100 protein-coding genes and 2 tRNA genes are annotated in these 115343 nt (G+C 42.4%); 52 read left to right on the forward strand and 50 right to left on the reverse strand.

Going from position 1 to position 115343, the window contains the following annotated elements; all coding sequences use genetic code 11:
• The 4 genes from O3603_RS03910 to O3603_RS03925 all read left to right on the forward strand — a co-directional run.
• On the forward strand, positions 1 to 1674 hold a 1674-nt coding region (locus tag O3603_RS03910; protein WP_371520760.1), incomplete at its 5' end, for a TonB-dependent receptor domain-containing protein.
• Between the two features lie 15 nt (positions 1675 to 1689).
• On the forward strand, positions 1690 to 3141 hold the full coding sequence (locus tag O3603_RS03915; protein WP_371520764.1) for a hypothetical protein: 1452 nt from the start codon (positions 1690 to 1692) through the stop codon (positions 3139 to 3141).
• A 21-nt stretch (positions 3142 to 3162) separates the two neighbouring features.
• A complete protein-coding gene (locus O3603_RS03920) occupies positions 3163 to 4569 on the forward strand; it encodes a hypothetical protein (protein ID WP_371520767.1) in 1407 nt (468 codons plus the stop codon).
• Between the two features lie 194 nt (positions 4570 to 4763).
• On the forward strand, positions 4764 to 5822 hold the full coding sequence (locus O3603_RS03925) for a DUF4876 domain-containing protein (protein WP_287316125.1): 1059 nt from the start codon (positions 4764 to 4766) through the stop codon (positions 5820 to 5822).
• Between the two features lie 123 nt (positions 5823 to 5945).
• Here the strand turns inward: O3603_RS03925 and O3603_RS03930 are convergent, their stop codons facing one another.
• Positions 5946 to 6284 carry a MerR family transcriptional regulator gene (locus O3603_RS03930; RefSeq protein ID WP_009435381.1) on the reverse strand — a complete coding sequence of 113 codons (339 nt, stop codon included), beginning with the start codon at positions 6282 to 6284 and terminating at the stop codon, positions 5946 to 5948.
• A 177-nt stretch (positions 6285 to 6461) separates the two neighbouring features.
• Here O3603_RS03930 and alaS point away from each other — a divergent pair, with 177 nt between their 5' ends.
• The gene (alaS, locus tag O3603_RS03935; RefSeq protein WP_371520770.1) at positions 6462 to 9128 is read left to right on the forward strand and encodes an alanine--tRNA ligase; all 2667 of its coding nucleotides are present in this window, start codon (positions 6462 to 6464) and stop codon (positions 9126 to 9128) included.
• 140 nt (positions 9129 to 9268) lie between these two features.
• On the opposite strand, the gene O3603_RS03940 is transcribed toward alaS, so the two are convergent.
• On the reverse strand, positions 9269 to 9727 hold the full coding sequence (locus O3603_RS03940; RefSeq protein ID WP_155715696.1) for an HU family DNA-binding protein: 459 nt from the start codon (positions 9725 to 9727) through the stop codon (positions 9269 to 9271).
• Positions 9728 to 10458: 731 nt separating this feature from the next.
• On the opposite strand from O3603_RS03940, the gene O3603_RS03945 reads away from it, so the two are divergent.
• From O3603_RS03945 to recA, 4 genes are read left to right on the forward strand one after another with little or no spacing between them, the layout of a single operon-like run.
• A complete protein-coding gene (locus O3603_RS03945) occupies positions 10459 to 11079 on the forward strand; it encodes a DUF6621 family protein (protein ID WP_371520773.1) in 621 nt (206 codons plus the stop codon).
• Positions 11080 to 11091: 12 nt separating this feature from the next.
• Entirely contained in the window at positions 11092 to 12330 is a 1239-nt protein-coding gene (locus O3603_RS03950; RefSeq protein WP_371520776.1) for a saccharopine dehydrogenase family protein, read from the forward strand.
• A gap of 4 nt (positions 12331 to 12334) precedes the next feature.
• A complete protein-coding gene (locus O3603_RS03955) occupies positions 12335 to 12655 on the forward strand; it encodes a TfoX/Sxy family protein (protein WP_311454015.1) in 321 nt (106 codons plus the stop codon).
• A gap of 33 nt (positions 12656 to 12688) precedes the next feature.
• Positions 12689 to 13708, forward strand: coding sequence for a recombinase RecA (recA, locus tag O3603_RS03960; RefSeq protein ID WP_273540217.1), 1020 nt, complete (start codon positions 12689 to 12691; stop codon positions 13706 to 13708).
• Between the two features lie 75 nt (positions 13709 to 13783).
• Here recA and O3603_RS03965 read toward each other — a convergent pair whose 3' ends face one another.
• The 6 genes from O3603_RS03965 to O3603_RS03990 all read right to left on the reverse strand — a co-directional run bounded on the left by O3603_RS03965 (position 13784) and on the right by O3603_RS03990 (position 20543).
• Positions 13784 to 14539 carry a copper homeostasis protein CutC gene (locus O3603_RS03965; protein ID WP_371520779.1) on the reverse strand — a complete coding sequence of 252 codons (756 nt, stop codon included), beginning with the start codon at positions 14537 to 14539 and terminating at the stop codon, positions 13784 to 13786.
• A gap of 129 nt (positions 14540 to 14668) precedes the next feature.
• On the reverse strand, positions 14669 to 17266 hold the full coding sequence (locus O3603_RS03970; protein ID WP_371520781.1) for a transglutaminase family protein: 2598 nt from the start codon (positions 17264 to 17266) through the stop codon (positions 14669 to 14671).
• Between the two features lie 477 nt (positions 17267 to 17743).
• Positions 17744 to 18106 (reverse strand): GntR family transcriptional regulator, encoded by a 363-nt coding sequence (locus O3603_RS03975; protein ID WP_009435364.1) that lies wholly within the window; start codon positions 18104 to 18106, stop codon positions 17744 to 17746.
• Between the two features lie 28 nt (positions 18107 to 18134).
• A complete protein-coding gene (locus O3603_RS03980; protein WP_314572961.1) occupies positions 18135 to 18941 on the reverse strand; it encodes a hypothetical protein in 807 nt (268 codons plus the stop codon).
• A gap of 22 nt (positions 18942 to 18963) precedes the next feature.
• Positions 18964 to 19701, reverse strand: a complete 738-nt coding sequence (locus tag O3603_RS03985) for a GIN domain-containing protein (protein WP_371520784.1) — start codon at positions 19699 to 19701, stop codon at positions 18964 to 18966.
• A gap of 20 nt (positions 19702 to 19721) precedes the next feature.
• Entirely contained in the window at positions 19722 to 20543 is an 822-nt protein-coding gene (locus tag O3603_RS03990; RefSeq protein ID WP_009435401.1) for an ATP-binding cassette domain-containing protein, read from the reverse strand.
• A gap of 246 nt (positions 20544 to 20789) precedes the next feature.
• On the opposite strand from O3603_RS03990, the gene O3603_RS03995 reads away from it, so the two are divergent.
• Positions 20790 to 22193, forward strand: a complete 1404-nt coding sequence (locus O3603_RS03995) for a C1 family peptidase (protein WP_371520982.1) — start codon at positions 20790 to 20792, stop codon at positions 22191 to 22193.
• Between the two features lie 286 nt (positions 22194 to 22479).
• Here O3603_RS03995 and O3603_RS04000 read toward each other — a convergent pair whose 3' ends face one another.
• Positions 22480 to 25647: a glycoside hydrolase family 2 TIM barrel-domain containing protein gene (locus O3603_RS04000; protein ID WP_371520787.1), complete on the reverse strand. Its 3168-nt coding sequence runs from the start codon at positions 25645 to 25647 to the stop codon at positions 22480 to 22482.
• 169 nt (positions 25648 to 25816) lie between these two features.
• Here O3603_RS04000 and O3603_RS04005 point away from each other — a divergent pair, with 169 nt between their 5' ends.
• Together O3603_RS04005 and O3603_RS04010 are read left to right on the forward strand one after the other, a co-directional pair.
• Positions 25817 to 28552, forward strand: coding sequence for a SusC/RagA family TonB-linked outer membrane protein (locus O3603_RS04005; protein ID WP_371520789.1), 2736 nt, complete (start codon positions 25817 to 25819; stop codon positions 28550 to 28552).
• Positions 28553 to 28585: 33 nt separating this feature from the next.
• Positions 28586 to 30202, forward strand: coding sequence for a RagB/SusD family nutrient uptake outer membrane protein (locus O3603_RS04010; protein ID WP_371520792.1), 1617 nt, complete (start codon positions 28586 to 28588; stop codon positions 30200 to 30202).
• 31 nt (positions 30203 to 30233) lie between these two features.
• Here O3603_RS04010 and O3603_RS04015 read toward each other — a convergent pair whose 3' ends face one another.
• The 6 genes from O3603_RS04015 to O3603_RS04040 all read right to left on the reverse strand — a co-directional run bounded on the left by O3603_RS04015 (position 30234) and on the right by O3603_RS04040 (position 37978).
• Entirely contained in the window at positions 30234 to 30881 is a 648-nt protein-coding gene (locus O3603_RS04015; protein ID WP_009435378.1) for a SprT-like domain-containing protein, read from the reverse strand.
• Between the two features lie 493 nt (positions 30882 to 31374).
• Positions 31375 to 32238, reverse strand: coding sequence for a phosphatidate cytidylyltransferase (locus O3603_RS04020; protein ID WP_314518112.1), 864 nt, complete (start codon positions 32236 to 32238; stop codon positions 31375 to 31377).
• Positions 32239 to 32248: 10 nt separating this feature from the next.
• Positions 32249 to 34318 carry an ATP-dependent zinc metalloprotease FtsH gene (gene ftsH / locus O3603_RS04025; RefSeq protein ID WP_371520795.1) on the reverse strand — a complete coding sequence of 690 codons (2070 nt, stop codon included), beginning with the start codon at positions 34316 to 34318 and terminating at the stop codon, positions 32249 to 32251.
• 55 nt (positions 34319 to 34373) lie between these two features.
• Positions 34374 to 34733: a ribosome silencing factor gene (rsfS, locus tag O3603_RS04030; RefSeq protein WP_018910596.1), complete on the reverse strand. Its 360-nt coding sequence runs from the start codon at positions 34731 to 34733 to the stop codon at positions 34374 to 34376.
• Between the two features lie 291 nt (positions 34734 to 35024).
• Positions 35025 to 36893, reverse strand: coding sequence for a DUF349 domain-containing protein (locus tag O3603_RS04035; protein ID WP_371520799.1), 1869 nt, complete (start codon positions 36891 to 36893; stop codon positions 35025 to 35027).
• 158 nt (positions 36894 to 37051) lie between these two features.
• Positions 37052 to 37978, reverse strand: a complete 927-nt coding sequence (locus O3603_RS04040) for a magnesium transporter CorA family protein (RefSeq protein WP_004382418.1) — start codon at positions 37976 to 37978, stop codon at positions 37052 to 37054.
• Between the two features lie 485 nt (positions 37979 to 38463).
• On the opposite strand from O3603_RS04040, the gene O3603_RS04045 reads away from it, so the two are divergent.
• On the forward strand, positions 38464 to 39468 hold the full coding sequence (locus O3603_RS04045) for a hypothetical protein (protein WP_371520801.1): 1005 nt from the start codon (positions 38464 to 38466) through the stop codon (positions 39466 to 39468).
• Between the two features lie 12 nt (positions 39469 to 39480).
• On the opposite strand, the gene O3603_RS04050 is transcribed toward O3603_RS04045, so the two are convergent.
• The 7 genes from O3603_RS04050 to O3603_RS04080 all read right to left on the reverse strand — a co-directional run bounded on the left by O3603_RS04050 (position 39481) and on the right by O3603_RS04080 (position 46344).
• Positions 39481 to 40506 (reverse strand): AMP-binding protein, encoded by a 1026-nt coding sequence (locus O3603_RS04050; protein ID WP_371520804.1) that lies wholly within the window; start codon positions 40504 to 40506, stop codon positions 39481 to 39483.
• Between the two features lie 28 nt (positions 40507 to 40534).
• Entirely contained in the window at positions 40535 to 41572 is a 1038-nt protein-coding gene (locus O3603_RS04055; RefSeq protein WP_371520807.1) for an o-succinylbenzoate synthase, read from the reverse strand.
• Positions 41573 to 41583: 11 nt separating this feature from the next.
• Positions 41584 to 42135, reverse strand: a complete 552-nt coding sequence (locus tag O3603_RS04060) for a four helix bundle suffix domain-containing protein (RefSeq protein WP_018910601.1) — start codon at positions 42133 to 42135, stop codon at positions 41584 to 41586.
• A gap of 158 nt (positions 42136 to 42293) precedes the next feature.
• On the reverse strand, positions 42294 to 43121 hold the full coding sequence (menB, locus tag O3603_RS04065) for a 1,4-dihydroxy-2-naphthoyl-CoA synthase (protein WP_004382423.1): 828 nt from the start codon (positions 43119 to 43121) through the stop codon (positions 42294 to 42296).
• Positions 43122 to 43181: 60 nt separating this feature from the next.
• On the reverse strand, positions 43182 to 44846 hold the full coding sequence (gene menD / locus O3603_RS04070; RefSeq protein ID WP_371520809.1) for a 2-succinyl-5-enolpyruvyl-6-hydroxy-3-cyclohexene-1-carboxylic-acid synthase: 1665 nt from the start codon (positions 44844 to 44846) through the stop codon (positions 43182 to 43184).
• 37 nt (positions 44847 to 44883) lie between these two features.
• Positions 44884 to 45927, reverse strand: coding sequence for an isochorismate synthase (locus O3603_RS04075; protein ID WP_371520812.1), 1044 nt, complete (start codon positions 45925 to 45927; stop codon positions 44884 to 44886).
• Complete coding sequence (locus O3603_RS04080) at positions 45928 to 46344, reverse strand: PaaI family thioesterase (RefSeq protein WP_371520815.1); 417 nt, start codon at positions 46342 to 46344, stop codon at positions 45928 to 45930.
• A gap of 498 nt (positions 46345 to 46842) precedes the next feature.
• Here O3603_RS04080 and lysS point away from each other — a divergent pair, with 498 nt between their 5' ends.
• The 8 genes from lysS (at position 46843) to O3603_RS04120 (ending at position 55099) form a co-directional block, all read left to right on the forward strand.
• Positions 46843 to 48576 carry a lysine--tRNA ligase gene (gene lysS, locus O3603_RS04085; protein WP_155715678.1) on the forward strand — a complete coding sequence of 578 codons (1734 nt, stop codon included), beginning with the start codon at positions 46843 to 46845 and terminating at the stop codon, positions 48574 to 48576.
• A 49-nt stretch (positions 48577 to 48625) separates the two neighbouring features.
• Complete coding sequence (locus O3603_RS04090; RefSeq protein ID WP_009435380.1) at positions 48626 to 49621, forward strand: NAD(P)H-dependent glycerol-3-phosphate dehydrogenase; 996 nt, start codon at positions 48626 to 48628, stop codon at positions 49619 to 49621.
• Positions 49622 to 49627: 6 nt separating this feature from the next.
• Positions 49628 to 50983, forward strand: a complete 1356-nt coding sequence (locus O3603_RS04095; protein WP_018910607.1) for a glucose-6-phosphate isomerase — start codon at positions 49628 to 49630, stop codon at positions 50981 to 50983.
• A gap of 157 nt (positions 50984 to 51140) precedes the next feature.
• Positions 51141 to 51935, forward strand: a complete 795-nt coding sequence (locus O3603_RS04100) for an HAD-IA family hydrolase (protein ID WP_273540895.1) — start codon at positions 51141 to 51143, stop codon at positions 51933 to 51935.
• Between the two features lie 206 nt (positions 51936 to 52141).
• Complete coding sequence (locus tag O3603_RS04105) at positions 52142 to 52339, forward strand: hypothetical protein (RefSeq protein WP_371520819.1); 198 nt, start codon at positions 52142 to 52144, stop codon at positions 52337 to 52339.
• 179 nt (positions 52340 to 52518) lie between these two features.
• On the forward strand, positions 52519 to 52749 hold the full coding sequence (locus O3603_RS04110; RefSeq protein ID WP_036894375.1) for a hypothetical protein: 231 nt from the start codon (positions 52519 to 52521) through the stop codon (positions 52747 to 52749).
• Between the two features lie 30 nt (positions 52750 to 52779).
• Positions 52780 to 54492, forward strand: coding sequence for a fimbrillin family protein (locus tag O3603_RS04115; RefSeq protein WP_371520822.1), 1713 nt, complete (start codon positions 52780 to 52782; stop codon positions 54490 to 54492).
• Positions 54493 to 54619: 127 nt separating this feature from the next.
• The gene (locus O3603_RS04120; protein WP_371520824.1) at positions 54620 to 55099 is read left to right on the forward strand and encodes a histidinol phosphate phosphatase; all 480 of its coding nucleotides are present in this window, start codon (positions 54620 to 54622) and stop codon (positions 55097 to 55099) included.
• Positions 55100 to 56104: 1005 nt separating this feature from the next.
• Here the strand turns inward: O3603_RS04120 and rsgA are convergent.
• From rsgA to rsmA, 4 genes are all read right to left on the reverse strand, one after another.
• On the reverse strand, positions 56105 to 57049 hold the full coding sequence (gene rsgA / locus O3603_RS04125; protein WP_371520828.1) for a ribosome small subunit-dependent GTPase A: 945 nt from the start codon (positions 57047 to 57049) through the stop codon (positions 56105 to 56107).
• 189 nt (positions 57050 to 57238) lie between these two features.
• The gene (gene frr / locus O3603_RS04130; RefSeq protein ID WP_009435748.1) at positions 57239 to 57799 is read right to left on the reverse strand and encodes a ribosome recycling factor; all 561 of its coding nucleotides are present in this window, start codon (positions 57797 to 57799) and stop codon (positions 57239 to 57241) included.
• A 69-nt stretch (positions 57800 to 57868) separates the two neighbouring features.
• Complete coding sequence (locus O3603_RS04135) at positions 57869 to 58354, reverse strand: GAF domain-containing protein (protein ID WP_371520831.1); 486 nt, start codon at positions 58352 to 58354, stop codon at positions 57869 to 57871.
• A gap of 5 nt (positions 58355 to 58359) precedes the next feature.
• The gene (gene rsmA, locus O3603_RS04140; protein WP_371520833.1) at positions 58360 to 59163 is read right to left on the reverse strand and encodes a 16S rRNA (adenine(1518)-N(6)/adenine(1519)-N(6))-dimethyltransferase RsmA; all 804 of its coding nucleotides are present in this window, start codon (positions 59161 to 59163) and stop codon (positions 58360 to 58362) included.
• A gap of 77 nt (positions 59164 to 59240) precedes the next feature.
• On the opposite strand from rsmA, the gene O3603_RS04145 reads away from it, so the two are divergent.
• Positions 59241 to 60275 (forward strand): lysylphosphatidylglycerol synthase transmembrane domain-containing protein, encoded by a 1035-nt coding sequence (locus tag O3603_RS04145; RefSeq protein ID WP_371520836.1) that lies wholly within the window; start codon positions 59241 to 59243, stop codon positions 60273 to 60275.
• 47 nt (positions 60276 to 60322) lie between these two features.
• Positions 60323 to 61783, forward strand: coding sequence for an aminoacyl-histidine dipeptidase (locus O3603_RS04150; protein ID WP_371520839.1), 1461 nt, complete (start codon positions 60323 to 60325; stop codon positions 61781 to 61783).
• A 319-nt stretch (positions 61784 to 62102) separates the two neighbouring features.
• On the opposite strand, the gene O3603_RS04155 is transcribed toward O3603_RS04150, so the two are convergent.
• Positions 62103 to 62735, reverse strand: a complete 633-nt coding sequence (locus O3603_RS04155; RefSeq protein WP_371520842.1) for a hypothetical protein — start codon at positions 62733 to 62735, stop codon at positions 62103 to 62105.
• A gap of 176 nt (positions 62736 to 62911) precedes the next feature.
• Between O3603_RS04155 and O3603_RS04160 the strand changes: the two genes are divergently transcribed.
• The 10 genes from O3603_RS04160 (at position 62912) to O3603_RS04205 (ending at position 74161) form a co-directional block, all read left to right on the forward strand.
• Positions 62912 to 64195, forward strand: a complete 1284-nt coding sequence (locus O3603_RS04160; RefSeq protein ID WP_371520845.1) for a 3-deoxy-D-manno-octulosonic acid transferase — start codon at positions 62912 to 62914, stop codon at positions 64193 to 64195.
• On the forward strand, positions 64192 to 65082 hold the full coding sequence (locus O3603_RS04165) for a lysophospholipid acyltransferase family protein (RefSeq protein ID WP_371520847.1): 891 nt from the start codon (positions 64192 to 64194) through the stop codon (positions 65080 to 65082). Before O3603_RS04160 ends, O3603_RS04165 begins: the two co-directional genes overlap by 4 nt.
• Before the next feature lie 21 nt (positions 65083 to 65103).
• Positions 65104 to 65835 (forward strand): 3-deoxy-manno-octulosonate cytidylyltransferase, encoded by a 732-nt coding sequence (locus O3603_RS04170; RefSeq protein WP_004382448.1) that lies wholly within the window; start codon positions 65104 to 65106, stop codon positions 65833 to 65835.
• Between the two features lie 14 nt (positions 65836 to 65849).
• Positions 65850 to 66806, forward strand: coding sequence for a glycosyl transferase family 90 (locus O3603_RS04175; protein WP_371520850.1), 957 nt, complete (start codon positions 65850 to 65852; stop codon positions 66804 to 66806).
• Positions 66803 to 67987 (forward strand): glycosyltransferase, encoded by a 1185-nt coding sequence (locus tag O3603_RS04180; RefSeq protein WP_371520852.1) that lies wholly within the window; start codon positions 66803 to 66805, stop codon positions 67985 to 67987. Before O3603_RS04175 ends, O3603_RS04180 begins: the two co-directional genes overlap by 4 nt.
• On the forward strand, positions 67971 to 69095 hold the full coding sequence (locus O3603_RS04185) for a glycosyltransferase family 4 protein (protein WP_371520854.1): 1125 nt from the start codon (positions 67971 to 67973) through the stop codon (positions 69093 to 69095). The genes O3603_RS04180 and O3603_RS04185 overlap by 17 nt, the downstream gene beginning before the upstream one ends.
• Positions 69085 to 70098 (forward strand): glycosyltransferase family 9 protein, encoded by a 1014-nt coding sequence (locus tag O3603_RS04190; protein ID WP_371520857.1) that lies wholly within the window; start codon positions 69085 to 69087, stop codon positions 70096 to 70098. Before O3603_RS04185 ends, O3603_RS04190 begins: the two co-directional genes overlap by 11 nt.
• 55 nt (positions 70099 to 70153) lie before the next feature.
• A complete protein-coding gene (locus O3603_RS04195; protein WP_371520860.1) occupies positions 70154 to 71971 on the forward strand; it encodes an LTA synthase family protein in 1818 nt (605 codons plus the stop codon).
• A gap of 20 nt (positions 71972 to 71991) precedes the next feature.
• The gene (locus tag O3603_RS04200) at positions 71992 to 73740 is read left to right on the forward strand and encodes a phosphoethanolamine transferase (RefSeq protein WP_371520863.1); all 1749 of its coding nucleotides are present in this window, start codon (positions 71992 to 71994) and stop codon (positions 73738 to 73740) included.
• Positions 73741 to 74090: 350 nt separating this feature from the next.
• Positions 74091 to 74161 (forward strand) — tRNA-Gln (locus O3603_RS04205).
• Positions 74162 to 74389: 228 nt separating this feature from the next.
• On the opposite strand, the gene O3603_RS04210 is transcribed toward O3603_RS04205, so the two are convergent.
• Positions 74390 to 74463 (reverse strand) — tRNA-Ile (locus tag O3603_RS04210).
• 393 nt (positions 74464 to 74856) lie between these two features.
• On the opposite strand from O3603_RS04210, the gene ribF reads away from it, so the two are divergent.
• Both ribF and O3603_RS04220 read left to right on the forward strand, forming a co-directional pair.
• Entirely contained in the window at positions 74857 to 75849 is a 993-nt protein-coding gene (gene ribF / locus O3603_RS04215; RefSeq protein ID WP_371520866.1) for a riboflavin biosynthesis protein RibF, read from the forward strand.
• Positions 75850 to 75864: 15 nt separating this feature from the next.
• Positions 75865 to 76686, forward strand: coding sequence for a lysostaphin resistance A-like protein (locus O3603_RS04220; protein ID WP_371520869.1), 822 nt, complete (start codon positions 75865 to 75867; stop codon positions 76684 to 76686).
• A gap of 261 nt (positions 76687 to 76947) precedes the next feature.
• Here O3603_RS04220 and O3603_RS04225 read toward each other — a convergent pair whose 3' ends face one another.
• The 3 genes from O3603_RS04225 to O3603_RS04235 form a co-directional block, all read right to left on the reverse strand.
• Positions 76948 to 77277, reverse strand: a complete 330-nt coding sequence (locus O3603_RS04225; protein WP_288954132.1) for a heavy metal-associated domain-containing protein — start codon at positions 77275 to 77277, stop codon at positions 76948 to 76950.
• A gap of 40 nt (positions 77278 to 77317) precedes the next feature.
• Positions 77318 to 79411, reverse strand: coding sequence for a TonB-dependent receptor plug domain-containing protein (locus tag O3603_RS04230; protein ID WP_371520871.1), 2094 nt, complete (start codon positions 79409 to 79411; stop codon positions 77318 to 77320).
• Positions 79412 to 79623: 212 nt separating this feature from the next.
• The gene (locus O3603_RS04235; protein WP_315087702.1) at positions 79624 to 80004 is read right to left on the reverse strand and encodes a hypothetical protein; all 381 of its coding nucleotides are present in this window, start codon (positions 80002 to 80004) and stop codon (positions 79624 to 79626) included.
• 62 nt (positions 80005 to 80066) lie between these two features.
• Between O3603_RS04235 and O3603_RS04240 the strand changes: the two genes are divergently transcribed.
• Positions 80067 to 81797 carry a GH25 family lysozyme gene (locus O3603_RS04240; protein WP_371520874.1) on the forward strand — a complete coding sequence of 577 codons (1731 nt, stop codon included), beginning with the start codon at positions 80067 to 80069 and terminating at the stop codon, positions 81795 to 81797.
• 51 nt (positions 81798 to 81848) lie between these two features.
• Here O3603_RS04240 and mnmA read toward each other — a convergent pair whose 3' ends face one another.
• The 3 genes from mnmA to O3603_RS04255 form a co-directional block, all read right to left on the reverse strand.
• On the reverse strand, positions 81849 to 82931 hold the full coding sequence (gene mnmA / locus O3603_RS04245; protein WP_371520876.1) for a tRNA 2-thiouridine(34) synthase MnmA: 1083 nt from the start codon (positions 82929 to 82931) through the stop codon (positions 81849 to 81851).
• Positions 82932 to 82960: 29 nt separating this feature from the next.
• Positions 82961 to 83872 carry a YitT family protein gene (locus tag O3603_RS04250; RefSeq protein ID WP_371520879.1) on the reverse strand — a complete coding sequence of 304 codons (912 nt, stop codon included), beginning with the start codon at positions 83870 to 83872 and terminating at the stop codon, positions 82961 to 82963.
• A gap of 239 nt (positions 83873 to 84111) precedes the next feature.
• A complete protein-coding gene (locus O3603_RS04255) occupies positions 84112 to 86805 on the reverse strand; it encodes a calcium-translocating P-type ATPase, PMCA-type (RefSeq protein WP_371520882.1) in 2694 nt (897 codons plus the stop codon).
• A gap of 338 nt (positions 86806 to 87143) precedes the next feature.
• Here O3603_RS04255 and O3603_RS04260 point away from each other — a divergent pair, with 338 nt between their 5' ends.
• A complete protein-coding gene (locus O3603_RS04260; protein WP_009434830.1) occupies positions 87144 to 87491 on the forward strand; it encodes a type II toxin-antitoxin system RelE/ParE family toxin in 348 nt (115 codons plus the stop codon).
• A complete protein-coding gene (locus O3603_RS04265) occupies positions 87491 to 87805 on the forward strand; it encodes a helix-turn-helix transcriptional regulator (protein ID WP_155715650.1) in 315 nt (104 codons plus the stop codon). The genes O3603_RS04260 and O3603_RS04265 overlap by 1 nt, the downstream gene beginning before the upstream one ends.
• Positions 87806 to 88036: 231 nt before the next feature.
• Here the strand turns inward: O3603_RS04265 and aroB are convergent, their stop codons facing one another.
• Together aroB and O3603_RS04275 are read right to left on the reverse strand one after the other, a co-directional pair.
• Positions 88037 to 89083 carry a 3-dehydroquinate synthase gene (gene aroB / locus O3603_RS04270; protein ID WP_314573744.1) on the reverse strand — a complete coding sequence of 349 codons (1047 nt, stop codon included), beginning with the start codon at positions 89081 to 89083 and terminating at the stop codon, positions 88037 to 88039.
• A gap of 52 nt (positions 89084 to 89135) precedes the next feature.
• Positions 89136 to 89996, reverse strand: a complete 861-nt coding sequence (locus O3603_RS04275) for a hypothetical protein (RefSeq protein WP_371520886.1) — start codon at positions 89994 to 89996, stop codon at positions 89136 to 89138.
• Positions 89997 to 90169: 173 nt separating this feature from the next.
• Between O3603_RS04275 and O3603_RS04280 the strand changes: the two genes are divergently transcribed.
• The 5 genes from O3603_RS04280 (at position 90170) to O3603_RS04300 (ending at position 97634) form a co-directional block, all read left to right on the forward strand.
• Positions 90170 to 93133, forward strand: a complete 2964-nt coding sequence (locus O3603_RS04280) for an outer membrane beta-barrel protein (RefSeq protein ID WP_371520889.1) — start codon at positions 90170 to 90172, stop codon at positions 93131 to 93133.
• Positions 93134 to 93421: 288 nt separating this feature from the next.
• A complete protein-coding gene (locus O3603_RS04285) occupies positions 93422 to 93634 on the forward strand; it encodes a hypothetical protein (RefSeq protein WP_371520891.1) in 213 nt (70 codons plus the stop codon).
• A gap of 188 nt (positions 93635 to 93822) precedes the next feature.
• Positions 93823 to 94029, forward strand: a complete 207-nt coding sequence (locus tag O3603_RS04290) for a hypothetical protein (RefSeq protein ID WP_371520894.1) — start codon at positions 93823 to 93825, stop codon at positions 94027 to 94029.
• 32 nt (positions 94030 to 94061) lie between these two features.
• Positions 94062 to 96776 carry a hypothetical protein gene (locus O3603_RS04295; protein ID WP_371520897.1) on the forward strand — a complete coding sequence of 905 codons (2715 nt, stop codon included), beginning with the start codon at positions 94062 to 94064 and terminating at the stop codon, positions 96774 to 96776.
• 372 nt (positions 96777 to 97148) lie between these two features.
• A complete protein-coding gene (locus O3603_RS04300) occupies positions 97149 to 97634 on the forward strand; it encodes an HU family DNA-binding protein (protein WP_371520900.1) in 486 nt (161 codons plus the stop codon).
• A gap of 256 nt (positions 97635 to 97890) precedes the next feature.
• Here O3603_RS04300 and O3603_RS04305 read toward each other — a convergent pair whose 3' ends face one another.
• From O3603_RS04305 to O3603_RS04325, 5 genes are all read right to left on the reverse strand, one after another.
• Positions 97891 to 98337, reverse strand: coding sequence for a hypothetical protein (locus O3603_RS04305; protein ID WP_315087686.1), 447 nt, complete (start codon positions 98335 to 98337; stop codon positions 97891 to 97893).
• Positions 98337 to 98777: a Panacea domain-containing protein gene (locus O3603_RS04310; RefSeq protein WP_371520903.1), complete on the reverse strand. Its 441-nt coding sequence runs from the start codon at positions 98775 to 98777 to the stop codon at positions 98337 to 98339. Before O3603_RS04310 ends, O3603_RS04305 begins: the two co-directional genes overlap by 1 nt.
• Before the next feature lie 74 nt (positions 98778 to 98851).
• Positions 98852 to 99265: an RNA-binding S4 domain-containing protein gene (locus tag O3603_RS04315; protein WP_371520906.1), complete on the reverse strand. Its 414-nt coding sequence runs from the start codon at positions 99263 to 99265 to the stop codon at positions 98852 to 98854.
• Positions 99266 to 99285: 20 nt separating this feature from the next.
• Positions 99286 to 99858: an aminoacyl-tRNA hydrolase gene (pth, locus tag O3603_RS04320; protein ID WP_371520909.1), complete on the reverse strand. Its 573-nt coding sequence runs from the start codon at positions 99856 to 99858 to the stop codon at positions 99286 to 99288.
• A 20-nt stretch (positions 99859 to 99878) separates the two neighbouring features.
• Entirely contained in the window at positions 99879 to 100481 is a 603-nt protein-coding gene (locus O3603_RS04325; protein WP_315440611.1) for a 50S ribosomal protein L25/general stress protein Ctc, read from the reverse strand.
• Between the two features lie 262 nt (positions 100482 to 100743).
• Between O3603_RS04325 and nusB the strand changes: the two genes are divergently transcribed.
• The 5 genes from nusB to O3603_RS04350 all read left to right on the forward strand — a co-directional run bounded on the left by nusB (position 100744) and on the right by O3603_RS04350 (position 104352).
• Positions 100744 to 101817: a transcription antitermination factor NusB gene (gene nusB, locus O3603_RS04330; RefSeq protein WP_371520912.1), complete on the forward strand. Its 1074-nt coding sequence runs from the start codon at positions 100744 to 100746 to the stop codon at positions 101815 to 101817.
• 96 nt (positions 101818 to 101913) lie between these two features.
• Positions 101914 to 102243 carry a preprotein translocase subunit YajC gene (gene yajC, locus O3603_RS04335; protein WP_004382476.1) on the forward strand — a complete coding sequence of 110 codons (330 nt, stop codon included), beginning with the start codon at positions 101914 to 101916 and terminating at the stop codon, positions 102241 to 102243.
• A 30-nt stretch (positions 102244 to 102273) separates the two neighbouring features.
• Positions 102274 to 103284 carry a CdaR family protein gene (locus O3603_RS04340; protein ID WP_009434883.1) on the forward strand — a complete coding sequence of 337 codons (1011 nt, stop codon included), beginning with the start codon at positions 102274 to 102276 and terminating at the stop codon, positions 103282 to 103284.
• On the forward strand, positions 103281 to 103859 hold the full coding sequence (gene coaE, locus O3603_RS04345) for a dephospho-CoA kinase (RefSeq protein WP_371520915.1): 579 nt from the start codon (positions 103281 to 103283) through the stop codon (positions 103857 to 103859). Before O3603_RS04340 ends, coaE begins: the two co-directional genes overlap by 4 nt.
• A gap of 55 nt (positions 103860 to 103914) precedes the next feature.
• Entirely contained in the window at positions 103915 to 104352 is a 438-nt protein-coding gene (locus O3603_RS04350) for a DUF5606 domain-containing protein (RefSeq protein ID WP_004382481.1), read from the forward strand.
• A gap of 166 nt (positions 104353 to 104518) precedes the next feature.
• Here the strand turns inward: O3603_RS04350 and O3603_RS04355 are convergent, their stop codons facing one another.
• The 7 genes from O3603_RS04355 to O3603_RS04385 form a co-directional block, all read right to left on the reverse strand.
• The gene (locus tag O3603_RS04355) at positions 104519 to 104926 is read right to left on the reverse strand and encodes an Hsp20/alpha crystallin family protein (protein WP_018910646.1); all 408 of its coding nucleotides are present in this window, start codon (positions 104924 to 104926) and stop codon (positions 104519 to 104521) included.
• A gap of 857 nt (positions 104927 to 105783) precedes the next feature.
• Complete coding sequence (locus O3603_RS04360; RefSeq protein WP_371520984.1) at positions 105784 to 106263, reverse strand: histidinol phosphate phosphatase; 480 nt, start codon at positions 106261 to 106263, stop codon at positions 105784 to 105786.
• Positions 106264 to 106434: 171 nt separating this feature from the next.
• Entirely contained in the window at positions 106435 to 108162 is a 1728-nt protein-coding gene (locus O3603_RS04365; protein WP_371520918.1) for a hypothetical protein, read from the reverse strand.
• Between the two features lie 42 nt (positions 108163 to 108204).
• Positions 108205 to 108432, reverse strand: a complete 228-nt coding sequence (locus O3603_RS04370; protein ID WP_371520921.1) for a hypothetical protein — start codon at positions 108430 to 108432, stop codon at positions 108205 to 108207.
• A gap of 180 nt (positions 108433 to 108612) precedes the next feature.
• Positions 108613 to 108798 (reverse strand): hypothetical protein, encoded by a 186-nt coding sequence (locus O3603_RS04375; RefSeq protein ID WP_371520923.1) that lies wholly within the window; start codon positions 108796 to 108798, stop codon positions 108613 to 108615.
• A 172-nt stretch (positions 108799 to 108970) separates the two neighbouring features.
• The gene (locus O3603_RS04380) at positions 108971 to 109312 is read right to left on the reverse strand and encodes a DUF488 domain-containing protein (RefSeq protein WP_314519559.1); all 342 of its coding nucleotides are present in this window, start codon (positions 109310 to 109312) and stop codon (positions 108971 to 108973) included.
• Between the two features lie 21 nt (positions 109313 to 109333).
• Positions 109334 to 109858 carry a hemerythrin domain-containing protein gene (locus O3603_RS04385; protein WP_371520927.1) on the reverse strand — a complete coding sequence of 175 codons (525 nt, stop codon included), beginning with the start codon at positions 109856 to 109858 and terminating at the stop codon, positions 109334 to 109336.
• A 137-nt stretch (positions 109859 to 109995) separates the two neighbouring features.
• Between O3603_RS04385 and O3603_RS04390 the strand changes: the two genes are divergently transcribed.
• Positions 109996 to 110667 carry a Crp/Fnr family transcriptional regulator gene (locus tag O3603_RS04390; RefSeq protein WP_004382486.1) on the forward strand — a complete coding sequence of 224 codons (672 nt, stop codon included), beginning with the start codon at positions 109996 to 109998 and terminating at the stop codon, positions 110665 to 110667.
• A 174-nt stretch (positions 110668 to 110841) separates the two neighbouring features.
• Here the strand turns inward: O3603_RS04390 and O3603_RS04395 are convergent, their stop codons facing one another.
• Entirely contained in the window at positions 110842 to 111846 is a 1005-nt protein-coding gene (locus tag O3603_RS04395) for a virulence RhuM family protein (protein WP_371520930.1), read from the reverse strand.
• Positions 111847 to 112055: 209 nt separating this feature from the next.
• On the opposite strand from O3603_RS04395, the gene O3603_RS04400 reads away from it, so the two are divergent.
• Positions 112056 to 113000, forward strand: coding sequence for a calcium/sodium antiporter (locus O3603_RS04400; RefSeq protein ID WP_371520934.1), 945 nt, complete (start codon positions 112056 to 112058; stop codon positions 112998 to 113000).
• Between the two features lie 46 nt (positions 113001 to 113046).
• Here O3603_RS04400 and O3603_RS04405 read toward each other — a convergent pair whose 3' ends face one another.
• The gene (locus tag O3603_RS04405) at positions 113047 to 113892 is read right to left on the reverse strand and encodes a TlpA family protein disulfide reductase (RefSeq protein ID WP_371520937.1); all 846 of its coding nucleotides are present in this window, start codon (positions 113890 to 113892) and stop codon (positions 113047 to 113049) included.
• A 163-nt stretch (positions 113893 to 114055) separates the two neighbouring features.
• On the opposite strand from O3603_RS04405, the gene O3603_RS04410 reads away from it, so the two are divergent.
• Together O3603_RS04410 and O3603_RS04415 are read left to right on the forward strand one after the other, a co-directional pair.
• Positions 114056 to 114748, forward strand: coding sequence for a queuosine precursor transporter (locus O3603_RS04410; RefSeq protein ID WP_371520941.1), 693 nt, complete (start codon positions 114056 to 114058; stop codon positions 114746 to 114748).
• A gap of 366 nt (positions 114749 to 115114) precedes the next feature.
• Complete coding sequence (locus tag O3603_RS04415) at positions 115115 to 115327, forward strand: helix-turn-helix domain-containing protein (RefSeq protein WP_257884557.1); 213 nt, start codon at positions 115115 to 115117, stop codon at positions 115325 to 115327.
• Positions 115328 to 115343: the final 16 nt, after the last annotated feature.

Here is a 115343-nt window from a genome sequence, read left to right on the forward strand (position 1 = left end):
GTCCTCTTAAATGATGCTCCACTACCTTATGGAAACAAGAAGACCATGGTGAGCGGTAATGTCAATATGGGATATGACACCAACGCAAGGGGCTTTAGTGGTTCAGGTAGTATAGAAGCTGGACGCAAGAACATCGGTCTGCGCCTACATGGAATGTACACAAAAGGCGGTGATTATCGCACTGCCGATTACGTCTTAAACAATACTGGTTATAACACAATAAGCCTCTCTGCACTTGCAGGATATCAAGGGAGAAAGGTGACAGCGACGCTCTTCTCGAGTATTTATTACCAACGAAGTGGAATCTATTATGCAAGCAAGATATCCGATTTGAACCAACTCATCAAACGCTTCGAGTATGGACGTCCAGACCCAGAGACCGTTAAGCCCTTCTCATATAGCATTAAGCCGCCTTTCCAACAGTCGCAACATGTAACGCTGAAAGGCGAATTGAAGTGGGATATTAACGCTTATCACCATCTCGACTTCACCCTTTCTTTCCAAGAGAACTTGCGTCAGGAGTTTGAAAACAGGAAGAAGGCGCAATGGAGTTGGATACCTGTTCAGGACTTGATATTGAAGACTTATAAGTTTGATGTGCTCTGGCATGCTAAGTGGAAACGATGGAACATGACCACAGATGCAGGCTTATCTAATACCTATCAAACGAACTTTAACTATCCAGGGACTAAACAACCAGCCTTCGTTCCGAACTTCGCTGCCCTCTCAATGGGTGGTTACTTCTTGCATAAGGCAGAGTTCGGTCGATTGCAATGTGCCTTGGGTATGCGTTATGACTTCCGTGTGATGTCGGTGAATGGATATAGTAGTTTGAGTAATTACACTTACTATGATGACTTCAAGCTGTATAGTAACTTCACCATGAGTTTGGCGTCTCATTACCAGTTGACAGACCTTTGGGACATCCGAGCTAACATTGGTTGGTCATGGAGACCACCTGATATTAATGAGTTATATGCTATTGGCTTGCAGGATGGTTCTTACTGGGTAGTGGGCAATAAGAACCTTGCCAGCGAGCGAGGATACAAACTCGTGGTAGGTACAAGATACCGCAATGCGTGGTTGTCAGTAGAGCCGAGCTTCTTCTTACAGCGCATTAATAGCTACATCTATGACCACATTGGCGAAGGCAAAGACCGCTTCCATAACCATCCGAGTGGTAAGTATCCTAAGTTCATCTACGATCAGGACGATGTGAAACTATATGGTGGTGATATTGAGGCAACGCTTAAACCTTTGCAAGGACTCACCTTTGTGGGTAAAGGCGAATGGATGTTCGCACGCAATCTGACGCATAACGACTGGTTACCTTTTATGCCTTCCGATCGTTACGGACTATCATCTACCTACGAACGAGGACTTACGAAGGATGATAAATATCATGGTTCGTTGTCGTTATCGGGTATTTATGTGACAAAGCAAACCCGCTTTGACCCAGATAAGGATTTAGTTCCTGACTCGCCACCTGCTTACTTCCTTTTGAATGGTACAGCCGAGTTGCGTATCAAACTACAGCAACGAAGAGAATTGAAGTTTATGCTTGTGGGTGAAAACATCCTTAACGCATTATATAAGGAGTACACTGATCGGTTCCGTTACTACGCCCATGAGCGTGGAGCCAACTTCTCCTTACGTACATTGTTTAAGTTCTAATCAATCGAAAAGTATATGAAACGAAATAGAAACATACTATCGCTACTTGCCATAATGCTAATGGGACTCCTGTTCGGGAGTTGTTCCAACGATCAAGTAGACGACTTCTTCAAGAAGATAGTACAGGCTCCGCCCTCATCAATAGAGCGTGATGTGAAGGGGCATGAACAGATTTATGCTGTCCACGCCATCCTGAGAATGGGGTATAAAGGGGGCATGATTGGTGTCGGACCAGATGGTAATGACTCGCTCACAGCCTATAACACCTATCATGTGGTTAGTCCGGAAACAATGTTACCCATTATGCAGGAGATTGATATCACACGTGATGATGATGGGCAGATGACCATTACTACCGAGCGTAATTGCTTTGATGTGATAGCGTCAGACAATATCTATTACGGTTTAGAACTCAAGTATTATGATCGCAACGGAATGCTTATCAATCATCAATTCTCGGGCTATCCTTTCACGAAAGATAAGGAAGGTTACAGCATACCAGACGAGGATAACGCCACCTTACTGGTGCATCAACACTTCTTTGGAGTAGGTAACTCGTCATTAGATCAAGAGGTATCTACGGGTACAGGAAGTGCCGAACGCAAGAAAGGAATACAGTTGGCTTATCCACGTTCGTTGACTGATTCGCCCACGTATTACGACCGATACACCTTTAGGGAGAAAGCTGGTGCAGCGGAGATGGCTAGTAAGTTCTCTACGTCGAACATCTTTGCTCCAGAGAACTTCCAGCTCGGTAAGAATGAAGTGAGCTATCAGCCAGACCTCGCCTGGAAGGCTATTGAACTATCAGGTAAGCCTGATGCCTTGAAGCCCCATACCTTTGATGGGAAGAGTTATAGGCTCTACAAGACGATAGATCAGACCCTTCTTAACAAGATAACACCGGAACTCTTCACCTATGAATACCGTGACACCGACCCTGTGGAGGAGGAGCTTGGCAAGCTATTCACCGAAGTTTATAACGATGACTTCATCGATCCCGATACCGAGTCGCCCCGACAACGCTACGGACACACCGTGGGACTGTTGCGCCAGAAGCGCAGTCTGGATGTTGGATCAGACTTAGACAGGCTCGGTTTTAAGGGCGTTATGCAGTTCCATCGGGCTAATGTTGCATTCCAATTACAGGTTCGCATTTGTCATATCTTGAATAAGGGACAACAGCACACAGGCGAGTCTGAGAAGCCAGCGAAGTATTGCAACACGAATAATAGTGAGGGTGCTTTCCTTTGGGCATTCAATGAGATACAGCCAGGATGGGATAGTTTCGATATTGATTATCCCTTGTCAGTGCGCATTATCGCTGATGTGAAGGATGGCGAAGAGAAGTGTTATGAAGACGTGAAGCGTTTCTATTCAGGTGTAGAGAAGGCGCAGCTGTGGCGGATGTTGACCCATCCACAGGATTACTTCACGCAATATAGACAGAACATAGTATTGATGTAAAAGAAGAAAGGACTAATAGTAATGAAAAAGATAATCAAGAGTATTCTCCTGCTCGTTGCTGTTCTAGGCTTGTGTACGTCATGTGACGACTTCGTCTTTGGCAATGTGCATGTTGATTATAATGATAATCCACTAGCGACGAAAGGCGTTGCGCACAGTGGTGCCGACCGTTATGTTGATAGCTTATCGAAGGTGAAAGTATCGGGCGAAATGGCTAATCCTGATGCAGATGGAGCCTTTAAGGATTGGGCTACATGCCTTGCCATGTTCAAGGAAGGTCACTCGCATGGTGATGGCATGATGCACGGCAACTTTGTTTATCAGAATGCTCCATGGAAGCAAGAGGAGTTTGTGCTCATACATAACAATGCGGGCAAGTGGCCAACGGTTGAGGTTCAACGGAAGAGTACGGTGACCTATCTCGAACAGAACGATGGGAAGCAAGGTCCTGACTATATTCGTATCATTGGCGGAAAGCTGAAGCGATGGGGATTGTGCCTCTATTTCTTCAATAAGGAGGGCAAGCTCATGAATGACGAGATACTCAATCACTCGGATGAATATCAGATATTCTTCACCGTGAGTGAGGTGGATGACAAGGGAAACCCGTATGAAGTGATGGATTGTCGAGGCACGTGGAAGCCTAAGAAGGATAAGTTCGGCGACTGGAAGAAGGGCGGAACGATAGATACCACACCAGTCCCTTCACCGCTCTTTGCCAATACCTCGACATGGAAAGAGCGTGCGGCTCTGACGCCAAAGATATTCGAATATACCTATCGTGATACGTGGATTCAAGACGCAATGGCTGATGGTGCACGCGAGTTATTCAATCAGCGACTGCTACCACCACTCACTCGTGAGGATGCCGATTGGGCTGTTGCACCTTATGATCAGGATAGAGTAGGACTCAAGGGGCACTTCAATTTCGATATAGATGCCGATGAGAACGATGCTTTACATCAGGAGTGGCCGTTAGAGATAACCCGTAGGCAGGACCCCGCAACAGGTGAGGCTGGGCGATATACTCGTCCGTCTTATCTCCTTCCGAAGTTCTATCTGTCGGTGCGCGTGATGAAATGTCCGAAGGGCAAGAAGGCTCTCATTCCTAAAGAGGAGTATCTCAACCGCCATTCCACCTATGTGTTCCGTAGCCCATTCATCTGCTCGGAGGCTTATAACCCTGATGAACCGAAGGAATACGGGGCTGATTCTGAATGGAAGGAACTATTCCGCTTCAACATACCTATTAAGGTCTTTTGCAGTAGCTTCGATACTGATCCAACGACAATCGACCCTAACGACCCGTTGTACTTCTATATGGGGCATGAGATAGGACTCGCCTCGGCGGATGCGATGGAGGCTGCTCAGAATGTGCAAACACATGGTATTGGAGGTGGAGCTGGCTTTGGTAACTGGTTCTTATAATAAGAGGTTGAATCGGAGGAAATGCTATGTGCCAATCGTCCCAGCCCATGAGACTCACAGTTTCAGTACATGAAACGCAGGGTTTCAATACATGGAACGCAGGGTTTCAATACATGGAACGCTAAGTACCATTCGCTGGTAATGTTGCAAACAATATATTTAAAGAGTATAAACAGATAAGATAATTGAGTGAGATGATACATAAGAAGATAATAACCTGCCTGCTGTTGAGCCTGATACTCACATGTTTCGGCAGCTGTACACGTAATGAAATGCCGGTGAAACAGTCTACTTCTAAGACGAAGTTAGACCATCTGATCATAAAAGAAGTGTTTTACGTTGGGCATTACTGGTATCGTGATGTCAGAGCATGGGGTATGAAGAATCAGAATCAGATGTATAATGATGACCAATACATCGCTATATTTAATCCGACCAATGAGGTGAAGTATTTGGACGGACTGGCGTTGTGTGTCAATGCCATCGACCCTAGTAGGGCGATTCAGTTTGCTCCGAAAGACGACTTTGTCAATCGTTATTATGGTGCATCGGGCATCTCTTATTTCCCTGGTAAGGGTGCGGATTATCCCGTAAAGCCTGGTCAGACCATCATTGTGGCTAAGTATGCGATTGACCATAAGGCGCAGTTTGAGTCAGAACTGGAAGGCGAGGACTTGAGTATGTATGGTGGGCTGGATGACTTCCTGGACTTGAGTAAAGCCGACTTTGAATGGACAAACATCAACTATGACCCCGGACAGAAGAACAATCCGAACGTACCTGATATGTGTGCTATCCTCACATCTACCGACGCCAGCGGTAATATCGGATCTTCTTATGACTTCTCTCGTGTGTCTGAAAGCAACGGTATAGCCTTGATAAAACTCCCTTGGACACCAGAGGAATTCAAGAAGAACTATGCCGAAACAAAGGATAGCAAAGGTTATCTGCATTATATCACCGTCACCAGTAGTGCTCACGGCGATTTCTATGCGATAGAGGTTCCGTTTGAGAGCGTCATTGATTGTATAACGATTTGTCCTCGTCGTATGTTCCAAATGCGCCCCAGCAAGCTCGACCGTGGTTATAATGCCGTGACAGATGTGTCTTTCTCAAGTATGAAGAAGGGCGATTACCCCATTTATTCTGGTCTTTCATTGCAAAGGAAGTGGGATGGAAAGAAGTATGTAGACGATAACAATACCACAGCCGACTTTGAAGTGAAGCGTGCCTCATTGTCGAGGAAGAAGTAAGAGAGCATTCACATCGTTGAGTTACAAACGCCATAGGGACAGACGAAATCGTCTGTCCCTATGCTGTATATGAGTATTTCTTTCAGAACGAATAAGGGCTATGCCTTTCATGTATGGCTGACTCTACACCAAGCCATCGAGTTGTTTCTTCAAGTCTTTCAGTTGGTCGCGAACAGAGAAGAGCGTTTCCATAACCTTCTGACTCTTTTCAACACCATTGCGGTTCTCTTGTAACATCTTGCGGGCAGCTGCAATCTTGAAACCACGCACCTTCACAAGGTTGTAGATAACCTTTATTTGTTCGATATCTTTCTCTGTATATTGGCGCACACGATTGCCTGTTGTCTTAGGACGAAGGTGTGGAAATTCAGTCTCCCAATATCTCAGCAGACTCTCCGAAACGTTTATTTGTTGCGCTACTTCCTTTATTGAATAATACAATTTATGCGGATTCTCTGCCATATCTCGTTTCTTTTAATTCAGTTGTTTATGTGGTTATGCTGATGAAACACCTTTACACTCCCACGATGATAAATAAGATTTTGTGTATTCAGCAGCTTAATTGCTTGCAAAAATACGCAAAAGTCAGTATCTTTGCAACACTTTTAGGTAGAAAATTGAATTAAATATATAATAAAGATGATGACTGCAAATGAAATCCGCGACTCCTATTTGAAGTTCTTTGAGTCGAAGGGACATGTTATCGTACCGTCTGCCCCTATGGTTATCAAGGACGACCCTACGCTGATGTTTACGAATGCTGGTATGAACCAGTGGAAAGATATTATCCTTGGAACAAAGGAACCAGAACCACGCCGACGTACTGACTCACAGAAGTGTTTGCGTGTTAGTGGTAAGCATAACGACTTGGAAGAAGTGGGGCGTGATGCTGCTCTTAGTCACCATACTATGTTTGAGATGTTGGGTAACTGGAGCTTTGGCGATTACTTCAAGGAAGGTGCTATTGATTACGCTTATGAATATCTTGTAGATGTATTGCATCTTGACCCTAAAGACCTTTATGTAACGGTTTTTGAAGGTGATAAGGCAGAAGGTATCTCACGTGATGATGAGGCTGCTAGCTACTGGGAGAAGCATTTCCCAAAGAACCATATCGTCAATGGTAATAAGCATGATAACTTCTGGGAAATGGGAGACACAGGACCTTGCGGTCCTTGTTCGGAGATTCATATCGACTTCCGTTCAGAGGAAGAGAAAGCTAAGGTGCCTGGAGAGAAACTTGTCAACAAGGATCACCCACAGGTAATTGAGATATGGAACATCGTCTTCATGCAGTTCAATCGTAAAGCTGATGGTAGCCTTGAGCCATTGAAGATGCACGTTATTGATACGGGTATGGGCTTCGAGCGTTTGGTTCGCTTGATGCAAGGTAAGAACTCTAACTATGATACCGATATCTTCACACCAGTAATAGAAGAGATAGAACGCCTCTCTGGTAAGAAGTATAACCACACTTTCCCAGAAGGTCCTAATGGCGAAGGCATCAACGACGAGCAGAAGGTAGACATCGCAATGCGTGTTGTTGCCGATCACTTGCGTGCCGTTGCATTCTCTATTGCCGATGGTCAGTTGCCAAGCAACGCAAAGGCAGGTTATGTTATCCGTCGTATCCTTCGTCGTGCTGTGCGTTATGCTTACACTTTCCTTGATCAGAAGGAGGCTTTCATGTATAAGCTAATCAATGTTTTGGTACATGAGATGGGCGTTGCTTATCCTGAACTTACAGCACAACGTGAACTGATTGGTCGTGTGATGAAGGAAGAGGAAGATTCTTTCTTGCGCACATTAGATAAGGGTATCACATTGCTCAATGGTGCAATGGATGAATTGAAGGCACATGGCAAGACCGAACTTGATGGTAAGGAAGCCTTCCGCTTGTTTGATACATACGGTTTCCCACTCGACTTGACCGAACTTATCTGCGGTGAGAATGGTTATACCGTTGATGAGAAGCAATTCAATGAAGAGATGGAACAGCAGAAAGCACGTGCTCGCAATGCTGCTGTTGTTGAGAATGGTGACTGGGAGATTGTTCGTGAAGGCGAACAGGAATTCGTTGGTTACGATTATACAGAGTACGAATGTCATATTCTCCGTTATCGTAAGGTGACACAGAAGAAGAATAGTTTCTATGAGATTGTACTCGATTATACCCCATTCTATGGTGAGATGGGTGGACAGGTAGGCGATCAAGGTGTGCTTGTTAACGAGGATGAGACTATCAATGTCATTGATACCAAGCGTGAGAACAACCAGAGCATCCATATTGTCAAGGAATTGCCAAAGGATGTTGAGGCAGATTTCATGGCATGTATTGATACAGATAAGCGTGATGCGTCAGCAGCTAATCATACTGCAACCCACTTACTTGATTATGCTTTGAAGCAAGTTCTTGGTGAGCATGCTGAGCAGAAAGGTTCTTACGTAAGTCCTGACACGCTCCGTTTCGATGTTTCTCACTTCCAGAAGATAACCGATGAGGAACTTCGTCAAGTAGAGAAACTTGTCAACGAGATGATTCGTAAGGATTATCCTCTTGACGAGCATCGTGATACACCAATGGAGGAAGCGAAGGAAATGGGTGCTGTAGCTCTCTTTGGTGAGAAATATGGCGACAAGGTTCGTGTTGTACGCTTCGGTCCTAGTTGCGAGTTCTGTGGTGGTATTCATGCTAAATCTACGGGTCGCATCGGTTTCTTTAAGATTGTAGGTGAAAGTAGCGTTGCTGCTGGCGTTCGTCGTATTGAAGCAATGACTGGTGAAACTTGCGAGAATGCAATCTATGCACTTGAAGATACCTTGCGCGACTTGAAGGCAATGTTCAACAATGCTAAGGATCTTAAGGCAGTTCTCACCAAGTTTGTTGAAGAGAATGATGCAATGAAGAAGGAGGTTGAGCGTTTCCGTGCGCAAGCAGTTGATCGTGCAGCGAAATCATTGGTAGAACGTGCAGAAACATTGAATGGTGTACATGTCATTAAGGCAGTGCTCCCAGTAGATCCTGCTTCTGCTAAGGATATCGTCTTCAAGGTTCGTGAAGCATTACCAGAGAATCTCGTTTGCGTATTAGGTTCTGTACATGAGAATCGTCCACAGCTTTCAATCATGCTCAGTGATGATATGGTGAAAGAGCACGACTTAAATGCAGGAAAAGTAATTCGTGAAGCAGCCAAACTCATTAAGGGTGGCGGTGGCGGTCAGCCACATTATGCACAAGCAGGTGGTAAAGATGCCGATGGTATCAGTGCTGCTGTTGAAAAGGTGATAGAGTTATTGAATATCTAAAGCCTATTGCTTCAAGATAAGTCAAGTAAAAATAATAATCCCATTAGCTTTATTGAGAGATAAGCTAATGGGATTTTTAATGAAAACTCCCCCTCTCCAACCGAAGTGGAGAGGGGGAGTAATCTTTTAGTTCGTGGGAATTAACCAACAGTAGTTGGTCCAGAAGGTTCAGAGTCCTTAGTCGTTTTCTTTTTCTTCGTACCCTTTCTCTCCTGCTTAGCCACACGGAAGAACTCAACATCCTTTAGTTGGCGGAAATCGGCAGTAGGAGTAAAGATGATTTGGGTTCGCGAAATACATTCTGCAGGTTTGAAATCCTCTTCTTTGCTCACGGCTTTGGATGTAAAGGTAGGTCGGAATGTTCCTAACGGACCACCATCCACGATGAAACCATGAGAGCAAAGTTGATTTAGCACCTTACGGAGTCGATAGAAAACAGCTGCGACATCAGCTTGTCCTACTGTTGAATCGTCCGCCATGCGCTCGCAAAGCTCGTCAAATGAAATACGATGTTTTTGGCAAACAGCACTTGCCACGAAAACTTCCTCGCCCTTTTTGGGGCCAACGCTCATTGTGCGTTTGTTCAGTGAATAGTTCATACTCTTTTTTTATTGTTTAAGTTTGTAGACCAATAGGGTCGTGTTTTTCCGTACTCTTCACGGTGTTATCCTCCTATAGTCTGCAACAAAGATAAACATTATATTTGAAGATTGCAAATATAATCACAGATTTTTTTGAATTAATTTTACGTTTTCTTTTCGATATATTGGTTAAAAAAAAATGATAGAACTTTTTTAGTAAAACGATAGAACTTTTTCATAAAAACGATACTACTTTTTTCTCAAAACGATAGTACTTTTTCTGTGAAACGATAGTACTTTTTTTTGAGTAGTTTTGATGTTTGGTTATAACACTAATAATCAATGTTTTATAATCTTACTAAGGAGTGGGTTGTTTGTAGGATGTTTTGCAGGATTTATTAGTTTGTGATTTTGTATTTAATTTTACAATTTATAATTCTCTTATGTCATTTTCTTGTATTCGTGAGAAGGTTTTTGTTATGCAGGAATATAATCTCTTTTAATTTTATAGGATGAAAATTAAATCATGGTATTGTAAAAGCTCTGAGAATGATTACGCTTATTATCCTATTGATATTGTTGTATGTGACATTGTGTTCTGCCCATTTTATTAAGATGTCTATGTGGATTCCTTTTTTGTTAGTACTTTTAGCTGTGGGGCTCTTTTTGTTTGTTACGCAGAGAATGTAAAGATAACAAAGTCATACTATTATTTTGCATTTCGCTTGATTTAGTGTATCTTTGTGGCTATGAATACACAAGAAGCACAGAATATTAAGTGGAGTGAAAACATCATCATTGTCGATGGTGATTATATTGATCATGTGGCTTTTGATATTATCGTAAACTTTGAGCGCATGCTAGATCGTCGTATTCCTGCTGCCGATTTTAGTCAGTGGGCGGTAGATGTCGCGCTTGATGGTAGGTTGAAACCTGGAAATCATGAGACACAAGTGATTCTTTTGCATGATAAAAAGAATCAGAAACTAGAGAATTTTGCTCCTTCCGATTATGATAAGGAACTCAATGGTCAGGCTTTTATGGATGAGCATTTCGGAGAGTTTATTATAAATAGTATTGCTTGCGGTGATGAAAATACTGCGAAAGATGCTGTTTTGCTTGATCTTCTCAAGACGCTTTGTATTCATGACGAGGTAAAACGGATTATGATTGTTCCGAATGCTGAGGAGGATTCGCTGCTCCGCTCTATTAGAAATACATTAAATGATGTGGATGATGAGTTAAAACACATCACATTATTTGCAATGCAACCTTTAGAAGGTGGCAACTTCAAGCAAGCGATATTGGGTTATTCAATTCTAAACGCAATGGGGATTTCCTCCCCAGAAATTGAAAGTAAGATAAAATAATAATAAGATAATATGGGAAAAGTATTAATGATAGGTGCAGGTGGCGTTGCTACTGTAGCTGCTTTTAAGATTGTCCAGAATCAGGACGTGTTTACTGAGTTTATGATTGCTAGCCGTCGCAAGGAAAAATGTGATGAGTTAGTTAAGGCAATTCATGATAAAGGTTATAAAGCTGATATCAAGACAGCACAGGTTGATGCAGACGATGTTGAGCAATTGAAAGCATTGTTTAATGATTTCAAGCCGGAGCTGGTTATTAATCTAGCTTTGCCATATCAAGATTTGACAATCATGGATGCTTGTTTGGCTTGCGGTTGTAATTATTTGGATACAGCTAATTACGAACCAAAGGACGAGGCACACTTCGAATATAGTTGGCAATGGGCTTATAAGGATAAGTTCGAGAAGGCTGGACTGACAGCTATCCTTGGTTGTGGTTTCGATCCAGGAGTATCACAGGCATATACGGCGTATGCTGCTAAACATCATTTTGACGAAATTCATTATCTTGATATCGTTGATTGCAATGCGGGTAATCATCACAAAGCATTTGCAACGAACTTCAATCCAGAAATTAATATCCGTGAGATAACTCAGAAGGGGCTTTATTATGAGAATGGTGAATGGATTGAGACAGAACCATTGGCTGTGCATCAAGATTTGACCTATCCAAATATTGGTCCACGTGATTCTTATCTCATGCACCATGAGGAATTGGAGTCATTGGTAAAGAACTATCCAACAATTAAGCGTGCTCGTTTCTGGATGACATTCGGTAAGCAATATCTTACTTATTTGGACTGTATTCAGAATCTTGGTATGAGTCGTATCGATGAGATAGAATATGAAGCACCATTAGCTGATGGCTCTGGTAAGACAGCTAAGGTGAAGATTGTTCCTTTGCAGTTCTTGAAAGCGGTTCTGCCTAATCCACAAGATTTAGGAGAGAATTATGATGGTGAGACTTCGATAGGTTGTCGTATCCGTGGAGTTAAGGATGGAAAGGAGCAAACCTATTACATTTATAATAATTGTAAGCACCAAGATGCCTATAACGAAACGGGAATGCAAGGTGTCAGCTATACCACGGGTGTACCTGCAATGGCTGGTGCAATGATGTTCTTCAAGGGACTTTGGCGCAAACCAGGTGTATGGAATGTAGAAGACTTTGATCCAGATCCATTCTTGGAGGTACTCAACAAGCAAGGCTTGCCTTGGCATGAGGAGTTTGGTGGCGATTTAGAATTATAAGAATATGGCTTGCTCTTTGGACTTTATTGAATTTGTTAGTAGTCAGATAGCTACTGCAGGGGATGTAAGATACAGGAAGATGTTTGGCGAATACATGATTTATGTTGACGAGAAGCCTGTCATCATAGTTTGTGACAATATACCTTATGTTAAAGAACACGAGGCAATTAAATCAATGATGTTATCTGCCGAACGTGGCTTCCCTTATGAAGGAGCTAAGGAACACTACGTTTTAGATGTTTCAAGGTCTGATTTTGCAGTTAAGGTCGTTAAGGTTTTGGCAGAGGTGCTACCTTTTCCAAAGAGCAGAAAGAAGAATAAATAGTATTATATCAATCAGAAAACAAGATAATAGTATATGGCAAAAGAAGATACAGCATTAGCTGCTGAGGGAAAACTAAAGGCATTGCAAGCCGCAATGTCCAAGATAGAGAAAGACTTTGGTAAAGGTTCTATCATGCGAATGGGTGATGAACAGATAGAGAATGTTGATGTTATACCAACAGGAAGTGTGGCTCTTGATACAGCATTGGGCGTTGGTGGCTATCCTCGTGGGCGTATAATCGAGATTTATGGACCAGAGTCTTCTGGTAAGACGACGCTTGCTATCCATGCAATAGCTGAAGCACAGAAGCAAGGGGGCATAGCTGCTTTCATTGATGCAGAGCACGCTTTCGATCGTTTCTATGCTGAGAAGCTCGGTGTGGATGTAGATAATCTTTGGATATCACAGCCTGATAATGGTGAACAAGCATTAGAGATTGCAGATCAGTTGATACGTTCTTCTGCAATTGATATCCTCGTTGTCGACTCTGTTGCAGCACTTACTCCAAAGAAAGAGATTGAAGGAGATATGGGCGACTCGGCTGTTGGTTTGCAAGCACGATTGATGAGTCAGGCATTGCGTAAGCTTACCTCTACTATCTCAAAGACTAATACTTGCTGTATATTCATCAATCAGTTGCGTGAGAAGATAGGTGTGATGTTCGGTAACCCAGAGACCACTACGGGTGGTAACGCATTGAAGTTCTATAGTTCCGTGCGCCTTGATATCCGCCGTGTTACTAGTATCAAGAATGGTGATCAGGTAATTGGTAACCAGGTTCGTGTTAAGATTGTTAAGAATAAGGTGGCTCCTCCTTTCCGTAAGGCAGAGTTTGAAATCACCTTTGGTGAGGGTATCTCAAAGATCGGTGAGATAGTTGACTTGGGCGTTCAATACAACATTATCCAAAAGAGTGGTAGCTGGTTTAGTTATAACGGAACCAAACTTGCACAAGGACGTGATGCCACTAAGACGATGTTGAAGGATAATCCTGAGCTTGCAGAAGAGATCGAAGGACTAATAAAGCAGGCTATTGTTGACCAGGCACAATAATCTTCCACATATATAAAAGAGGCTTAATCCAAACAGGATTAAGCCTCTTTTTTGTTTTAGAAGTATCTCCTTTACTTACTTTTTCAGTAAACTTTCAATCGTATTTCGTACCCTCCTTTCGGTAGTCTGCATGATGATGTTCTCATCAACTCCTTTGCTTCCCATGTAGATGGAAGGGTTGGAATAAAGCATATCGCTGCGTTTCTCCTCACGAGCAGAGAAGTGAAAGGCACGTACCTGTGTCTCTTCTTGAATCTTAAAGATATTCTTTTCCGTTACTCCACATCCTGCCATGATAATGATTCTGTCCTTTGCAAGTGTATTCAAATGTCTTAGTAAAGGAATACCTAACTCTGCTGTGGGCTGCTGACCAGACGTGAGAATACGATGAAAGCCCATTGTGATAATCTCTTCTAAGGCTTTCTCGGGATCTCGACAACAATCGAAAGCACGATGAAAAGTGACATTCATTCCTTTAGCATGCTCCATCAATAATTGGTTGGCATGCTTATCAATATCGCCATTAGCTGTCAGACAACCAAAGACAACGCCATCCACCCCGAGTTGTCTACACAAGTCTATATCCATTGCCATGCGTTCCAACTCTGCTTCAGAGTATAGGAAATCACCTCCGCGATTGCGAATTATCACGTGCAAGCGTGTTTCTTTCAATACATCTCGCGCCATCTTTATCTCCCCATAAGAAGGAGTTGTACCGCCTTCGGGTATTCCCATGCAGAGTTCTACACGATTGGCACCACCTCGTTGAGCCTCTATACAACTCTCAACACTATTGGCGCAGACTTCAAATTCATAGTTTTCTTTCAACATATTATAGAGGAGTTAAGGGAGTGAAAGAAGTGAAAGGGAGTTTAGACAAATGTTCCGTTAATTGGAGTTATTGGACTTTTACATCTCAATACTTACATTCTTCTATCGTCAAACGCCCTTTCCTCGATTCTAAAGTTTATTACTTACCTTCACAATCTGGTCTCCCAACCCGATGGTGTAACCCTGTGATAGGAATACAACTCGGTTGAAGGTATCAGCGATGATGAATACTGGTAGCTGACTCGTATTGTGTAGTTTCATCTCTTTGGCAATCTCCTTGAGAATCTCCCCACTCTTATCTATACCGTAGATCACCTTCTCTGGCAGTTGACCAAACTCACTCTTCTGTGCATCGAACTTCTCTTTTGCTTCCTCACTTGTGAAGAGCAATACCATTGGACGCCCCCATTTATCCAGCTTCTCCTTTACTTTTGCGATGTCATGGAGGGCATGGTTCGTTGGTTCTTGCCCTACACCGAGTATGCCGAGGACGTAATAACCGCGTCCCGTCTGGCTTAGTAAGGACACGTTATGTCCCTCCTTCTCAAAGAGATCTTCGCTATTAAAGCTGCCAATCACCTTTACGCCCTCCGTTTCCTGACGCATGATGAGGTTGATTCGAGTTGTTGTTCCTGGCTTGATAGTGAAGAATAGGTTATGAGCCATCACACTTCCGTCTGCCATGCGTTGCCCTGTAACGAGCAAGTAAGTGCCCTCGTCCAGTATTGCTCCATCCTTGAACGCATTTGCCCAAGTTGCTCCATAGGTTGAACCATCGGCTGACTCATCAAAATTCATCAGTAAGGTCTGCCCATTCACAATCTTACTAATCGTGAAGTGAGTATAGTATTTCGGGTCATCCAAGAACTCCGTTGGTTTATAATCAAGCACCAACTTCCCCGTCTTAGCTACTTGTTGTTGCGTTGTTTCAAAGTCGACATCAACCCACTGACCATCTTTCTTGTATTGAACCTTCCCTGTTACGCCATCTTGTTGAGCCTCAATACCAAGACTCCGAGCTACATCCACAAAGAAAATATTCCTACTTCTCTCGTCTGCCACACGACTTTCCCACGTACTGATAGGCGTTTGTGGGATTCTCATAGCGTGCTTATCAGGATTCAATTTGATGTTTGTTCTCACCCAATTCACCAATAGTGCAGGATTCTCTTTAAACTTCTTAGCATCATTACTAAACGCTTTCTCAAAGAAAACCTTAAATGGTTTGAGAATCATCTCACTCTCTACACGAGGGCATAACTCGTCACTCTTTGCAGCCATCTGGTCTTCCAATATCTCCATTGGCATATCTCGAAGATCCTTATAACTAAGTGATTCCAACAGGTCAATAGCCCGTTTCTCATCTGCCGAGTGCTTCTCAACAAATTCTTTGATAGTTCTCCAGTTACCACGTGACCTTATTATATAAGGTATAGCGGCCTTAATCGGGTAATCTTTCAGGCTCTCCTCTGATGGGAATGTCGCTATGTAAGCATTGCGTTTAGCATCTTCTTCCGCCAACCTACGCTCGTTCTCCTTGCGTTGTGCGTCTGTTACAGGAGGCAGAATAGCTTTCTCTACAGGTGGGATAATATCCATATCCTGCTCTTTCCCCGTCTTTTTATCATCGTAAGAGAGTCTTATAACAACCTTCTTGTCCTTTCCAAACGATACTTTAGCATATCCGTAGTGTCCGTTCTTAGACGCCCATACAAGCATATCGCCCCTTCCTGCAGATAGAAACGTTTGTCCTTTCTTATCGGTGTATTTGGTAACTGCAGTGTAATATTCGGCATAGTTGTATATTTTAAAGTCCACTTTCGCATCCTGTACGGGCTTCCCTTTAGCATCAAGAACGCTGAAATCAATCCTACCAGTGCTCCCGTAGTTATCAATCAGATTGATTTCTGTGAAGTTATTTGTGCGTAGCATAACCTCTTCTGGCCCTTCATAATCACCAAAGGCACGTGTGTGCATGAGCATAGCACGCGATGCTGGTGCATTAAACCATGCCAGATTCAATACAGGTTCAGGCTCACAAGCCCCCAAGAAGTACCACTTTCCGTCTGCCCAAGCCTCTACCCACGCATGGTTATCATCGGTATGTGCCCATCGAGGAGTATATACTTGACGAGCAGGAATACCAATGGCTCTCAAGGCACTTACCGTGTAAGTGCTCTCTTCCCCACATCGTCCTCGTCCTGTCCGCATTGATTGCAGTGGTGAAGAAGTGCGTGCGTCCGAAGGTTCATAAGTAACATGTTCATGGCACCAGTGGTTCACTTCCAATATTGCCTGTTGCATAGAAAGCCCTTTAACACGCCCCTTTAGTTCTTGAAAGAATATAGCACGAGAGCTGTCAAGAGGCTCATTGTTCACGCGCATCGGTAGAACGAAATGCCTAAAGAGAAGCTCTGGCACCTTCTTTCCCCATGCCATCTCTTTTCTCGTTTCGAGGGCAGTTCGCACATTACGTAAGTGGTAAGCTGTGGTGTAATCAGTCGCATCTGCAATCGGCATATAGGCATAAAGAAAGCGCAAGGCTTCCTCTTCCTCCATGGTTGGCGATAGCCCTTTTGTATCATAGAACTTCGATCCAATCAACTTCATTTTGGCGTCGAAAGCATTGTTCACCTTCTGTCTGAATGCTGCATCGGAGATAAAGTGTTGTGCATAGACTGTCATTCCCATGAGGCAGAGACACAAGCTTAGTAGGATTTTCTTCATAGATTTATTCTTTAGTTAATAAGCTGTTGGTAAATTACAGTTGATACTATTTTCGCTTGCAATATTCGTAAAAAAAATCAATATATGCAAGTCTTATCGCATAAAAAATACGAATCCTTTCTATCGTGCGATTGGTTAGGTCTGTACGAGTTCCTTTCTTCTTCTTGTCTCGCTAAGCCTCTCCAAAGGATAGGGGTGCCACCTAAGGGAATGTTACTAATATGTGTTAGTGGATAAAGGGGGCGTTTCTTCGCTATGAAAAGAGCCTCTCTTTGCATGAAAGAAACGCCCTTTTCAAATAGAGAAGAGCCTCTCTTTGTTTTTTATCAATGTGTACGATGTTTTTTGTAAGGGCTTAGAAAGTATTAAGGGAGTAGAAAGAATGAATCCAAGTAAACTTATATCTTATGGCTAAACTACACACTTGTTTTCATTCTTTCGGCTCCCTTAATAGTTTAAAGGATGGAAGGGCAGCGTTTAAGACTGCGCCTTCGATTTATATTCCTGCACCACTTCTTCCATTGTAATACCCAAGAGCTGCATCTCACGGAACAATGACGGAAGGGTTTGCTGACAAAAGGTTTTACGTCGTGCAAGCATGATTTGCTCCCTTGCACCAGCCGAAACGAAATAGCCCATACCGCGTTTGTTATAGATAATCTGCTCTCTTGCCAATAGTTCGTAAGCCTTAACCGCCGTATTGGTGTTCACTTGCAAGGTGACAGCATACTCCCTTACAGATGGGATTCGGTCGTCGGCTTTATAGGTTTTGGCTATGATTTCATCGCAAAGGCGGTCTGCCATCTGCTCGTATATAGCCTTGTTATTTTCGAAAGTCATAATCTTTTATCCTCTCATTAATACTTTGTTATATGTTAATCCACCGATTGTTGATAACCTGCAATCGTGTGTATAACTTGTAAGCAGCCCAATACATTAATATAGTGAGTGCCAAACAGATGATGTTCCCAGTAATATCTCCGAAGAAGTCATTCGGTATTGAGAGTTGATAGTCGGTGTGAGCAAGTAGCATAAAACCGATACCTGCCATTAAACCAGCTACTATCATGAGAATCAAAATGAGGCTTATGATGGTCTTCAACCATGCTGTTTTGCGGAAGAACATACCCCCTAATATGGTGAAAGCATTGGTGAGAAGGATTGCTTCTAACTGTACCCAAAGAGGGGAAAGGGAGCTTGTCGTTTGGAGAAAGTCTATTGCTATTGTAGTCATCGAAGCCCTTGCACCATGATTAACCAGCATGGAAACAATTTGTTGTAACACGTCAGCTGTTAGGAAAGCAGCCACAACTATGAGGGGGAAGACGATGGACACGAGTACTACACGTGCCACGAACTTCTCTACATTGGTAGCTGGTAGCATCATCTCACTTATGCGTGACTGACGCGACTTGAGGTCGTTTATGACAAAGGTACCCATGATAAAGAATGCAGCCGGTAGTATCGTAAGGGCGAAATCAACGCTTCCCATGAGATCTATTTGTATCTGTTCTGTACTGCTTGCCTGCCATGTGAAGATGTTACAAACACGTAAGATCATATAGATGAAGCAGGCAATGAGGAACCCAAGGAATAGGTTAATTATTTTGCGACGGCGCACGAGAACGAGTCGAGCGAGTACTCTTCCGAATCGGTTAATATCGAACTTTTTCATAACTAATAAGTCCTTTCTTTATTTATTTTGTTCTACTTGTATTATCGGTAACAGAGGCATTTCCCGTTACTCGTTGTTGTATGCTTTGACGTGTGTTACCATTGAGTGTGATGTCTGCATTGCCTGATAAGGTGAGTGTCACACTGTCGGAATGGTCAAAGTAGGTGTTTACACTGGCGTTACCACTGATGTTGAATTTTGTTGTCTGTGCTGTCAACTTTGCAATGTTAACGTCTGCATTACCAGAGATATCCATGTTCATCTCGCTGACTTTCACTTTGTTGAGTTTGACGCAAGAGTTACCTCTAATGTCAAGTGTCAGTTTGTCTGCTTGAAGAGAGTCCTGGAACGTGAGGGATGTGTTACCTCCTTGATCCACTCTAACGAGTTGTGGGCATGTTACATATACCTTTATTATATCAGCTCCGTCGTTAGAACTATTAAAGAAGATGATCCCTTTTTGTGAAGGGTGATTCCTCTCGTGGATTATTAAGGTGTTATTTTTAACCTTGATATCCACATATTCGAGTAGTTTCTCCCTACCTTTTATCTCTACTTGGTACTTGTTTCCTTGCAAGAAGTAGACTTCTGCGTTTCCTCCTAACTCTACATTCTGGAACGCCTCGACGTTCATATCCTTCTTGGTAGGCAGTCCGTAGTCGGGTTTCTTTGTGATGCACGAACACAGAGTGATGATTGTTAAAGTCAAGAAAAGACTGGTTAGGATAGTAGATATCCGTTTGTTGGATTGTTTCTTCATAATGATGTCCTCCTTTATATTTACTTTAGTTTACCTTGAATTGCCGCATTGAATAAGAGTTCTAAGTTGATGTAGGTCTCCTTATCACCCTCTTTACGCTTACAGATCACGCTGTTTCCTTGTAGAGAAGGTTCAGCATAAAGCACCGAGTTATCCATCTCGCTGGGTTGGAGAACATCGAATCGAAACCTTGAAGTAATCGCTTCCGTTGAATCATTAAGGAGCACTTGTGAGTTGTCCAATATTATGATGTAGTCCAGTAGCTGTTCGACATCATGCACCTGATGAGTTGATATTATCAATGACGAATCATCAGCCATATTGCCTGCAACAACCTTTCGGAAGAGTGTTTTGGATGGGATGTCAAGACCATTGGTAGGCTCATCCATCAATAGAAGTCGGCACCCTGTGGCAAGTGCGAAACTCATATACACCTTCTTTTTCTGCCCCATGGAGAGCTGCTTCATGTCTACATCTGTGGGCATCTCAAAGTCTTGTAAGCACTTTTCTAAGGTCTGTCTGCTGAAGTTCGGATAGAACTTCTCGTGTACAGCTAAGTAATTCTTGAGACTCATGTCAGGCAAGTTATACTCTTCAGGGACGATGTATATCTCTTGTAACATTGCTGGATAACGCCGTGAAGCGGTGTATCCATCAACAATCACTGTGCCCTTTGAAGGTTTTAATAAGCCTGCAATAAGGTAGAGTAGGGTACTTTTTCCCATGCCATTCTTACCTAATAAGCCATAAATACGGCTCTCGTTGAGTTCTAGGTTCAGCCCATCAAACACCTTGTGTTTGCTTCTTGGATAGCTGAAAGAGAGGTTGTTAACTTGAATCATAGTTCCTTCTTGTTTTAAAGGGGTTATGTCTTAAATGTCTTTAAACGCTTGTTTTGATTGTATGTAATGGTGTACTATTTTAATAATACACTGCAAATGTAGTTGAAAAAACGCTTCCTTCCAAATGAATTAATGTTTTTTTGCAAAAAAGGCAAGGCTTTTTTCCATTTGTTCTTATAGATGGTTTGGGAAATAAGTACTATCTTTGTGAATTGTAATAACCCTATACCAATACAATAAATAATGATGAAAAGAAACATGTTGATTGCTTGTGGGCTATTGAGCATAGCGTTTTCTCTACAAGCACAAACCAAAGATGGAGGTATTGATAAGCAGATGTTACAGCAGATTCAGAAGTCTGGCTTGACTGCTTCTGACCGTGCTTTATCTAATGCGATAGCCACTAATTCGATTGATGACTTGGCTCGCAACTTCCGCAATGCAGGTCCTATTGATACCTATTTCAGTATTGAAACGCCTAAACAAAACATTCAGAACCAAAAGAGTTCTGGGCGTTGTTGGCTCTTTACAGGGCTTAATGTCTTGCGTTCTAAGTTCGCTCGTGCTCATAAGGACACATTACATGTAGAGTATTCGCATGTCTATCTCTCCTTTTATGACCAGTTAGAAAAAGCCAACCTAATGCTCCAGGGCGTTATAGATAATGCTGACAAAGCTATCGACGACCCGCGTGTTCAGTTCTTTTTTAAGAACCCCATAGGGGACGGAGGGACGTTTTGTGGGGTCGCAGACCTCGTGGAGAAGTATGGCGTAGTACCGATGGAAATAATGCCAGAAACGTACTCGGCAGAGAACACCTCACGTATGTCTCGCATCATAGCTTCTAAGTTACGTGAGTTCGGATTGGAGCTTCGTAAGATGGTAGCAGATAAGAAATCGAAGGCGAGCATCAAGTCTCGTAAGACAGAGATGTTAGGTACTATCTATCACATCTTGACGCTTTCTCTTGGCGAACCAGTTAAGTCTTTTAACTATGCCTACAAGGATAAGAATGGTAAACAAGTGGGCAAGATGAAGACTTATACACCGCAGGAATTCTATAAAGAGACCGTTGGTGGTCCTCTTAATGGTACGTTTATTATGGTGATGAATGACCCTCGTCGACCTTATTATAAGACTTATGAGATTGATTACGACCGCCATACTTACGATGGACATAACTGGAAGTATGTTAATCTACCTATGGAGGAGATCGATAAAATGGCTATTGCTTCGTTGAAGGATTCGACTAAGATGTATAGTAGTTACGATGTTGGCAAGCAGTTGGATCGCACTCGTGGATACCTTGATACCGATAACTACGATTACGGAACATTGTATGGTACGACCTTCCCAATGGATAAGGCGGATCGCATTGCGACCTTCGATAGCGGTTCAACACATGCCATGACACTTACAGCTGTTGACCTTGACGAGCAGGGACAACCGAAGAAGTGGAAGGTAGAAAACTCCTGGGGAGCTACTTACGGACAGAATGGTTACTTGATAATGACCAATCCTTGGTTCAATGACTATATGTTCCGACTGGTAGTTGATACGAAGTATGTGCCTGCTAATGTACTGAAGGCTGCACAAGAGAAACCTATTATGGTGGTGCCAGAAGACCCATTGTTCCAGGAGGATATGTAGTTTTCTCTACTCTGATAAAACCTCACTAAGCCCCTTCGAAAGGAGGGGCTGTCCTTAAAGGAATAAGGAGGAATAGTGCGATAAAGGTGTGTGTAAAGTGTAACGAAGCACAGCCTTGTTAGCAACGGACAATAGTTAATAAAGAAAGAAACGCCCTTCTTCATTGGAGAAGGGCGTTTCTTTGATATGAGGGGAGGCTCTCTTCAAAACAAAGAAAGCCCTCCCTTATTAGTTTCCATTAGAAACTCCTCTTCTTAAGGGAGGTTGGGAGGAGTTTCAAAGAGCCTTATTTACATGGTTGAATCCAAAAGTGTATAGCCCTATCTACCGCTGGTAACTGATATTGTGGTAGTGGTTCTTCACCCCAAGAGTTGATTCCGCCGACTCCCATCATATAACCATCTAAGGTGAGATTAGTGTACTCTGAAGTTGGAACTTGGTAACTATGGCGTTGGTGTTTCTCCTTTCCTTCATCCAAGTCACTTATGTTGTAATGTAGCGCACTAGCGTAGAATGGAGCTTCGTCGAAGTACACCTTGAATCCAAACTTATCGTTATCTGTCTGCTTCCACCATCTTATGTCACTCTTTGTACCCGTCTCTTGAGGGCGAATGTAAGGGAAGAATTGCTGATCAGCAGACTGCTCGTAGAGCCCTATTCGCTGTGAGTATTTACGATCGGAATAGTTCTCGATAGGTCCACGACCATAGTAAGTGGACTGATCCATGTCGTAAGGTAATTGCATCAACACACCAAAGCGGGGTAGGATAGGTGCCTTCGAGCCATCTTTCATTTGCATTTCCATGCTCACATGAAGAGCCCCATCTTGTGCTACATTATATATAAGGTGTAATGTTGCTGCTACATCGGGCATATCATAAACAGCTGTTAGCTGTCTTGTTGCAGGTTCTACAGAGACTTGCTTTAAGTCCATCTTAGGATTGTGCCATACCGCTAGCTTGTTTTGGAAGTTAGCCCCCATATCATTATCTGTAACGGCTCTCCAGAAGTTAGGTTTTAGTGTTCCACCTTCGCCCAAGAGGTTTCTTCCTTCCACTTCATAGCGTGTCAATAGACCCGTCTGACGGCTGAATACAATTTCAAAGTCCTTACTTGTGAAGCTCACCTCACCAGCCTTTACGTTGTCAGAAACCCTAACCTTTGCAGTCGAAACAGGCTCCATCTTGGGCATTGGTTGCCATGGATTCACCTCCATCTGCATACTTGCTACAGTCTGACCAGCCTCCATGAGCGGTTCAGCCGACTTTAGTTTAAAGTCGATATCCAGTAGTCCTTCACCGTCAAAGTCCTGTCCGTTGATTGGAAGAGTGTAAGTAGCAGACTGCTGCGGTTCTATATCCAGCGTTTCAATCGTGCCCTGTTTCACAACTTTCCCCTCGTCCATCAATGACCATTCCATTCGATAGTTATTGAGGTTACGGAAGAAGTATTCGTTATAAACTTGTATCTTTCCTTGCTTCAAGTCAATCGGTTTTGCCCAAATGTTCTGATACTCGTATGCAAGTTCATAAGCATGTGGGTTGTATTGACGATCAGGTCCGATGATACCATTGCAGTTGAAGTTGTTGTCAGAAGGGTCATGCTTGTTGTAATCGCCACCATAGGTATATTCCGTTTCAACATTCGCTTCTTTGGCTAATTGCTCATAGTCTTTTGTAGTGCGAGAAGCGTCGAAATGCGGTGTACGATGTAGACCTTGATCAACGAAGTCCCAGTCAAATCCACCTTGAAACTTAGGATATTTACGAATCAAATCCCAGTATTCTTTGAGGTTACCACCCGAGTTGCCCATAGTGTGGTTATACTCACATTGAATCAGAGGACGTGTATAGTTTGGATCCTTAGAATAGGCTTCACAGTCCTTTGGAGAATAATACATTGGACAGAAGATGTCTGTTGCGTAGCCCTCTTTCTCCGCCCGTTCATACTGCACAGGACGGCTCTGATCTTGTGATTTTATCCAGTCGTAAGCATCGTTAAAGTTCTTACTATAACATGTCTCATTACCTAAACTCCAAAATACGATACTAGTGTGGTTGAACTTAGTTCCTACATTGTGTTGATTGCGTTCCATTATCTGTTTCGCAAAGAGAGGAGTACCTGATGGAGCGTCTTTAGCGTACCCGAAGCCATGACTCTCTTGGTTAGCTTCAGCTATAACATATAGTCCGTACTCATCACAAAGGTCATACCACAATGGGTCGTCAGGGTAGTGACAGGTGCGAACAGCGTTGATGTTAAGACGTTTCATAATCTGGATGTCCTGTATCATACGCTCACGTGTAACGAGATAACCGCCATCTGGATCCATTTCGTGTCGGTTGGCACCTTTGAAGAGAATGGGTTGTCCGTTGACAAGAACTTGTGAGTTCTTTATCTCCACCTTACGGAATCCTACCTTGAGGGGTATCTCTTCAATGGGATTCCCAGTCCTTTCATCTTCTATTTTGACGCGTAGACTATATAAATAAGGTGTTTCTGCCGTCCACTTCTTTGGGTTTCTTAATTCCATCAAAGCCGTTGCTTGTCCTGCTTTATTGGGCGTTACGACCGTCTTATAGACAAGGTTATTATCCGTATCCTCCAATATCAAGAAGGCTTTTGTATTGCCTGTAAGCTGAAGGTTGACGCTGAGTGTACCATCCTTGTAGTCATTTACGAGGTCTGGAGTAATACGGATGTCATCCAAGTGTTGCTTTGCATCACGTGCATAAAGGTAACTTTCACGTGCTACACCGCTAAGTCTCCAGAAGTCCTGATCCTCACAATAACTGCCATCTGACCATCTGAAGACCTGAAAAGCAAGCTGGTTTTTACCCTTCTTAAGGTATTTGGTGATGTCAAACTCTGGTCCGACCTTAGAGTCTTCACTATATCCAACAAACTTACCATTGACCCATAAATAGATACAAGAGGTTACAGAACCAAAGTGAGCAATAACTTGTTTGCCCGTCCAGTTGTCTGGTATTGTGATAGTACGGCGATAAGAGCCGACGTGGTTATCCTGAATCGGAACCTCAGGAGGGTTATTCTTGAAGTTACCACGCCATGCAAAGCCAACGTTCACATACACGGGATCACCGTAACCATTCATCTCCCAGATACCAGGGACATGTAAGGTCTTCCATTGTGAATCGTCGTAATCAGTGCGAAAGAAGTCAGTTGGACGTTGATTAGCATGTTCCACCCAATTAAACTTCCAGTCTCCATCTAATGAGAGATAGTTGGTTGAGAGTTTTCGATCATACTTCTTCAATGCTAATCCTTCGTATGGAGAGAAGGCAAAGAAGTCAGTGTGCGTTGTAAATCGGTTGACGGCATTTGTTTGTAAGTCGTGCCATTCTGTGAAGGTAGGTTCTGTCTGTGGTTGTTGAGCATGTAACCCAGAGGCAGACAAACCTAGCAATAAAGCTGTAAGGATTATCTTTTCCATGTTGGTCAATACTTTAGGTTTCCTTTTTATTATGCTCCTTATATACGTAACACGTATGAGGTAAGCACCAACAAAATTAGCAAAAAATCCTTTAATGAGCGTGTTATCTATCAAAATTTATGTATATTTGCTACACATAACGGCATACATAACATTTATTATCCATAATATGACTAGTCGGTACATCATAGTACGTTCAATTGCTTGTTGCCTTTTGTTGACCCATTCAATAGGGGTTGCACAAGCGCAGAAGAGACATAGGAGCACTCGAAAAGTTCAAACGCAACCTTTATTCCACGTAAATGATACCTTGCCTATCATTGGTTCGATGGCAAAGGTGGGAGCAGAACAAATGAATAAAGGATTGGTAAGTTCGGCACTTGACGCTCTATCAGGTAGGGTTGTGGGTGTAAATATGGTATCTAACGGACAAGACCGAATGGCAATGCTCACAAGTGTGCGTGTCCGTGGTACTACTTCATTAACTGGTGGCAACGACCCACTCGTTATCATTGATGGAGTATCTTCCGACCTAGCCACACTCTCAACCATCTACCCTGCAGATATTGAGAGTTTCACAGTCTTGAAGAATGCTTCAGAAACCTCAAAGTATGGTTCTCGTGGTGCTTCTGGTGTCATTGAAGTAAAGACGAAACGCGGTCATGGAGGTAAGTTCCAGATATATTATGATGGAACTATAGGCTTTGAGTCAGTCTATAAACAACTTCGAATGCTGAATGCGACAGAGTATAGGAATGCTGCCAAAGCGTTGGGATTGGTTTATAATGATGGAGGCTTTGATACAGACTTCCAAAAGGAAATTACCAGAACGGGCTTCCTAAATACACATCATATAGCCTTTAGCGGTGGTAGTGATAAGTCGAATTATCGTGCGTCATTAGGTTATATGCGTGGAGAAACCGTTATTAAGAATCGAAGCTACAACAACTTTATCGCCAAGCTAGACATCTCTCAGTTGGCATTTGACGAAAAGTTGAAGATAGACTTTGGTGTCTTTGGCTCGTCTCAACAGGATAATAAGGTCTATGACCTGCACATGCTTGTCTATTCGGCAGCGTCTATGAATCCTACACTAGCCTTTCATAAGGTGGGAGATGGGTGGCAACGCAATAGCAACTCATCGCAGATTGCTGCCCCCGCACCGCTATTAAAGGAGCGTAACGATGAGCGGAATCTAACTTTCAATACTCATTTGCAATTACAATATCTGCTGTCACATGACTTGAAGCTATCGGCTTTGGGCTCTTATTCCTATACATCAACCGAGAATGGGAAGTTCGCTCCTACATGGGTATGGGCACAAGGAAGAGCCTATAGAGGAGAGCGTAAAACGGAGGATCTGTTAGGTAATCTCCAACTTGATTGGAAGCATAGTTGGGACAATCAAGCCCTCTCTGCCACTCTTTTGGGTGAATATCAACAGAGCAAGACAAGGGCTTTCTGGACGGAAGTAAAGGGATTGACTAGTAACCTCTTCGGCTATGATAACCTCGGGGCGGGAGCTGTTCGTCTTTATGAGGGTACAGGCAGTAACTATGCTGATCCTAGTTTAGCATCCGTCATGGGAACACTCTCTTACAATCTCTTGGATCGCTATACACTGAATATGTCTATGCGTGCCGATGGCTCATCAATGGTGGGTAAAGACCACACATGGGGCTTCTTTCCTTCTATTTCAGCATCGTGGAATATGAAGAAAGAGGCTTTCCTGCGTAACGTGAGAGCAATTAGCTTACTCAATTTGAGGGCTGGTTATGGTAGGTCGGGTAACCTTGGAGCTATCAGTTCTTACCTTTCTTTAAAGCAATATACACCTATTGGGGTTGTTTCGTATAATGGAACTCCAACTACAACAATGGGTATCTTGCGTAATAGTAACCCTGACTTAAAGTGGGAGGTACGCAGTACTTTCAACATAGGAACGGATATGGGTTTCTTTAATAACCGCCTCCTCTTGACCGCCGAATACTATTATTCTAAGACAACCGCCATGCTCTATGAGTATGATGTGCCTGTTCCTGACTTTGCCTTTGATAAGTTATTGGCGAACATAGGCTCTATGTCGAATAGTGGATTTGAGCTTGGTGTGGGTATTGTGCCTATTGCTCGAAAGGACATGGAACTGAATATCAATGTTAACATGGCTTGGCAGAAGAATAAACTATTGTCCTTGAGTGGTAATTATAAGGGTCACGAGATGACAGCATCGAAGATTACTCCTATTGGCGCAATGGATGGTGCGGGCTTTCATGGGGGTAATAACCACATCTTGTATCAGATTGTTGGGCAGCCACTGGGCGTTTTCTATCTTCCTCACTGCAAGGGACTCGTTGATAACGGGCATGGGCACATGAAGTATGACATTGCTGACTTAGATAACAATGGCACAATAGATCTTAGTGATCATGGTGATCGTTATATTGCAGGACAGGCTACTCCAAAGATGACCCTCGGCTCTAATATCAGCTTCAGATATAAGAATATCGATGTAACCTTGCAGATGAACGGAGCTTTCGGGCATAAGATATTCAACGGAACGACGCTCTCATACCTCAATATGTCTAACTTCCCTGATTATAATGTGCTGTCTGTTGCACCAGAACGGAACATCGTTGACCAGAATGTGAGCGACTATTGGTTGGAGAAGGGAGACTATCTTAACTTCGATTATCTCACCATTGGATGGAATACTCCTATTAAGAACAAGTACATCCAGTCGTTGCGTTTATCATTCAACATCAATAACCTTGCTACCATCACGGGCTACAGTGGATTGACACCAATGATAAATAGTTACGTAGTAGATAACACATTAGGCATAGATGACAAGCGAACTTATCCTCCTTATCGCACCTTCTCGGTGGGACTAAGCGTTAAGTTCTAATGGAAGCTAGTAATATTTTAAACCCTTCACAGCATGAGATATATTCCACGTTTACTACTCTTTGCGGCTATCTTGACATTCTCTAGTTGCTTGAACGAGCACTCTAAAGGGAGTTTGGACGAAGACCAAGTATTCACATCAGCTAAGGATGTGTATGTGAATGCCGTTGCTACATTATATAATTATATTGGTGGTAATGCCGATAGTCAGGGCTTGCAAGGCACTTATAGGGGCGTTTATGATTATAACACCTTGACTTCTGACGAGGCAATCATCCCTGTTAGAGGAGGTGATTGGTACGATGGAGGCTTCTGGGAGAACCTTTATCTGCATCGTTGGACGGCTGATGACCAGTCGCTTTACGACACATGGAAGTATCTTTATAAGGTGGTTGTGTTCTGTAATGACGCTTTGAGGATCATAGATAAGAAGCGAGACTTGCTCACCGAGAGCCAATACACTTCCTATCAGGCAGAGGTGAGAGCCTTGAGAGCATTGTTCTACTTCTATATCATGGATATGTTTGGTAACGTACCTTTGGCTACCAGCACGATTGATAACATGAAGGACAGCAAGCAGAGTAGTCGACCTGAAGTATTCAACTTCATTGTCAAAGAGCTACAAGAGGTCGAACCATTCCTACCGAAGGAACATAGTAACTTGGAAGGAGCCTATTATGGGCGTGTCACACAGCCTGTCGCCGACTTCCTATTGGCTAAGTTAATGCTCAATGCGGAGGTATATACGGATGCTGATTGGACTGACAACCAGCGTCCAAGCGGGACTAATATCTTCTTCACCATTGATGGGCAGCAGCTGAATGCGTGGCAGGCTTGCCAGTATTATTGCGATAAGATAACGGCAGACGGCTACACGTTAGCAAGCGATTATAGCAGTAACTTCGCCGTACACAATGAGACATCAGTAGAGAATATATTTGTGATTCCGATGAACAAGATACTCTATAAGAATCAATTTCAGTATCTTTTCCGCTCTCGTCACTATGCGCATGGTGGCGCAGTGGGCACTTCCTCTGAGAATGGTGCCTGTGCAACGCTTACCGCTGTGCGTACTTTCGGTTACGGAACGAGCCAGGTTGACAAGCGATATACAGCTAATTTATATTCTGACACGGTGCGCGTCGATGGGAAGATTGTACGTCTTGAAGATGGCGAACCGCTAGTCTACATGCCATTGGCTGTCGAGGTGAATTTAACGAATAGCCCATTTATCAAGACAGCAGGTGCCCGGATGGCGAAATACGAGGTGGATAGGAACGCATATAACGATGGTAAGAGCCCCGATAACGACATCGTACTCTTCAGATATGCCGATGTACTTTTGATGAAGGCAGAAGCAAAAGCGCGTAACGGGGAGGTTGCTGATAACGAACTAAATGCTGTTCGCCAACGCAGTGGGATGGGGTATAGGCAAGCTACCCTCGATAACATCTTAGCCGAAAGACTGATGGAACTGATGTGGGAAGGCTGGAGGCGGAACGATCTCATACGCTATGACCTGTTCCATCGGGCGTATGACCAGAAGACAAATAGCACGAATGAGGCGGATCGGCACACTATTGTGTTCCCCATCCCAACTCGTGTTATGGCATTGAATAAGAGTTTGAAACAGAATAAAGGTTATCGCTAACCTTTGTCCTAATAGTTTGGTAAGATGGAACCTATCCTATGCGTTCCATCTTACTTCTCATTTCTATATATACTTCCAACGATACCTTACGACCACGAAGCGACCGAACACGAGGCATGTCACGGAAGTATTCGTCGTAAGTGTAATACCAGTTATACGTCATAATGTCCTTACTTCGACTCACCAGATGGGCAACCTTTCTTGCTGCTGACGGCATAACAGAAGAGAGGAAGTATTGCCTGTCAATCGTCTCTAATGCCAACACGAGAAACTTTCTAGGCTTTTGCGCAATGCGAGTAGGAATATCCTTAGTTTGTGTGGATATGGTGATGTGCCTACCGAAACGCTGATTAATATCATCCATCATCTGACGGAAGATAACGCCATGTGCCGAAGTATCCTTCTGCCCCGTGTAAGCTATATAATAATGTATCATCTCATGAATGAGCACATCATCAATCTCCTCCTTGTTTAACGCATAGTACGTGGAGATGGAAATGGTGTAATCGGAATAAATGGTGCGCCTCCAATACGTTCGTCGCTTGCATGCCATCTGCCCGAGACGGGTCTTGCCTCTCGACAATTTAAGCGCAGGCAAGGGAAGTTCCCCGTGAAAGATAAGCTGGTTATAGTGCGTGAATGCCTCTTTAAGATAGGCTATTGTGAGGTTTTGTTTCATATTGAATGTGTGACAATAGTCATTAGTTAGATGGGTTAAATTCTGTATTATAACGGATTCTACACAGCGGTATAATTGAGTATCATACGCATGATATTCGGGTATCACGCTGATGATATTCGAGTATCACATAGGTGATACTCAATTATACACTAGCTGTATAATCGATTGTCTCCTATTGTTACAATCGATTGTCTTCAGTGTGACAATGGATTGTCTTATGCGTGACAATGAATTGTTTTCAGCGTGACAATGGATTGTACAAGTGTGTACAAAAAGCTAAGTTGTATGTTTCATCGGTTAAAGTGACGTTATATTTCTTGAAAGATGGTATTTACTTCCTCCGTTCATCCTATTTGCTAACGCATGAAGTGAGAGATGTGAGGGCTGGAAGAGGCGGATAAAACGCAATCAAGTAAGGACTGATTGCGCTGTTTGTCCTTACTTGATTGGTATTTAAACATCTACTTCGGAGATGGTTTTATCTATCTTCTTAGCATATAGACAGGGTGTAAAGATAGACCGTTGCGGCGGGTATTGCTAAGAGCGATGAGTCGAATCGGTCGAGTATTCCGCCATGCCCTGGTAGGATATTACCGCTGTCTTTGATACCGATAGTGCGCTTGAGCAGGCTCTCAACCAGGTCACCCCATGTGCCAAAGATAACGACAACCAGTCCCAGACCTATCCACTCTGGCATACTGAGGAGGTGAGTGTTATTGCCTGAATTAGCATAATAGCCTATCACACCAGCGATAATCAGTACGAGGATACCCCCTCCAATACTTCCTTCCCAGCTCTTCTTCGGGCTGATGCGTGGGAAGAGTTTGTGCTTGCCAAAGAGTGAGCCACTAAGATAAGCACCCGTGTCATTTGCCCAAAGGAAGATAAATATGCTCAATGGTAGGAGATAATCGAAGGTTGTCATACCATAGCCTTTCTGCTGGAAGGCTAACACGCTCATCATTGAGAAGGGGAAGGCAATGTACATCTGACCTAACATTGTGTAAGCCCAACTATGCATTGGATTCTTATTCTGTAGGTAGAGCTCTGCAACGAAGAGGTAGATAAGGGTGAGAACATAGGGTACGAAGACGATAAATCCCCTCACCATATTCACTTGTAGGGCTGTTACTGCGCAGAAGAAGTAGGCTCCTGCTACGGTAGAGATGATTCGATTGACCTTTACACCATCTATTTTATTCACCAATCCCGTGTATTCCCACATGGCTGCTCCCGTTATGATGAGGAAGAGACACGTGAGTCGTAGAGGGTTGATGATGCTCGTCACCATAATAGCAACGAATACGATCCCAGTGAGGGCACGTATGATTAGGTTCTTAAGTTTATCACTCATGGCGTCTTATTTATTCTGCTGTGTTATTTGATTCGATGTCATCTTCAGCCTTTGTCGCATTGTTGTTGAGTGCTCTCTGCTGTGCCTCGTGCTCTGCTTGAGCTTGCTTTACAGCTTCAGGCATATCCTCCAACTTAGGTTGCGACTTAGCCTCTTGGTCTAGCAACTCCTCTGTTCGACTCACCCAAGGACGCTTACCGAATATCTCTTCAACGTCTTCAGCCATGATAACCTCACGTTCCATGAGCAGTTGGGCTAGGCGGTTGTGACCTTCCTTGTGCTCAGTGAGAATCTGCTTAGCACGATCGTACTGTCCGTTAATCATCTTCAGCACTTCCTCATCGATCATCTTTGCTGTTGTATCAGAGTATGGCTTCTGGAAATTGTACTCGTCATTATTATAATAGCAGATGTTAGGCAAGCGGTCGCTCATACCTGCGTAGGCAATCATACCGTATGCACTCTTGGTTGCACGCTCTAAGTCGTTCATCGCACCAGTTGATATATGACCTGTGAATAGCTCCTCTGCTGCACGACCACCGAGCAATGAGCACATCTCATCCAACATCTGTTCTTTGGTTGTGATAGGACGCTCTTCTGGGAGATACCATGCTGCACCGAGAGCCTGACCACGTGGTACAATGCTCACCTTCACCAATGGGTTGGCGTGTTCGCAGAACCAACTGATTGTAGCGTGACCTGCTTCATGGAGGGCGATAGTGTGCTTCTCGGCGGTAGTCATTACCTTTGTCTTCTTCTCCAAACCACCAATGATTCTGTCAACAGCATCTAGGAAGTCTTGCTTTGCTACCTCCTTGCTGTCGTGGCGGGCTGCGATAAGGGCTGCCTCATTACATACATTGGCAATGTCGGCACCAGAGAATCCTGGCGTCTGGCGTGCTAAGAGGTCGATGTCAAGGTTCTTGTCGAGCTTCAAGTTACGCATGTGAACGAGGAAGATGTCCTTACGCTCTGGCAAATCAGGTAGGTCTACGTGAATCTGGCGGTCGAATCGTCCTGCACGAAGCAAAGCCTTATCAAGCATATCAACACGATTGGTTGCTGCGAGAACAATCACACCAGAGTTTGTGCCGAAGCCGTCCATCTCTGTAAGAAGGGCGTTAAGTGTGTTCTCACGTTCGTCATTACCGCCCATTGCAGGGTTCTTTGAACGGGCACGGCCAACGGCATCAATCTCATCAATGAAGATGATACAAGGTGATTTCTCCTTAGCTTGGTGGAAGACATCACGCACTCGGCTCGCACCAACACCGACGAACATTTCAACGAAATCGGAACCACTCATAGAGAAGAAGGGTACGCCAGCCTCACCAGCAACAGCCTTTGCTAGCAATGTCTTACCCGTTCCAGGAGGACCAATCAGCAGTGCTCCCTTAGGAATTTTACCACCTAGGTCGGTGTATTTCTTTGGATTCTTCAAGAACTCAACAATCTCTTGTACCTCCTGTTTTGCGCCAGTCTGACCAGCAACATCCTTAAAGGTAATCCCCATCTCGTTAGCTTTCTCATAGAGCTTAGCCTTTGACTTGCCCACACTGAAGACGCCTCCTCCACCTCCGGCACCGCCTCCCATACGGCGAATGAGGAAGTACCATATTCCAAAGAAGAATAGCCACGGAGCTATTGAGATGAGAATATCCATAAAGCCATTGCCTGACTTGTTCTCATAGCTATAGCTGGCTATCTTCTTCTGGGCTACAGCTTGATCCAAGAAGGTTTCTACCTTATCTACAGAACCAATCTCAACATTTACGTATGGGGACTTTCCTACCTGTTGTGTACCTTGTTTGAAGATGTCACGGATGTGGTCTGGACTAACATACATACGCAAGGTGTTGTCGCTCTTGTTGATGACTACCTTCGTACCATAGCCTTTGGCAATATATTGCTTGAATGTTGTGTAATCTCTGTCAACGCCTGCGCTGCTTGACAAGAAGCTATTGCCACCGGCAAAGAATACTACTCCGAGGGCAATGAGAACCAATACGTACAGCCAGTTCATATTGAACTTTGGCATCTTAGGCATATTGGGATTGTTGTTGGGGGATGAATTGTCCATTGTTGAAGTTTGATTAATTATGAAATAATAAATGGGTGATTAGATGGCTTTATACCTAGTCTATGTCTGGTAAGTAAGTCAGCTTAGCATCCTCCCATAGGTGTTCTATGTCATAGAAAGCACGTGTCTCTGGAAGAAATACATGGACGATTACATCCACATAGTCTATCGCTACCCATTGATCATTACCAAGTCCTGCACAGTTGACAGGCTTCTCACCAATCGTCTCACGCACATAATCGCTTACCGATTCAGCAATGGCTTCAACTTGTTGGGTTGAGTTACCCTGGCAGATGATGAAGTAGTTACAGATGGTACCATCAATCCCTGATAAATCTGCAATTACTATGCCATGTCCCTTCTTATCTTGGATTCCTTTTGTAATAAGCTCTACTAATCTTTTAGTTTCTTTCATTCAGTCTTGTTATATAATATGAGTTGCAAAGTTAACGCAAATGGCATGAAGTGCAAAATAAATTTAGTTTTATTTATAATTGGTATATACAGCATTGCTAACTCCTGTTGATAGAATGACTATAAACTATTTCTCACGCATGTCGAAGTCCTACTTTAATATGGAGAGACGCCTTATCACCTTATATATATAATAGTAGGACATAAAAGAAGATGGAATATGCTACTATTGGCATATCCCATCTTTCCTTATTCGTTAGTATTTTCTACTATCTTTGCATACAATAATCAATTACTTATTCTCTGCGTCGATAGCTTTTATCTTCTGCTTTACTTCGTTCATATCATTCTTGAGTTTCTCGATACGGCGGTTCATTTCGTCAATGAGACTATTACCTTTCTTAGAACTGATACTCAAGAAACCGAGGTTGTTCTCATAGGTGTTAATCTCCTGTTTGAGCTGTTCAAAGCGGCGCATCAAACGACCACGCTCACTATCAAGAGCGTCAGTACCTCGGCTAGCCACCTTTTTTAAGTTGTTACGGAAATTATCTACACGCTTGCGAGAAGCCGATATGTGAAGGTCTTTGTACAACTTATCGAGTACCTCATGATACTCCTTATACAACTTATCCTTCTCCTTGTAAGGTACATGTCCTACCTTATTATATTCTTCAGTGAGCTGTTGAACCTTCTCTTGGATGCCTTCTTCGGTCTTATCAAACAATTCCTTTAGTTGAGCAATAATCTCCTTCTTCTTCCCAAGGTTCTCACGTTCCTCGCTATGCGCCCCTGCGTGTACTGCGTTACGTGCCTCGAAGAAGTGGTTGCAAGCTGTTAGGAAGTCGTTCCAAAGCTGATCACCAATTTTCTTAGGTACCATACCAATCGTTTTCCACTCCTTTTGTAATGCGATGAGCTTATCGGATGTAGCCTTCCAATCGGTAGAATCAGTCAGAGCTTGTGCCTTTTCAACGAGTGCTTTCTTCTTCTCTGCGTTTTCAGCAAATTGTGCTTTCAACTGTTTGAAGAACTCGCCTTTGCGTGTAAAGAAGTCATCACAAGCTGCACGGAAGCGTTCGAAGATCTTTACGTTCATCTTCTGTGGAGCAAAGCCAATCGTCTTCCATTCCTGTTGAAGAGCGATAATCTCCTTTGTATGTTTCTCCCAATCGGATGACGTTTTATTCTCTTGTTTGATGATCTCTTCAATCTTCTCGCATAGAGCAGTCTTCTTTGTAAGGTTCTCCTCTTCGCTATTGCGGATAGCTTCAAAGTGCTGTTGGTGACGCTTGTTGATAATGGTGCTTGCTGCTTTAAAGCGTGTCCAAATCTGTTCGCGAAGTTCTTTTGCAACTGGTCCCGTCTCGCGATACTCTTGATGAAGTTCTTGTAACTGATGGAAGGCACTGATGACATCCTTCTCTTCTGTCAACTTCTCTGCTGCTTCACACAGCTTCGTCTTCTTCTCAAGATTCTTCTTGAAATCGTATTCACGTGCTTCGCGATTGAGATTCAACAAGTCGTAGAACTGCTCAACATAGAGTTGATAGTTGCGCCATAGCTCGTTTGCCTTCTCAGCAGGAACCATTTTGATCTCTTTCCATTCCTGTTGTAAGGTCTTCAATACAGGGAAGTTCTTGTTTGCCTCATCAGGAGTTGTAACCATCGCTTTGATCTTCTCGATGATAACCTCCTTCTTCTTGAGGTTCTTCTGTTTCTCTTCTTCGATTGCAAGGAATGCCTTTTGGCGTTTCTCCTTAATGATGGTCATCTCTGCCTTAAATACCTCTTCATCCTCATCTGGAAGTACTTGGTACTTCTCAGGGTCGCCACCATTCTCTATATAAGCCCTCTGCTGTGCTTCACGTTCAGCGAAGTGTAGCTTATAGAATACAGTTTTCAGATGGTCAACCTCAGCTTTCTCGGGGGTATCGTCACTATCAACAATAGCCTTAAGGCGCTCTATGATTTCCTTCTTTGTGCTATATGTCTTTGCAGAATAGGTTTCTGCTTCGCACTTAGATTGTGTTTCAGTTGACTGATTTAGGCCTTCAGCTGTTGCTTCATTCTGCTCTGTTGGAGCCTTAGCTACAGCTTCTTCAGACAACTTTACTTCTTCTGTACCCTGATTAAGGGCATTCTCTTGAGAGTCCATCATTTCACTTTTTGTTTGTGATTCGGGTTTTCCGCAAATTAGATAACGAATGGCTCAATAAATATTGAGCCTTCGCAACCATATTAAAGTATATCAGTTGCAAACTTAGATAAAATCTCTGAATATACCTAATTTTTATCTTCTTTTTTTGTTTCTAGCCTCTAAAGTAAGCGTTTACGGCGTAAAATCCACCATGAAGCAGCGGAGACTACAACGGATAAGAGCATTGCTATGGGGAAACCCCATGTACTTCTTTCCATACCGTTAATAAGGTTCATACCAAAGAGGGAGGATATTAACGTTGGCAACATCATGACTATTGACACCGAAGTAAGCGTACGCATCACAGTGTTCATGTTGTTGTTAATAATGCTAGAATACGTGTCCATCGTTGATTCCAAGATGTCCGAATAGATACTAGTAGTCTCTCTCGCCTGTGACATCTCGATGTTTACATCCTCGATAAGGTCGGCATCCAGCTCATCAACTTGTAGCTTGAATTTCAGCTTAGCAAGTAGGTTCTCGTTGCCACGAATGGATGTAATGAAATAGGTGAGGGAGTCTTGTAGTCTACTTAAACCTATCAAACTCTCATTATCAACACCCTTATCTAGGTTGCGTTTAGCCTTCTCGATGAGTGTATTAATCTGCTTGAGTCGTTTCAAGTACCATACTGCTGACGATAGAAAGAGACGGAAGATTAAGTCGACATAGTCGGTGAATCCAGCGTTTCTCTTCTGCTGATAACTAACGAAGTCAAGCATCATGTTCGTCTCGAAGTTACATACAGTGATGGTCACATCTCGTTTATGAATAATACCCAAAGGAACGGTTGTGTATGGTGTTCGCGACCGTATTTCTTTAACGTAGGGGATACGTAAGATGATAAGCATCCAACCGTCATCATACTCATAACGGGCACGCTCATCAGTATCGCTGATATCCGATAGGAAGTAATCAGGGATATGATATGTATCTTCTAGTTCTTGCTGATCTTGCTCTGTTGGGCAGGTTACTTGAATCCAACAATTAGGTTGCCATTCCTTAATGGGGCTCAAGGTTCTATTGATATTCCAATATGTTTTCATTTGCTAATCTCCATGTTTAATAAGTGTGGGGATTAGCAATCTCGTTGTAATCCTCACGCTTATTGATTGAAAGTTTCCGCGTGATAATCGTCCATTTAATAATTACGTATTGGTTTTGCGACTGCAAATTTAGGAAAAAATAATGGTTAGAACAAACAAACGAATAAGTTTTTAAGGTTAGTGGAGTGCGGTTGGTGTAAATGAGCAGACGCCTTTCTTACCTCGAAGAGAGGCTTTCCTTTATGCCAAGAAACGCTCTCTTTATATGCAAGAAAGGCTCTCTTTGTTTTCCATCTATCGTAGTCTCTTGTTTTAAGGTCTGTTACCTCTGACAGAATTGAAGCTTATGATATCTTCATATAATACTCTTTAAAGGATTAATTAACGTTAAATAATTAACGAATCGTTTGCGTTCTTACTTTTAATTATCTATCTTGCAAGTGGTAATTAATAATGTCTAACAATACTAAAGAAACCTTTTTATTATGAAGAAACAAATTACTTGGATGTGTATCCTATTATGTTCTTTATTATTCGTAGCCTGTGAGAAGTCTGTAATTGATAATCCTGATGGGCAAAAGAACACCAATAAATCAAGGCATAGAGTCACTCGTGTTGTAAGGATTCACCCAACAGAACTACGTGTAGAGAGTATGGAAGAACCACTTATTAGTAAGTCTTCAGGTGTGCAATCAAGGGGCGCCAGTGTTCCAGAAGAGGGCAAAGTGAAACTCTATGCAGTGAATGTCTTTGAAAAGAAAGTAGGTTCGGAGTTGTATGAGAAATATGCTTATGGCTTGTTCTCTGACCCGAGTAAGATTGCAATCAGAATGTTTGAAGACAACAGATATAAGATTGAATGCCTCGAAGTAGTGGAAGGTGACGACCATCTCTATAATAAGGAGAAATCCTATCAAGCCCCATTCTTGCATGGAGCGAATCTTCCTACGAAAGTAACCAATCAATTTGTTATGTCGAAAACGGATAATATGAGTAATCTTCAAAAGGGTGAAACGAATATCTCTGAAACGAAGATTCAGCGTTATCCAAGGATGATTAAGCTATATGGAACGCAAGAAGACATAGATCCCAAAGCTTCCCAAGAACTCACAATAGATATGCGGAAGGCTGTATTTGGACTTCATTTTAAGATTACACCACCAGAGGAAGGAACGCTAGAGATTAATTATCTCGGATGGAAGTTAGCCCAAAAGAGTGGTCAAACAGGCTATGATGGTGGTAGTATTTATGCATTCAGTGAGATTGTAGAAGCCACTAAGGATGGTTATCAGTTGGTAGCTCCTTTAGAGATGAAGTGGACTAAAGCGAACGGAACAGTGGTGCAAGAGCACAAGGATCTGACGTTGAAACGAAATGTGAAAACCAAAGTTGAAATTGTTGTTGAGGGTCCCAAAGCACGTAACATTAGCTTCCGAGAGGAGAATGTTGCCATGACGGAAGAGCAAATAGAATGGCATGTTGTGAAATAGATAGCATGCTTTTTATTGGCAAAGTGTGTCTGCCAAAGCCTTAATCTCTGCACGTGCAGGTTTCCCCGTGGCTGTTTGTGGGATGCTTGTAGTGTGGAGGATGAGGCGTGGTTGCCAATACTTAGGAAGGATACGTTGGCAGATTGTATTGATAGAGTCTGTGTCTTCAGACGTAGTGAGAAGCACTACAAGCTCTCCAAACTTCTTATCTCTTATGCTTGTAATGGCATATTCCTCTGTGAGATGTGCTTTTAAGGCACGTTCAACCTCCTCTATTTGTATCTTTATACCGCCTGAATCAATCACATTATCGCGTCTTCCTAGGATGCGGAAACGTACTTGTTTATGTTTGCCATTCGACAGACTTATGGTTTGAAGTTCAGCTCTGTCGTTAGTTACTAAGGGCTTCGAACATACAGCGGGTGCATTGATAATCAGGCAGCCATCTGTATTTAGGTTCACTTCAACACTATCGAAAGGTTCGTACCAATCGCTTGCTGAATCTCCATTCAAGCGTCGTAAGGCAATGTGGGAGAGCGTTTCCGTCATTCCGTATGTGCTCCACACTGCATGAGGGAAGTCTTTTAATGCTTCGGCGAGATGGTCATCAATGGCACCACCACCGATGATTAATTGCCTAATCTTACGTAACCTCTCTCGTTCTTGAGGCACTTGTAGGGAATTATAAACCTGCAGTGGAACCATAGCTGCAAATGTTATCTCCTCCTGAAGGGCGTTGGCTTGGCGGAGAGAATCGTCTGAGAGCGGATGACCAGAGGGCTTTACGTTGATTAATCGTAAGTTTCTTTCAATACTCCTAACTACTACCATCTTACCCGCAATATAGTCCAGAGGCATGCAAAGGAGTGCTGTGTCACCAGCTTTCAATCGAAGGAAATCACAGGTGATGCGTGCTGAGTTTAACATTCGAGACTTCTCCACCCATAGTGGTTTAGGCTTCCCTGTCGATCCACTGGTATGCACTAACACTCTCGTGTCAGCGTTATTCCATTCTGTAAGAAACTCTTCTATCGTCATTGTTGTTCGTTGATTGATTCCCTAATCGTTATTGTTTCACCCAGAGTTGATCACCTTTAATCGTTAGAGGCATGGGTATATTGTCCGAGAACAAAAGACCTGTTCCAAGTCCCTGGGGCATTGTTATGTGAGGTCTGTATAGATCGGCTGTAAGTTGCGCAATGCTATTTAACCCCACATTACTTTCTAGTGCGGAGGTGATCCAAGAGCCTATTCCCCGTTCATTAGCCATCTTCACCCATTCTCGCACACCTGTCATCCCCCCATGCAAACTAGGTTTTAGAACTATATATTGCGGTCGGATGGTGTCGAGTAGTTGCTCTTTTTCGTTATAACTATTTACTCCGATGAGTTCTTCATCTAGTGCGATTGGAAGTGGAGAGAGGTCACATAGCTGTGCCATTTTTGCCCATTGATGTTGTCGGATAGGCTGTTCTATAGAGTGGATATCGTATTGTGCCAATGCTCCCAAGCGTTCCATGGCATTTTCAGGAGTGAATGCTCCATTTGCATCAACACGTAGTTCTATTTGAGCACGTGTGAAGGATTGTCGGATGTGACGGATAAGTTCAATCTCTTTAGCGAAGTCTATTGCCCCAATCTTTAGCTTTACACAATGATAGCCTGCCTTTAGTTTCTCTTCTAAACGATGATACATCTCTTCGAAGGAACCCATCCAAACGAGTCCGTTGATGGTGATTCCCTCTTTTCCAGCACCAAAGTTCGTGTGGAAGAAGTCAATACTTCCGTTTGCATCAAGTTGTGCCTTTGCTGTTTCCAAGCCAAAGAGCATAGACGGATAAGGCCTCATTGCATTCGTGTCAATGCTTCCTGTATGGCAAAAGTCATCACAGAATATTCGCAACTTACGCTCATATTCATCATCAGACATGGCATCGCAGGATAAATCAGGGAGTGTGGCACATTCCCCAACGCCTATTACTCCAGGCTTATTCGTGTCTGATAGTGTTATATAAAAGCTCTTCCTCGTTGTGTAAACGCCCCTCGATGTACCTGCAGGGGTGATGAAGTGGAGGGTGCGGGAGGATATTTTTATTTCGTACATAGTAATTCCTTTTATTTTTTGTTTCTATATTCAATCCTCGCTCTTGCCATCTGTTCGCGTATTCCACCATGCTTTATAAAATCATCCTTGATATAGTCTAAATACCTTCTAAGTATTACATCTTCTTGATGAAGTAAAGTGATAGCAATGTTAGCTATGGTTTCATCTGTGCGTATTTGGATGGCATTACGATAAAAAGAAGACTCATTATGTTTGGAACATACGCGCCGCGTAATGATAGCATTCTTATCATCTGCATCCCATTTGGTAAGGTTTCGAACACGAAGATAGTCTTCATAATCAATTAATAGCTCCTGTAGACTGGCACGAGCAACGTTTATTAGTTTTATTTCTGTCTCTGCAGAGGTCGTTGAGGCAGCACATCCTTCTGCGATGTTCTGCTTTCCTGATCGGGCAGCCTGTATCATTTGGTCTATCGTTCTGTCCCCTCTATTCAAAAAGTGGTGGGCAAAGTAATAGGTGATATCATATATACATTCGGCTTTCTGATAAGCGATTAGGTTGCGATAGTTGCCTTTTTGTGGTAAGAAAGGTGTCTCCATGAGTGTTTGTGGGCTATTGATAATAATGTTTCCGTTGGATTATTGGGCTTATAAGGCTAATAAGTCTAATTGGGCAATCAGCTTCTATAGTCCTTATTAAGTAAACTATTTTATTAGCCTCATTGGTCTTTAATTAGCCCAATGAGGCTAATTATCTATTAAGGGAATTGTGGGTACTTATCGAAATCGGGCTTACGCTTCTCTAAGAAAGCCTTTCCGCCTTCTTGAGCCTCATCCAGTGTGTAATAGAGCATAGTGGCATCTCCTGCTAGTTCTTGTATACCTGCTTGACCGTCCAACTCGGCATTTAGACCTGCTTTTATCATGCGTAAGGCTAACGGAGAACGCTCCATCATGGTGTTAGCCCAGTCTACACACTCGTCTTCTAACTGTTCGAAGGGTACGACCTTGTTGACTAATCCCATGCGTTCTGCCTCTATTGCAGAGTATTGACGGCACAAGAACCATATCTCTCTAGCCTTCTTCTGCCCCACAATACGGGCTAGATACGAAGCACCGAAACCGGCATCGAAGGATCCAACCTTTGGTCCCGTCTGTCCGAAGATGGCGTTATCTGAAGCGATGGAGAGGTCACATACCACTTGAAGAACATGTCCGCCACCAATGGCATAACCATTTACCATGGCGATAACAGGCTTTGGTAAACGACGAATCTGCATCTGTAAATCAAGGACATTAAGGCGTGGAACACCATCACCTCCTACATATCCACCCCTTCCTTTAACGTGCATGTCGCCTCCAGAACAGAATGCTTTATCACCCTCACCAGTAAGTATGACCACTCGAATATCAAGTGCTTCGCGACAGTAGTTGAATGCTTGTGACATCTCCCAGACCGTCTTTGGCGTGAAAGCATTGCGATAGCGAGGTCGGTTAATGGTAACTTTTGCGATATGATTAAACTCTTCGAAGCGTATTTCCTCAAACTTGAAGCCCTCGATGGGTTTCCATTCTCTTTTGCTCATAAGGCTTTTCTTTTATTTTGGAGTTTTATTTTTAAATGATAATTAGTTGTTTTCTCTTGACTAGGAAAAGGCTTTGTAATAGTCTTCCATTGCTTGTGCATCCTCTTCGGGGTTAGTGAAAACCTCCAAGAGTACAGGTCCTTCCTCTGCATTGAAGAAGTCCTTGAGGCGTTCCGATAACTCTTCTGCATTGCGCGCAGCCATGTATTCGATGTCATGGGCTTGACAGATGGCTTCAGCGGAAGTATTATGATGTGCTGAAATTATATCATCTCGGAATGGAGAAGAGTCTAATCCGTGTAATTGATGGAATATTCCTCCACCTCCATTGTTGAGTAGTAAGATCCCAAGATTAGGTGACAAACACTGGTTCCAAAGTGCATTTTGATCGTAAAAGAAACTTAGGTCACCGATAATACAGTACACATCCTCTTCTTCCTGATGTGCAATAGCATATCCAACAGCCGTTGACAGCGAACCTTCTATGCCATTCACGCCACGATTCACATAGATGTATTGATCAGAGAAGATGTTTCCCAAGCGTACAGCAGAGCTATTCCCGTAGAAGAATTCACCATCAATACCTTCTTTTCGGATGGTCTCGTGGAAAGTTTTAACGGCTAGTAATTGTGAAAAACGGGGTTGTATCTTCTTTCGAATGGCGTAGGCTTCATTGAAAACGTTGTTCCATTGCGTCACAAAAGGTTTCTCTCTCATGTCATCCACTTCGTTAGCAAGGATACCAATCATCTCTTCCTGCGAGCATTGAATGATGTCCGTTAGGTGCATGAAGGTATCACAACAAGTCCCACTCTCGTTTACAACGATAGAAACCTGTGGTTGGCACTTTCGTAAAAACTGCTTCAGTCGTTTGCTAACCAGTGTCCCTCCTATATATATAAGGTGGTCGGGACGATAAGACTCATCGTTACCTATTCTTATCAATGCCTCATCAATGGGGAGAGCAGGGCTAATACTATCATCTGCCAACTTCTCTTGAATGACCACAGCAGTGCTTTTCAACACCTCAAGAGCCTCCATTGTCTCTCCGACAACCTCAGGAGTCATCTGTCCAAGAACAATCATTGGACGCTCACTTTGCAGTAGTTCTGCTGCCAGTTCATAGCTAACAGTATTATCAGAAACGGATTCGTGCAAGATGATTTGTCGCTCGTTAGGGAGGTTGGGAACGTCATATTTGAAAAGAGGTTCACTAATAGGAATATTGATGTGTACGGGTCCGAACCCTTGAGATAAGGCTGCATTGAGAGCCTCATTGACCAATCTATTGCAATACCAACGTTCCTCTTCGTTGTGTGGTTCAGGTAGTGTCACACTCTTACGAACGTTTGGTTCTAAAGCCCCATGCTGTTGTAATGTTTGACCATCTTGTTGATTGATCCATTGTGCAGGTCTATCTCCAGAGATAATCACCAACGGACGTTTCTGATAAAAGGCTTCTGCCACTGCAGGAGCCACGTTTAATAGTGCCGAGCCAGAGGTTACACACAGTGCAACGGGCTCATTATCAGCTAATGACATACCTAATGCGACGAAGCCAGCCGACCGCTCATCCGTCACAGGAAAACACTCAATATCAGGGCAAGTACATAGGTTATGCACGATAGGAGAGTTACGTGAACCGGGGCAGACAACAGCCTTTGATATTCCAAACTTTACCAGTAAGGCGGTTAATATATTAACGTTCTCCTTGTTACTATACATTTTCAATAAGTTGTATTGAAGGTTAGTTGATTTTCTTTTATTGCTGAATAAGCTGTCGCATTGTGGCGAGCTTTGCTTCTGTCTCTTGCCATTCGTTCTCTTCTATACTCTCTTTTAACAATCCACCACCCGCATAGAGCTGACAAGCCGATCGAGTGATATGCATGCAACGGAGTGTTACATAGAGTTTTGCAAGCCCATTGTCCCCCAGCAGCCCACTGAAGCCACTATAATAAAGGCGGTCAGTATGCTCGTTACGAAGGATGAATTTGTGTGCCTCATCCTTAGGAATACCACACACGGCAGGCGTTGGGTGAAAGGCAGTTAGGAAACTTCCGAGACATTGTGTGTCCTTGAGTTGGAAAGAGAAATCGGTTCTTAGATGAGCTAGATGGGCTGCACGAGAAGTGAAAGGTTCGCTTTCCGTAATGTCGCTAGCGAACGGCTGTAAGCAAGTTCGGATGTAATCGGCAACCAGTTGTTGCTCTTCTCGGTTCTTCTCAGACCATTTAATTTCCTCTCCCTCATATCTCATCGTACCAGCTAAAGCCATTGTTTGGTAGCTTGTAGCGTCTCCACGTAACAGGATCTCAGGACTTGCCACGAGCCACATACCTGTTTGTGCAGTGTAGAAAAGTGCAATGTACGACCGTGGATACCATTCGCACGCCTTGAGAAAGATGTCTCTAGGATTCATCTGTTCGTCCTTCTTCTCCACGATGGTGCGTGCCAATACCAGTTTGCGGAATGATTTGCGATTCAATTCATCGTGGAAACAAGTGAAGTCATTGTGGTATTGAATACGAGGGTCAACTTCCGAGGTCTCCAAATAAGCCTCATCTTGCCCGTTCGGAATGGCTTCAAAGCCCTTACTACCATCTAAGGGCAAGACTGATGATTGTCCGCTTTTGCCATCAAGTAAGTAGATTGGATGAGTCGTATTGCTGACGAAGGGTGCAATCACAAACCCCTTATGCCCGTCAAGTTCTGTTAGTGAACCAAAGCGAGTGGGTTCCTCTTGTTGAGAATAGCAATGACAGACTTCCTCGAAAGGCTCACGATAGATAAAAAATGCGTCCATTTAATCTTTCTTCGGTGCTATAACGTAGTTGGTAACTTGCACAGTAGAGATGAGCTCACCCTCATCATTCTTGATATCTATGTGCCAAACGTGCAGTGTGTGACCCTTATGAACGAGCTTGCCAAAGGCAGTTACAGTTCCACCATACGGCATTGCCTTCACGTGGTTACCGCTTATATTGATTCCCAAAGCCATCTTTCCAGGGCAGAGAGCCATTGAACCGACTCCTGCTAGATTCTCCGCTAGGGCTAACGAAGCTCCTCCTGAAAGAAAACCAAAGGGCTGTTTATTTCGATCATCCACTGCCATGCGAGCCTTTAACGTGTCTTGTTCGGGAGTAGAGATAAACTCCATGCCCAAAGTACGGCTCAATCCGTCAGCATCTTTAATCTTATTCCAAATCTTTTCTACGTTCATGTCGATCTTACTTAATGTATTGCAAAGATACTAAAAACAACTGGAAATCCTTTTCGAAAGGGTTTGTTTTTGTGTGTGAAGGGCTGGAGTAGCTCTTTAATACAGCACGATAGTAGGATTAGAAGCCCTAGTTTATTCTGCACGTAACGTGATTTGTAGACGGTAAGGCACCAGGATATATGAACTTAAAGAGATATATCTCTTATTCTAATCATTCTATTGTGGGATAGAAGAGGGCGTTTCCTCCATTGAACGAAGGCGTTTCCTTGCATTAAAGAAAGCCTCTCTTCATGTTGAAGGAACGCCCTCTTCAAAGTGAAAGGAGCTTTTCCTAACTGTTTTTCGTTAGGTATTCCTCCCCTTGAAGTAGGCTGGGAGGGGTAGAGTTAACCTCTCTTTCCTATGCAATGCCATTATAAAAAAGGCAAAAAGCACCATAGTTTGCGAATATTTTAGTAAATTTGCACATTATAAGAATATACTCGATTTATTATAAAGATGAACATTTTAGAATTGTCAGAGCAGGAGATTGGACGTCGTCAAAGCCTGCAAGAATTGCGTGAGATGGGCATTAATCCATACCCAGCAGCAGAGTTCCCAACCAACGCTTACTCTACTGATATAAAAGAGCAATTCAATGAGGAGGAGCAAAGAGAAGTAACGATTGCAGGACGAATGATGGGTCGTCGCATCATGGGTAAGGCTTCTTTTGCAGAGATTCAGGATAGTAAAGGAAGAATACAAGTATATATTACCCGTGATGATATATGTCCGGGAGAAGATAAAGAGTTGTATAATAAGGTCTTCAAGAAGCTCCTTGACATTGGAGACTTCATCGGTGTTAAGGGCTATGTGTTCAAGACTCAGATGGGAGAGATATCTATTCATGCAAAAGAGATTACTCTTCTTTCAAAGAGCTTGAAGCCACTTCCAATCGTGAAGTACAAAGATGGCGAGGCTTATGATAAGTTCGAAGACCCAGAACAACGCTATCGTCAGCGTTATGTTGACCTTGTTGTCAACGATGGAGTTAAAGATACTTTCTTGAAGCGTGCCACAGTCTTGCGTACAATGCGCCAATTCTTTGATGAGGCGGGGTACACGGAAGTGGAGACACCAACCCTCCAGAGTATTCCTGGTGGTGCTAGTGCACGCCCATTCATCACCCACTTCAATGCACTCAACATTGATATGTACATGCGTATCGCTACTGAGCTTTATTTGAAACGACTCATTGTTGGTGGCTTTGAAGGTGTTTACGAGATTGGTAAGAACTTCCGTAACGAGGGTATGGATCGCTTCCATAACCCAGAGTTCACCTGTATGGAGCTTTATGTTCAGTACAAGGACTATAACTGGATGATGTCTTTTACAGAGCAGTTACTCGAGAAGATCTGTGTTGCCGTTAATGGGAAACCAGAGGTGAAGATGGGTGATAAGGTGATAAGCTTTAAGGCTCCGTTCCGCCGTCTACCTATTCTTGAGGCTATAAAGGAGAAGACTGGCTTTGATTTAGAGGGTAAATCAGAGGATGAGATACGTGATATTGCATTGAACAAGTTGAAGATGGAGACCATAGATGAGAGCTTTGGTAAGGGCAAACTCATTGATGAAATCTTTGGAGAGTTCTGTGAGGGAACTTATATTCAGCCTACTTTTATCACCGACTATCCGGTAGAGATGTCTCCACTTACTAAGATGCACCGCTCAAAACCAGGCTTGACTGAACGTTTCGAGTTAATGGTCAATGGTAAAGAGTTGGCTAATGCTTACTCCGAGTTGAACGATCCGATTGATCAAGAGGAGCGTTTCTTGGATCAGATGCACTTGGCTGATAAGGGTGATGATGAGGCTATGATCATTGATCAAGACTTCTTACGTGCATTGCAATATGGTATGCCTCCTACCTCTGGTATTGGTATCGGCATTGACAGACTCGTGATGTTAATGACTGGCAAGGAGTACATTCAGGAGGTAATGTTGTTCCCTCAGATGAAGCCGGAACCAAAGATTCCACAAGACTCAATCAAAGATTGGGCTGCTCTTGGTGTATCAGAAGATTGGGTATATGTGCTGCGTAAGGCAGGTTTCAACCTAATTGCTGATATCAAGGGAGAGAAGGCGCAAGGCTTACAACAGAAGTTGGGTGAAATCAATAAGAAGTATAAACTCGGATATGAGAAGCCTTCTGTTGATGAGATCCAGAAGTGGATTGACGAGGCTGGAAAGTAATTGGAAGAAGTGAAGAATTGCCTCTTCCTCCTTTAACTACCTAAGAAGAATGTTCAACATAGGTAAAATAGCAATCATTGGTAGCGGTAGCTGGGCAACAGCTATCGCTAAGATTGTTGTGGAACATACGCATCATATAGGTTGGTACTTCCGCCGTGATGATAAGATAGAAGAGTTTAAACGGAGAGGACATAACCCTACCTATCTGACGAGTGTTAGGTTCAATATGGATGAGATAAGTTTCTCGTCTGACATTAATAAGATTGTTCAGGAGTATGACACATTGGTCTTTGTGACTCCATCTCCTTACTTGAAGGCTTTGTTGAAGAAGCTAAAAGCAAAGCTCAATACGAAACTTATCGTTACAGCTATCAAAGGTATTGTGCCTGATGAGAACCTCGTTTGCTCGGAGTATTTCCATGAGGAATACAAAGTTCCTTATGATAATCTGGCTGTGATAGGTGGTCCTTCGCATGCAGAAGAGGTTGCTATGGAACGGCTTACATATCTAACCGTCGGTTGTTCTGACCTTGAGAAAGCTCGAAGTTTTACAGAGGTGTTAGCATCCAATTATGTTAAGACAAAGATATCACCAGATGTTCTTGGTATAGAATACGCCTCTGTCTTGAAGAATGTATATGCCATTTCAGCTGGTATCTGTGCTGGTCTGAAGTATGGCGATAACTTTCAAGCGGTGTTAATGTCGAACGCTATGCAAGAAATGGATCGTTTCTTAAAGACGATTAACCCTATCCAACGATCTATTATCGATAGCGTTTACCTTGGTGATCAGTTGGTAACGGGATATAGTAACTTCTCTCGTAACCACACCTTTGGTGCGATGATTGGTAAGGGATATAGCGTTAAGTCAGCTCAATTAGAGATGGAGATGATAGCCGAAGGATATTTCGGAACGAAGTGTATGAAGGAGATTAACCGCCGTCTACATGTAAATATGCCGATTCTAGATGCCGTGTATAACATCCTTTACGAACGTATAAGTCCACAAGTAGAGATTAAATTATTAACAGATTCATTTAGATAAACACAAATGGAAAGTATTAAGTTAGACATTTCAAAAGCAGCTCAGTTTTTGAATTTGGGTGCGGTAGAGGCTTATGCTCCTCACGTAGCTGCTGCCCAAGAAGCATTGGAGAAGAGCACTTGTCCAGGTAACGATTTCCTAGGTTGGTTACACTTGCCATCAAGTATAACTACCGAGTTCCTTGGTCAGATACAAGCGGTTGCCAACACTCTTCGTGAGAAGTGTGAAGTGGTTGTTGTTGCTGGTATTGGTGGTTCTTATTTAGGTGCTCGTGCTGTCATCGAAGCCTTAGGTAATAGTTTTGCTTGGCTTGTGAATGACAAGAAGAACCCTACAATCTTGTTCGCAGGAAACAATATTGGTGAGGATTATCTCGCTGAACTTACCGCCTATTTAAGCGATAAGAAGTTTGGTGTCATTAATATTTCTAAGTCTGGTACTACCACAGAGACAGCTCTTGCATTCCGTCTTTTGAAGAAGCAATGTGAGGAGCAACGTGGTAAGGAGACTGCTAAAGACGTTATTGTAGCTATCACTGATGAGCACAAGGGTGCTGCTCGTGCTGCTGCAACAAAGGAAGGTTACAAGACATTCATCATTCCTGATAATGTTGGTGGACGCTTCTCTGTTCTTACACCAGTTGGTTTGTTGCCTATTGCAGTAGCTGGTTTCGATATTCAGAAACTTGTTGAAGGTGCACAGGTAATGGAGAAGGAGACGGCTAATGACGTACCTTTTGCTAACAACATCGCAGCTCGTTACGCTGCTGTTCGTCAAGGTCTTTACTCACAGGCAGGCAAGAAGATTGAGATAGTTGCTAACTTCCAACCAAAGCTCCATTACTTTGCTGAGTGGTGGAAACAGCTCTATGGTGAGAGTGAAGGTAAGGATCACAAGGGTATTTTCCCTGCTGCTTGCGACTTTACAACCGATCTCCACTCTATGGGACAGTGGATTCAAGAGGGCGAGCGTTCTATCTTTGAGACTGTAATCTCTATCGAACAGCCTAACGCAAAGTTGCTCTTCCCACATGATGATGAGAATCTCGACGGCTTGAACTTCTTAGAGGGTAAGCGTGTTGATGAGGTTAACAAGATGGCAGAACTTGGTACTCGTCTGGCTCACGTAGATGGTGGCGTGCCTAATATTCGTGTGAGTGTACCAGTATTGAACGAGTATTATCTTGGTCAGCTCATCTACTTCTTCGAAAAGGCTTGCGGTATTAGTGGTCTTATCCAAGAGGTTAATCCATTCAACCAACCAGGTGTTGAGGCTTACAAGAAGAATATGTTTGCTCTTCTCAATAAGCCTGGTTACGAGGCAGAGAGTAAGGCTATTCAAGAAAGATTGACTAAGGAATAAGAGCCCCACCCAGCCTCCCCGAAAGGGGAGGAGTACCTAACTGAAGCCAATCTGAATTGTGTGGATTTAGGGGGGGAATACTATTTTATAACATTCTTTATGTGTCCTCAAGTCCTGCACCAAGGTGTGGTACTTGAGGATAATAATATATAATAAGGTGAAGAAAACAACTATATCATCCCAATCTCAGCAAGGCATCCCCTCCTTTGGAGGGGCTTGGGGAGGCTTCAATCCCCCTAACATCCCCTCCTTTGGAGAGGAATGGAAAGGCTTTAAAGTCGTCCTCTTCGACATGGATGGGGTGCTTTATGACTCAATGCCGAACCATGGTGTTGCATGGCAGCGTGCTATGAAGGAGTTTGGAATACACTTCACGCTGGAGGATTCGTATGCAACTGAAGGTGCTAGAGGGGTTGATACCATTCGTAAATATGCTCGTGAACAACTTGGAAAGGAACTGAGTGAGGAAGAGGCGCAACGGATGTATGATGTGAAAGCACACTATTTTCATGAGATGCCAGAAGCCAAAATCTTCGATGGTGTGCTCGATCTCATGCAGAAGATAAAGCGCAGTGGACTGAAGATTGGTATTGTAACAGGTAGTGCACAGCGACCGTTGATAGAGCGTGTGACGCATGATTTTTCCGACTTTATCACTCGGGATCAGGTAACTACAGCCTTTGATGTGAAGCGTGGTAAGCCTAATCCTGATCCTTATCTTATGGGCTTGAAGAAGGCGGGCAACTTTTCTCCATCCGAGGGAATCGTTGTTGAGAATGCTCCTTTGGGCGTTCGTGCCGGTGTAGCAGCTGGTTGTTTCACCATAGCAATCAATAGTGGACCATTGCCTGATGCGGCTCTTTTGGACGAAGGAGCCAATCTCCTCTTCCCAACTATCCGTGAGTTCGCCGACAAATGGGAACTTCTTTTATCTCATTTTCCCCATTATTAAGCCTTCACTTCCCTTTATCTCCCTTATTCTTATATCGCTCCAAAGCGTGGTAAACATTAGTTTCTACTCCCCTCTCCATCCGGAGAGGGGTTGGGGGTGAGGCTGGTTGGGGCGATTGTTGAGGCTTCTTTTTCTCTATTTTATTTGGCTAGTTAATTTATTCTTCTTACCTTTGCGCCCGTTGAGTGAGAATTAACTTATTAATAATGATGTTACAAACAACGAAATTCAATCAAGCTAACGTTTGCGCCTTATATAATAAAGGTGTAGATGTACGTGCCATTGCGTTGGATTCTTTAACATCTAAAAACGAGAAAAAGACAGCAAATAATTTGGTAGTTCCAAATATTTGTATACTCTCTCTCTCTCTCTCTCTCTCTCTCTCTCTAGTAGAGCAGACGTAAATTACACATTTTTTCTTCTCGCGTACGCGCGCGCGAAGCGTACCGCAAACCCTGTAAACAAAGGACTTCTGGAAGTTTCCTTTGTTCTTTTTTTGTGTCCGTACCTAAACCGAATTATAGAGAAATTAAGCACGAAATAACAACTATATTTTTTATTAACAACAATTTTATAGATTAATATGAAAAAGGAAAGAACAAGCAGGTTAGTGTACATACAGCCATCCTGTAGTATTATAGCCACAGGTGTCGAGGGATTCCTTTGTAACGCCTCTGTGACCCCAGATGGGAGTAGTTCAACCCAAGAGTCGTGGGGAAGTGAGCAGACGCATACAGGAACCGTTATCATTGGAGACGGAACGGGCGTAGCTCCAGCAAAGCGACAGATGAGCTGGGATGAGAATGAAGATTAACGATACTAAGACATTAAATTAGACATAAAAATGAAGAAACAATATTTTTTAGCTATAGCAATGTTCATGCTGTTGACAGTGTTTGCGGCGTGTTCAAGTGATGATAATTTAGACAATGGCAAAGGAAAGGTTGATGTAGCCTCAAAATTCGAGTTCCCTGTCACTTTTGCAGATTATAATAGTGATGTGCAAGTGGGCAATACTCGAGCAGCTGCAGACGCATCAGACACACTGAAGCATGAGTTCGTCAACATGGGGAATGGTATTGTTGCTGATGTGACTTTACAGAGAGACAAGGAGAACTTGTCTGGTAATCCAGCCAAGGCTGCAAGCACACGTACGTTGACAAACGATAGCTATACGATGCTTGCATATCAAAGTGGAGTTTTAAAGGGTGAACTAAAAGGTTTTATCTCTGGTGGTAACTTTATCCCAAATGCAGGAGACCCTACAGCAATGTCTTTAGCACCAGGCAACTATGATTTTGTACTTTATTCTACTTCCTATTTTACACGTAGCGGCAACAATTTGACACTAACGAATGCAAATGAATATGCCATATTAGGGCGAACCAATTATACAGTCACTGCCACTCCACAGAAGCAGAAAGTTTCGTTTGCGATGAAGCATACAGCTGCCCGTGTAAGAGTCAAATTCAATACTTATGTCAAGGTTCAGCCAAGTAATTTTAATGTAAGCTTCTCAGCAGCAAATCCTGCAGAAGTCCCAAGTTCTGCTGTTTACGATGCTGCTACAGGTACATGGAGCACTTCTGGCACAGGAGGATCTTTCGGTTTTGGTGGTAGTGCTTGGACGGAAAGTGGTTCTGTTACTTATAGTTATACAAGCCCTAGTTACTCTTATATTTTCCCTGGTTCAAATATTACGAATCTCAAAGCAACCTTTGGTATTGCGACAATTTATACAGAAAACCTTTATGGGAAAAGCCTTACTTTTGCTTTGACTCCAGTTTTGGCATCAGTGGCAAATGGTTCTTATCTTATTAGCATAACTTTCCATTATAACTTCCTTTACTTGATGACAGACGGCACAACAGGTTTGTTCTCTGAGACAACATTCGGTGGTGGAACAAAAACCCCTATTGCGGTCGTTGCCAGCCAAAGTAAACGTTTAGCTGCTGCATTAAACAATGCTTCTTCTTTTGCTTATTTCAGCAATACTTCTTATGGAACAACACATAATAGCAGCCAGATACCAGAGCCAGGATGGTATCAAGGATTTAATCGGACTTCTTTTGATGCAGATGGGGCTGATGGATATAAGTTTACATGGGAAGCTGCAGGTAGTGCTGATGGCACAACAATTAAGGCAAACGAACAAACAAAATATCCAGCTTTTTATACTGCAGGTCATTATGTTCCAACATTACCTGCAGGAAAGTTTCTTACAGGCTCTATTGTTGGTAAGAAATGGTTTTTACCAAGTGCTGGAGAGATTGCTAAATTATATACAGGTGTTCGCACTGGGGCAGGTTTAAATTATGAGCCACAATCAATGGGAGGTGGAATGTATTCTACAACTTTTTATGAGGATCATATACTTCAATATAATCCAGCAGCTCCACTGGGAATGTTGGGAATGGCTTTCCGGCAGGTAGGAGGCGAGAGCCCTAATGATATACTTACAAGTAGTACTATCGGCAACTCCTATTTCACTATGTCTCTCCTCGACTTGCGGAAGGACAATGGTGGAGGCTCTATCCGTCCTTTCATTCATTATTAAGAGATTGCAAAGCCTAAGGAATAGAACAAGGCTATTATACAAGCTATAATATTAACAAAACGCTCCGTGGGCTAAAAGGTCTCGAGCCCACGGAGCTTTCACAAACAGAGACCACCTTAATGATAATATGGCTAACAAACCAATTCAATTTTTCTTGAGAGAGCAGAAGCTAAACATCGGTAAGCAGGCTGGAAAGACTGTTATTGTTGCTCGTCCAACTGGTAGGCATCGTGTAGACTTCCGCAACTTTTGCGAACGCATTGCTAAGTCAACAACCTTTAATGCGCAGGAGGTGGCAGCCGTGCTGAATCTTGCAAGTGAAACCGCCCGTGACATCGTAGCCAATGGTGACATTGTGGAGTTTGGCGACATGGGAACGTTGACTCCCTCATTTAAGAGCAAGGCGGTAGAGAGTGTTGAGCAGTTCCGTGCACAGCAGCATATCGAGAAACCTGTTATAAAGTTCCTTGCTTCTGCGAAGTATTTTACACTGAATGATGTTACGTATGAACAAGTAGCACCAAAGGAGAAGAAAGAAAAGAAAGGAAAGAAAGAGAAAAAGCAGGCAGAGGGAACAGAGCCTTCAGGTCCTGTAACAGAAGGATGATAACGGATTTTTGAGATTCTGCTAAAACAACAAAAAAAATTGTTCGCGAAGAAATTCGAAATTCTTCGCGAACAATTTTAATTTTCTTCGCGAAGAATTTTTTGCGTTGCTTATAGGAACATCGTAACAGAAGAACAAGGCTTTAGGCAGAATGATATAAGAACACATTTCTTATGACAGGTTCTGCTTCTAGATAAACGTGCCACGGGAGCATTTTAATAGATTGATTCAGGGTATCAATCGTTCTGTAATAAGACAACTCGATTATATTAATTGTGAAATTAATGTCTTTCAAAACTAGTGTATTAATTTGGTTCTCTCGCTTCCTGTGGTACTGCCTCACCCCCAGCCCCTCTCCTACAGATAGGGGGACGCCTAACGGGGTGAGGCTTTTGTGTGAGACGGAGGAACATAGGCTTTGAAGACATAGTAACAGAAGAACAAATTGATTTAGTAACAAACAAATGATTCTAAGACACAATGACAGAAAGACATATTTTTTTAATGACATATCATCCGTCGTTGACGGATTTTGTTTCCCTTCCACATATAGTATGTTACTATCGCCTTATGTTCCCCCAACTTTGTCTTTAAAAATATGTCATTAAAAGAATATGCTCTGTCATTGTGTCTACAAAATATATGATCGTTCCTTTGCTTTCTATGTCTTAAAAAACTATGTCATTGTGATTTAGCAACAAACAAATGATTCTAAGACACAATGACGGAAAGACATATTTTTTAATGACATATCATCCGTCGTTGACGGATTTTGTTTTCTTTCCACATATAGTATGTTACTATCGCCTTATGTTCCCCCCTACTTTGTCTTTAAAAATATGTCATTAAAAGATATGTCTTTCTGTCATTGTGTCTACAAAATATATTATCGTTCCTTTGCTTTCTATGTCTTAAAAAACTATGTCATTGTGATTTAGCAACAAACAAATGATTCTAAGACACAATGACAGAAAGACATATTTTTTAATGACATATCATCCGTTATTAGAATGCCTCTCTATACTTGTTTTCTTCCTTGTCTTCGAGCATAGAAAGATAGCTGTTGTATCGACTTTCTGATATGTAATGGTCTTCAACAGCCTTGCGAATGGCACAACCAGGCTCATGTGTGTGGGTACAATTAGAGAATTTGCAGTGCTCGGAGAACTTAAATATCTCACGAAAATAGCTTGTCAATTCCTCTCGTTCTATATCAAATGTACCGAAACCCTTTATACCTGGGGTATCGATGAGATAACCTCCAACAGGCAACTCCAGCATCTCGCTGAATGTTGTTGTGTGCATACCCGTGTTGTGCGCATCGGATATGTCGGCTGTGCGAAGGTTTACGTGGGGTAGGAGAGCGTTGATGATGGTTGATTTTCCAACACCACTGTTCCCACTTAATAATGTGATTTTATTTGCTAAAAAGGGGTTCAGTTTCTCTACACTGAACTCATTGGAAGTATCGCTAGTGGCTTGTACTTCGATACATTCATAGCCTATAGTCTCATAGAGTTTCATCACAGCATGCTGATACCGCAGTTCTTCTTCAGATAGCAAATCGTGCTTGTTGAAGACCAAGGTAACAGGTACTCTGTACGCCTCGGCACCAGCTAGAAAGCGATCAATGAATGTTGTTGAAGTTTCAGGATAATTGATAGTTACCACCAAGAAAGCCTGATCAATATTGGCAGCAATGATGTGGCTCTGTTTAGAAAGATTCGGCGACTTCCTTATAATATAGTTTCTTCTATCCTCAATCTCGGTTATAAATGCCGTACCCTCTTGGTTGGGCGTGATAACAACATGGTCGCCAACAGCCACGGGGTTAGTAGAGCGAATCCCTTTTAATCGGAAGTTACCCTTAATCTTGCAGTCTATGTTCTTACCATTCTCCGCCTTTACGGTGTACCAACTGCCAGTGTTCTTTATTACTAAGCCACGCATAAATAAATAAAAGCCTCTCCCGAACCCCTCCGAAAGGAGGGGAGTTTCTGATGGAAGCTAGTTAGAATAATAATTTATTGCTTATGAGTTTCAATTATGACTTCTTGTCTCTTCTCGTATGAATGAGATAAAGGTGAGATGTATTTAACCTATAACAACCCCTCCTTTCGGAGGGGCTTGGGGAGGCAATTACACTGTCATAATCTCTTTCTGTTTCTCTGCTAGAAGTTCATCTACCTGCTTGATAAACTTGTCGTGAACCTTTTGCAAGCTGTCTTCTGCATCCTTCTCATTGTCTTCTGATAGACCATCTTTGATAGCTTTCTTCAGCTTGTCTTTGATATCAGAACGCACATTGCGAATCTCGACCTTTGCTCGTTCACCGATTTTATTGCATTGTTTCACCAAGTCTCTACGACGCTCTTCGGTTGGTTGAGGTAAGTTTAGGCGAATCATCTCACCGTTGTTCTCTGGTGTGATACCCACATCAGAATCCATGATAGCCTTCTCGATGTCCTTAATAGCTTTCTTATCCCAAGGCTTAATAGCAATGGTACGTGCATCAGGCACCATGACTGAGGCTACTTGATTCAGTGGAACCTTTGAACCATAAGAGTCAACTCGTACACCATCAAGTATGGCTACGTTTGCACGACCAGCTCGGATGCGTTGCAATTCATCGCTAAGATACATTGCTGCCATCTCCATTCTTTCGCTGGCATCATTTAATGTCTGCTTTACGTCTAACATATATCTTTAGTATTAAATATTCGATGTTACAAAAATAGGAATTAATTCGGATATGCACAAGAATTTACTTTACTTTTCCCAAAAGAGGTCTTCTATTTCCGCCATCAGTAGTTGGATGATATGTTCCAGACCGTCTTTGTCTTCTGCACTAAAGTCATCTAATCGAGTGCTATCAATGTCTAATACACCCCTAAAATGGCGTTGGGAGTCATACATGGGAACAACGATTTCGCTTCGAGAACGACTGCTACAAGCAATATGACCAGGGAATGTTTCTACGTTAGGAACGATTAGCGTGCGACCTTCCTCCCATGCCTTGCCACAAACACCCTTACCATAAGGAATCGTGTAACAGGCTACTGACCCCTGAAAAGGTCCGAGTCTCAACATATTCCCATTCTCTTGAAGGTAAAAGCCCACCCAAAAGAATCGTTCAGGAAATGCTTCATGCAATGCAGCCGAAACATTCGCAAGAATGCCAACCAGGTTTGTTTCATCCTTTATCAAGCTTGCAATCTGCGGAATTAATTGCTCGTATTGCTCTTTTCTTGTCATGCGTTCTATCGTTGATAGTTGGCTAATTGCTCTTCAACCATGTTGGTTAGTTCCACAAACTGCGGTATTGATAATTGTTCAGGGCGCTTCGTCATGATGTCTTGCTCATAGAACCCATCCGTTGGCTTACCATTATTAAATATCTGACGAAGGCTTACACGCAACATTTTCCGTCGTTGGTTAAAAACAGTCTTCACCACTCTTTTGAATAATTGTTCTTCGCAACCAATGTCTGTTACATCGTTTCTTGTCATGCGAATCACAGCACTCTTCACCTTTGGAGGAGGGTTAAATACATTCTCATCCACCGTGAACAAGTATTCCACATCGTACCATGCTTGAATCAAGACAGACAATATCCCGTAAGCCTTCGAGCCAGGTGCTGCTGCCATGCGGAGCGCAACTTCTCTTTGAATCATCCCCGTACAGCAAGGTATCAAGTCCTTATAATCAAGCATCTTGAAGAATATCTGCGATGAAATGTCATAAGGGTAATTACCTGTCAAGACGAACTGCTTACCATCAAATATCTGTGTCAAGTCCATTTGAAGGAAGTCCTCTCCAAGGATATTCTCGTGTAGTTTTGGGAAACGTTCATATAGATACGCAACACTCTCAGCATCAATTTCAACTGCTTTAACCACTCTTGGCTTCTCAACAAGGTACTGCGTGAGTACTCCCATACCTGGTCCAATCTCCAAAACAGGTATATCTGGGCATGCATCAACAGTATCTGCAATCCGTTTAGCAATGCTTAAGTCAGTTAGAAAGTGCTGACCTAAATTCTTCTTAGGCTTGACTAATTTCATGATTTTTACGTATTTGCCTACAAAGATAGGCATTTTATTTTGCTTTTAAAAGCATTTTACTTATCTTTGCTCAATATATGAATACAAAGAAACTGTTCAATAATATCATTAAGATAGTACTTCCCCTTTTGCTTGGAAGTGCCATCTTGTATTGGATGTATCGCGGTTTCGACTTCTCTAGCATTAGTCATGTTCTCTTGCACGAGATGAATTGGACGTGGATGATTATCTCTCTTCCCTTTGGTATTCTGGCGCAGGCTTTTCGTGGATGGAGGTGGAAGCAGAGTCTAGAACCTATCGGGGAACATGCCCGTTCATCGGTTTGTGTCAATTCAATCTTCCTTTCTTATGCCGTTAGTTTACTCATTCCTCGAATCGGAGAGTTTGCTCGTTGCGGTGTTCTGAATCGTTATGATAAGGTTGCTTTCCCAAAGGCTATCGGTACAGTAGTGACCGAACGGGCGGTAGATACGCTCATCGTCATTCTTATAACATCTATTGCCTTTGTTATGCAGATTGGTGTTTTCTCTAACTTCTTTTCGCGTACAGGTACTCGAATTGATGATTTCTTAGGGATGTTCTCTGCAACTGGATGGTTGGTAACAGCCATCTGTGGTATTGCTTCCCTCATCCTTTTTTATAATATTCTACGCCACCTTTCTATATATAAGAAGGTGAAAGAAATGCTAAGTGGTATTTGGCAAGGCATCAATTCATTAAGGAGAGTGAAGAATATCCCACTCTTCCTCTTCTATAGTATAGCGATATGGGGCAGTTATTTCTTGCATTATTACCTAACGTTCTATTGCTTTCCTTCAACCGCACATCTCGGTCTCTCCTGTGCTTTAGTGAGCTTTGTTGTGGGTTCAATAGCCGTTATCGTCCCAACACCGAATGGTGCCGGACCATGGCATTTTGCAGTGAAGACAATGCTAATACTTTATGGTGTTGCTGACAATCAGGCACTTTATTTTGTATTGATAGTGCATACTATCCAAACACTTTTGGTCATTCTCTTAGGCATTTATGCGTGGGTAGCATTGAACTTTACCAAACCTTATGTTTCATTGGATAGTCCTGCCAAACTCACCCGACCAATAGAAAATGTATAATATAAGCCAAACAACAATTATAGTAATAACCTTTTAATATCAACATTATGAGTGAAATCAGAAATCTTAAACCAGTAGGCTTGTGGAGAAACTTCGATGATTTAACACAGATTCCACGCCCATCTGGGTACATGGAAAAGGTGCAGAAGTTCTTATTAGACTTTGCTGCAAAGGTGGGAGTAGAGGCATTTGTCGATGCTGGTGGTAATGTAGTAATGCGTAAGGCAGCCACTGCTGGCTATGAAAATCGTAAGACAGTTCTACTCCAAGCACACATGGACATGGTTCCACAAAAGGCTCCAGATAGTAATCATAACTTTGAGACTGACCCTATCGTAACCCACATTGAGGATGGTTGGGTGTATGCAAACAACACTACATTAGGTGCTGATGACGGTATCGGAGTTGCTGCTATCATGGCAATTATGGAGGATAAGGACTTGAAACATGGTCCTATTGAAGCCATCATTACACGTGATGAAGAGACTGGAATGTTTGGTGCTAACGAGCTTCCAGAGGGTGAGTTGCATGGAGATATCCTCATGAACCTTGATTCAGAGACCTGGGGTAAGTTCGTTATAGGCTCTGCTGGCGGTGTAGACGTTACATCAACACTTGAATATAAAGAGGTTGCGAATGATCAAGAGGTTGCTGTGAAGGTTACTTTAAAGGGGCTTCGTGGTGGTCACTCTGGTCTTGAAATCAATGAAGGACGTGCCAATGCTAATAAGGAGATGGTACGTTTTGTTCGCAAAGCAATCACCGAACTCGATGCTCGGTTAGCTGGTTGGCAGGGTGGCAACATGCGTAATGCCATTCCTTTCAAGGCCGAAGTTGTTTTAGCCTTACCACAAGCTAATGTCGTTGCACTTAAGGAACTCGTTGAGAAACAGAAGTCTGCTATCAAGGACGAGTATAAGGGTATAGAGGTTGTTGATAATATAGAATTCTTCGTAGAGGACGTAGAGAAGCCTGCAGCTCTTCTACCGGTTGAGATTCAAGATAACCTCATCGACGCTATTTATGCTTGTCACAATGGTGTCTTGCGTATGATTCCTTCTTATCCAGATGTGGTAGAAACCTCTTCAAACCTCGCTATCATCAATATCGAACCAACAAAGGCTTCTATCAAGATCCTTGCTCGTTCAAGTCGTGAAGACATGAAGGAGTATATCGCAACACAATTGGAAAGCTGCTTTAATATGGCTGGTATGAAGACAGTCTTTAGTGCCCATTATGGCGGTTGGGACCCAAATCCACAGAGCGAGATCCTTAGCTTGTTGCAAAAAGTATATAAGGAACAAAATGGCGAAGAGGCAATTGTACAGGTAGATCACGCTGGTCTTGAGTGTTCAATCATACTTGGTAAGTATCCAAATATGGATGTTGTCAGTCTTGGACCAACGATTCGTAGTCCTCACACAGCTAAGGAACGCTTTGAAATCGCTACTGCTGAGCCATTCTGGAACTTGTTAGTTCAGACCTTGGAGGAGATTCCTGTAAAGTAAGATAATAGTCGTTGAGAGCTTCATCCGACCTCACTGAAAGAGGGAGAAGATGCCTCACCCCCGCCCCCTCTCCGAATGGAGAGGGGAGTGAATAGTATTGATTGCAAACAAAGGGGGCGTTTCTTCTATATGAAGAGAGCCTCTCCTTAGTAGAAAGAAACGCCCTTCTCCAATGGAGAAAGGCGTTTCTTGTTTTCTTACTTATGAGTTGTGCTTATTGAGTTAAGCAATTCTCCCCTTTATCCTAACCAACTTCCGTTAGGCACATCCCCTCCTTTGGAGGGGCTTGGGGAGGCTTTTTTTTGTAGTCAGTGGGGGATTAAAACGCCCAACCAAAGCCTAAGTAAGGGTAGAACACAGCCTTTTTAATAGCGTTCTTCTCACCTAATGTGAAGGATGGATTCACACCCACACGGAAAAGGAAGCCCTTGTTTGATACGTGACGATAGCCAATGTTACCAAAGAAATAGTATCCGAAACGATTGTGACTCGTGTTATAACCGAGGAAAGTTATCGTCTTCCCATTGATAGTTTTTTGTGTTATCAGGTGCGCCTGTTGGTCAGGAGTGAGCGTGACAGGACCTTCAAGGGTTTGAATGTCACGATCGTGAGAGTTGTAAATACCCACATTTGCACCAGCACCTACCTCTAGGTTGTTCTTTTGAGAGCCTAGGAGATAGTTTACTTCCAATGGAACTGAGTAATAACGAATACTACCATCGTTACCAAAGAAGTTGGAGTTGTTACCGAAAGCAAAGCTAACACCTGCTCTCCACCCCCATTTAGTATGGTCGTTGAAACGCTGATCATAATTGATGCCCACCATGTTTGAGGCTCCTAAAAGCTCCAAATAAACAGCTTTGTCCTTCTCAAGTCCGTCAGAATTAGGCTCTGCAGCCATCATGTTTGTTGCTAAACTTAATACAATCGAAAGTGTAAGTAATTTCTTCATAAGAATCTTCTTTATAGTTATCTTTTAGTTTTCTGGCTGCAAAGATATAATTTTTTTGATATATATATACACTTTCTCGGTTTTTTATTTGTACTTTTGCAATATACTATATACTCGTTTCAATTACTGAAGAAAGGTCTCTTAACGGGTTGAGCGAATAAACATTTAAGGTAGCAGTGGTAGGCATATTCACATCTTTATATAATGGTGTTCTCGTCTTGATAAATACATTCTTTCGCCGAGTGTGGAAGAGTGAGCAGTGTCAACGATGGTTACAACAGAAACACCTAAAGGCTTATCGCTTTGTAATGGGGCAACAGAACCTTCTTTCAACCATACGTCGTGAGGTTGTAAAAGATGGTCGTGAAGTGCTTTGGTTTCATGCTGCTTCCTATGGAGAATACAATGTTATCCGCCCTATTATCAAGACATTGAGAAACGATAACCGCCGTTGTATCGTCACGTTCTTTTCATCATCTGGTTACATAGCATTGATGAATGAGAACGAAAAGAGCCATGAGGTTGATAATATCTTTTATCTTCCTTTGGACATGAAAAGCAATGTTAGAGAATTTCTAGATATTGTGCAACCTTCGAAGGCGGTCTTTGCTATCTCTGAATATTGGATGAATTACCTGTCAGAATTGCGTTCCCGTGGGATTCCGACCTACCTTGTTTCAATGTTAGTAGCTGATAGCTCCTACCTTCTGAAGTGGTATGGCTTCCCCATCCGAAGAGCCTTTAAGACCTTTACAAAGTTCATGGTATTGGACGAACGGTCGAAGGAGAATCTTGCAAAGATTGGCTTTAATAATGCGGAAGTGATAGGCGATCCTTTGTTTGATAACGCTATTCGCATAGCCAAAGAGCCTTATCAAAACACAATAATAGAGAAGTTTTGTGCTGGCAATACGCCTGTCTTTGTGGCAGGGAGCGTGAGCGATGCTAACGATTTATCGCTTGTGTCTTCTTTAATAGAGCACGAACAAGGTGTTAAGTTCCTTGTTATTCCACATGAGATAGACGCAGTGACCCTTCGTGAAGTACAAGAAAAAATACCAGCAAAATCGTTGTTATATACGGAATGTACCGCAGATACCGACTTTACCGATGTACAAGTGTTGGTCGTTAATATCCTTGGCTCGCTCTCACGTATCTATCGTTATGGTAATTGGGCATACGTTGGAGGTGGTTTCACAGCCTATCTGCATAGTGTTATCGAACCAGCTGTTTATGGTATACCTGTGGCTTTTGGTCCAAGAATAGAACGGAAAACAACCCCGAAAGAGATGGTTCATCGAGGTATAGGAGCGATAGTCACAACGCCAGAAGGCTTGTGTCACTGGTTCAATCAGGTGAGAGAAGAAAAGGAACAGATGGAGGTGAAGAGTCGTACAACAGCTTTCATAGAAGCAAATGCCAACTTCACTCAAAAGGTTTGTGCAAACATAGAGCAATGAGAAAAGTACGTTATTATATATTCCTCGGTCTCCTCAAGTGTATAGCCTTGCTGCCCTTTTGGTGCTTGTATCGAATAAGTGATTTCATTTACTTCATCTTGAGTCGTGTTATTCATTATCGGAAACGAGTGATAACAGGTAATATCAGTAGGTCATTCCCAGAGTTAAGTCAGAGGGAAGTAGGCATTATCACCAATAAATTCTATCGTCATCTGGCAGATGTCATAGTAGAGTCTGTAAAACTCCTGCACGTTAGTGATGAAGAGATGAGGTGCCGTGTTGAGGTGAAGAATGGTGATGAGGTAGAACGTAAAGCGGCTGATGGTCGCCCTGTAATCCTATTCCTTGGGCACTATGGAAATTGGGAGTGGGCACAGGAAGTATCGTGTTATTATCGTCAACCAGCATTCACTTGTGAATTATATCGACCAGTGAAAGACAAGGTGATGGACGATCTGATGTTACGCATTCGAAGCCGTTTTAACACCACACTTGTTACACAGCAAGAAGCCATCCGATTCCTTTTAAGGAAGTATCGGAGTAATGAGCAATTCCTCGTGGGGTTCATATCTGACCAGCGTCCGAATAGTCAGAACCTTCATAACTGGACGCAGTTTCTGCATCAAGATACTGCTTATGCTGTAGGAGGAGAAGAGATAGGTAAGCATGTAAATGCCCATTACTTCTTCTTACATGTTGAGAAACCTCGACGTGGTCACTATGTTATGACATTCAAAGAGGTGTGTCCTCAGGATGATAAAACGAAGTTCCCTTATACTTTACAATACCTCCGCATGATGGAAGAAAACATCCGTAAGCAACCCGAATTATGGCTTTGGTCGCATAACAGATGGAAGTTTGACAGGGAAGGAAAAGCCATTCATTAGAAGTACTAAATAATAGATACAATGAATATCGTATGTGTAATTCCTGCGCGAGCAGAGTCTTCGCGCTTTTTTGAAAAGCCTCTTGCATTGATCTTAGGCAAGCCAATGATACGTTGGGTGTGGGAACATTGCAAGGAAGTAGAGCAGTTCAGTGAAGTGTATGTAGCAACAGATAGCGAGAAAATCAAGGCTCTCGCAGAATCGTTCGGAGCGAAAGTTGTTATGACTGCATCTGATCATGACACTGCAACAGAGCGTCTTTATGAGGTGTCAACAAAGGTTGATGCAGATCTATATGTCATGGTGAATGGTGATGAGCCATTGTTGACTAAGGACTACATCACGCAGTGTATCCCTGCAAGCATAGGTGAGGGAGAGATGTATGTGTCTAACCTTATGACCGATTTCCATAACCCTGTTGAGGTCGTTGATTCAACTAACTTGAAGATAGTAACAGGTCATAACAACCGTTGCTTATTTATCTCACGCAGTCCAATCCCATATCCAAAGGGCAATATGGATTATGTTTATCATAAGTTCGTGGGCGTAGGTGCTTTCAATCATAAAGCTTTGGAGTTCTATCATACGACCCCTCGTGGACCAATAGAGAAGATAGAAGAGAATGATTCCTTCCGCTTTATCGAGAATAATGTGCCTATTTATTACTACAACTGCCATTGTCGCTCACTCTCAGTGGACAACCACAAAGACATTGCGGGAGTTGAGGCTATTATGAAAGGAGAAATGGAATAAGAAGGAAATCACCTATGGGTAATTCAATAGGGAAGATCTTGGGCTATGTATTCGTACCTCGGATATGTTATCGTCCACGTCTCTCTTCCATCATGGCAGGACTTAGCCATGATGAAAGAGAGATTGTTATGGATCGCGTTGCCTACTATAATAAACTTCAAGAGCATACCCATATAGATGGAGCAACTACTGTTGGGCAATATAAGTTCCCGTTTAAGAAGAAGCAGTTCGGCGATAAGAAGAGTCGTCTCTCTACTTATTTCTTTGACCAGTATAGTGTCTTGAAGTATTTCCCAGCGGCATGTAGATTCAGATATGAGCATGGGGATGTTACACATGTGCCGTCTCAACCTGCGTTTGTAAAGAGCCGTCCGATAGCAGGAGACAATGTAAATGCGGTCTTGTTGAAGCTTGATCAGCATAGACACTTCCGTTTCGTGCATGACGAGAAGGCTTTTGCAGAAAAGAAGAACATGCTTGTCTCAAGGACAACATGGTGTAACGCTCGTCCTCACAGACGTAAGTTTTGCGAGATGTTTTGGGATCATCCCATGTGCAATATAGGTAAGTCTCAAGCCGAGCCAAACGAAGATTTCCCTGAAAGTATCAAAGGATTCCTAAGCATTGAGGAGCAGTTAGATTATAAGTTTGTCGCTTGCATTGAAGGAATGGATGTTGCAACGAACCTTAAGTGGGTGATGTCTTCTAATTCAATAGCCGTTTCTGCACCAATGGTTTATGAGACTTGGTACATGGAAGGAAGGCTTATTCCAGATTATCATTATATAGAGGTAAAACCTGACTACTCCGACTTGATAGAGAAAATAGAGTACTATATTGCACATCCATCAGAGGCAGAAGCCATCATAGAACATGCTCATGAATGGGTGAAGCAGTTCCAAAATCCAAGAATAGAATTGGCTACGCAGCTTGCAGTAGCACAAAAGTACTTTGACTTAACAGACCTATGATGACTAACGATAACCAGCGGCATGGACGGAAAGTGCATATTGCATTCCTTTCAAAAAACTTCCCTTGTGGTGGAGCTGAGCGTGTAACGTGTGATGTGGGCAACTGGTTATGTTCCCACGGATTCGCTGTTACGGTCTTTGTTATGAACCATTTGCAAGAGAACTATCCGAAGGGTTTCCAGCGATTGTTCGATGTGAAACCTCTTCCTAAGGGTAATATCCTATGGTCACCACGTGTTGCCAAGGCTATTCGTGATGCCGTATTAAGGGAGAAGGTGGATATTCTTGTGACTTATCAGAAGCAACGCTATGCAGCTTGGTTGAAGGCAAAGACAGGTGTAAAGATGGTCTTTGTCCTCCACAATCCACCGTTCCATGAACTGTTGGGGCTTACCGTAGCTATTGGTGAAGCACATCCTTTTAAAAGGAGTCTGTTACAGGTATGGAAGAAGGTAATAGATATGGATTATTACAGAAAGTACCAGAAAGTATATCACTGGGCGGATGCTTATGGTGTACTTTGTCAGTCTTTTAAAGAGCGATTGACGGAGAACTTGAATCTACCAGCCGATAATAAGGTATGTGTCTTACCCAATTCTGTACCCTTACCAACTGATGTTAACTTGGGTAAAGAGAAGATCATCCTTTATTTGGGACGCTTTGCTCATATACAGAAGCGTGTTGATCGCTTGTTACGAATATGGAAGATCGTACAGCCGCAACTACCTGATTGGAAGTTGGAGATTGTTGGCGGAGGTGTAGAAGACGCATCACTAAGGGCAATGGCAACAACGCTTGAACTGAAGAATATAGCTTTCGAAGGACCGACCAATCAGGCAAAGATGTATTATGACAAGGCTTCCATCTTGTGTATGACATCGTCTTATGAAGGTTGGCCATTGGTCTTAGCTGAAGCACAAGCTAATGGCGTTGTCCCTATTCTGTATAATAGTTTCACAGCAGTTACAGCTGTTGTCTCAAGCAAAGAGGAAGGTGTTCTGATAGAGCCATTCGATGAAGAAGCATACGCCAAAGCGTTAGTTGCACTTGCCAAAGACGATGAACGCAGGAAGAGAATGCAGCTACGAGTGATTGAGAAAGCAAAGACATACAGTATTGATAATACAGGGGCTGCATGGCTCCAAATGGTTAGGAGGATACTAAATGAAGATAGGGGTTGATGCAAGGAAGATATTACGTAATGCCACGGGATTAGGCAATTACGGTCGGACATTGGTGTGTAATATGTCAGAGTTGATAGCTGACAACGATCGTCTCTTGCTGTTTTCTCCAGATGAGGGGAAGCCTGCTTTGAAAGCTATCTCTATACCTCAAAAAGGTGAGTTGGTGGTTCCTACAAACTCATCCATCCCTTTATATAAAAGGTGGTGGCAGTTGAAAGGAATGGTAAAAGACATTCGTAAGCATGAAGTGAATGTCTTTCATGGACTCAATGCAGAGTTACCAAAGGGTATTAGTAAGGTTGTTCCTGCCATTCTTACAGTTCATGACCTTATCTTTCTGCACCATCCCGAATGGTACAAACCCATTGATAGATGGCTTTACACCCGTCGTTTCTATAACGCCATCAATGAGGCAACACACATCATAGCCATCTCTGAATGTACAAAACGAGATATTATAGAGTATGGGAAGGTGTCCGAAGAGAAAATATCGGTAATCTATCAGAGTTGTAGTACACGTTTTGCAGCTCCTGTAGATGTGTCTTTAAAGCATAAGGTAAGGGAGAAGTATCACCTTACAAACGACTTCATCCTCTTTGTTGGTACGATAGAAGAGCGCAAAAACGCCCTTGAGATAGTGGAAGCCTTACCTTATTTGGAAGGTGTTGATGCGGTTATCGTGGGTAGAAGAACCCCTTATGCCGATCGAATAGAGGCGAAAGCTATGGAACTTGGAGTCGCTGGTAGGGTTCATCTCCTATCTGGTATTGATGATGAAACATTGCATGCTCTATACCATTCGGCAGCTGTCTTTGGTTATCCGAGCCGTTATGAAGGGTTCGGAATACCCATCATTGAGGCAATGGAAGCTAGTCTCCCTGTTGTCGCAGCGACGGGAAGTTGTTTGGAAGAAGCTGGTGGTAAGGGTAGTCTATACGTGAGTCCAGATGATCCGAAGGCGTTTGCTGAGGCTATAAAGCACATGTTGCCGGGTGGTAACCGGCGTGAGCAGGCTATCTGTGAAGGCTTGGAATACGTCAAGAAGTTCGATGGTAAGAAAGTTGCCCAGCAGGTGATTGACATATATAATAGGTATGGCAAATAAAGAAAACAAGCGTATCCTTGTCATAAGACTATCAGCATTGGGGGATGTTGCAATGACTATCCCTGCTATCTATAGTGTGGCTAAAACCTATCCACAGCACCGTTTCTATGTGTTGACGATGGCTTTTTGTGCCAAGCTCTTCATCCATGTTCCAGAGAATATAACACTGTGTCCTGTGAAGGACAGAAAGGCTGTCTTAGAGCCAATTAAGGGCTTGAAGTTTGACGCTGTAGCCGATTTACACAACGTGATGCGCTCTTGGAAGATTGATTTACGCTATCTTTTGCGAGGCGTGCGAGTGGCAATGCTTGACAAGAAACGTAGTGAACGACATGCAATAACACATCAACATAAGTACACGGAGAGAAAGTTTACAGCACGATACTTCGATGTTTTTAGACGATTAGGGCTACCTTGTGAACCCCAGTTCGATGGTTTGTTCGATAAGAAACCAACCCTACCTCTACAATTAACAAAGCCGGAGAACGAACATTGGATAGGTATTGCACCTTTTGCAAGATATAAGAATAAGACCTATCCAGCCAGTCAGATGCAAGAAGTTATTGCCTTGTTGAATCAGACGGAGAACGTGAGAGTGTTCTTATTCGGCGGTAGGGGAGAAGAAAAAGCAACTTTAGAGTTATGGGCAAAAGAGTTGGTTAACGTCAGATGTATCGCTGGTTCATTGCAATTACACGAGGAATTGGCACTGATGGCATGGCTTGATGTTGTGGTGTCTATGGACTCTGCCAATATGCACTTAGCCTCTCTTGCAGGCGTGCGTGTCGTGAGTATATGGGGTGGAACAGCTCCCGCTTGTGGCTTCTTAGGCTGGCAGCAGCAAGAAGGTGACGCTTTGTTGACACATTGTGATTGCCAACCTTGTACGATAGCGGGAGCAGATGAGTGTGCAAAAGGTGATTACCATTGCATGACGACATTAACCCCATCGCAAGTTGTAGATAAGTTGACGAATGTGATAAGGACGAACGATAAGAAGTGATATAACGTATAGATAAAGATAAGAACATCTATTAGATAGACTGAAAAATTTGATTATGAAGAAAGATCTTTCAATATTATTGTGGCTGTTTATAGCCTTTACTTTGTTTTTCTTAGGTATTCAGAAGCCGTTATTCCTCATTTATAACCATGGCTTCGGAAAGTTATCACCATCGTTCCATGATATTTGGGAGATATATGTCCACGGCTTCTCCATTGATATGGCAACGGTAGGTTATATGATGGCAATACCCCTCTTGCTCTTTGGAATCAAGTGGGCATGGGCGAAGTTCCCTATTAAGAAGAGTTTAAACATCTATCTCGTCATTATCTCCATATTACTGACATTGGGAGCGTTAGCCGATGCTTCGTTGTATGAGTTTTGGGAGTTTAAGCTCGATCGGATGGCGTTCTTTTATCTTAATGACCCAAAGGATGCCTTTGCAAGTGTGTCAGTAGGTTATCTGCTTGTGCGTCTACTCGGTTGGATTGTACTATCTGCTATCTCATACGCCCTACTTGCATGGCCTTTATGGAAAGTACAATTAGGAAAGATAAAGACAAATCCATGGTTGCGTGGTGTCCTCTTTGTTGTGATAGGAGGAGCCTTGTTTGCTATGATTCGTGGTTTAAGAATATGGCCAAATACGCCAGGTCGTGCGTTTTATAGCAATGTCACATTCTATAATCATGCAGCTTTGAATCCAATCTTCAACCTTATGTACAGTCTTCAGAAGGAGGAGGACGACTACAAGGAATTTGATGCTTTCGATGAGAAAACGCGAGCTAAGCTATATGAGGGTCTATTTCCAACAAAGGCCGATAGTACGGAGAAGCTTATCAAAACATCACGTCCTAATGTGTTAGTAGTGGTTCTTGAGGGCTTTGGCTCATGTTTCATCGAAGGCTTAGGAGGTATGAAAGATGTTGGGGTAAACATCAATCGCCTCTTACCAGAGAGTGTTGTCTTTGATAGTTGTTATTGTGGTAGCTTCCGAACAGACCGTGGTATTGTGTGTGCAGTGAGTGGTTATCTGGGGCAACCAACGACAAGTATCATGCGTTTTACACATAAGATCAAGCATTTGCCAGGCTTACCAAAGACCCTGAAGAAGTATGGCTATCAGACACAAGCACTCTATGGAGGTGACGTGTCATTCTTTAATATGTCTGAATACTTCCTTGATTCGGGGCATGACAAGCTAGTGACAGAGGATGACTTCCCCGCTTCTGACAGAACAACTAAGTGGGGAGTACCAGACCATGTAACCTTTAACTGGTTGTATAATGACATTGTTCGTCGTGATAAGGAGAAGTCTGGTCCATGGTACACTACCTTCTTAACTATCAGTTCTCACAACCCGTTTGATGTGCCTTATCACCGTTTGAAGGATAAGAAATACAATGCTTTCGCATATACGGATCAGTGCTTTGGAACATTCATAGATAAGTTGAAGAAGACTCCAGCATGGAAGAATCTACTCATCGTAGTGGTTGCTGATCATGGATTTAACTGGCGTGAGATAGCTTCACCGAAGTTCCCTTACATTCCATTCTTGATGATGGGCGGTGCTATAAAGCATCCTCAGCGTATCCATAAACTGATAAGTCAGACCGACCTTCCTGCTACTGTCTTAGGTCAAATGGGTATTCCTCATGAAGACTTCACCTTTAGTCGTGATGTAATGGGTAATACTTATCGTTATCCGTTTGGCTTCAATACCTTTAATAATGGCTTCAATTTCTGTGATTCAACAGGCTGTACTGTCTATGACAACGTAAGTAAACGAGCTATTTATGGGAATGACAAGCGACGCATAAACATAGGTAAAGCCATTTTGCAGACCCTGTATCACGATATGGCAAAGCGTTAATAGCAATACAGAATCATGTTATGAATCTCATACGAAAGATTAGAAATTACATCTCTTCATGCCGTTGGGTAGTGCCAATCACTACTCAATGGCCTTTATTTATCAGTTATATCGTATTGATAGGATGGAGTTCTATAACTCAGAATATCTATGCGCGTGCTTTCGTAATCTACTTGCATGCTTATATCGCAACTGCTATCGTCACATGGAGTAAACGCTCGTGGGTGAAAGTGCTGATCTATGTTTTAGCCTTCATCTTATTCTTTATTAATGCCTCATTGAAGGTTAACTATGACTTAGAAATATCCCCCAGCGTATTGATGCTACTAGCTGAGACGAATGCAGAAGAGAGCTCGGAGTTCTTACATTCATTGCTGCACACGAGTACAGCATGGGTTATTCCAGCATTGACAGTGGTCTTTGTTGTACTTGTTGTAATAGCTGAGAAGAAGAGGTCGAAAGGTACATTATATTTAGAAAGAAAACGTCTTTTCCGTATATTGTCAGTGTTTTCTGGGATAATGCTTACTGTTGGTGTGATTGGTTCCTATTGTTATATAGGTCTCTTCCAGTGCAAGAATCCAGATGACGTCTCTGTTTGGAATCTACACATGAGTTACCCCAGCGATGCGCTGACAAGGGTGGTTGTGGCTCTTTATGATTCACATCTGGCTAAGAAAGAAATGGAAGGAACAGCACTATTAGCGGAGAATGTGAAGTCAACAAAGAGTGATGTTGAAGCAAAGGATTCGTTGAATATCGTCTTTGTGATCGGTGAATCGTATATAAAAGATCATGCTTCTGTGTATGGATATGGACTTAATACTACTCCTTTCTTATTACATGAGAAGAAAGCGGGACGGTTAGTTGCATTCACAAATGCCGTCTCTCCATATAATTTTACAACCAAGGTAATGCGCAATCTGATAAGTACAAATAGTCTTGAAGATGGTGTTCGATGGAGCGAACGCCCACCATTAACAGCCGTATTCAAGCGAGCCGGCTATTTTGTCAGTATGTATGATAATCAAAGAACCTTTGCTTTTGGAGCAACATTCACCTTTGCTTTGAACAGTTATCTTTATGCACCACGTGTCTTGAAAGTATGCTATGATAGGACAAACAATAATTCTTTTGAGTATGATGGACAATTAGTTGATAGATATAAACGTGATTTTCAGGAGCAACATAACCATGCTCTGACTATCTTCCATCTCATGGGACAGCATATAGAAGCTGTTAAGCGTTATCCTGCTGATAGGCAATTTAACCATTTCTCTGCTGATAGTATTAGGCGGAAGGAACCATGGATGACAGAGGAGATGAGGAAGAGTATTGCTGAATATGATAATGCTACATTATATAACGACTATGTGATGAAGCAGATAATCAGTCTATATGCTCATAGAAATGCAGTGGTGATTTATGTTTCTGATCATGGTGAAGAAGTCTATGATTATAGGGCTAGTGCTGGGCGAAAGGGCAGTGATGACTTGAAAAATATGCTTTATTACCAGTATAGTGTACCTATGATTGCTTGGTTCTCTGATGTTTTTAAGAAGAAATACCCTAACAAGGTGCAGCAAATAAAAGCATCGATTTCTAAACCTTTTATGACCGATGATATCTGTCAAATGCTCTTTGACCTTGGAGGTTTAACCTCTTCTCCATATTATTCTGCTAAGCACGACATCTTGAGTAAGGATTATGTTTGTGGGAAGCGCATAGTCAATGATAAGTATAATTACGATAACATTGTGCGACCGTAATCTTTCATAGGTAAAGGGTACATGGTCTTTAAGAAGAGAGATGGGGCTTCGCACAATATGGGCAAGGTTCCATCTCTTTTTGTTTTCACCTTCCCCACGCATCTATAATCATTGGTGATATAGGCTTGCTATAGAACTTGTCAAGCGGATATAAGTAAGGTGAAGAGTAGACAAAAGTCTTAACAAAATGAGTACTAATTTGATTTATGCCTCGCATATGTCCTTCCGTCAATTCATATAATGTATTTCTTAAATTGCTTCTTTTCGATAAAAAAGTCTAGAGAAGTTTTGTTGTTTAAATAAAAAACACTACCTTTGCACTCGCAATTCAGTAATGAGTTAGCTATTAATGGGATATGGTGTAATGGTAACACTACAGATTCTGGTCCTGTCATTCCTGGTTCGAATCCGGGTATCCCAACGCTTAGAGAGATAGAGTCATCTATCTCTTTTTTGTTTTTGTGTATTTCCTTCTTTCATTATATACGTTAGTTTGCAGTTAGAGATAGACTATTCCTACTCTTTTATAATCATAGGCTTGGCACATAAACATGATTGTTTTTAGTCTTGAAGAATGTATTTTTCGGTAAAGCTTATAAAAGGAAATCAGCAACTTAGATGTTAGTTCTAAGTTGCTGATTGGTTGTTGTGGACCAGCCTGGGCTTGAACCAGGGACCTCCAGATTATGAGTCTGTTGCTCTAACCAACTGAGCTACAAGTCCGAGATGTGGTTGATACGGATGCAAAGGTAATGAAATAAATGGAAATAGGAGAATGGAGAAGAAAGAAAATGACAGTTTTAACACATTTTGAGAAGTAGTGAAGTGCGTTTGTGGTGGTTTCTAAGTAACTTTGCAAGGGACTTTGATTCACTTGAGAACATAACCTGTTGTCTTAATTGGTGGTTTCTAAGTAACTTTGCAAGGAGCTTTGCTAGGGAGAGTGAGGAGCTTTGCTAAGGAGAGTGAGGGGCTTTGTCAAGGAGTGTAAAGAGTGAAAGGAGCGAAAGAGGGTTAAGACAATAGCGCTGTTGAGGAGGATAGTTTGAAGAGATGGAAGAGGGGAGAAGGAGGACAGATAACTGTTGGAAGGATGGTAAATAGTGTATAAAGAATTTGGAAACGATATATATAAAGCAAGGAGAGAAGGTTGAGATAGGAGAGCTGGTAGCTACTATCGGCTTCTTTGATGGTGTGCATCGTGGGCATCAGTATCTGATAAAGAATGTGGTTGATGAGGCGCATCGGGTAGGGATGGTGTCGGCTGTGATAACATTTGATGAGCATCCTCGGCAAGTGTTGAAAGCGTCATTAGGGAAAGAAGACGATGTGAATAGCCGACCAGAATTGCTATCATCGCTTGATGAGAAACTGCTGTTATTATCAAAGACAGGCATTGATAAAGTCATCGTGTTACACTTTGATGTCGCATTGGCAGACTTATCTGCACGCGAGTTTATGGAGGACGTCTTACGCAATCAACTGAATGTACGGAAGCTGCTCATAGGTTACGACAATCGTTTCGGGCATAATCGTTCGGAGGGATTCGATGATTATAAGCGATACGGCGAGCAGTTAGGAATAGAGGTCATACACAATAATGCCTACCTTCCCGATGGTGAGAAGATTAGTTCGTCACAGATAAGGACGTATATAAAAGAAGGTGATATCGTGCGCGCCAATCACTGTTTAGGTTACGATTACACCATCTCTAGCAAGATTGTGAGCGGCTTTCAGAATGGTCACAAGTTAGGTTTTCCCACTGCCAACCTTGATATCAACGCTTGCCAACAGCTCCTACCTATGCGTGGCGTATATGCTGTCATGGTTCAATTAGACCACTCCCTCGTATGGAAGCGTGGAATGATGAATATCGGTAAACGCCCCACATTCAATGGAACGAAAGAAACTTTAGAAGTAAACATCTTCAATTTCGAGGGCAATCTCTATGGGCAAGATGTCTCTATCCGATTCATCAGTAAGATACGAGATGAGCGTAAGTTCGATTCTCTTGAAGCCCTATCCCAACAGCTCGAACAAGACAAACATACCATCAACGCACTCTTCGATAGGCGTCATCCGATGGTTGATAACATAGTAGAACAATAATAAACAAGGAAGAATATGAAGTCAAGAGAATTATGGACAGCCGTTCTTTATACTATATTATTCGTAGCACTCTTCATCGTGTTGAAAGTTATTGCATTAGTAATTACCAATCTTATAGTCTCATTCATTCATGGAACTCCCTTCTTAACCACGATGAATGGTGTCAAAGATGGTACTTCGATAGCTCTCTCTGCAGTGATTAGTAGTTTGTTAACCCTCCTCCTTTTCACTCGTACAAAGTGGGCACCAGTATCTAACATCTATCTCAAGTCACGTCCGTGGGGTGTTCTCCTATGGGCAGCTTTGCTCGCTTTAGGTTCTATTCTCCCGATGGAGTTTATTGCAGAGAAGATTAACCTCACCATGCCCGAACAAACGGAAGCAATGTTCCAAAGCATTATGAAGACATCATGGGGATATATCGCCTTAGGTATCATGGCACCATTGGCAGAGGAGGTAGTCTTTCGCGGTGGTGTACTCCGTGTACTCCTGAATGCAACGGGCAGTAAGAGTCACTGGATAGCTATCATCCTCTCGGCTCTCGTCTTTGGTTTTATCCACTTCAACCTGGCGCAGGGCGTCCACGCCTTCTTGCTCGGTTTGGTACTTGGATGGATGTATTATCGCACAAAGAGTATTCTGCCAGGGCTTATGTTGCATTGGATGAACAACACAGTAGCCTATGTGATGTTCCATTTAATGCCACAGATGAGCGACGGAAAGCTCATTGACTTCTTCCATGGAAGTGAGCGAATGATGTATGGCGGACTATTTTTTTCGCTTTGCATACTCATCCCGTCCATCTTTCAATTAGCCCTTCGGATGAAGAAAGCATAACGACGAACCTTCTTATTCAACAATGATAAGGGTGCATCAAATGTCCGTTAGGATTATTGATGCACCCCTTTTTTAGTCCTGTTACCTATGACCTCTTTCTGTCTCAAGCCTTGATACACACAGTCTCAGCCCTTGATACACACAGTCTCAGCCCATGATACACACCGTCTCAAGCCATGAGACGCACAGTTTCAATACATGGAACGCAGGGTTTCAATATATGGAACGCACAGTCCTAGTCTTTGGTAATCCTGCTGAGACTTACATATTGTCACACTCTTCGCCCTCATGTACAGGGATCTTAGCGTCCTTTGTAGTCTTCACAGCCTTATAACCGAACTTCTCGAAAGCCTTTTGCAACTTCGCTTCATCCGTCTTCTTGGCATCATAAGTGATATAAACTTTCTGCTCTTCAGTGCTTGTCTTGATGTCTTTCACACCTTTTTCAAAACGGAGATTCCCCTTTACTTTGTTCTCACAGTTGGCGCAGTGCATTTGAGGAGTCGTAGTGAAAATAACAGTCTTGAGCTCTTTTGCTGATGCAATCATGGCTACCATGAGAAGCACCAAAGTGATGATTGACTTTTTCATAATCCTATATTTTATATTTAGTAATTGATATGTTTGAATCTTATTGTAGTCGCTTTCCTAGGTTAAGACGTAAGCCCACGTATGCCATCGCACCTTGGATAGGACCATAGACCATCGTTGGTTCGAAGGTGCTCGACCATGGATTGTCATATCCGATGATAGGGTTCTTCTGCTTGAAGTTGGTTAGGTTTTCGCCACCAACATAGACCGAGAAGTGGCGGAAGTGGCGTGTTATCTGTGCATTCACTTGCCCGTAAGCCTTGTAGGTGCGCTCCCATGATAGGTTGCCTGTCACTGGTGAGGTGTAAGGTTCGGGCATTCGTCCACCGCCATTGATTGCTAATGTAGCATCGAACTGCCACAAACCTAGGGGCGTCTTATAGCTTGCGGTGAGCAAAGCCTTGTATCTGCTTTGCAGCGGTTTCCACATCTGTCGATTGTTGTAAGTCGCTTTGACGAGGTTATAACGATAAGCGGCTGTGAGGTCGAGCCCTTTGAATAACTCATAAGAGGCATCCACCTGGAAGGTGTGTGAGAAACTTTTGCCATTGAGATTGGTGATGTGCAGTTCCTGTGGGTTGGTATCGTAATCAACAAGCGTTTGTGAGATGAAGTGCGTGTAATAATATTCCGTATTCAACTTGAGTAACTTGTTGTTGATAGGGAAGGTGAAGCTTAGGCTTGCCCCATAGTTCCATGCAGCCTCCTGCTTGAGGTTGTCTATGATAAGGCGGCGTCCTGATGCCATGAGGAAATTGTTTTCAGCCAAAGCGTGAGGGCTTCGATAGCCCTTACCAGCCGATAGACGCATTGTAAGGAAGCTCGCTGGAACCCACTTCAGATGGAATCTTGGTGTGAAGAAGGTGCCATATATATTACTATGGTCAATGCGTAAGCCCGCCATAGCGATGAGTTTACCATTCAAGTTATAGGTGTATTGCGCATAAGCACCAGGTGTTGTCTCACTCTCAATGCCCCTCGTCATAGGATAGAGGTTACCATAGTCAGATGGGTTATAGCCTGTTGGGAGCGTCAGTCGCTGGTGCAGATAGTCGTGATTGAGGCTCAATCCAGCCGATAGATTATGCTCTGGTGTGAAGTTCGTCTCGAATATCAATGAGGCATAAGCATTCTTCTCGTTGACGAAGTATTGCTTAATACCATATTGCGCATCCTGCTTGTGCATGGAAACATTACCCATTAAGGCGATGTTCGTGCCGTGCTCAGGATTGAGAATGAGAGCGTGCTTCATGTAAGCCTCATAGCGGTCAGTTGCTATGTTGATGCGATAAGGTGTAGTCATAGCTGGCATTAAGGATGCGTGATGACTAACCTGTCCGCTCATTCTGTCCTCTTTTAATAGTGACAAACCAGCGTGGAGCATGTAGTTGCCCGTCTTCCAGTACCATCGGTTCTGTAGGTTATATTGTCTCACTTGAGGGTCGTCTTGGAATCCATCCCCATTACCATCATGCCTACTCCAATTATTCTCGAAGTGTGCAAGAAGTTCCGTACTAAGGTTCTTGTTACCATTGATATGAATGTTACCATCCGCATTGGCTTCGAACTTCCCCATAGTACTTCCATATAAATTAACGCTCATGCCCGTCTCATCCTCTGGTTTGACGTATTCAACGTTAATCTGTCCAGTCATGGCTTCATAGCCGTTCTTCACCGAAGAGTTACCCTTGCTCACCTGCATACTCTTCATCCAGTTGCCTGGAACATAGCCCAATCCGTAAGGTAAGGCAGCACCGCGAAAGTTAGGGAGGTTCTCTGTTAGCATTTGAACATAGGTGCCACTCAATCCGAGTAACTTCACTTGTTTTGCTCCAGTAGTGGCATCCGAGTAGTTGACATCTACTGAAGGGTTATTGACGAAACTCTCTCCAAGGTTGCAGCATGCAGCTTTGAAGAGTTCATCACGTAGAATATCCTTTCCGTTGATAGCGCCAGCCAATGTGCGCACAGTCGCTGCCCTTGCTGTTACCGTCACGTTTGAAAGCGTTTGTTCTTTCAGTGTTGCAGTTGTGTCGATAGGGGTTGTTGTTGTGGAATCAATGGCTGTCTGTTGTGCGAAAGCCGTTGGAGTAAAGAGCAGCGCAAGCCCTGCAAGTTGTATTTTCTTATTCATATAAAGTCTTTAAAATGATAGTTTAAAATGAATCGTATGGCATTCTGTGTTGTCTGATGAGCCATACAATAATCTTTCGAGCCAACGAGAGGAACGTAGACGCATGATGGATAACCCCATCAAGACATCCTCTTGATTCCTAATAGTGCCTCGTTAAAGCTCTGATACGCCGAGTGCGTCCCTTATTGAAAGGGATTCAGAGAGACTTTATATCAAATAAGAAGTGTGGTAAGAAAGCGTAGATATTGCCTAGGCGGACTATGCCAAAGCAATGACAGCACTTTCTTTGGGGCCTTTGTCAATGTGGGCAAAGGCAATAACGAGCAACTTGTAACTAGTTGCGGGAGTAGAGATATTTGGATAGGATGCACCTTCTGTATAGAAGATTGTGCAGTATTTGTGGCAGACAAGCTCTTTACTTGCAGTTTCATGCAGTGCTTGTTAGCCTCTTTCTTGCAATGTCCATCCCTCATGTTATCGGCTACAGACACATTACCAGTATGCTCACAAACCATTGTCAGCACACCAGAACCAATCCAAACAATCATCAGTGATAGTAGGAGGGAAAGTGTTATATTTACCGATTTTCTCATCTTTTGCGGGGCAAAGTTAGGTATTTATTAGTAACTTTGCAACGTTTTTAAAGGTTATTTAGATGTTTCGTTCGTTCTTTAACAGGAATTTTTACAAGGGTGTAAGCCTTATTCTCGTAGCTTCCCTATTGTCATCTATTGCCAGGCGTAACCTCTCGTTGACAAGAAGACATATACAAAGATGTGCCGTAGATGTGACTGAAAAGTCTTATTATCAGTTGGACGTTGATGGTAAACCAGCAGCTTATTTCTCCAATTATACCGACTCCACCTTTGTAGATGGTAGTCTGCCAGGTGACTCTATACGCTCACGTATGTCCGTAACAGAGGGCTATTGGGTGAATAAACTCCCCATTTTGCCTTCTAGCTTTGGGCGTATAGCTGTGATAAGGCGTCATTATCCTTCCACAATTATCAATCTGAAGGATCAGAAGTTGCGTCAGGTATTGATGTACGCATTGATGAAGATGGATATAAAGTTAGTGGGTTTACAGTCCAAGCGCAATGAAACTGCCTATTATTTGCGTGTTCATAGTGTGCAAGACTATGGTTATAACAAGATTGCCGATTATCATACAGCGGTGGTTCATCAGATAGATTCATTGCAAAGGATTATACACGTTTTGCAAGATATAAAACCTACTGCACGTCTTCGAATCCGTCAAGTGAATCAATACACAGCACGTGTATGGTATAAGCCAGGCGAGATAATGGTTTGTAATCGCTTGAATGATGAGTCAAACCGATGGGCTCTTTGCTTGCAGACATCCGATTGTATGACTCCTTGGATGATCTCTTCACGCTTCGGCAGAGAGCGAGGAATGCAAGAGAGTTTGCGTAACTTCAAGGCTTATTCGCATCCTGTTCTTGGCTTTCCAGCAGGAGCTTTGATTGATTCTGCGGGTTATTACGTTGGCGAGCAACGAGGAGGAAAGGCTGAGGGGTATGGTCAGTATTATGGTAATGATGGTAGTTTCTATGATGGGCATTGGCAGGATGGCAAGCGAAATGGCTTTGGTATCAATGTTGCGCCACATGACTTTCTGAAGGTAGGGGAGTGGAAGAACAACGTATTTAAGGGCGAACGCCTCACTTACAACGCTGACCGTATCTATGGCATAGACCTTTCTAAACATCAACATGAGAAGGGGGAGCAGCGTTACAGCATAGCTTGGAGCAAGTTAAGAATCACCCATCTCGGTACATTAAGTAGTAAGAAGGTGGAAGGTATAGTTGACTATCCTGTCTCATTCGCCTATGTTAAGGCTACAGAAGGGCGCACCTTGCTCAACAACTATTATTATTCTGATTACTTGGCAGCCCGTCAGCATGGAATTAGAGTGGGCTCTTACCACTTCTTCTCAACCTTGTCTTCGGGCTATATGCAGGCTAACTTCTTCTTAAAGAAAGCTCGATTCAGAAAAGGCGACCTACCACCTGTGCTCGACGTAGAGCCTACTGATGCACAAATCCATGCTATGGGAGGTGCTGAAGTGCTGTTCAAACAAGTGAGGATATGGATGTCTATGGTATTTAAACATACGAGTCATCGCCCTATACTCTATATCAGTCAGTCGTTTGCCAATCGTTATATGCCCTTAGCCCCCGACCTTGGTGATAACTATCTCGTGTGGATTGCGCGTTATGGAGAGTATAAACCTAACTTCAAACTAGCTTACTGGCAGCTTAGTCCTGATGGAAAGGTGCGTGGTATTCATGGTGATGTTGATATCAACGTGTTTAATGGGTATAGCAATCAATACGAAGACTTCTTAAAGAGACATTGCTTTTGAATGTCGCTTTAAGAAGTTATAAATAATTGTGTGACACGATTAAAATGCGCCTTAGAGAGTAATCTCTCCAGAGCCAAAGCAGCGGTAGTGCTGCTCATCATATATGACACAGAACTGTCCGGGGGCAACTCCATGAATACTCTCTGTAGAATGGATGAGGCACTTCCCATCGCTTAGTTGCTCTACGGTAGCCGTGTGATACTCCGGTGTATGGCGTATCTTGAAAGTCACCTTAGCAGGTAGTTCTGTGATACCTTCGGTTAAGAAGTGGAAATCATGCAGTGGGAAGTCCTTCTTATAAGCTGTTGCTGGATCATAACCATGGCTTACATAGAGAATATTCTGCGCCACATCCTTCTTAACAACGAACCAAGGACCACCTCCAAGACCCAATCCTTTGCGTTGTCCGATGGTGTGGAACCATAGTCCACGGTGCTCACCAATCTTCTTACCGGTCCCTAATTCGATGATGTCCCCCATCTGTTCCCCCAGATAACGACGTACATACTCATTGTAATCAATGTTACCAAGGAAGCAGATACCCTGTGAGTCCTTCCTACGAGCATTGATTAAGTGTTCCTGTTCGGCAATCTCTCTCACCTCATTCTTCGCATAATGCCCTATAGGGAATATCGCTTTCTTTAGTTGCCAATCGTATATTTGAGCTAAGAAGTCGGTCTGATCTTTTACAGGGTCAGGACTTGTTGTAAGCCATTTATGCCCATCAATCCATTCAGTCTGCGCATAATGCCCCGTTGCAATTAGGTTATAATCATGTCCCATCTTCGCATCGAAGGCACCAAACTTTATGAGTCTGTTGCACATCACATCAGGGTTTGGAGTGAAACCAGCCTTTACCTTTTCCATAGTATAGCTCGTTACCTGATCCCAATACTCCTTATGACAATCGATGACCTGCAACTTGCAGCCATAACGATGCGCCACGGCAGTAGCCATCTCTAAGTCTTCTTCAGAGTTACAATCCCATTCCTCCTTCTCTTCTGGTCCTATCTTAATATAGAAACAATCGGGGTGTAAGCCCAGTCGAGCAAACTCATACACGACGACCGAGCTATCTACACCGCCAGAGAGAAGCACAGCAATGCGTTTATCTTTTATCTCCTGAATATCCATTCTATGATCCTTTCCTATCTAAAATACCATCAGGCTTGTACCTGTTCTTCGGTTATCTTCTTGCGATGTGATACTTTCATGCGATCAAAACCGACACCATATACACCATTAACAGCTCCTTGCGAAACGAATGCGTTAGGGTCTATTTCATCAATGAGTTGGTAGATGGCACGTGCTTCCGAACGCCTTGCTATGACGAAGAGCATCTTCAAGTCCTTACCCGTATAGAACCCTTGTGCATTGATGATGGTACATCCGCGTGGCACATCGTTATTGATGGCTGTGCCGATCTCTGCCCAATGCTCCGATATAACAAAGAACTGAACGGAACCTCGCATACCATTAATCAAGTAATCAACAACGTATGTCATGACAAAGAGAACGATGTATCCATAGATCACTTTCTCCCAATTATTCAATACGAGATAACTTGAGCTAATAATGCAAAGGTCGCATGCCAAGATAACACGACCTAGTGAGATGTCACGATACTTATGTATCATTGCAGCCACAACATCCGATCCACCAGAGCTTGCATTGTACTGTAATGCGATGGCAACACCAGCTCCTAATAGTACACCTCCTACTACACAGGCTAGGAAAGGTTGGTCGGCAAAGAGTGCATGACCCGCAAACACCTGTCTAAAGAACGATGTAAAGATGGCGAAAGTGATCACTGCAAAGATAGTTCTAATGCAGAACTTCCATCCAAGAATCCTCAAAGCAACGAAGAGAAGAATACCATTAATTGCCAAGTAGGTATATTGAACGGGTATGTCTAGACCCCATTGGATAACAGATGCAATACCCGCAATACCACCAATTGTAATCTTGTGAGGTAAGAGGAAGGCGCACCAACCAAAACTACCAAGCAACATTGCAAAAGCAATCACTAAGAACTCCCATACGTCTCTTAGCTTGTTTTTTCTTTTTCTGACCATGTGTTTATCGATAAATAGTATTTTGCAAAGATAGTGAAAATATAATGAAAATCAAGTCACTGGATGTTTTTTTCATATTTATGAGAAGTTCTTTCTCTTGTAAGAGGATCTTTTCTCCAGTCAAAGTAACGCCCTTTTCACTATTAAGAAAGCCTTTCCTCACAACAAGAAGAGCCTCTCTTTGCATGAAAGAAAGGCTCTTCTGTTTATTAGTTGATATTCTCTTTGATTTGTGACTATTACTTGTTTCGTTTGTTGAAGAGGCGGAATAGCTCTCCAATCCATAGGACGACAGAGGTGGAAGTGACGATGATCAACCAATCAGAAAGGCTGAGAGGAGAGACGTTGAACATCCTTCCACCGCACTGCACGATGATAATCTGCCCCACAAATATCAATAAGGCTATAGCACCAAAACCCTTACAACCTTTCAAGTGGAAGGCACTGCGTCCTGTTGCAAAGGCTCGCGCATTAAACATGTTCCAGAACTGTATCATCACAAAGAGTGTGAAGAAGATGCTTAACTCATGGTTCGTTAGTTCATGATGTCCCGTATTTTGCCACGTAAGGAAGGCGGTCATTGATTGAATAGGAGCATGTTCCAGCATATAAAGCAACGTGAGTAGGATTACAAAGAACAAACATCCAACACCGATAATGAGCCTTGTCATTGCTGGATTAATAATGAAGGACTTGCGGTTGCGAGGCTTGTCACGCATGACGTCTTTCGATGGTGGAAGGGATGCGAGAGCCATAGCTGCGAAGGTATCCATAATGAGGTTGACCCATAACATTTGAGTTACTGTCAGTGGACTCTGCGTTCCCATCAGTGCACCTGCTAGAACGATAAGGCAGGCAGCAACGTTTACTGTCATCTGAAAAAGGATGAATCTCTGGATGTTCTGATAGAGTGATCGCCCCCACATTACCGCACGACCGATAGAACGGAAGGAGTTATCAATGATGGTGATATCGGATGCTTCTTTCGCAACATTTGTCCCATCGCCCATTGATAAACCCACGTGTGCCGCTTTGAGAGCTGGTGCATCGTTTGTTCCATCGCCCGTAACAGCTACGACTTGATGCTGAGCTTGCAAGGCTTCAACCAATCGCTTTTTATCCATTGGGCGTGCGCGGGCTATGATCTTTAGACTGTTTACACGTTTAGAAAGTTCTTCGTCGCTTAGAGCTTCAAACTCCGGACCTGTTATCACACCGTTATCACAATCCTTCTCAGTCCATAGTCCCACCTGTCGACCTATCTCTTTTGCTGTTCCCGGGGTATCGCCTGTGACAATCTTAACGTCTATACCAGCATCAAGACATTCCCGAACAGCAGCTGGAACCTCCTTACGAACAGGGTCGGATATAGCTACGATACCTTGGAAAGTTAACCCTTTCCCTGTTTGTTTAATGGTATCGAGGAGGGTTGGAATTACCCCTTCGTGTAAGTTCTCATCGTTGATGAGCATACAGGCAAAGCCCAATGTGCGCATAGCTTGGTTCTGCCAGGTTAACAACTGGTTGCTAATTTCATCCCACGAACGATTCCCCATGATAGAAGAACAATAGTTACGGATGATGTCGGTTGCACCTTTTATATATAAGATGGTCTTCCCTGGAAGTTGAGCAGAGCGCACCAAAGTTCCCATGCACTTGCGTTCTGTTGAGAAAGGAAGTTCGTCTATCACTTCAGCCTCTGTGCGCAACTGACGATAATCATAGCCCTGATCATTTAACCAAAGTAGGAGTGCACCTTCTGTTGGGTTGCCTAAGGCGGTTGGGTGATGAGCTTCAGTGAAATCGAGAGATGCTGTTGAGTTCATAGCAATAGCCTCTCTTGCTAATGCCTTGTGCTCTTCAGTCTCCCTGTCAATAGCCATTTCACTCACACGCATTTGATTCTGCGTTAGCGTTCCAGTCTTATCTGTACAAATGACAGTCGTTGCGCCCATTGTTTCGCAAGCGTGCATCTTGCGCACAAGATTATTTGTTTTTAGCATACGACGCATTGAATAAGCCAAAGAAAGCGTTACAGCCATAGGTAATCCTTCGGGAACAGCAACGACGATAAGCGTCACGCAGATCATTATTGAGTCTAGGAGATATTGCAGGAAATGCACCCATTCGAAGGAGAAGTTCGAGAAGAACATGATAATGCGGGCAATGAGAATGAGGGCGGCAATGGTGTAGCTAGCCCAAGTAATAAGTTTGCCCAATCGTTCTAATTGCTCGGTAAGAGGTGTCTTAACGCTGTTGTCAATCTGAGAAGCTACGAAAACCTTACCATTTTCGGTGTTATCTCCAATCTTCTCAACACGGAATAAACCATGACCTTCCATCACCTTCGTTCCACGAAGGACATAGTTTGTTGGGAAAGTTGCGTCTTTATCGAAATCAGCTTCATGTGTACTCTTATGACAGATAGGCTCTCCAGTGAGAGAAGACTCGTCTATGTTGAGAGAGATAGCTTGTAGTAACACTCCATCAGCAGGCACTTCAGAGCCCGTGTTGAGTCTAACAACATCGCCAACCACAACCTCTCGCTTTGTTATTTGGGTGGTGTTGCCATTTCGTATGACCTCCACTGGCTCTTCGTCATTGACTTGGTTGAGAACAGAAAAGGCTTTGTTCGCTTTCTCTTCGAAGAAGAATGCCATGCCAGTAGCCAATAGTATGGCGATAAAAATGCCTACTGGCTCGAAAAACACCTCTGTTCCTTCATGCAAACCATAGTATTCATAGAAAGAGATAGCGATAGAGAAAATGCCAGCAACAAGTAGAATGATAATCAAAGGATCCTCAAATTTCGTTATGAAACGCTTCCACATAGGCTCTTTCGCAGGTGGTGTGAGGAGGTTCTCACCGTACTTCTGCCTACTTGCTAACACCTCTTGATCATTAAGCCCGTTAATTATCTTCTTCTCTTTCATAATGTCTTTGTGTATGAGACAACGGCGACAAAAGGGAACATGTTTGCCTTTTAGCTGTTGTACTTGGGCTGCAAAGATACAAAGAAAAAATGATATTTGGCGACAGAAGGGAACATGTTTACTATCAAGTGGAAGTTCCCTTGATTGTAAATAATCAGATAGTAGTATTCTTGTTTATCGTATTTTAGATGTGAGGAATTAGTGGGGGAGGGGCTTGGTATTATCTTTTATGGAGGAACTTGTTCAAAGCCTTTAGTATAAATTATGGTCAAAAAAAGAAAGAGAAAGGTTACATATATGGAAACTAATGCTTATCTTTGTAGCAGACAATCAATAACATGGAACGAGAAGCAAGATTTAAGATAGCCTATATGCAGGATGCAATAGACTTCTTAACCCTCTTACCACAGAAAGCAAGGGTCAAAGTGGTATACAATATAGGTAAGAGTATGTTCGTACTCGACAATAGTTTGTTTAAAAAACTGGGTAATACAGATATATGGGAGTTCCGAACTCTATATGATGGGATGGCTTATCGCCTGTTTGCTTTTTGGGATACAGACGCAGAGACATTGGTTGTTGCTACGCATGGCATTACAAAGAAAACGCAAAAGACACCTTTAAAAGAAATAAAGAAGGCTGAGGAAAAGCGAAAAGAATATTTTAATAATAAGCGAAGAAAATAATGGGACAGGAGAAGTTATATACACATGAGGATATGCTTGACACTGTTTTGGGCAAGCAAGGGACTGTTTTGCGTGATGAATATGAGTCTGATATGAACTCGTTCCTTATGGGAGAAGCCATAAAGAAAGCTCGTCAGTCACGGCATTTAACACAAGAGCAGTTAGGAGAACTTATGGGTGTTAAGAAAGCGCAAGTATCACGTATTGAAGGAGGACGTAATCTTACATTCACTACTATCGCTCGTGCCTTTAAAGCAATGGGAATTAGTGCTTCCTTTGAAGCGCAGGGAATCGGTCGTATAGCATTGTGGTAAAGATGGTATTATACTATTGTTAAAATTGAAGGAAATTATTTTTGCTGTCATTCCTGTCATCTTTTCACAGTATATAAGGTGTTAGTAATCAATGATATAGTTTGAATATTAAAACTGACAGCAAATGAATTTCAAACTTAATTAGGGGTTTTATGTAATATAAATGAACTGGTTTTGTATTACGAAGATAGTTAAGAATACCTTTCATAAGCTGGACTTACGAACATAAGTCTACCCTTCACGGAAAAAGTCGAGTGCTTCCTTAATGTCTTCCTCCGTGATGGTCTGATCGATGCGGATGTCTCCAATACCACCAAGGAGCGTTACATTGATTTCATTGCCACGATTCTTTTTATCGTGGTGCATGAGTTCTATAAGCTCAGGATAGTCGTTGCAGGTGATAGGAAGACTTCCATAATACGCTCGAATGAAGTTTACTGTTTGGCGCATACGCTCTGTGGGGAAGTCTGTTTGTGTCGTTGCAAGATACAGTTCTGCAATCAGTCCGAATGCGACAGCGTATCCATGCAAGACAGGTTGGCGCTTCATTGCCCATGACTCGAACGCATGTCCAAAGGTGTGACCGAGGTTTAAGGCTTTACGAATACCCTTTTCGTGTGGATCTTCTGTAACTATACGTTCCTTAATGCGTACACTCTTGTTCAGCATAGAGGCTAGTTGAAGAAGATTAGGTTGTGCTAGATTGAAGTTGATGAGTTCTGCCCACATCGTTTCATCAGCTATCAAACCATGTTTGAGCATCTCAGCATAACCGCTGCGGATATTTGCTTCATCAAGTGTTCGGAGCCAGTTGGTATCAAGCAATACAAATTCAGCATCATTAAAGACTCCTATCTCGTTCTTTAACCCACCAAAGTTGATACCCGTTTTACCTCCAACACTTGCATCCACCATGGCAAGTAAGGTTGTTGGAACATTGATGAAGTTAATTCCCCGTTTGTAGGTTGAAGCAGCAAAGCCTCCTAAGTCGGTCACCATACCACCTCCAAGGTTGATGAGCAGACTGTGCCGTGTGGCTTTCCCTTGCTGTAATGATTCCCATACATGGACAAGTGTATCAAGATTCTTACGTCTGTCAGTTGCACCAATAACAATTGTTTGGGCATCTTTCAGACATAAATAATCCTTGACAAGAGACCAACAGAGTTTGTTAGTAGTCTCGTCTACGAGAACAAAGATTCTATCATGTTCACATTCAGCAATGGCTTCTGTCAATTCTGTCTGTAATTGTTTTGATATGATGATACGCTGTTTCATAAACTATCTCTTTACTTCCAATCCGTATAAAAGCTTGTCCTATCTGTGCAAGTCATTGCATATTAATAGATTGCTTGAAGTCGTTTGTAAGATAATTTGCTATTCGGAAGTAAGGCACGAATACTTCTAATTCATCTCCCTGAGCAGTATATTGTATACATTCTGGGCACATAAAGGTTAGCCCCTTGTCACTTACAATAACATCGTTAGGCATCTTTGTGAGTAGATTGTACTCTTCATGATATGTCGTCATAATCTTTTTTATCTCTTGATTAAGGACTTGTACGAGTTGATAACTATGTGGGTTTTTAAGGATGTCTTTCTTTCGAAGTATCTTTTGTACACGCTTGTCATAGGTGATACCTTTAGTAGAGGTTTCTATAGAAGCACCAGTTCCTCCACCCCAATTAACCATACGTTTCAATATGAATTGGACGAAATTAGGATTATTACTCTTCACTCTTTTTAATGTAATCTCTTCTCCTGGATCGTATGGGCCGCACTCATCTATCATTCCCAGATTCCAATACTCTGCCATAGCTGATTGTATATCAGGGCATGATTTACCGAATATGAGAATCATAAGATGGTCTTGTAAGATAGGTAATTGTGTAACTCCATTGAGGTAAACAGGCCATTGCAGGTCAAGACTCTTGTGCCCTACATTATAAGAGGGATCCTCCTGTCCTTCGCCAGTTCCCCATTCTGTATTTAGATGGTAACGTTCCGTCTTCTTGTAAGTAACAAATCGGTCAGGTTGTGCTACCACTTTTTCGGGAGTACTTTTATCAACCAAAACGATAGAAGCTGCACTATCATTTGTAGGGTTGTTATCCACTTTCTTCGTTGTATTATTGCATGAAGATAAGACAAAGGAAATTAATATACCTGTGAAGAATACTTTATGCCTCATACTCCTTTATGTTTAATTGTATTGTATTTAATTGTTATTAGTTAAATTTACTATCAACTGCAATGTTACAAAAAATAATTGTAAATGTCTTATATAAGCTGTTAAAAGTGAAGATTAAGGCTAAACTTCTTATATGTTAAACCATCATATAATCCAGTTAATGAAATAGTTTTATGGTAAAAAGATTATTCTTGTTTGTATTCTTGTTGTTTAGTAGCATCACGTTACTTGCACAGAATAGGACAATAACAGGTTCTCTTTTTGATGGAGAAGTGAAGGAGAAAGTTCCTTTTGCAGTTGTTCAGCTATTGAAGATGGATAGCACCTATGTTGTTGGAGCTACCTCCGATGAAAGTGGTAATTTCAAAGTGACAGCTCCAACGAATGGCAGGTTTATTCTGAAAGCATCCTATGTTGGTTATAAAACAATCTTTCAGAATGTTACGATTGCAAATGATCAAGATGTTGCTATAGGGCAGCTCGATTTTCAAGTAGATACGCACACGTTGAAAGAAGTTAAGGTTGTTGCAAGTGCACCGAAGGTAGTTGTGAAGGCAGATACCTTTCAATACAATGCGTCGGCATTCCGTGTTGCAGAGGGATCGACTATTGAAGCCTTGGTAAAAAAGCTACCAGGAGCAGAAGTGTCGGACGATGGTACGATAAAGATTAATGGTAAAGAGGTCAAGAAAATACTCATTAATGGCAAGGAGTTCATGACTGGTGATACTAAAACTGCACTCAAGAACCTCCCTACCTCCATAATAGATAAGATTAAAGCATACGACCAGAAGAGTGATTTGAGTCGTGTGACGGGGATTGATGATGGTAACGAATCGACTGTACTGGACTTTGGTGTTAAGGCTGGAATGAACAAAGGTTTCTTCTCAAACATTGACCTTGGAATAGGAACCAAGCATCGTTATTCAGAGAAGGCAATGGCTGCTTATTTCAGTGATAAGTTCCGAATGATGGGCTTCTTGTCTGCTAATAACGTCAACGATATGGGCTTTGGTGGTGGTCCTCGTGGCGGATGGGGTGGCATACGTCAAGGATTGAATGCTACAAAGATGGTTGGTTTGAATATGAACTATGATAATGGTAAAACCTTACAATGGGATGGTAGTGTTCGTTGGAATCATTCTGATGGTGACTTGAATACCCGTGTATCAATAGAGAACTTCGTTGCGTCACAAGGTTCATACGCCAATCGTCGCTCGCAGGAATATACTCGTGAGAACTCTTGGGATGGTCGTTTCCGTTTGGAGTGGAAACCTGACTCTATGTGGAATATCATGTTCCGACCTAATATCCGACTATCAAAGAGTGATGGACAGGTTGTTAGTAAGTCGGCAGCTTACAATACCGACCCATACGAAAGTGTGGATGATCCATTGTCGGCAACAGCTATTGCACAGTTAGAAGCACAAGGTGTAATGGTGAACAATCAGCATAATACAACCATTTCTTATGGTGATAATAATGCTTTGGGAGCTATGCTCCAAGTGAATCGTCGCTTGAGTCAGAACGGACGAAACGTTACCCTGCGTGTGGATGGCGATTATAGCGAAGCAGATTCGAAGACTTTCTCAACACAAGACTTACAATACTTTCAGTTGAGAGATGCCCTGGGGAATTATGAAACCTATCGTGCTTATCGTTATAACCTTATGCCAACAAAGAGCTGGGATTACGCTTTGCAGGCTACTTATAGCGAACCACTTGCACGGAAGACATACTTACAATTCAGTTACCAGTTCAAATATGGCTTCTCAAAGAGCGATCGTGATACTTATGATTTCTCCTCATTACCATCTGGAACGTTTGGTAGTTTGAAGCCAGCTTATCGATCATGGGATAATTATCTAGGTTTATTAACGAATCCTTTGGCAAGTTATTTAGATTCTAATTTAAGCCGTTATTCAGAGTATCGAACCTATACTCACGATATGCAAGTGATGTTGCGAATGTTACATACAAAGTGGAAAATGAATGTCGGAATGAAGTTACAACCACAACATTCCACCTATATGCAGGATTATTTAGGTGTGCATGTTGATAATAAACGATCAGTGGTGAACTGGAGTCCAACGTTCGATTTCCGCTATAAATTCAATGAGCAAAGCAACCTGCGTATCAATTATAATGGTACGGTCTCGCAACCATCTATGACGCAGTTACTTGATATTGTCGATAATACCGATCCACAGAATATCTCGAAAGGTAACCCTAATTTGAAGCCAGCCTTTACTAATAAGTTCCGCTTGTTCTACAATGCCTTTAGGCAAAAACATGCGCAATCAGTGATGACTTTTGCGGACTTCTCTACTACACGTAACGCCATTGGAAACAGTGTTACGTATGATGGAACGACTGGAGTTCGTACAGTACAACCAGTCAATGTGAATGGTAATTGGGATGCAAATGCAGCTGTGATGTTTAATACAAGTATTGATTCTGCAGGTGTATGGAATGTTAATACGTTCACACGAGGCAGTTTCAATCGTTACGCTAGTTATTTACAACAGAATGCAACAAGTGCCGTTGAGAAGAATATCACTAAGTCTTTGACACTTGGGGAACGCTTATCAGCTAGTTATCGCACTTCTTGGCTAGAACTAGCATTGGATGGTTCGGTTGATTACACACATTCTAAGAACAATCTCCAAAGCCTCAATAACTTGAGTACATGGCAATTCTCTTACGGTGGAAGTCTTATCTTCTCCTTGCCTTGGAACATGAGTTTATCTACTGATTTACATCAGAATAGCCGTCGAGGATATAATGATGCGGCACTAAACACGAATGAGTTGTTGTGGAATGCACAGCTTTCTCAGAGTTTGTTAGCGGGTAATGCTTTGACATTGAGCTTACAGTTCTATGACATTTTACATCAACAAAGCAATCTCTCACGCACTATCAATGCTGTAAACAGAACCGACACGGAATATAATAGTATAAATAGTTACATCATGTTCCGTGCTACTTATCGATTGAATCTATTTGGTGGCAAGAATGCTCCAAAGCCCAAGGATCGTGGTTTCGGACGCCCTAATTCGAATATGCCACCACCTCCTCCTGGTGGTGGAGCAATGGGTGGTGGTCGCCCACCAATGGGCGGTCCTGCTGGTTTCTAAGTAGATAAAAGGAACAACCCCCCTTTTAACTATATTACTTTAGGCAGAATAATATTCTTGAAGACAAAGCAAAGAAACGTGAAGGATCTCCGGCAAATTCTCTGCAAACAGTACTATTTACTCCCCTCTCCATTCGGAGAGGGGGCGGGGGTGAGGCTGTAGAGGGGGTGGGGGTGAGGCTGGTTGAGTCGATTGTTGAGGCTTTTTTTCTTCTTTTCCTTGCTCCTTTAATTAATTCTTCTTACCTTTGCGCCCGGTTAAACGAAAATTAACTTGCTATAACGCATAATGAGAGTAACAAAGCAGCTTATTTCAACCACTAATGCTTGCACCCTATATAATAAAGGTGTAAGTCGTGTTGTTATGCCTGTTGCTTGCAATGCGAACAAGGTTAGAAAGGTGCTGAAGAAAGAAAATAAAGAAAAGATGTTAAATTATTTGGATATTCCAAATAATTGTGTACTCTCTCTCTCTCTCTCTCTCTCATATATAGTACATTAATTATCTCTTTCTTAGTATATTACGTGTGTTTCCAAGTTGTAGCACGTAATGATGTGTCGACAAAGGGCTTCTTGAAAGCTTCCTTTGTCGTTTGTTGTTTTATCTCCTATTCAACATTTTCGTCTAATTCCTTATCATGACATGTGAGTGAACTAAATATATTAATAATTAGCTAGTAATTAAAATTTATGAAGAGAATCAGAAGAACAGTACGACAATCCTACGTCTGTCCATCTACAGAAGTGCTAGAGATCGAAGCAGAAGGCAATTTTCTTGCCAATAGTCCTCTCGTTCGTCCTGGTGGCGGTGGTACTGGTAGCCAGACGCCTGGAACAATTCAAGTAGTCCCTCCTACGTCAGATGACAGCAACCCAGATGACGATCTTGAAGGATAACAAGTAAGAATCACTAAGAAATTAGTTTAAAGATGAAGAGAAATATTTTCAATTATATGCTGTTTGCTTCTCTCGTTGGCGGTATGACATTGTCGGTTGCTTCTTGCTCTGACGATGATTTATCGTCTAATCAGGGTGGAAGCAATGAAGCATTGGTACGCTTTAGTGTAAAAGATGTCCAGTCAGAGACGATTGCCCGTGGTGCTGCAATGACCCGTGGTGCAATCACACCTGGACTTGCTAACAAAGATCTTGCTGGTCAGAAACTTGCTGCACACAGCAATCGTAACCTTGACGTATGTCTTATTGAGACAACCGTTGAAGGCATAAACCCAGTAAAGGCTGATGCACGCACTCGTGCTAACATAGAAACCACGATTGGTGGTGACTTCTCGTCAACAGGTATCCGTGGTGTTGCAGCAACAAGCATATTGACAACACCAGAATGGTTCAAAGCTGCGAAAACCAAGAGCAACGGCGAACTCTATACTCCTATTCGCTGGTCGTTTGCACAGCCTTGGGCACGCTTCTTTGCAGTTTATCCTTCTAAGGATAGTTATTCTAAACTTACTATCAATGATATGACTTCTACCAACAATGCCCCCAGTGTTGACTTCACGGTAGAACCTAACGTCAGAGATCAGAAGGACTTTATGACGGCATGTACAGGCGAGGTGCATTATGCAACACAGTTTGAGCAGCCTACAACCAACCTTGACTTCCGCCACGCCCTTACAGCCATCCGCTTTGCTGTGGGTCAAAACCTTTCCTGGAACAAAACCATTGATAAGGTTGAGATTCGTAATGCCATTATGAAGAGCAAATATAAGCTCTCAAATGCGTTTAACGGTACAGGCGCAACCTGGGATAACACGGGTGCAACTCGTGGTACAGCCACTCTTTCGGGCTTAAGCGTAAACACCAGTTCCAACCCTAACGTTACCATCATGGGCAACACGGGTGATAACTTCACCTTCTATATGATTCCACAGGTGCTTACGGGAAATAGCGTAACTGCATACGTACACTTCACAGATAACACTGAAATCACGGCAACATTGAAAGGTGAATGGAAAGCCGGAACAACACGTACACTAAAGTTAAGTGAGACTAGATCTTCTTGGAATTATACGATTACAGCAACCAATCCAAGTGCTGCTGCTTTCAATGCAACAACGACAGATAATTACGGCATCACAAGTTATCGTACAGCTCCTGATGGTACACAGCAGGCAGTGGCTTGGAAGGTTGTTGGTTACGATGCCAATGGCGATGGTACTTTCACTATGGCAGAGAAACCAGCTTGGTTGACCAGTCTTAGCAAGACCGATGGCAATGGTGGTACTGCTGCCGACCAAGGTACAGCCACATTGACAAAAAACATTACCGATTTGCTCGCTAAGCGTAACAAGGAACTCAAGGATGCAACCGCCTTAGGTTCTGCTTCTGCTCCTTACGACCTTTCTACCAAGGGTGGTAGTGTAAGTCGTAGCACAGCCAATTCTTACGTAATCTCTGCTCCTGGTTATTATCGCATCCCACTCGTTTATGGTAATGCCATTGAGAACGGAAACGATAATCCAAGTTCATACAGGACGAGCAATACGGGAACTTACATCCTAAGTAACTTCCAAGACCATGCAGGCAACCCCATCACCGACCCTTGGATAGAGAAGACCAACAGCGGTGCTAATAATGGTGTAGATGGTGCAGAAATAGTCTGGGCAGATGCAGCCAATCTTGTTTACTCTCCAGCAATCAAGCATGATGCCAATAACGATGCATTCCTCGAGTTTGAAGTCAAAGCGAGCGACATCCAAAGTGGCAATGCCGTTGTTGCAGTTACCAAAAGTGATGGTGTTGGTTCAAAAACTGTTCTTTGGTCATGGCATTTGTGGTTTGCTCCTAAGGATGCGCTTGATAAGATAAAGGTTACCAACCATCAGAACGTAAATTATTACTTTACCAAGGAAGCTTTGGGTTGGAAGCCAACGTTGTGGAGAGGTTCTACTATTGCTCGTACAGTCAAGGTAAAGGTCGAGCAGACAGTTGCTAACAATGGTACAAAAGCGTATACAGTCATCAATATTACCCAGAATCCAGGTAGCCAAAAGAAGGGTGCCACAACCCTTTATCAGTTTGGTCGTAAGGATGCCTTCCCTGGTGCAGATATTAAGCAAGGAAGTATTACCGAAAATGCAGGTAATAATATGTCCATCCAGAATGGTATTCAGAATCCTGGTAGTTTCTATACGTTGGGTGATTCGTGGTCTAAAACCCCTCCAGCAGGTTATTCTTATAACAATCTTTGGTCAGCCGATAACACAGTTACTGGTGGTGTGAATGTTGGTAACGATAATCCTATCGTCAAAACCATTTACGATCCTTGTCCAGTAGGTTTCAAGATGCCTGCTAATAATGCATTTACAGGTTTTACGGCTGATGGTCAAAACCTTAGCACATTGAATGTTGACGGTACAGACAATGGGTGGACTTTCTACATCAACTCTGGCCATATTTTTTGGACGAACGGCAGTAAGACTGCTACTATCTATGTTCCTGCCTCGGGCTATCGCGACCGCCATGATGGTTCGCTGAACAACGTCGACAACGGTGGTTGCTATTGGTCGGCGGTTCCGAGCTCCCAGGGCCAAAGTTGCAGCCTGAACTTCTACTGGAAAGATGTGCACCCGCTGAGTCACAACCCTCGGTGTTTGGGGTTCGCGGCTCTTCCAGTCTCAGAATAATACCCACCCCTTACCCTCCCGAAGGGAGGGAGTTTTAGTTACTAAATACCCCTTAAAAACCCACCCCTAACCCCTCCCGAAGGGAGGGGAATTTAATTACCAAATAAACCTCGTGGTTGGTTTGGGGGAGAATGGAAAATGTAAAGAAAAATCCGCAAGTTGTGCGGAAGTAATAAATCTAATTATTAACTTGCTGCAAGCTGTGAAAATCGGCAGTTTGACGAAAGTACATATTGTGGGGTACAAAAGTACATTTCGTGGGACACGAAAGTATATATTGTCAGCCACGAAAGTATATGGCGTAAAACACGGGTGTACGACTCGTAATGATGGCTGGTAGAAACAGTGTTGCAGCGTAAAAATCTTTTACCTATGGCATTCTATAAGAAAGCTCAAATGAAAGTGAACGGAAAATGGTATCCTAAGTCCGTTCTAGTGGTAAGTCCGGCAACAACCGAACAAGTAGCAAAACGAATTGCAGCCGAATCGACGGTTAGCCCTGCCGATGTGCGAGCGGTACTGACAGCCTTGGGTGGTGTGCTGGGTGACTTCATGGCACAGGGTCGCTCGGTGAAGCTCGATGGGGTCGGTTCGTTTTATTTCACAGCCGTGACAACGAAAAATGGTGTCGACAAACCTAAAGATGTAAATGCCACATTAATTCGTGGTGTGCGTGTCCGTTTCTTACCCGAAACCCGTTATCGTGGTGCTGGCAAGGGTCGTGTTTCCACCCGTGGCTTGGCGGATGTTGACATTGAGTGGGAAGAGTGGAAAGGTGATGAGAAAAAAAGCCTCACCCCCGCCCCCTCTCCGAATGGAGAGGGGAGTGAAGACCACCCTGGACCACAGGTAGGGTAGGAAGCCTCCCTCCAGCTCCCCCGAAAGGGGGAGAGTGCCTAACGGAAGCTAGTTAGGATAGGCTGGTGAAATGCCACAAAGTAGGGACAGACGAGGGCGTCTGTCCCTACTTATTAATAAGGGGTAATGGAGAATATGTCATTACGCAATGTGTCTCTATGGCATTCTGTCTTAAAGCCTTATTTGCTTGATTTGAAACGATTTGTTCGATGTCTGCCGTTAGATACTCTCTATACAGGTTAGAAGGATTAAGGCTCTATTGGTGCTTGTATATATCTCCGTGTTTTGTCTCAATGAAGAGAACATGGAAAATCTTATCTATTTGTAGACCAACAAGTGCTGTGTTGTTTCCATTTGATCGGAATACATGGAGTTCTTCTACGTCTGGTGTTATGAAATTAGGAATTTGAGGTATGATACTTTCTCTCGGTATTTTCTCCATGCCAAAGGAATGGCGTGCGGAAGTTCTTATTTGCTCCCATCCTAATTCGGATAGTTTCCTCAATCGTATAAGGAAATCGAAAAAGAACTTATGGTCTTTACAGTCTCTGATGGAATGTTCCTGTAGGTACTTAAAAGAGAATAAGGGGTAATCGATACTCTCGTAGACTCCTATATGTTCCTCTGTGATGTTCTTGTTGGTAGAGATTCCTTTAATAAAGGAGTTCCTTTTTGTGTCTTTCCCTTTCTTAGCTTTTGCCATTATTTCAATCGCTTTTTAAAGAAAGATTGCATAAGTTTTTTGTTGATGATATTGCCTTGTCCCGTTGGTGTTGCTTTCCAAGGAGTTTCGGAATGTGTCATATCCATAAGTCCGATGGCATCATAGGCACCATAAACTCTATAAACTTCAGAGAAAAGAGCTTCTTCTTTTTTATCAAGAGGAAGTTCTTCTTCGGTTTCGGGCATGATTCCTTGTCTACCACAATTCTTATAATAAGAGTACACAGATGGAACAACAGGTCCGTACATCCAAGCCTCGATATCCTCATCAAAGAGAGGTGTGTCGAAATAAGCAAGATGGAAACCTTGTTGATAATAAAGCATCTTTTGTAATTTCATGTTAGACATGAGATCCCCACTTTCATTATTCTTTGCCCGTAGTAATAACTTGTTAGCTATGTCTAATACTTTATAAGCCATGATCGTGTAGTTTGTTTTAGACTGCAAAGATAGTTATTCTTTTCTTGAAAACAAAGTAAATACCTGTTGAAGTGTTACTCGTCCTCCTCATCGTCATCAAAGCCGAACATTGAAGGATCGATGAAGGCATCTATCTGTCGACGATCTTTCTTAGTGGGGCGACCAGTACCTCGTGCTCTGTCAACGAAACCACTGATACGACTCATTTCAAGTAGTTCGTATTGCTTTGCTTCGGTGACATTCTCATATACTTCGGGGATTAACTTTGCTCCAACGCGCTGTTCGATGGTTTTAAGAACCTTAAACGAATAGGTGATAGGAGGCTTCTTTACGCTTACTACTTCGCCCACTTTGATAGTATGAGAAGGCTTTACGTTTATGCCCTTAATCGTCACACGACCATTCTTACAGGCGTCAGCTGCAATAGAGCGAGTTTTAAAGATGCGTGCAGCCCAGAGCCATTTATCTATTCTTGCAACGTCGTTCATGTCATCTTTTAGTAGTTGTGTTACTTCTTACCGAGTTTGTTAAATTGATTCATGGTGATATCTAAGCCTGCTAAAACAAAACTCTTGATGATATCTACACCTAAATCAATCGAAGGTTGAAGGACTTTCATATCATTTTCTGAATAATGCCCAAGTACCCAGTCTATTTGACCTCCACGTGGGTAATCGTTGCCAACACCCATGCGTAATCGTGCATAATTTTGTCCGATGAGTTGTTGAATATGACCCAAGCCATTGTGCCCACCATTTGATCCATTCCCTTTTAAGCGAAAAGCACCTAGTGGTAAAGCGACATCGTCGGAAATAACGAGTAGTCGACTTTGGTCAATATTCTCCTTATTCAACCAATAACGAACAGCATTCCCTGATAGATTCATGAATGTTGTAGGCTTGAGAAGAATGATTTTCCGCCCTTTAATAGTAGTTTCTGCTATGAATCCATAGCGTTTGTCCTCAAAAACAATATTGGACGCTTTAGCGAAAGCGTCCAATACCATAAATCCTGTGTTGTGCCTAGTTCCCTCGTACTCATGACCTGGGTTGCCTAGTCCACAAATTAAATACTTATCCAATTTGTCGTAGCTTGTTAAGATTACTCAGCCTCAGCTGCAGCAGCAGCAGCAGCCTGGATAGAGTTACGTGTAGCCTTGATAGAGCAAACAACAACCTCCTTTGGAGTTACTAACTCGAGACCTTCGAAGCTTAACTCCCCAACCTTAATACTCTTACCAAGGTTAAGATGAGTAACGTTGATATCGAGGTGCTCTGGAATCTGCTGATAAGCAGCCTTAACATTGATCTTACGAATAGACATGTTCATACGTCCACCATCACGTACACCCTGTGCTAAACCAACGAGTTTAACAGGTACGCCCATAACGATAGGCTTCTGGTCGTTTACTTCATAGAAGTCTACGTGGAGAAGAGCATCTGTTACTGGGTGGAACTGGAGTTCCTTAAGAACTGCTGTGTGTCTCTCGCCGTCAATAACCAACTCTACAACATAGATGTGTGGAGTGTAAACTAACTTGCGGAGTTCTGCCATAGAAGCAGTGAATGACAATGCCAATGGCTTGCCGTCTTTCTGTGCCTCACCATAAAGATTACAAGGAACTAAACCTTCCTTACGAAGTTGTTTTGAAGCTTTCTTTCCAAGGTCTGTACGCTTCTGACCTGCTACTTTAATTTCTTTCATAACTTTGTGTTACTCTAAATTAATATGAACGTTAATTCGCCATCACACACTGAGAAATATGGAAACTAAGTCTTTATAGAACTTTTAATATCTCTTTCTCAATTTGCCGAAAGCGCTGCAAAGTTACCTCTTTTCGCTGGACTACACAAGTATTGTCTTAAAAAACATAGAAAAAGAATGTTTTGTTTGCATGTGCAAAGGAATTTTCCTATATTTGCAACGTTAAAGAATTCAATAGAAACACAATCTTTTAGAATAGACAATGATCAATAGGGAATTAATTAGAATTAAGATTGTCCAGTTAACCTATGCATACTATCAGAACGGTAACAGGAATATGGACAATGCAGAGAAAGAATTGCTTTTCAGTTTAGCAAAAGCATATGATCTCTACAATTATCTCTTGGCTTTAATTGTATCTATCACGCAAGAGGAGCGCCATCGCGTGGAGATAAATGCTAATCGTGCTACACGTGAAGGAACAGAGGCTCCTTCTCAGCGATTTGCTTATAATAAGTTTGCAGTACAGCTAGAGGAGAATAAGCAACTCAATAGTTTCATGGAAACTCAGAAACATCGTTGGGAGGATGATATGGAGGTTGTTCGTAAACTTTGTGATCAAATAGAGCAGAGTACAATTTACCAAGAGTATATGGCGAACGAAGAGGATTCGTATGATGTAGATCGTGAAGTTTGGCGTAAAATCTATCGTACTTTGATACAAGAGAATGCAGACTTAGATGCAGTTCTAGAGGAGAAGAGTCTTTATTGGAATGATGATAAAGAGATTGTTGATACCTTTGTCCTTAAAACGATTAAGCGTTTTGACCCAGAAAATAAGGCAGATCAAGAACTCTTGAAGGAATATAGAGAAGAGGATGATCGTGAGTTCGCTATTAAGCTATTCCGTTCTACTATTCTTAATGCTGATGAATATCAGCGTTATATGAGTGAGTCAAGTCGCAATTGGGACTTCTCTCGTCTTGCTTATATGGATGTTGTTATAATGCAAATTGCTATTGCTGAGATGATGACATTCCCTAATATTCCAGCGACAGTGACCATCAATGAGTATGTGGATTTAGCTAAGTTATACAGTACGCCACGCAGTGGCGGATACATTAATGGTATGCTTGATACAATCGCACGCCATCTTATAAAAACAGGTAAGATGATGAAGGTAATGCCAGAACCACGTCCTCGTCGTGCCTATGTAGATAATCAGCGGAACAATGTTCCCCGTCGAGAGGGACGTCGCCCAACGATTGCGCAGACATCGGCTCAGCGCATTGCTAGTCGCACGCAGCCTGATGCTCCACAAGAGAATATTGAATAATCAATTTGTTTTATGTATGGAGTTCTTCTTTGGAAAAGTAGGCTTCATGTAGATAAACTTTTTTTAATAGTACAATAAAAGTAATAAATAGATAAAATGAATACAGCTATGTTTTTAGCCGCACAACCTACCCAAGGAGGTGGTGGTTGGCAGATGATAGTCATGATGGTAGTAATCTTTGCCATCATGTGGTTCTTAATGATTCGCCCACAACAGAAGAAACAGAAAGAAATCCGTGCATTTCAGAATGCATTGAAAGCAGGTGACACTGTTGTTACTGGTGGTGGTATCTACGGTACAGTCAAGAAGATTGATTTGGCAACTAACAAAGTTGACATAGAGATTGCACACAATGTTGTTATCACCGTAGATAAAGGTTACGTCTTTGCTAGCGTACAGGCTTCACAACAGGGGCAGTCAAAGTAAAAACGATCTCATAAAGGAGTAATTTATTTGATGAAGATAGGCAAATCGCTGCATACACTCAATCTCTTCAGAAGCTTCTTGTCGATAATCATCAACAAGGAGTTTCTGATTTTTTTGTTCTTCCTTGTATTAAGTGGTGGATTTTGGCTTATTATGACGCTAAATGAAACCTATGAGCGGGAGTTTAGCATACCACTTCGTATGGCAGACGTCCCTCGTAATGTTGTTATTACGAGTGATCCTGATTCTGTTGTTCGTTTTACGGTTCGCGATAAAGGCTATATGATAGCTGCTTATGGTGCAGAGGATGCTTTCCGCCCCATTTATGCAGACTATAGACTCTATACTGATGGGCACAGCCGGGGCGATATTTCTGTCGCAGATCTTCAAAAACAAATTTATCTTCAGTTGGCTAAAAGCTCGAAGATAACCTCGGTCAAAGGTGGTAAACTCTCGTTTTCTTTCAACTTCGGACAACATAAGAAAGTTCCTGTGCATTTATTAGGAACGGTAGTGCCAGGTAAGAATTATTATCTAGCACACGTCGACTTTGTTCCCGATAGTGTACAGGTTTATGCAGCTAGGAATGTATTGGACAGCATTCAAACGGTCTATACCAAACGTCAGTATATTACCAATTTCACCGACGTGAAGGAGATGACGATTGATCTTCGGAAGTTCACGAATGCGAAGTGCATACCATCGAAAGTGAAGATGAAACTCTACCCTGATGTCCTTACGGAAGAAAGCGTTGAAGTACCAATAGAGGCTATCAACATGCCAGAAGACAAGGTAATGCGCACATTCCCAAGTAAGGTAAAGGTTCGCTTTGTCGTTGGTGCTTATCGTATGCGTAGTATGCCGAAGAATGCGGAGACAAAGGAATTACTGCCCGTAGACTTCCGCATTGTCGTTAATTATAAGGATATAGAATCTACCCATTCGGACAAATGCCGCTTATATATCCTCAATACTCCTAATGGTGTTCGAAATGTTCGTCCGTCAGTCAATACTGTTGATTATTTAATTGAGCAGCGATGATTATTGCAATAACAGGTGGTATTGGTAGTGGTAAGTCCTATGTGTGCCAAATATTAGCTATGCGAGGTATAAAGGTATATGATTGTGATGCCCATGCTAAGCTACTCATGCGCACTTCAATTCAGTTACAAAAGGATTTAAAGCTGTTAGTTGGCGAGCATGTATATAAAGAAGGTGTATTGCAGAAAGCTGTTCTTGCCGATTATCTCCTTCGTGATGATGCCCATGTGCAGGCTGTTAATAATATTATTCATCCTGCCGTTGCACGTGATTTCGAACAATCAGGAATGTCGTGGATAGAGAGTGCCATCCTCTTCGATAGTCGTTTCTGCGAGCGCACACATATAGATAAGGTGGTGTGTGTCACTGCTCCGATAGAAGTGCGCATACAGCGTGTTATGCAAAGGGATGCTATCAGCAGAGAGAAAACCCTCGATTGGATAAACCGACAGTTACCGCAAGAAGAAGTCTTGAAGCGTAGTGATTATGAAATTATCAATGATGGAATACAATCATTAGACCAGCAGATAGACTCCCTGCTCACACAACTATCTTCCACAGAGAACCGTTCTTAAGAATAAAGAGAGTTATTAATTCAGAATAATTTAACAATAAACAATTTATAAGAAAATGTTACAGACAATTCTTTCAATTGCAGGCAAACCAGGACTCTATAAGTTGGTTAGCCGTGGTAAATCGAATCTTATCGTTGAATCACTCGATGAGACGCACAAGCGTCAACCAGCTTTTGCTACCGACAGAGTAACCAGTCTTGCTGATATTGCAATGTTCACTGATAGCGAGGATGTGCCATTGGGCGAAATATTGACTAAGTTGCGTGATAAAGAGAATGGCAAAGTTGCTTCCCTTAATTGGCGTAAGGCATCTGCAAAGGAGCTACAGGCTTACTTTGGAGAGGTGCTTCCTAACTTTGATCGTGACCGCGTTCACAACAGCGATATCAAGAAACTTCTTCAGTGGTATGAGATCCTTGTAAAGGCAGGAGAAACCAACTTTGAAGAGGATATGAAGCCTACCGAGGGTGATAACATCGATGACAGAAAGTAATTGAAATCATATAAAACGCTTAGAGCAACTAAGTGTTAGAATAAGGAAAAAGCCCCGAGTACAAGCGTACTTGGGGCTTTTAACATCACAATTTATTCAATTCAGTATAATCCTTCTTTCATCAATAACTAGACAACTAGACTTTATCTCAAAGTCTTTCAAATCTTTAATCTACAGCAATCTGCCTTGCAATCTTCTGCTCTTGAACCTGAATCTTAGGCAAAACAACCGTCAACACACCATTATTAACACGTGCTGCGATATGCTCCTTTTGTACATCATCAGGCAAAATCAGTGTCTGCTCATACTTGCTGTAAGCAAACTCACGACGCAAGTAATGACCTTTCTTCTCTTGCTCCTCGGCTTTCTTCTCCATCTTAATGGTTAAGTCACCATCACTATTGATGTTTACATCGAAATCCTCCTTGCTTAGTCCAGGTGCTGCAAGTTCCACTGTATATTCCTTTTCAGACTCCAGTACGTTGATAGCTGGTGCTGTTGCATTTGTCTTAGGCATATTTGCTGTATTCAAAAAGTCATTAAAAACTTCTGGTAACCATGAATTTCTATACATATCTTTCATCTCCTTTACTTTATGTTATTATTATCGTTTTTGTACTGACCATAATGCAAGGAGCATACCACTAGCCAATATGTGCCAAATTGTCTACACGTACTTACTTTGCAAGACATAATGACAGCTTTAAGTTTCTTGCTACAAACTTAGACTTATTATGTTTTTAAATCTCTGTCATTAAAATACAATGTCTTTATGTCCTTTTGTCTAAAAACTCTGTTACTAATGTCTTGTGTTTATTTGTTACTCTGTCTTCAAGTCCTATGTCATTGAAAAATTATGTCTCTGTGTCCTTCCGTCTAAAACCATGTTACTATCCCCCTATGTTCTTCTGTTACTCTGTCTTCAAAACCTATGTCATTGAAAAATATGTCTCTTTGTCATTCTGTCTAAAACCATATTACTATCCCCCTATGTTCTTCTGTTACCATGTCTCCAAATCCCATGTTCCTCTGTCTCACACAAAAGCCTCACCCCGTTAGGCGCCCCCCTCTCTGTAGGAGAGGGGCTGGGGGTGAGGCCGTACCACGGAAGCGAGAGAACCAAATTAATACACTAGTTTTGAAAGACATTAATTTCACAATTAATATAATCGATTGTCTTATTACAGAACGATTGATACCCTGAATCAATCTAATAAATGCTCCCGTGGCACGTTTATCTAAAAGCAGAACCTGTTATAAGAAATGTGTTCTTATATCATTCTGCCTAAAGCCTTGTTCTTCTGCTACAATGTTCCTATAAGCAACGCAAAAAAAATCTTCGCGAAGAAAATTAAAATTGTTCGCGAAGAATTTCGAATTTCTTCGCGAACAATTTTTTTGTTGTTTTAGCAGAATCTCAAAAATCTTTTATCATCCTTCTGTTACAGGACCTGAAGGCTCTGTTCCTTCTGCTTTCTTTTTCTCTTTCTTTCCTTTCTTTTCTTTCTTCTCCTTTGGTGCTACTTGCTCATACGTAACATCATTCAGAGTGAAATACTTAGCAGAAGCAAGGAACTTTATAACAGGTTTCTCGATATGCTGCTGTGCACGAAACTGCTCAACACTCTCTACTGCCTTACTCTTAAACGAGGGAGTCAACGTTCCCATGTCGCCAAACTCCACAATGTCACCATTGGCTACGATGTCACGAGCGGTCTCGCTAGCAAGGTTGAGCACTGCTGCCACCTCCTGCGCATTAAAGGTTGTTGACTTAGCAATGCGTTCGCAAAAGTTGCGGAAGTCTACACGGTGCCTACCAGTTGGACGAGCAACAATTACAGTCTTTCCAGCCTGCTTACCGATGTTCAGTTTCTGTTCTTTCAAGAAGAACTGGATTGGTTTGTTTGCCATATCATCTTTAAGGTGGTCTCCTCTTGTTAACCTCCGCAAGCCAGAGACCTTAAACTTGCGGAGGGGGTGATAATAAGATGGTAATATTATTGATGTCATTAAGAAATAGTTCCAGCTATTCTAAACAATCAATAGACATTTTAGAGATAATTCAGAACAATAAAAATATTATTAATAGTGAATAAATGGACGAATTGCTACATAAGAAAAATTTCTAAAACCGAATGCATTGTTCTTTGGCGCATCATATGAGCCGTCTAGATATTTAGTATATGCTACATCTGAGGTCCAAGGGTTAGGATGTGTTGCCGAAATAGAGAACATCATAGCAAAATAATCATTCGTTGAATATTCTGATGCAGACATATATCCACCACCATAAACCAAACTTGGGATACCTATTGGAACTGTCTTTTCATAATAATACAAAGGTTCTCCACCTCCACGTTTAAATCCAAACTCATCGGCAAATGACATCCAATCAGTAGTAGGTTCTGCAAACTGCCTATTAGATAGCCTTAGGTTCTTCACATAAAGATCCCACTCTGCAATTGTAGGTAAGAACCATTTATGATTACTGAGACTTCCCGTCAGCATAACACCAGCATCATAAGTTGCAGCCTTATGGAAAGCTGGGAAGTTAACAGCATCATTAGCACGCAGGACACCATTTTTTGCATAAGTTGAAGAATAACTATAATCTTCACCATTAAAATCATTTAAATGATTGTTCAATACAGTACTTGTATTAGGATTACTTTGTTCATTTAGAGTGCTCCAGGGGTATCCAGTCCCACCAGCATCATTCCAATGTGCCGCATCCTTTAAAGCTATAGCTAGTCTCTTACTTCTGCTTACAACCATACCGACTGGGGTATGGGAAGAAAAGTCTGCATCGGTATACTGGCCAGTTGTACCATCACTGTAGAGGTAAATATAGTTGTATTTCAATGTGATATGGAGTATATAAGAACCATTTTCTTGCATCATTGTTTGATTACTAAATGTCCAGGTTCGTTTGTTTGTAATAGGGATATTGAATCCCATTCCGCTGTTAAGAGTCATCTTGAAATCTGCGATTTTGGCTCCAGGACAAACGTACAGATATTTCCGTGGCCACATATATTCATAAGCATAATCATTATTTATATTTGCAGAGAACGCTGCTGTGTTTCCGTATGAATATGCACGCGTAGTAGGGTCAAACATAACTTGCTGTGGAATGTCATTGACAGAAGAAAGTGTAGCTTGTATTCCCAATGCTCTGTAACCTTCAGCATATATCACTGGTCTAACTCGACAGCCAACATGCTTCATGTCAAAAGTTACTTTTTGCAATTTGGGGGAAGTTGCAATATTTACATTTTCAGCGACACCTATTCTAGCCTTCTCAATATCAGATTGTGATACTTTCCAAAGACTGCCTGAGACATCAATGCCATCATTTACACAAATAAAAGTATAGGTGCCAGGTAAAAGTGACATTCCATCAATACCTCCATCTGGAGTAAAAGTGTTACTTGCCATTGTTCCTGTGATCATTCCTTTTTGTACACTCCCTTGATAAGCATATACACGGTAATTTCCGTCAGCAAGAGCACGTGTTGTTGCAGCTTGTTCTTTCTTAGATGTTTTTGTTGTGTCGCGTTCTAAACTAACCTCTGCAAAGAAATCTCCCATTGGGACAATCTGCTTTTTAGCTGGTTCGGTCTGTGACGCACGCGTTTTTCCCTCAATGGAATCTCCTGCGTTATAATCAACAAAGTTCATCTTAAAAATGATGTTCTTGGCTACATCTACAGTCTGTCCTTTATCCATATTATCATCGCTACTACAAGCTGAGAAAAGAATCAGAAACATAGCACTAAAAAGCGCCGATAAATAAACTCTCTTTTTCATTGTTCTTTTTGTTTAATACAGTAATTTGTTTTAGTCGTCATTTTAAGGAGCAACTTCACTCGTTGTTCCGAACCAGCTATCGTCAGGATTACTACCATTCTTATGAGGAGTTCCTTCAAACTGGTTATCATAGTCCCAGTTCTGTTCATTTGAGGAGTTCTCATTAACAGTGACATGAATAGACCCCGTTAGTAAGGGACACTCTGCCTGTACCATTGTAATTGTACACCACGGAGCAAAATACTCCCTTTTCAGTTTCTTTTTTCTCATTGCTTTTATTGATTAAAAATAGTTGTTATTTCGTGCTTAATTTCTCTATAATTCGGTTTAGGTACGGACACAAAAAAAGAACAAAGGAAACTCCTAAAAGTCCTTTGTTTACAGGGGTTACGGCACGCTTCGCGCGCGCGTACGCGAGAAGAAAAAAATGTGTAATTTACGCCTGCTCTACTAGAGAGAGAGAGAGAGAGAGAGAGAGAGAGAGAGTATACAATTATTTGGAACTACCAAATAATTTGCAGCCTTTTTCTCGATTTTCTTTGTTAAAGTATCTTGTGTATATACAGCCTCACTTACACCTTTATTATATAAGGCGCATGTGGATGGGGTTGTATTAAGATACTTTATTGCTCTCATTTGTTGTTATTGCAAGTTAATTCTCGTTTAACTGGGCGCAAAGGTAAGAAGAATAATTGAAATAACGAAAGAATGAGAGATTTTATATCATAAAAGATTAAAATAAGGAACGAAAGAGACTATACCGAACTATGAGATCGATCATATCTTCAGGCATAGTCTCTCCATTCTGTTATTTCGTTTCGAGTAGTTCTTGCAGGACGACGGCATTGTTATGTTGCTCGTCATGTGCCGCATAAAGTAGTGTTGCATTAGGATGTTCTTGGATGGCTTGACGTAACTCCTCCAATGCGCCAGATGCTTGTAACTCTGCTTTGTAACGCTCGGTAAACTCGTTGAAACGCTCTGGGTCATGCCCGAACCACTTGCGTAATTCATTGCTCGGAGCAACCTCTTTCAGCCAAAGGTCAATCTTCGCTTTCTCTTTACTAATGCCTCTTGGCCACAATCGGTCTACGAGTATTCGATAACCATCGGTTTCTTCTGCTGGCAAGTAAACACGTTTTAGTTTCATAATCTACTCTTTTTAAGAACCTTATTCTATAGCTAATGCTCTCGGGAATATCACTTCGTTTTCCACATAGATATGTTCCAAGAGATAATTGCGGAACTGTTTTAAGTCTGCTAAAGCCTTTACATATTCAGGTTCTGCACCTTCTGGGGCCGTGTAGTTATTAGTTAGTTCTGCAATACGATCGTGTCGTTCAATCTCATCACTATGGTCAGCCATCATTGCATTGATAGGGAATTGGATAGAACCACAGTGGAACGGAGCGTGCTCCTGACCCAATTCCGCTGCATTGAAAAGCTCTAGGATGAAAGGATAGAGTACGTTCTCTTCTTTCTGGCAATGCAAGTCTAAGTCTGCAATACTATTGCGGAAATGATCTGCAACACGATCTAATTCTGGGTGATTAGCTGCTAATTGGTTCAGTCTCTCTAATAGTTCGTCACCATATTTACGTGTATTACGATGATGAAACTTCAATACGTAATCAACAAGTAAGTCTAGATCCCATGTCTCGAAAGGGATATTTGTTTTGAATTGTTCCTGTGACATATCTTTAAATTGTTATCTTGTTCTTGTTTGCAAAAGTATTAAAAATAACGGAAGGAGGGGAGTAACAAATGTGACCATATCGGGTTAAAGCACGTTAAAAGTATAAGATTACGAGTATTCTTTGTATCTTTGCAGGCATGGAAAGTAATGTTATGAAAGCCCTTCGTGCCTGTCCGCTCTTTGCAGGGATGAGTGATATTGAGATAGAAATAACGCTGGGGAACGTTCCACATCAGCTGGTTTCTCTACCTCCGCATGATGTTTATGCATTGGCAGGAATGCCTTGTCGATCAGTAGATATTGTGGTGAGTGGTGTGTTGATATGCCGTATGGCAGCCCTATCAGGTAAGCAAGTAGAGGTGAGCCGACTGCGTAGTGGCAATCTTGTTGCACCTGCTTTCATCTTCTCTAAAGACCGAAGTTTACCCGTTAGTGTCGAGACTGATGGGCGTGTGGAGTTGTTTCGTATGAAGCCCGATAGCCTGAAGTCACTTATTGATAACGATGATGCTATCCGCATGAATTTCATTCGTATCCTTTCTAATATAGATGTTTTCCTTACGCAAAAGATGAAGATTCTTAGTCTCTTTACCGTCCGTGAGAAGGTAGCCTACCTACTTTTGGAGCGTGCAGGAGAGCAGGGTAGTAATGAGATACACCTTGAACGCTCACGTCAAGAGATTGCTGATTCATTCGGAATACAGAAGTTCTCTCTTTTGCGTGTGCTTTCCGATTTGGAGAAAGAGGGTGCTATAGAGATTAAGGGTAAGATCATTAAGATTCTTAATCGACGTGGGCTTGCTGGCTAAAGAGTATATATAGAACCTCCTCCAGCCCCTTCTGGGAGTGGAAGTGCCTGACGAGAAATATAAGGAGACGCTTTTCTCTAATTGAGAAGGGCGTTTCCTTGTTGTAAGGAAAGGCTCTCTTCATGTCAAGAAGAGTGTCTCTTTGAATAGAAGTAAGGTGTGAGGAATTGGTTCTTAGTTGTCTGTTTTATCTCCTTTTAAGCGTTTTATTTCTTTGTCAAAGTCTGATATGTATTCTGTATCTTGCCTTTTTCGGAATATAGCATATTCATGTTCAGCCTTTAGTTTAGCCTCTAATGCAGAAACGTTCCCCGTCCCTTCTAATATAGGACGCCCAGCAATAGTGAGGAATCCATCTAATAGTTTGCTCCAATCTTCCATCCTCATAGGTATCTCTTGTTCGGCTCGATCCTCTGCTAAGTCAAGATAAGCAGATACGAGTCGATTGATTGCTACCATATTCTTTTGGCTGAGATAATTCTTTGCTATTGTTATATCCGACTTCATTACTTTACCATCAGGGGCATGCCTCCATGTTGTTAATCCCATGTGTGGTCGTTCCGCATCTGCATTATCGTAGATTATCTCTGCAGCTGTTTGACCTGATATAGCCCAATGTAATTTGTTTTGTACTGATGCGAAAAAGTGTTTGGTTTCTATCGCATTCTTATCATAATCGATTGCTAAAGCATAGATATCGGTAATCTTCTGATAGAAACGTCGCTCACTGGCACGTATCTCACGAATATCTTCAAGTAACTCCTTGAAGTAATCGTGTCCAAATTGTTCACCTTGCTTTAAACGCTTTTTGTCAAGGACATATCCTTTTGTTATGAAAGTATTAAGAGTCTTTGTTGCCCATTGACGGAAATGGGTGGCTTGTTCTGAGTTGACGCGATAGCCTACAGCAATAATAGCTTCTAAAGGATAGAATGTGACATTACGTTCTACCTTCCGTTTCCCTTCCATCTGAACTATCCGGATTTTCCGGATAGTTCCCTCTTCTGAAATCTCGCCAGAGGCGAAGATATTCTGTAAGTGTTCGTTCACTGTACGCACATCTACGCTAAATAGCTCTGCCATACGCTTCTGTGTTAGCCAAAATGTGCCATCTTCATAACGTACTTGCACGCTTACCTCTCCGCTATCACTGCTGTATAATAGTATATTGCTTTCCATCTTCCTAGATGTTATTTATGTTTCCTTTTCTTTATATGGGCGCATATTAATAAGGAGCAAAAGTAATAAAAATATGTCATGTAAGCAAGTAACCCCTATCGTAAATAGCCAATGACTGCATCGTATAGTACAAGTGACTGATGCAGAACTAACATTTTGGCATATTGCTTTTTATTTGTATCTTTGCCTGCCAAAAGAGTAAGAAGTATATGATACTAAATGTTTTATTTATCTTCGTGGGTATTGTGCTCGTTTTATGGGGAGCCGACCGACTGACAGACGGGGCTGTAGCAGTGGCTGAGAAGATGAAGATGCCACAGATTGTGATAGGGTTAACAATAGTTGCGATGGGCACAAGTATGCCTGAATTTTGTGTGAGTCTTGTGTCTGCACTCAAAGGTACTACCGACTTGGCTGTAGGTAACATCGTTGGTTCGAACATCTTTAATACGCTGTTGATAGTTGGTGTCTCTGCGTGGGTAGCACCTATGACTATCTTGAAGTCTACCGTTCGGAAGGATATACCTTTTGCATTATTTGCCTCAGTTGTATTACTAATAATGTGTCTTGATGGTAATATTAGTAGGTTGGATGCAGGCATCCTCTTCGTGCTATTCCTTGTCTTTATGTATGTCACCTTGAAGGGTGCTAAGACGAAAGACGATGATACCACAGCTAAGACAGACCCCATTGAAGATAAGAAAAAACCTATGGCAGCATGGCTTTCTATCGTATGGATAATCGTTGGATTAGCTTGTCTGATAGGCGGTAGTAACCTTTTTGTGGAAGGTGCAACGAAGGTGGCAGAGCATATCGGTGTGTCGGAAGCAGTCATCGGACTAACCATTGTGGCTGGAGGAACTTCCCTACCAGAGTTAGCAACAAGTGTTGTTTCTGCGCGCAAAGGCAATAGTGGCATTGCTATTGGCAATGTCTTAGGCTCGAATGTGTTTAATATTCTTGCTATCTTGGGCGTTACAGGTGTAATTACTCCTATGCACTTGCAAGGTATAACGATGTTAGACCTCTCAATGATGGTGGTCTCAACGCTGTTAGTATGGCTTTTCTCCTTCACGAAGTATAAGATTGCAAGGTGGGAAGGAGTCGTCCTTACAATAGTGTTTATCGGCTATATGGTCGTGTTGTGTTATTAAATAATGTGTGTCAAATAGCGCAGCTATCTGACACACATTATATATATTACTTCAATAACTTTGCTAATTCTGTCTGCAAAGCTTCACCTCTTAGATCCATTGCAATGATTTTGCCGTCCTTATCGAGGAGTATGTTTGAAGGAATAGAACGAATGCCATAAACCTTACCAGCAGCAGACTGCCAGCCTTTAAGGTCAGACATCTGAGGCCAAGTCATACCGAGCTTCTCAACAGCAGATGACCATTTGAGTTTGTTGTCATCGAAACTAATGCCAATAATCTCTAACCCCTTGTCCTTATATCTCTTATAAGCCTCCACAACGTTAGGCATCTCCTTGCGGCAAGGTGCACACCAGCTAGCCCAGAAGTCGACGAACACATACTTACCCTTACCTGCCCAATCGCTTAGCTTCATTTGCTTACCATTGAGGTCGGTCATTACCAACTCCTTATACATAGAGCCTGGTTCGCGTAGCTTATACATCTCATATAAATCTTTGGCTTTCTTCATCTCTGGCGCATTGTAATAGCCCGTTGATGGGTCACATAACCTCTTCAAATCGGCATATTCTAGCCCGTCAGCCACCTCCGCAATATATTTTGCAGGGAAAGTAGTAGTCTTGAACTTCTCTGCAATCTCTAGTACAGTAGCCAACTGAACACTATCTAGTGAGTCAGCCTTTGCCATGATTTCTCCAATCTTAGCCTTGTCTGCATCAGTAAATGTAGATGGATCTTTCTGTTTGAGGACTTCAAATTCAGCTTTCAACTTATTATATTCAGTCTCAATCTGCGACATCTTACTCTCGTATGGCTTTGTATCTTGCGCACTAGCAGCAAGTGTTGTAGCAGCCAACATGGTCATTAAAATGATTTTCTTCATATCTTTCATTTGGTTTATATTTTGGTTACAAAAGTAATGAAAATATGATTATCTCCACGTGTATTTAGCTTTTTTTTAGGGCTTATTATGGTAGTTCAGATAAAAAGCGTACCTTTGCAGCCGCTTAATTGAATAGGGGTACTTGCTCAACCCCCTTTAACAAAACAAGACAATGATAAAAAGTAAACAACAAGTGAGTGTGCTGTTTATGCTTTTCAGCATCCTCTTCTGCGTTTGCCTTATTGCGGCAAACACGCTCGAGACAAAGCAAATCTCTGTGTTAGGTATCTCATTGACGGGTGGACTCATCGTCTTCCCCATCTCTTACATCATCAACGACTGTGTTTGTGAGGTATGGGGGTTCCAAAAAGCACGTCTGTTAATATGGACGGGTTTTGCAATGAACTTCTTCTTCGTGGCGATGGGAGCGTTATGCGACTGGATTCCGGGTGCCCCTTATTGGACGAATGAAGCAGGATTCCATGCTATCTTTGGTCTTGCTCCACGTGTGGCAGCGGCTTCTTTCATAGCTTTCATTGTGGGTTCATTCGCTAATGCCTACGTAATGAGTAAGATGAAACTACGTGATGGAGGTCGTCATTTCTCATGGCGTGCCATCTTGAGTACCATTGCTGGTGAGAGCCTTGACTCTCTTATCTTCTTCCCATTGGCGTTGGGTGGTGTTGTTCCAACTCCTGAATTGCCCAAACTAATGCTCTGGCAGGTGGTCTTAAAGACGCTTTATGAGGTAATAGCCTTGCCTATCACTATCCGTGTAGTAAAGAAGTTAAAGCAACATGAAGGCGAAGATGTTTATGACAACGGTGTGAACTATAGTATATGGAAGATTTTCTCTTTGCAATAAACATAAGTGGATAGGCGAAAGAAAGGGGATGTGTCAATCAGAAGACACATCCCCTTTTTTCGTAGTTCATTAGCTTAAAAGTCATTTTGAAGCTTGGAAAATAGTGTTGTTAGTAGTTCAAATACAGATAGTATGTATCATAGTACACTCTTTAACCTACTAAAAAGTGAATTTCTGTTGCGTGTTTGCGGTGAGACTCATTATGAGCGAGTGAAATAATAGTATGTCTTTTCTCATTGTTTACTTACTTTCTTAAAGTTGATAAGACGATTACTTTTAGTTCTACATTACCGACTTTCATATAAGATGTCAATGTGTGAGAGTAGTCCTGTACGTCAGAAACTGCTCTAACAGGCGTTAGTTCTAATGGTCGTAAGCTTGTTGAATCTCAAGTGCAAGGTTCTTTGTAGGCTTCTTAGTCGACCTGCTATCAGCAACTACCTACGCACAACGGATATGAGTGTGAAGGAGATTAGTAACTTATTAGGCTTCCCTAACACAAGCTTCTTTGGGAAGTACGTGCGGGAACGGCTTGGTTGCAGTCCTCTTGAATATCGGAGACAACAAAAGGAGAGGTAGGTCATCTTCTTTGGTA

Origin of the sequence: Prevotella sp. 20925_1_30, assembly GCF_041433025.1 — a bacterium.
GTDB lineage: Bacteria > Bacteroidota > Bacteroidia > Bacteroidales > Bacteroidaceae > Prevotella > Prevotella vespertina.

Coding starts and splice junctions, on each gene's coding strand:
- O3603_RS03915 (WP_371520764.1), top strand. CDS start 1,690: ATGAAACGAAATAGAAACATACTATCGCTACTTGCCATAATGCTAATG.
- O3603_RS03920 (WP_371520767.1), top strand. CDS start 3,163: ATGAAAAAGATAATCAAGAGTATTCTCCTGCTCGTTGCTGTTCTAGGC.
- O3603_RS03925 (WP_287316125.1), top strand. CDS start 4,764: ATGATACATAAGAAGATAATAACCTGCCTGCTGTTGAGCCTGATACTC.
- O3603_RS03930 (WP_009435381.1), bottom strand. CDS start 6,284: ATGGCAGAGAATCCGCATAAATTGTATTATTCAATAAAGGAAGTAGCG.
- alaS (WP_371520770.1), top strand. CDS start 6,462: ATGATGACTGCAAATGAAATCCGCGACTCCTATTTGAAGTTCTTTGAG.
- O3603_RS03940 (WP_155715696.1), bottom strand. CDS start 9,727: ATGAACTATTCACTGAACAAACGCACAATGAGCGTTGGCCCCAAAAAG.
- O3603_RS03945 (WP_371520773.1), top strand. CDS start 10,459: ATGAATACACAAGAAGCACAGAATATTAAGTGGAGTGAAAACATCATC.
- O3603_RS03950 (WP_371520776.1), top strand. CDS start 11,092: ATGGGAAAAGTATTAATGATAGGTGCAGGTGGCGTTGCTACTGTAGCT.
- O3603_RS03955 (WP_311454015.1), top strand. CDS start 12,335: ATGGCTTGCTCTTTGGACTTTATTGAATTTGTTAGTAGTCAGATAGCT.
- recA (WP_273540217.1), top strand. CDS start 12,689: ATGGCAAAAGAAGATACAGCATTAGCTGCTGAGGGAAAACTAAAGGCA.
- O3603_RS03965 (WP_371520779.1), bottom strand. CDS start 14,539: ATGTTGAAAGAAAACTATGAATTTGAAGTCTGCGCCAATAGTGTTGAG.
- O3603_RS03970 (WP_371520781.1), bottom strand. CDS start 17,266: ATGAAGAAAATCCTACTAAGCTTGTGTCTCTGCCTCATGGGAATGACA.
- O3603_RS03975 (WP_009435364.1), bottom strand. CDS start 18,106: ATGACTTTCGAAAATAACAAGGCTATATACGAGCAGATGGCAGACCGC.
- O3603_RS03980 (WP_314572961.1), bottom strand. CDS start 18,941: ATGAAAAAGTTCGATATTAACCGATTCGGAAGAGTACTCGCTCGACTC.
- O3603_RS03985 (WP_371520784.1), bottom strand. CDS start 19,701: ATGAAGAAACAATCCAACAAACGGATATCTACTATCCTAACCAGTCTT.
- O3603_RS03990 (WP_009435401.1), bottom strand. CDS start 20,543: ATGATTCAAGTTAACAACCTCTCTTTCAGCTATCCAAGAAGCAAACAC.
- O3603_RS03995 (WP_371520982.1), top strand. CDS start 20,790: ATGAAAAGAAACATGTTGATTGCTTGTGGGCTATTGAGCATAGCGTTT.
- O3603_RS04000 (WP_371520787.1), bottom strand. CDS start 25,647: ATGGAAAAGATAATCCTTACAGCTTTATTGCTAGGTTTGTCTGCCTCT.
- O3603_RS04005 (WP_371520789.1), top strand. CDS start 25,817: ATGACTAGTCGGTACATCATAGTACGTTCAATTGCTTGTTGCCTTTTG.
- O3603_RS04010 (WP_371520792.1), top strand. CDS start 28,586: ATGAGATATATTCCACGTTTACTACTCTTTGCGGCTATCTTGACATTC.
- O3603_RS04015 (WP_009435378.1), bottom strand. CDS start 30,881: ATGAAACAAAACCTCACAATAGCCTATCTTAAAGAGGCATTCACGCAC.
- O3603_RS04020 (WP_314518112.1), bottom strand. CDS start 32,238: ATGAGTGATAAACTTAAGAACCTAATCATACGTGCCCTCACTGGGATC.
- ftsH (WP_371520795.1), bottom strand. CDS start 34,318: ATGGACAATTCATCCCCCAACAACAATCCCAATATGCCTAAGATGCCA.
- rsfS (WP_018910596.1), bottom strand. CDS start 34,733: ATGAAAGAAACTAAAAGATTAGTAGAGCTTATTACAAAAGGAATCCAA.
- O3603_RS04035 (WP_371520799.1), bottom strand. CDS start 36,893: ATGATGGACTCTCAAGAGAATGCCCTTAATCAGGGTACAGAAGAAGTA.
- O3603_RS04040 (WP_004382418.1), bottom strand. CDS start 37,978: ATGAAAACATATTGGAATATCAATAGAACCTTGAGCCCCATTAAGGAA.
- O3603_RS04045 (WP_371520801.1), top strand. CDS start 38,464: ATGAAGAAACAAATTACTTGGATGTGTATCCTATTATGTTCTTTATTA.
- O3603_RS04050 (WP_371520804.1), bottom strand. CDS start 40,506: ATGACGATAGAAGAGTTTCTTACAGAATGGAATAACGCTGACACGAGA.
- O3603_RS04055 (WP_371520807.1), bottom strand. CDS start 41,572: ATGTACGAAATAAAAATATCCTCCCGCACCCTCCACTTCATCACCCCT.
- O3603_RS04060 (WP_018910601.1), bottom strand. CDS start 42,135: ATGGAGACACCTTTCTTACCACAAAAAGGCAACTATCGCAACCTAATC.
- menB (WP_004382423.1), bottom strand. CDS start 43,121: ATGAGCAAAAGAGAATGGAAACCCATCGAGGGCTTCAAGTTTGAGGAA.
- menD (WP_371520809.1), bottom strand. CDS start 44,846: ATGTATAGTAACAAGGAGAACGTTAATATATTAACCGCCTTACTGGTA.
- O3603_RS04075 (WP_371520812.1), bottom strand. CDS start 45,927: ATGGACGCATTTTTTATCTATCGTGAGCCTTTCGAGGAAGTCTGTCAT.
- O3603_RS04080 (WP_371520815.1), bottom strand. CDS start 46,344: ATGAACGTAGAAAAGATTTGGAATAAGATTAAAGATGCTGACGGATTG.
- lysS (WP_155715678.1), top strand. CDS start 46,843: ATGAACATTTTAGAATTGTCAGAGCAGGAGATTGGACGTCGTCAAAGC.
- O3603_RS04090 (WP_009435380.1), top strand. CDS start 48,626: ATGTTCAACATAGGTAAAATAGCAATCATTGGTAGCGGTAGCTGGGCA.
- O3603_RS04095 (WP_018910607.1), top strand. CDS start 49,628: ATGGAAAGTATTAAGTTAGACATTTCAAAAGCAGCTCAGTTTTTGAAT.
- O3603_RS04105 (WP_371520819.1), top strand. CDS start 52,142: ATGATGTTACAAACAACGAAATTCAATCAAGCTAACGTTTGCGCCTTA.
- O3603_RS04110 (WP_036894375.1), top strand. CDS start 52,519: ATGAAAAAGGAAAGAACAAGCAGGTTAGTGTACATACAGCCATCCTGT.
- O3603_RS04115 (WP_371520822.1), top strand. CDS start 52,780: ATGAAGAAACAATATTTTTTAGCTATAGCAATGTTCATGCTGTTGACA.
- O3603_RS04120 (WP_371520824.1), top strand. CDS start 54,620: ATGGCTAACAAACCAATTCAATTTTTCTTGAGAGAGCAGAAGCTAAAC.
- rsgA (WP_371520828.1), bottom strand. CDS start 57,049: ATGCGTGGCTTAGTAATAAAGAACACTGGCAGTTGGTACACCGTAAAG.
- frr (WP_009435748.1), bottom strand. CDS start 57,799: ATGTTAGACGTAAAGCAGACATTAAATGATGCCAGCGAAAGAATGGAG.
- O3603_RS04135 (WP_371520831.1), bottom strand. CDS start 58,354: ATGACAAGAAAAGAGCAATACGAGCAATTAATTCCGCAGATTGCAAGC.
- rsmA (WP_371520833.1), bottom strand. CDS start 59,163: ATGAAATTAGTCAAGCCTAAGAAGAATTTAGGTCAGCACTTTCTAACT.
- O3603_RS04145 (WP_371520836.1), top strand. CDS start 59,241: ATGAATACAAAGAAACTGTTCAATAATATCATTAAGATAGTACTTCCC.
- O3603_RS04150 (WP_371520839.1), top strand. CDS start 60,323: ATGAGTGAAATCAGAAATCTTAAACCAGTAGGCTTGTGGAGAAACTTC.
- O3603_RS04155 (WP_371520842.1), bottom strand. CDS start 62,735: ATGAAGAAATTACTTACACTTTCGATTGTATTAAGTTTAGCAACAAAC.
- O3603_RS04165 (WP_371520847.1), top strand. CDS start 64,192: ATGAGAAAAGTACGTTATTATATATTCCTCGGTCTCCTCAAGTGTATA.
- O3603_RS04170 (WP_004382448.1), top strand. CDS start 65,104: ATGAATATCGTATGTGTAATTCCTGCGCGAGCAGAGTCTTCGCGCTTT.
- O3603_RS04175 (WP_371520850.1), top strand. CDS start 65,850: ATGGGTAATTCAATAGGGAAGATCTTGGGCTATGTATTCGTACCTCGG.
- O3603_RS04180 (WP_371520852.1), top strand. CDS start 66,803: ATGATGACTAACGATAACCAGCGGCATGGACGGAAAGTGCATATTGCA.
- O3603_RS04185 (WP_371520854.1), top strand. CDS start 67,971: ATGAAGATAGGGGTTGATGCAAGGAAGATATTACGTAATGCCACGGGA.
- O3603_RS04190 (WP_371520857.1), top strand. CDS start 69,085: ATGGCAAATAAAGAAAACAAGCGTATCCTTGTCATAAGACTATCAGCA.
- O3603_RS04195 (WP_371520860.1), top strand. CDS start 70,154: ATGAAGAAAGATCTTTCAATATTATTGTGGCTGTTTATAGCCTTTACT.
- O3603_RS04200 (WP_371520863.1), top strand. CDS start 71,992: ATGAATCTCATACGAAAGATTAGAAATTACATCTCTTCATGCCGTTGG.
- O3603_RS04220 (WP_371520869.1), top strand. CDS start 75,865: ATGAAGTCAAGAGAATTATGGACAGCCGTTCTTTATACTATATTATTC.
- O3603_RS04225 (WP_288954132.1), bottom strand. CDS start 77,277: ATGAAAAAGTCAATCATCACTTTGGTGCTTCTCATGGTAGCCATGATT.
- O3603_RS04230 (WP_371520871.1), bottom strand. CDS start 79,411: ATGAATAAGAAAATACAACTTGCAGGGCTTGCGCTGCTCTTTACTCCA.
- O3603_RS04235 (WP_315087702.1), bottom strand. CDS start 80,004: ATGAGAAAATCGGTAAATATAACACTTTCCCTCCTACTATCACTGATG.
- O3603_RS04240 (WP_371520874.1), top strand. CDS start 80,067: ATGTTTCGTTCGTTCTTTAACAGGAATTTTTACAAGGGTGTAAGCCTT.
- mnmA (WP_371520876.1), bottom strand. CDS start 82,931: ATGGATATTCAGGAGATAAAAGATAAACGCATTGCTGTGCTTCTCTCT.
- O3603_RS04250 (WP_371520879.1), bottom strand. CDS start 83,872: ATGGTCAGAAAAAGAAAAAACAAGCTAAGAGACGTATGGGAGTTCTTA.
- O3603_RS04255 (WP_371520882.1), bottom strand. CDS start 86,805: ATGAAAGAGAAGAAGATAATTAACGGGCTTAATGATCAAGAGGTGTTA.
- O3603_RS04260 (WP_009434830.1), top strand. CDS start 87,144: ATGGAACGAGAAGCAAGATTTAAGATAGCCTATATGCAGGATGCAATA.
- O3603_RS04265 (WP_155715650.1), top strand. CDS start 87,491: ATGGGACAGGAGAAGTTATATACACATGAGGATATGCTTGACACTGTT.
- aroB (WP_314573744.1), bottom strand. CDS start 89,083: ATGAAACAGCGTATCATCATATCAAAACAATTACAGACAGAATTGACA.
- O3603_RS04275 (WP_371520886.1), bottom strand. CDS start 89,996: ATGAGGCATAAAGTATTCTTCACAGGTATATTAATTTCCTTTGTCTTA.
- O3603_RS04280 (WP_371520889.1), top strand. CDS start 90,170: ATGGTAAAAAGATTATTCTTGTTTGTATTCTTGTTGTTTAGTAGCATC.
- O3603_RS04285 (WP_371520891.1), top strand. CDS start 93,422: ATGAGAGTAACAAAGCAGCTTATTTCAACCACTAATGCTTGCACCCTA.
- O3603_RS04290 (WP_371520894.1), top strand. CDS start 93,823: ATGAAGAGAATCAGAAGAACAGTACGACAATCCTACGTCTGTCCATCT.
- O3603_RS04295 (WP_371520897.1), top strand. CDS start 94,062: ATGAAGAGAAATATTTTCAATTATATGCTGTTTGCTTCTCTCGTTGGC.
- O3603_RS04300 (WP_371520900.1), top strand. CDS start 97,149: ATGGCATTCTATAAGAAAGCTCAAATGAAAGTGAACGGAAAATGGTAT.
- O3603_RS04305 (WP_315087686.1), bottom strand. CDS start 98,337: ATGGCAAAAGCTAAGAAAGGGAAAGACACAAAAAGGAACTCCTTTATT.
- O3603_RS04310 (WP_371520903.1), bottom strand. CDS start 98,777: ATGGCTTATAAAGTATTAGACATAGCTAACAAGTTATTACTACGGGCA.
- O3603_RS04315 (WP_371520906.1), bottom strand. CDS start 99,265: ATGAACGACGTTGCAAGAATAGATAAATGGCTCTGGGCTGCACGCATC.
- O3603_RS04325 (WP_315440611.1), bottom strand. CDS start 100,481: ATGAAAGAAATTAAAGTAGCAGGTCAGAAGCGTACAGACCTTGGAAAG.
- nusB (WP_371520912.1), top strand. CDS start 100,744: ATGATCAATAGGGAATTAATTAGAATTAAGATTGTCCAGTTAACCTAT.
- yajC (WP_004382476.1), top strand. CDS start 101,914: ATGAATACAGCTATGTTTTTAGCCGCACAACCTACCCAAGGAGGTGGT.
- O3603_RS04340 (WP_009434883.1), top strand. CDS start 102,274: ATGAAGATAGGCAAATCGCTGCATACACTCAATCTCTTCAGAAGCTTC.
- coaE (WP_371520915.1), top strand. CDS start 103,281: ATGATTATTGCAATAACAGGTGGTATTGGTAGTGGTAAGTCCTATGTG.
- O3603_RS04350 (WP_004382481.1), top strand. CDS start 103,915: ATGTTACAGACAATTCTTTCAATTGCAGGCAAACCAGGACTCTATAAG.
- O3603_RS04355 (WP_018910646.1), bottom strand. CDS start 104,926: ATGTATAGAAATTCATGGTTACCAGAAGTTTTTAATGACTTTTTGAAT.
- O3603_RS04360 (WP_371520984.1), bottom strand. CDS start 106,263: ATGGCAAACAAACCAATCCAGTTCTTCTTGAAAGAACAGAAACTGAAC.
- O3603_RS04365 (WP_371520918.1), bottom strand. CDS start 108,162: ATGAAAAAGAGAGTTTATTTATCGGCGCTTTTTAGTGCTATGTTTCTG.
- O3603_RS04370 (WP_371520921.1), bottom strand. CDS start 108,432: ATGAGAAAAAAGAAACTGAAAAGGGAGTATTTTGCTCCGTGGTGTACA.
- O3603_RS04375 (WP_371520923.1), bottom strand. CDS start 108,798: ATGAGAGCAATAAAGTATCTTAATACAACCCCATCCACATGCGCCTTA.
- O3603_RS04380 (WP_314519559.1), bottom strand. CDS start 109,312: ATGAAACTAAAACGTGTTTACTTGCCAGCAGAAGAAACCGATGGTTAT.
- O3603_RS04385 (WP_371520927.1), bottom strand. CDS start 109,858: ATGTCACAGGAACAATTCAAAACAAATATCCCTTTCGAGACATGGGAT.
- O3603_RS04390 (WP_004382486.1), top strand. CDS start 109,996: ATGGAAAGTAATGTTATGAAAGCCCTTCGTGCCTGTCCGCTCTTTGCA.
- O3603_RS04395 (WP_371520930.1), bottom strand. CDS start 111,846: ATGGAAAGCAATATACTATTATACAGCAGTGATAGCGGAGAGGTAAGC.
- O3603_RS04400 (WP_371520934.1), top strand. CDS start 112,056: ATGATACTAAATGTTTTATTTATCTTCGTGGGTATTGTGCTCGTTTTA.
- O3603_RS04405 (WP_371520937.1), bottom strand. CDS start 113,892: ATGAAAGATATGAAGAAAATCATTTTAATGACCATGTTGGCTGCTACA.
- O3603_RS04410 (WP_371520941.1), top strand. CDS start 114,056: ATGATAAAAAGTAAACAACAAGTGAGTGTGCTGTTTATGCTTTTCAGC.
- O3603_RS04415 (WP_257884557.1), top strand. CDS start 115,115: ATGGTCGTAAGCTTGTTGAATCTCAAGTGCAAGGTTCTTTGTAGGCTT.